The 98165-nt window shown below is 54.2% G+C and carries 88 protein-coding genes, 1 tRNA gene, 1 pseudogene and 1 other annotated feature (2 of these 91 cut by a window edge); of the genes and pseudogenes, 68 read left to right on the top strand and 22 right to left on the bottom strand.

All coding sequences use genetic code 11. The annotated features are described in order from the left end of the window. The 6 genes from argS to ACNSPV_RS13460 all read left to right on the top strand — a co-directional run. On the top strand, positions 1 to 491 hold the 3' portion of the coding sequence (argS, locus tag ACNSPV_RS13485; protein WP_348582966.1) for an arginine--tRNA ligase. It extends 1324 nt beyond the left edge of the window; the window shows 491 of its 1815 coding nt (coding positions 1325-1815); its start codon lies off the left edge, out of view; it ends in the stop codon at positions 489 to 491. A gap of 232 nt (positions 492 to 723) precedes the next feature. Continuing rightward, complete coding sequence (gene dusB / locus ACNSPV_RS13480) at positions 724 to 1743, top strand: tRNA dihydrouridine synthase DusB (RefSeq protein ID WP_348582967.1); 1020 nt, start codon at positions 724 to 726, stop codon at positions 1741 to 1743. Positions 1744 to 1789: 46 nt separating this feature from the next. Beyond that, on the top strand, positions 1790 to 4177 hold the full coding sequence (locus tag ACNSPV_RS13475; protein WP_348582968.1) for a YfhO family protein: 2388 nt from the start codon (positions 1790 to 1792) through the stop codon (positions 4175 to 4177). A gap of 457 nt (positions 4178 to 4634) precedes the next feature. Continuing rightward, positions 4635 to 5717: an ABC transporter substrate-binding protein gene (locus ACNSPV_RS13470; protein WP_348582970.1), complete on the top strand. Its 1083-nt coding sequence runs from the start codon at positions 4635 to 4637 to the stop codon at positions 5715 to 5717. Positions 5718 to 5894: 177 nt separating this feature from the next. After that, entirely contained in the window at positions 5895 to 6839 is a 945-nt protein-coding gene (locus ACNSPV_RS13465; protein WP_339396142.1) for an ABC transporter permease, read from the top strand. 7 nt (positions 6840 to 6846) lie between these two features. Then, positions 6847 to 7659, top strand: a complete 813-nt coding sequence (locus ACNSPV_RS13460; RefSeq protein WP_348585176.1) for an ABC transporter ATP-binding protein — start codon at positions 6847 to 6849, stop codon at positions 7657 to 7659. 148 nt (positions 7660 to 7807) lie between these two features. Here ACNSPV_RS13460 and ACNSPV_RS13455 read toward each other — a convergent pair whose 3' ends face one another. From ACNSPV_RS13455 to ACNSPV_RS13420, 8 genes are all read right to left on the bottom strand, one after another. Further along, positions 7808 to 8041: a hypothetical protein gene (locus tag ACNSPV_RS13455; protein ID WP_005944505.1), complete on the bottom strand. Its 234-nt coding sequence runs from the start codon at positions 8039 to 8041 to the stop codon at positions 7808 to 7810. A gap of 88 nt (positions 8042 to 8129) precedes the next feature. Beyond that, positions 8130 to 8945 (bottom strand): TatD family hydrolase, encoded by an 816-nt coding sequence (locus ACNSPV_RS13450; protein WP_348582972.1) that lies wholly within the window; start codon positions 8943 to 8945, stop codon positions 8130 to 8132. Further along, entirely contained in the window at positions 8942 to 9904 is a 963-nt protein-coding gene (locus ACNSPV_RS13445; RefSeq protein ID WP_348582973.1) for a DMT family transporter, read from the bottom strand. The genes ACNSPV_RS13450 and ACNSPV_RS13445 overlap by 4 nt, the downstream gene beginning before the upstream one ends. A gap of 6 nt (positions 9905 to 9910) precedes the next feature. Beyond that, positions 9911 to 11908: a methionine--tRNA ligase gene (metG, locus tag ACNSPV_RS13440; protein WP_348582974.1), complete on the bottom strand. Its 1998-nt coding sequence runs from the start codon at positions 11906 to 11908 to the stop codon at positions 9911 to 9913. Between the two features lie 69 nt (positions 11909 to 11977). Then, positions 11978 to 12219 (bottom strand) — a binding site (T-box leader). Positions 12220 to 12264: 45 nt separating this feature from the next. Then, complete coding sequence (locus tag ACNSPV_RS13435; protein WP_207698686.1) at positions 12265 to 12567, bottom strand: Dabb family protein; 303 nt, start codon at positions 12565 to 12567, stop codon at positions 12265 to 12267. Positions 12568 to 12641: 74 nt separating this feature from the next. Continuing rightward, positions 12642 to 12863, bottom strand: coding sequence for a hypothetical protein (locus ACNSPV_RS13430; protein ID WP_348582975.1), 222 nt, complete (start codon positions 12861 to 12863; stop codon positions 12642 to 12644). A 9-nt stretch (positions 12864 to 12872) separates the two neighbouring features. Next, complete coding sequence (locus ACNSPV_RS13425; protein ID WP_348582977.1) at positions 12873 to 13184, bottom strand: hypothetical protein; 312 nt, start codon at positions 13182 to 13184, stop codon at positions 12873 to 12875. 19 nt (positions 13185 to 13203) lie between these two features. Beyond that, positions 13204 to 13521: a hypothetical protein gene (locus tag ACNSPV_RS13420; RefSeq protein ID WP_348582978.1), complete on the bottom strand. Its 318-nt coding sequence runs from the start codon at positions 13519 to 13521 to the stop codon at positions 13204 to 13206. 1167 nt (positions 13522 to 14688) lie between these two features. On the opposite strand from ACNSPV_RS13420, the gene ACNSPV_RS13415 reads away from it, so the two are divergent. The 9 genes from ACNSPV_RS13415 (at position 14689) to ACNSPV_RS13375 (ending at position 22750) form a co-directional block, all read left to right on the top strand. Beyond that, on the top strand, positions 14689 to 15153 hold the full coding sequence (locus ACNSPV_RS13415; protein ID WP_339396149.1) for a DUF2798 domain-containing protein: 465 nt from the start codon (positions 14689 to 14691) through the stop codon (positions 15151 to 15153). 504 nt (positions 15154 to 15657) lie between these two features. Next, positions 15658 to 16341, top strand: coding sequence for a F0F1 ATP synthase subunit A (locus ACNSPV_RS13410; protein ID WP_291014986.1), 684 nt, complete (start codon positions 15658 to 15660; stop codon positions 16339 to 16341). A 39-nt stretch (positions 16342 to 16380) separates the two neighbouring features. After that, positions 16381 to 16608: an ATP synthase F0 subunit C gene (gene atpE / locus ACNSPV_RS13405; RefSeq protein ID WP_005944490.1), complete on the top strand. Its 228-nt coding sequence runs from the start codon at positions 16381 to 16383 to the stop codon at positions 16606 to 16608. Positions 16609 to 16623: 15 nt separating this feature from the next. Next, positions 16624 to 17115, top strand: coding sequence for an ATP synthase F0 subunit B (locus ACNSPV_RS13400; RefSeq protein ID WP_005944489.1), 492 nt, complete (start codon positions 16624 to 16626; stop codon positions 17113 to 17115). Further along, on the top strand, positions 17105 to 18859 hold the full coding sequence (gene atpA / locus ACNSPV_RS13395; RefSeq protein ID WP_348582979.1) for a F0F1 ATP synthase subunit alpha: 1755 nt from the start codon (positions 17105 to 17107) through the stop codon (positions 18857 to 18859). The genes ACNSPV_RS13400 and atpA overlap by 11 nt, the downstream gene beginning before the upstream one ends. Next, positions 18846 to 19724, top strand: coding sequence for an ATP synthase F1 subunit gamma (gene atpG / locus ACNSPV_RS13390; RefSeq protein WP_339396150.1), 879 nt, complete (start codon positions 18846 to 18848; stop codon positions 19722 to 19724). The genes atpA and atpG overlap by 14 nt, the downstream gene beginning before the upstream one ends. A 187-nt stretch (positions 19725 to 19911) precedes the next feature. Next, positions 19912 to 21324, top strand: coding sequence for a F0F1 ATP synthase subunit beta (atpD, locus tag ACNSPV_RS13385; protein WP_348582981.1), 1413 nt, complete (start codon positions 19912 to 19914; stop codon positions 21322 to 21324). After that, positions 21324 to 21731 (top strand): ATP synthase F1 subunit epsilon, encoded by a 408-nt coding sequence (atpC, locus tag ACNSPV_RS13380; protein WP_154259085.1) that lies wholly within the window; start codon positions 21324 to 21326, stop codon positions 21729 to 21731. Before atpD ends, atpC begins: the two co-directional genes overlap by 1 nt. 170 nt (positions 21732 to 21901) lie before the next feature. Beyond that, positions 21902 to 22750 (top strand): sugar phosphate isomerase/epimerase family protein, encoded by an 849-nt coding sequence (locus ACNSPV_RS13375; RefSeq protein WP_339395877.1) that lies wholly within the window; start codon positions 21902 to 21904, stop codon positions 22748 to 22750. Positions 22751 to 22911: 161 nt separating this feature from the next. On the opposite strand, the gene ACNSPV_RS13370 is transcribed toward ACNSPV_RS13375, so the two are convergent. The 3 genes from ACNSPV_RS13370 to ACNSPV_RS13360 are packed head-to-tail and all read right to left on the bottom strand — an operon-like array spanning position 22912 to position 24789. Beyond that, on the bottom strand, positions 22912 to 23724 hold the full coding sequence (locus tag ACNSPV_RS13370) for a hypothetical protein (protein ID WP_348582983.1): 813 nt from the start codon (positions 23722 to 23724) through the stop codon (positions 22912 to 22914). After that, positions 23718 to 24419 carry an ABC transporter ATP-binding protein gene (locus tag ACNSPV_RS13365; protein WP_120120290.1) on the bottom strand — a complete coding sequence of 234 codons (702 nt, stop codon included), beginning with the start codon at positions 24417 to 24419 and terminating at the stop codon, positions 23718 to 23720. The genes ACNSPV_RS13370 and ACNSPV_RS13365 overlap by 7 nt, the downstream gene beginning before the upstream one ends. After that, entirely contained in the window at positions 24412 to 24789 is a 378-nt protein-coding gene (locus ACNSPV_RS13360; protein WP_348582985.1) for a GntR family transcriptional regulator, read from the bottom strand. The genes ACNSPV_RS13365 and ACNSPV_RS13360 overlap by 8 nt, the downstream gene beginning before the upstream one ends. Before the next feature lie 260 nt (positions 24790 to 25049). Here ACNSPV_RS13360 and fucO point away from each other — a divergent pair, with 260 nt between their 5' ends. The 3 genes from fucO to ACNSPV_RS13345 all read left to right on the top strand — a co-directional run bounded on the left by fucO (position 25050) and on the right by ACNSPV_RS13345 (position 28944). Next, a complete protein-coding gene (gene fucO, locus ACNSPV_RS13355; RefSeq protein ID WP_097781577.1) occupies positions 25050 to 26198 on the top strand; it encodes a lactaldehyde reductase in 1149 nt (382 codons plus the stop codon). A 236-nt stretch (positions 26199 to 26434) separates the two neighbouring features. Then, positions 26435 to 27742: a putative ABC transporter permease gene (locus ACNSPV_RS13350; RefSeq protein ID WP_348582987.1), complete on the top strand. Its 1308-nt coding sequence runs from the start codon at positions 26435 to 26437 to the stop codon at positions 27740 to 27742. A gap of 239 nt (positions 27743 to 27981) precedes the next feature. Further along, entirely contained in the window at positions 27982 to 28944 is a 963-nt protein-coding gene (locus ACNSPV_RS13345; RefSeq protein ID WP_348582989.1) for a calcium/sodium antiporter, read from the top strand. Between the two features lie 83 nt (positions 28945 to 29027). Here ACNSPV_RS13345 and hisS read toward each other — a convergent pair whose 3' ends face one another. Then, the gene (hisS, locus tag ACNSPV_RS13340; RefSeq protein WP_249237154.1) at positions 29028 to 30269 is read right to left on the bottom strand and encodes a histidine--tRNA ligase; all 1242 of its coding nucleotides are present in this window, start codon (positions 30267 to 30269) and stop codon (positions 29028 to 29030) included. Between the two features lie 123 nt (positions 30270 to 30392). Here hisS and ACNSPV_RS13335 point away from each other — a divergent pair, with 123 nt between their 5' ends. The 12 genes from ACNSPV_RS13335 (at position 30393) to ACNSPV_RS13280 (ending at position 43765) form a co-directional block, all read left to right on the top strand. Further along, positions 30393 to 31610: an MFS transporter gene (locus tag ACNSPV_RS13335; protein ID WP_348582991.1), complete on the top strand. Its 1218-nt coding sequence runs from the start codon at positions 30393 to 30395 to the stop codon at positions 31608 to 31610. 296 nt (positions 31611 to 31906) lie between these two features. Continuing rightward, positions 31907 to 32608 carry an iron-sulfur cluster assembly scaffold protein gene (locus tag ACNSPV_RS13330; protein WP_015537775.1) on the top strand — a complete coding sequence of 234 codons (702 nt, stop codon included), beginning with the start codon at positions 31907 to 31909 and terminating at the stop codon, positions 32606 to 32608. Between the two features lie 17 nt (positions 32609 to 32625). Beyond that, complete coding sequence (locus tag ACNSPV_RS13325; protein WP_005935035.1) at positions 32626 to 33624, top strand: GGGtGRT protein; 999 nt, start codon at positions 32626 to 32628, stop codon at positions 33622 to 33624. A gap of 110 nt (positions 33625 to 33734) precedes the next feature. Next, a complete protein-coding gene (locus ACNSPV_RS13320; RefSeq protein ID WP_348582992.1) occupies positions 33735 to 35651 on the top strand; it encodes a flavocytochrome c in 1917 nt (638 codons plus the stop codon). A gap of 53 nt (positions 35652 to 35704) precedes the next feature. Continuing rightward, positions 35705 to 36046, top strand: coding sequence for a NusG domain II-containing protein (locus ACNSPV_RS13315; protein WP_249237151.1), 342 nt, complete (start codon positions 35705 to 35707; stop codon positions 36044 to 36046). Between the two features lie 282 nt (positions 36047 to 36328). Beyond that, positions 36329 to 38104, top strand: coding sequence for an HlyD family efflux transporter periplasmic adaptor subunit (locus ACNSPV_RS13310; RefSeq protein ID WP_348582993.1), 1776 nt, complete (start codon positions 36329 to 36331; stop codon positions 38102 to 38104). A 14-nt stretch (positions 38105 to 38118) separates the two neighbouring features. Beyond that, positions 38119 to 38868: an ABC transporter ATP-binding protein gene (locus ACNSPV_RS13305; protein WP_348582994.1), complete on the top strand. Its 750-nt coding sequence runs from the start codon at positions 38119 to 38121 to the stop codon at positions 38866 to 38868. Then, the gene (locus tag ACNSPV_RS13300; RefSeq protein WP_348582995.1) at positions 38865 to 40070 is read left to right on the top strand and encodes an ABC transporter permease; all 1206 of its coding nucleotides are present in this window, start codon (positions 38865 to 38867) and stop codon (positions 40068 to 40070) included. The genes ACNSPV_RS13305 and ACNSPV_RS13300 overlap by 4 nt, the downstream gene beginning before the upstream one ends. Positions 40071 to 40228: 158 nt before the next feature. After that, on the top strand, positions 40229 to 42331 hold the full coding sequence (locus ACNSPV_RS13295; protein WP_348582996.1) for an S-layer homology domain-containing protein: 2103 nt from the start codon (positions 40229 to 40231) through the stop codon (positions 42329 to 42331). Further along, positions 42331 to 43110, top strand: a complete 780-nt coding sequence (locus ACNSPV_RS13290) for a ComF family protein (RefSeq protein ID WP_339395888.1) — start codon at positions 42331 to 42333, stop codon at positions 43108 to 43110. Before ACNSPV_RS13295 ends, ACNSPV_RS13290 begins: the two co-directional genes overlap by 1 nt. An 83-nt stretch (positions 43111 to 43193) precedes the next feature. After that, a tRNA-Pro gene (locus tag ACNSPV_RS13285) sits at positions 43194 to 43271 on the top strand. Positions 43272 to 43513: 242 nt separating this feature from the next. After that, positions 43514 to 43765, top strand: a complete 252-nt coding sequence (locus tag ACNSPV_RS13280; RefSeq protein WP_348582998.1) for a DUF6061 family protein — start codon at positions 43514 to 43516, stop codon at positions 43763 to 43765. A 328-nt stretch (positions 43766 to 44093) separates the two neighbouring features. Here ACNSPV_RS13280 and ACNSPV_RS13275 read toward each other — a convergent pair whose 3' ends face one another. Together ACNSPV_RS13275 and ACNSPV_RS13270 are read right to left on the bottom strand one after the other, a co-directional pair. Beyond that, positions 44094 to 47177, bottom strand: coding sequence for a glycoside hydrolase family 2 TIM barrel-domain containing protein (locus tag ACNSPV_RS13275; RefSeq protein ID WP_348583001.1), 3084 nt, complete (start codon positions 47175 to 47177; stop codon positions 44094 to 44096). Between the two features lie 114 nt (positions 47178 to 47291). Continuing rightward, complete coding sequence (locus tag ACNSPV_RS13270; RefSeq protein ID WP_339395891.1) at positions 47292 to 48662, bottom strand: glycoside-pentoside-hexuronide (GPH):cation symporter; 1371 nt, start codon at positions 48660 to 48662, stop codon at positions 47292 to 47294. 249 nt (positions 48663 to 48911) lie between these two features. On the opposite strand from ACNSPV_RS13270, the gene ACNSPV_RS13265 reads away from it, so the two are divergent. Both ACNSPV_RS13265 and ACNSPV_RS13260 read left to right on the top strand, forming a co-directional pair. Continuing rightward, positions 48912 to 49775 carry a helix-turn-helix domain-containing protein gene (locus ACNSPV_RS13265; RefSeq protein WP_005941554.1) on the top strand — a complete coding sequence of 288 codons (864 nt, stop codon included), beginning with the start codon at positions 48912 to 48914 and terminating at the stop codon, positions 49773 to 49775. A gap of 696 nt (positions 49776 to 50471) precedes the next feature. After that, entirely contained in the window at positions 50472 to 51497 is a 1026-nt protein-coding gene (locus tag ACNSPV_RS13260) for a hypothetical protein (protein ID WP_348583003.1), read from the top strand. Positions 51498 to 51561: 64 nt separating this feature from the next. Here the strand turns inward: ACNSPV_RS13260 and ACNSPV_RS13255 are convergent, their stop codons facing one another. Continuing rightward, the gene (locus ACNSPV_RS13255) at positions 51562 to 52512 is read right to left on the bottom strand and encodes an RluA family pseudouridine synthase (RefSeq protein WP_348583005.1); all 951 of its coding nucleotides are present in this window, start codon (positions 52510 to 52512) and stop codon (positions 51562 to 51564) included. A 514-nt stretch (positions 52513 to 53026) separates the two neighbouring features. On the opposite strand from ACNSPV_RS13255, the gene alaS reads away from it, so the two are divergent. The 6 genes from alaS (at position 53027) to ACNSPV_RS13225 (ending at position 60528) form a co-directional block, all read left to right on the top strand. Next, a complete protein-coding gene (alaS, locus tag ACNSPV_RS13250) occupies positions 53027 to 55690 on the top strand; it encodes an alanine--tRNA ligase (protein WP_348583007.1) in 2664 nt (887 codons plus the stop codon). A 118-nt stretch (positions 55691 to 55808) separates the two neighbouring features. Beyond that, positions 55809 to 56141: a histidine triad nucleotide-binding protein gene (locus ACNSPV_RS13245; RefSeq protein ID WP_339395897.1), complete on the top strand. Its 333-nt coding sequence runs from the start codon at positions 55809 to 55811 to the stop codon at positions 56139 to 56141. A gap of 26 nt (positions 56142 to 56167) precedes the next feature. After that, positions 56168 to 56707 carry a phosphoribosyltransferase family protein gene (locus ACNSPV_RS13240; protein ID WP_339395898.1) on the top strand — a complete coding sequence of 180 codons (540 nt, stop codon included), beginning with the start codon at positions 56168 to 56170 and terminating at the stop codon, positions 56705 to 56707. Positions 56708 to 56797: 90 nt separating this feature from the next. Beyond that, a complete protein-coding gene (locus ACNSPV_RS13235) occupies positions 56798 to 58825 on the top strand; it encodes a ComEC/Rec2 family competence protein (RefSeq protein ID WP_348583009.1) in 2028 nt (675 codons plus the stop codon). A 63-nt stretch (positions 58826 to 58888) separates the two neighbouring features. Continuing rightward, positions 58889 to 59917, top strand: a complete 1029-nt coding sequence (gene holA / locus ACNSPV_RS13230) for a DNA polymerase III subunit delta (RefSeq protein ID WP_348583010.1) — start codon at positions 58889 to 58891, stop codon at positions 59915 to 59917. Continuing rightward, positions 59914 to 60528, top strand: a complete 615-nt coding sequence (locus ACNSPV_RS13225) for a toprim domain-containing protein (protein WP_348583011.1) — start codon at positions 59914 to 59916, stop codon at positions 60526 to 60528. Before holA ends, ACNSPV_RS13225 begins: the two co-directional genes overlap by 4 nt. Positions 60529 to 60556: 28 nt before the next feature. Here the strand turns inward: ACNSPV_RS13225 and ACNSPV_RS13220 are convergent, their stop codons facing one another. Together ACNSPV_RS13220 and ACNSPV_RS13215 are read right to left on the bottom strand one after the other, a co-directional pair. Continuing rightward, positions 60557 to 61258, bottom strand: a complete 702-nt coding sequence (locus ACNSPV_RS13220) for a sigma-70 family RNA polymerase sigma factor (RefSeq protein ID WP_348583014.1) — start codon at positions 61256 to 61258, stop codon at positions 60557 to 60559. A gap of 41 nt (positions 61259 to 61299) precedes the next feature. Next, positions 61300 to 62217: a recombinase family protein gene (locus ACNSPV_RS13215; protein ID WP_348583015.1), complete on the bottom strand. Its 918-nt coding sequence runs from the start codon at positions 62215 to 62217 to the stop codon at positions 61300 to 61302. 69 nt (positions 62218 to 62286) lie between these two features. Between ACNSPV_RS13215 and ACNSPV_RS13210 the strand changes: the two genes are divergently transcribed. The 3 genes from ACNSPV_RS13210 to ACNSPV_RS13200 all read left to right on the top strand — a co-directional run bounded on the left by ACNSPV_RS13210 (position 62287) and on the right by ACNSPV_RS13200 (position 64947). Then, positions 62287 to 63117, top strand: coding sequence for a replication initiator protein A (locus ACNSPV_RS13210; RefSeq protein ID WP_348583016.1), 831 nt, complete (start codon positions 62287 to 62289; stop codon positions 63115 to 63117). A gap of 132 nt (positions 63118 to 63249) precedes the next feature. Then, positions 63250 to 63513, top strand: a complete 264-nt coding sequence (locus ACNSPV_RS13205; RefSeq protein ID WP_348583017.1) for a hypothetical protein — start codon at positions 63250 to 63252, stop codon at positions 63511 to 63513. 51 nt (positions 63514 to 63564) lie between these two features. Beyond that, positions 63565 to 64947 carry a relaxase/mobilization nuclease domain-containing protein gene (locus tag ACNSPV_RS13200; protein WP_348583018.1) on the top strand — a complete coding sequence of 461 codons (1383 nt, stop codon included), beginning with the start codon at positions 63565 to 63567 and terminating at the stop codon, positions 64945 to 64947. Positions 64948 to 65008: 61 nt separating this feature from the next. Here the strand turns inward: ACNSPV_RS13200 and ACNSPV_RS13195 are convergent, their stop codons facing one another. Further along, on the bottom strand, positions 65009 to 65203 hold the full coding sequence (locus ACNSPV_RS13195; RefSeq protein WP_097778304.1) for a DUF3873 family protein: 195 nt from the start codon (positions 65201 to 65203) through the stop codon (positions 65009 to 65011). Positions 65204 to 65432: 229 nt separating this feature from the next. Between ACNSPV_RS13195 and ACNSPV_RS13190 the strand changes: the two genes are divergently transcribed. The 27 genes and pseudogenes from ACNSPV_RS13190 (at position 65433) to ACNSPV_RS13060 (ending at position 95320) form a co-directional block, all read left to right on the top strand. Beyond that, positions 65433 to 65768: a helix-turn-helix transcriptional regulator gene (locus ACNSPV_RS13190; RefSeq protein WP_348583019.1), complete on the top strand. Its 336-nt coding sequence runs from the start codon at positions 65433 to 65435 to the stop codon at positions 65766 to 65768. A 372-nt stretch (positions 65769 to 66140) separates the two neighbouring features. Then, positions 66141 to 66752 carry a DUF1819 family protein gene (locus ACNSPV_RS13185; protein WP_348583020.1) on the top strand — a complete coding sequence of 204 codons (612 nt, stop codon included), beginning with the start codon at positions 66141 to 66143 and terminating at the stop codon, positions 66750 to 66752. A gap of 10 nt (positions 66753 to 66762) precedes the next feature. Next, complete coding sequence (locus tag ACNSPV_RS13180; RefSeq protein ID WP_348583021.1) at positions 66763 to 67314, top strand: DUF1788 domain-containing protein; 552 nt, start codon at positions 66763 to 66765, stop codon at positions 67312 to 67314. Between the two features lie 16 nt (positions 67315 to 67330). After that, positions 67331 to 70879 (top strand): BREX system P-loop protein BrxC, encoded by a 3549-nt coding sequence (gene brxC, locus ACNSPV_RS13175; RefSeq protein WP_348583023.1) that lies wholly within the window; start codon positions 67331 to 67333, stop codon positions 70877 to 70879. Between the two features lie 15 nt (positions 70880 to 70894). Continuing rightward, positions 70895 to 71374 carry a hypothetical protein gene (locus tag ACNSPV_RS13170; protein ID WP_348583024.1) on the top strand — a complete coding sequence of 160 codons (480 nt, stop codon included), beginning with the start codon at positions 70895 to 70897 and terminating at the stop codon, positions 71372 to 71374. 17 nt (positions 71375 to 71391) lie between these two features. Continuing rightward, on the top strand, positions 71392 to 72462 hold the full coding sequence (locus ACNSPV_RS13165; RefSeq protein WP_348583025.1) for a hypothetical protein: 1071 nt from the start codon (positions 71392 to 71394) through the stop codon (positions 72460 to 72462). A gap of 2 nt (positions 72463 to 72464) precedes the next feature. Beyond that, positions 72465 to 75998 (top strand): BREX-1 system adenine-specific DNA-methyltransferase PglX, encoded by a 3534-nt coding sequence (pglX, locus tag ACNSPV_RS13160; RefSeq protein WP_348585178.1) that lies wholly within the window; start codon positions 72465 to 72467, stop codon positions 75996 to 75998. Beyond that, the gene (locus ACNSPV_RS13155) at positions 75995 to 77017 is read left to right on the top strand and encodes a DUF2971 domain-containing protein (protein WP_348583026.1); all 1023 of its coding nucleotides are present in this window, start codon (positions 75995 to 75997) and stop codon (positions 77015 to 77017) included. The genes pglX and ACNSPV_RS13155 overlap by 4 nt, the downstream gene beginning before the upstream one ends. 20 nt (positions 77018 to 77037) lie before the next feature. Then, on the top strand, positions 77038 to 79635 hold the full coding sequence (gene pglZ, locus ACNSPV_RS13150; protein ID WP_348583028.1) for a BREX-1 system phosphatase PglZ type A: 2598 nt from the start codon (positions 77038 to 77040) through the stop codon (positions 79633 to 79635). A gap of 20 nt (positions 79636 to 79655) precedes the next feature. Continuing rightward, complete coding sequence (gene brxL / locus ACNSPV_RS13145; RefSeq protein WP_348583029.1) at positions 79656 to 81773, top strand: protease Lon-related BREX system protein BrxL; 2118 nt, start codon at positions 79656 to 79658, stop codon at positions 81771 to 81773. Between the two features lie 15 nt (positions 81774 to 81788). Then, complete coding sequence (locus ACNSPV_RS13140) at positions 81789 to 83567, top strand: GmrSD restriction endonuclease domain-containing protein (protein ID WP_348583030.1); 1779 nt, start codon at positions 81789 to 81791, stop codon at positions 83565 to 83567. Between the two features lie 41 nt (positions 83568 to 83608). Then, positions 83609 to 85390, top strand: coding sequence for a helicase-related protein (locus ACNSPV_RS13135; protein ID WP_348583031.1), 1782 nt, complete (start codon positions 83609 to 83611; stop codon positions 85388 to 85390). A gap of 103 nt (positions 85391 to 85493) precedes the next feature. After that, positions 85494 to 87491, top strand: coding sequence for a phospholipase D family protein (locus tag ACNSPV_RS13130; protein ID WP_348583033.1), 1998 nt, complete (start codon positions 85494 to 85496; stop codon positions 87489 to 87491). A gap of 88 nt (positions 87492 to 87579) precedes the next feature. Next, positions 87580 to 87762, top strand: coding sequence for an HFLK protein (locus tag ACNSPV_RS13125; protein ID WP_348583034.1), 183 nt, complete (start codon positions 87580 to 87582; stop codon positions 87760 to 87762). Positions 87763 to 87876: 114 nt separating this feature from the next. Continuing rightward, positions 87877 to 88404 carry an isochorismatase family protein gene (locus tag ACNSPV_RS13120; RefSeq protein WP_348583035.1) on the top strand — a complete coding sequence of 176 codons (528 nt, stop codon included), beginning with the start codon at positions 87877 to 87879 and terminating at the stop codon, positions 88402 to 88404. Between the two features lie 10 nt (positions 88405 to 88414). Beyond that, positions 88415 to 88934 (top strand): annotated as a pseudogene (locus tag ACNSPV_RS13115) (O-acetyl-ADP-ribose deacetylase). 18 nt (positions 88935 to 88952) lie between these two features. Beyond that, the gene (locus tag ACNSPV_RS13110; RefSeq protein ID WP_348583037.1) at positions 88953 to 89396 is read left to right on the top strand and encodes a hypothetical protein; all 444 of its coding nucleotides are present in this window, start codon (positions 88953 to 88955) and stop codon (positions 89394 to 89396) included. Between the two features lie 166 nt (positions 89397 to 89562). Further along, the gene (locus ACNSPV_RS13105; protein ID WP_348583038.1) at positions 89563 to 89964 is read left to right on the top strand and encodes a hypothetical protein; all 402 of its coding nucleotides are present in this window, start codon (positions 89563 to 89565) and stop codon (positions 89962 to 89964) included. 84 nt (positions 89965 to 90048) lie between these two features. Continuing rightward, a complete protein-coding gene (sfsA, locus tag ACNSPV_RS13100; RefSeq protein ID WP_348583039.1) occupies positions 90049 to 90714 on the top strand; it encodes a DNA/RNA nuclease SfsA in 666 nt (221 codons plus the stop codon). Between the two features lie 110 nt (positions 90715 to 90824). Then, entirely contained in the window at positions 90825 to 91202 is a 378-nt protein-coding gene (locus ACNSPV_RS13095; protein ID WP_348583040.1) for a desulfoferrodoxin family protein, read from the top strand. Positions 91203 to 91734: 532 nt separating this feature from the next. Then, positions 91735 to 92028: a helix-turn-helix transcriptional regulator gene (locus tag ACNSPV_RS13090; protein WP_348583042.1), complete on the top strand. Its 294-nt coding sequence runs from the start codon at positions 91735 to 91737 to the stop codon at positions 92026 to 92028. Between the two features lie 265 nt (positions 92029 to 92293). Beyond that, positions 92294 to 92593, top strand: a complete 300-nt coding sequence (locus ACNSPV_RS13085) for a helix-turn-helix transcriptional regulator (RefSeq protein ID WP_348583044.1) — start codon at positions 92294 to 92296, stop codon at positions 92591 to 92593. An 85-nt stretch (positions 92594 to 92678) separates the two neighbouring features. Continuing rightward, entirely contained in the window at positions 92679 to 93140 is a 462-nt protein-coding gene (locus tag ACNSPV_RS13080; RefSeq protein ID WP_348583046.1) for a DUF523 domain-containing protein, read from the top strand. Continuing rightward, complete coding sequence (locus tag ACNSPV_RS13075; RefSeq protein WP_317421033.1) at positions 93125 to 93901, top strand: HAD family hydrolase; 777 nt, start codon at positions 93125 to 93127, stop codon at positions 93899 to 93901. Before ACNSPV_RS13080 ends, ACNSPV_RS13075 begins: the two co-directional genes overlap by 16 nt. A gap of 57 nt (positions 93902 to 93958) precedes the next feature. Further along, complete coding sequence (locus ACNSPV_RS13070; protein WP_348583047.1) at positions 93959 to 94408, top strand: low molecular weight protein-tyrosine-phosphatase; 450 nt, start codon at positions 93959 to 93961, stop codon at positions 94406 to 94408. 12 nt (positions 94409 to 94420) lie between these two features. Continuing rightward, positions 94421 to 94855: a pentapeptide repeat-containing protein gene (locus tag ACNSPV_RS13065; protein WP_348583049.1), complete on the top strand. Its 435-nt coding sequence runs from the start codon at positions 94421 to 94423 to the stop codon at positions 94853 to 94855. Positions 94856 to 94867: 12 nt separating this feature from the next. Then, positions 94868 to 95320, top strand: a complete 453-nt coding sequence (locus tag ACNSPV_RS13060) for an aminoacyl-tRNA hydrolase (protein WP_348583052.1) — start codon at positions 94868 to 94870, stop codon at positions 95318 to 95320. A gap of 80 nt (positions 95321 to 95400) precedes the next feature. Here the strand turns inward: ACNSPV_RS13060 and ACNSPV_RS13055 are convergent, their stop codons facing one another. The 4 genes from ACNSPV_RS13055 to ACNSPV_RS13040 all read right to left on the bottom strand — a co-directional run. Then, the gene (locus ACNSPV_RS13055; protein WP_348583054.1) at positions 95401 to 95964 is read right to left on the bottom strand and encodes an alpha/beta fold hydrolase; all 564 of its coding nucleotides are present in this window, start codon (positions 95962 to 95964) and stop codon (positions 95401 to 95403) included. A 14-nt stretch (positions 95965 to 95978) separates the two neighbouring features. After that, positions 95979 to 96464 (bottom strand): DUF5131 family protein, encoded by a 486-nt coding sequence (locus ACNSPV_RS13050; protein ID WP_348583055.1) that lies wholly within the window; start codon positions 96462 to 96464, stop codon positions 95979 to 95981. A 156-nt stretch (positions 96465 to 96620) separates the two neighbouring features. Continuing rightward, entirely contained in the window at positions 96621 to 97730 is a 1110-nt protein-coding gene (locus ACNSPV_RS13045) for an aminoglycoside phosphotransferase family protein (protein WP_348585179.1), read from the bottom strand. 19 nt (positions 97731 to 97749) lie between these two features. Continuing rightward, a protein-coding gene (locus ACNSPV_RS13040) for an AraC family transcriptional regulator (protein WP_348583056.1) crosses the window boundary here: on the bottom strand, positions 97750 to 98165 show its 3' portion. 451 nt of this gene lie beyond the right edge of the window; 416 of the gene's 867 nt are visible here — the last part of the coding sequence; its start codon lies beyond the right edge, outside the window — the gene reads right to left on this strand; the stop codon is at positions 97750 to 97752.

Here is a 98165-nt window from a genome sequence, read left to right as displayed (position 1 = left end):
ACCTGCTGGAAGAGGTGCCCATCGACAGCGCACGCTTCCTGTTCAATATGCACGATGCAGGCAGCGGCATCGACTTTGACCTGGATCAGGCCGTCAAGACCGACAACGACAACCCGGTGTACTATGTGCAGTATGCCCATGCCCGCATCTGCTCCATCCTGAAAAAGATGGAGAGCGAGGGCGTGCAGTTTGCCGGTGCCGAGAAGGTGGACGCCACCCTGCTCACCGAGCCTTCCGAGATGGATCTGATCCGGATGCTGGCAGCCTTCCCGCAGGAGATCGTCATGGCGGCAGAAAAGTACGACCCCAGCCGCATTAACCGCTTTGTCATTGATCTGGCCAGTGCCTTCCACCGCTTCTACGGCAACTGCCGCATTCAGGGTGCCGACCCGGCTGTGCAGCAGGCACGTCTGGCCCTGTGCATCGGCGTCAAGAATGTCATCTTCAATGTGCTGACCATGTTCAAGATCAACGTGCCCGAGAAGATGTAACATAAAACCATGGGGGCTGTTGCACAGCATTTGGCGCAACAGCCCCTTTTTACGGTGTATGGATGGAAAGCAACTGCCTCTTTCCGTCACGCCCCTCCCGTGAAAATGCGTTTGGAGCGCTCCGCAGAGCGCGACAAACGCGAAATAAAAATAATCTTTCCTCTGAACATGCGCAGAGCAACGCGGAGCGCATTCAAAATCGTTTACCCCAAAACAGATACAAGGAGAACCCATGGAACCTTTGAAGATCGGCAATATCATCCTGCCCCATCGGGCGGTGTTCGGCCCAATGGCAGGCTTTACGGATGCACCCTGCCGCCGCCTGATGGCCCAGCACGGTGCGGGCTTTACGGTGAGCGAAATGGTGTCCAGCCGGGCGCTTGTTTACGGCGACCACAAGACGGTCAGCATGCTGAAGGCCGAGCCCAACGGTGCGCCCTATGGCGTGCAGATCTTTGGCGAAGTGCCCGAGATCATGGGCGAAGCCACCGCTGCCATGGAGCAGTACGAATTCGATTTTGTGGACATCAACATGGGCTGCCCGGCCCCCAAGATCGTTTCCGGCGGCGCAGGCAGCAAGCTGATGCTGGACCCGGACCGCTGCGGGCGCATCGTGGAGCAGGTTGTGGCAAATACAAAACGGCCTGTCACCGTCAAAATGCGCAAGGGCTGGGACGCCGACCACATCACTGCCGTGGAGTGTGCCAAGGCCTGTGAGCAGGCCGGTGCGGCCCTCATTGCGGTGCACGCCCGTACCCGGGAGCAGATGTATACCCCCGGCATCGACCCGGAGATCATCGCCCGGGTGAAGGATGCCGTCAGGGTGCCGGTGCTGGGCAACGGCGACATCCATTCGGCAGAGGATGCGGTGAGGATGATGCAGGCCACCGGCTGCGACGGCGTGATGATCGCCCGGGGCGCACTGGGCGATCCATGGCTCTTCGAGCGGGTGAATGCGGCCATCGAGGGCCTGCCTGCCCCCAAGGCACCGAACCTGCAGGCCCGCATGAATGCGCTGCGCCGTCAGGTGGAAGAGATGGTGGAGCAGAAGGGCGAGTTTGTGGCCATGCCGCAGGCCCGCTCCCAGACCATGCACTATATGAAGGGGCTGAAGGGGGCGGCCAATCTGCGCCGCTATTGCTGCACCCTGACCCGTCTGGAAGATCTGGATGAGCTGATCGACGCCGTGTTTGAAGAGCAGCGCAAGGCCGGGCTGGACCCGGACGACGTGCGCGAGGTGCCGTTCCCGTAAAAATTTGAGCTTTTTGCCCCGCAGGGGGCAGAGAAAAGAGGAAACCATGGAATGGTCTGATACTGCCCGGCAGCCGCGTCTGCTGGAACAAAAAAAGGATAAATTCTGGCTGACAGTGGGCCTGTGCGCCCTGACGGCGGCGCTGTTCTTTCTGCCGTTCTATCTCATCGACGGCGGTTTTTTCCACTACGCCGGTGATTTCAACAGCCAGCAGATCAGCTTTTACCGCTATATGAACGGCTTTGTCAAGGGTGCCGGCTATCCGGACAGTGCATTCACCACGGTGCGCAACACCTTTTCGTGGGCCACCGACCTTGGCAGCGGCGTCATGAACGCCTACTCGTTCTACCTGTACGGTTCGCCGTTCTTCTGGTTCTCGCTGCTCTTCCCGCAGAAGTGGCTGCCCTACCTGATGGTGCCGCTTCTGGTGCTCAAGTTTGCCGTGGCGGGTGGCGGTGCATATCTGTATCTGCGCCGCTACGTCAAAAACATCGACTACGCTGTGCTGGGTGCGGTGCTGTATGCCTTCTCCGGCTTTACGGTGTACAACGTGTTCTTCAACCACTTTGTGGATGTGGTGGCGCTGTTCCCGTACCTGCTGTGGTCGCTGGACGAGGCCCTTTACAATGACCGTCGCAGCTGGTTTGCATTCTGGGTGGCGGTGAACCTTGTCAACAACTACTTTTTCTTCATCGGTCAGGTGGTGTTTTTAGCTATCTACTTCATCTGCAAGCTCAGCGCAGGAGACTTCCGGCTGACGGCAAAAAAGTTCGGGCTGCTGGCCTTTGAAAGTATTCTGGGCGTTGCCATGGGCAGCATCCTGCTGGTGCCTGCGGTGCTCTCCATTTTGCAGAACCCGCGCACCATCGACCTTTCCTCCGGATGGGGCTTTTTGACCTACAGCAAGGTGCAGCAGTACCTTGCCATTCTGGTCAGCTGGATCATGCCGCCGGATTCGCCCTACCTCACCTCCATCTGGTCGGAGGGCGTCATCAAGTGGACCAGTATGTCGGCCTATCTGCCGCTGTGCAGTCTGGCCGGTGCTGCGGCCTACTGGCAGGCAAAGCACGGCGACAGCAAAAAGCGCATCGTGGGCACCTGTGCGGTGTTCGCGCTGGTCCCCATTCTGAACAGTGCGTTCTATGCCCTCAACTCCAGCTACTATGCACGCTGGTACTATATGCCGGTGCTGGTGCTGGCCGCGATGACCGTCAATGCATTGGAGGATCACAACACCGATCTGGACAGCCCCGCCCGGGGCATCAGCTGGCTGATGATCGCCACGGTGGCCTTTGCGATGGTGCCGGTAAAGGACAGCGACACGGGCAGCTGGTCCTTCGGTGTGCTCAAGAACCCCGGTCAGTACTGCGCGGTGCTGGGCTTTGGACTGCTGGGCCTGCTGGTGTACCGCGCCCTCTGCCAGAAATGGCGGGCTGACCGCCGCTTTGCCCAGCGCATGACAGCGGCGGTGCTGGTATTTGCCTTCCTGTTCAGCGTGGTGCACATCGGCATTGGCAAGTTCGGCCAGTGGTATACCGACAGCGACCTTGTGGAGCAGGACACGAATGCTCTGCTGCTGAAAAACGACCTGCCCGAGGGCGACTACCGCATCGACACCTACAAGATTCATGATAACATCGGCATGTGGCTGGATAAGAGTTGTCTGCAGTATTTCGGCAGTACCGCTGCGCCCAGCATCCTCAGCTTCTACCCGGCGCTGGGGGTCAAGCGGGATGTGCGCAGCGAACCGGAGCTTTCCAACTATGCACTGCGGGGTCTGCTGAGCGTGGAATACCTCATCACCACGCCGGAAAAGCAGAACGACTTTGAGAACGAAGCCGATGCGGGCTGGGAGCATGCTTTTACAAAGGACGGCTACGCGGTGTACCGCAACACGAACTATGTGCCCATGGGCTTTACCTACGACTGCTACCTTACCGAGAGCGAGTACGAGGAGACCGCAAAGACCACGCGCGCAAACCTGCTGATGCGCGCACTGGTGCTCCGGGATGAGGATGCTGCGGTCTATGGCCAATACCTCACCCATCTGCCGGAGGGCAGACGGGAGGAGCTGTACTATGAGTCCTACGTGCAGGACTGCCGCGAGCGCCGCGCCGCAGCCGCCAGTGTGTTCCAGATGAACAATTCCGGCTTCCATGCGCAGATCACGCTGGAAAAAGAGAACCTTGTGTTCTTCTCGGTGCCCTATGATGACGGCTTTACCGCCTATGTCAACGGGCAGGAAACAGACATCCTGCAGGTGGACGAGGGCCTGATGGCCGTGCTGTGCCCGGCAGGGGAAAACAGCATCAATTTTGTCTATCAGCCCGACGGCATCCGGCTGAGCCGCCCGCTGACCTTGGGAGGCATTGCGGTGTGGCTGGCGTACACGGCCTGCTTTGTCTGGCGCAGACGCCGCACAAAGCAGAGCTGACACAGGGAAGAATGACTTTATGCCGCAGAAAAAAGAAATTTTTGCAATTTCCTCTTGACTTTATGCCGATAAAGTGTATAATGCAATCAAACCGATGAGGCGGAAGAGAACCTGTACAGCGCATCTTCAGTGAGCCCGGACAGTGAAAACGGGCGAGAGCGGGGCAGAGCTTCGTGGGCCGCCGAGGGCCGGGCAAACGGGCAGCAAGCCTTAGTAGCTTTGGACGGAAGTCTCCGTTACAGGACAGGGGAGTGTTGGCTCTCCGTGAGAGGCTCTGCGTCTGGAAAGCAGGGCAAGCAAGGTGGCACCGCAGAATCGAATTTTACCGATCCTGTCCTTGTGGATGAACACACAGGGACAGGGTCGTTTTTTATTGCAAAGACCCGTCCCGCAAGGGGAGCGGGTCTTTTTATTTAAAATTTATGGGCCGCCCGCTCCGGGAAAGGAGCTTACTATTATGAAAAACATTACCATGATCTCCCGCCGCAGCTTCCTCAAGGCCGCTATGGCTGCTTCCGCCGTTTCCGCACTGGCGCTGACCGGCTGCGGCGGCGCTGCTTCCAGCACCGTGACTGGATCTTCCACCGCTTCTGCCGCAGCGGAGGGTGGTCAGACCTTCAAGGTGGGCATCGTCAACTACGTGGATCATGCTTCCCTGAACCAGATCGTGGAATCTGTGGAGAGCCGTCTGGATGAGCTGGGCGCTGAGAAGGGCGTTGCCTTCGACTACGCCGACTACTACGCAAATGCACAGGCTGACCAGTCCAACCTGAACCAGATCGGTGCCGACCTCGTAGGTGACGGCGTGGATGTGATCGTGGCTGTGGCTACCCCCACCGCCGCAACCATGCTGGCCGCTGTGGAGGATACCGATATCCCCGTTGTCTACTCTGCCGTTACCGACCCCGCCGCTGCAGGCTTTGACGGCGAGGAGAACATCACCGGCACCTCCGACGCACTGAACACCGAGGCCATCATGAAGCTGATCACTGCCGTCAACCCGGACATTGACACCATCGGCCTGCTGTACGACCTGAGTCAGGATGCCTCCACCCAGGCCATTGCAGACGCAAAGGCCTTCTGCGACGCCAACGGCATCAAGTACATTGAGAAGAACGGCACCACCACCGCCGAGGTGCAGATGGCTGCCGAGGCCCTGATCGCTTCCGGCGTCAAGGCCGTGTTCACCCCCACCGACAACACCGTAATGACCGCAGAGCTGTCCATCTACGAGACCTTCATTGAGGCAGGCGTCCAGCACTACACCGGTGCCGACAGCTTTGCACTGAACGGTGCGTTCGTAGGCTACGGCGTGGATTACGTCCAGCTGGGCGAAGCCACTGCCGATATGGTGGCAGAGCTGCTGTGCGAGGGCAAGACCACTGCAGACCTGCCGTACCAGACCTTTGACAACGGCATCGTCACCATCAACACCGAGACCTGCGAAGCACTGGGTCTGGACCTCGACACCGTGAAGGAAGCCTTCAAGCCCTACTGCACCGAGATCGTAGAAGTGACCACGGCAGAGAACTTCTCTTAAAAAAGAACCCTCTCAGTCAAAACCTGACGGTTTTGCCAGCTCCCCCGAAAGGGGGAGCTTTTGGCGGTTCTGAGGAAAGGTTCTGTTTATAAAATCCTCCCGTGAAAATGGCATACCGGAGCGTCCGCAGACGCCATTTCAAATCGTCCACTCAAAAAACATAAAAGGAGCACACACATGCTGGCGAGTATCTTTTCGCTCAACGTCCTACAGACGGCGCTGGAACTGGGCTGTATCTATGCCCTGGTGGCGCTGGCACTGTTCCTGAGCTATTCCATCCTGAACATTGCAGACCTGTCCACCGACGGCTGCTTCACATTGGGCTGCGCGGTAGCCTGTCAGGTGGCTTTGACCGGCCACCCCATTCTGGCACTTGTTGCAGCCATGGCGGCAGGTGTGTGCTCCGGCTTTGTCACGGCCTTTTTGCAGACCCGGCTTGGCGTGGAGAGCATCATGGCAGGCATCATCGTCAACACCGGCCTTTACACCATCAATCTGGCCGTGATGGGCTTTTCCTCCACCATGTCGCTGGTCAAGACCGACACTGTTTTCTCGCTGGCAAAGGGCTCACTGAGCTTCCTTGGCGGCTGGTATAAGCTGGCCATCGCGCTGGCCATGATCCTGCTTGCCGGTGCGGCGATGCTGGGCTTCCTCGGCACCCGGCTGGGCCTGTCCATCCGCGCCACCGGTGACAACGCTGCTATGGTGCGTGCTTCCAGCATCAACCCGGCCTTCACCATCACGGTGGGCCTGTGCGTTTCCGGCGCATTGTGCGCCCTCTCCGGCGGCCTGCTGGCGCAGTATCAGAAGAGCTGCGATATCAATGTGGGCACCGGCATGGTGACCATCGCACTGGCCTCCCTCATCATCGGCGAGACATTGCTCGGCAAGCGCACCATGCCGCGCCGCATCATCGGCGTGGTGTTCGGCAGCTGCCTGTACCGCTTTATCGTGGCTGTGGCCCTGCGCTTCAATGTGCCCGCCGCCGCCATGAAGCTGGTGTCTGCCATCATCGTGGCCATTGCCATTTCGATGCCGGCCATCAAGGAAAAAATCGCCTTTGAGCAGCGCAAGCATGGGGCCTGCCGCCGCCGCGTGACTACCGGCAAGGAGGGAAAGTAAGATGGAAATGCTTCAGCTGAACGATCTGCACAAGACCTTCAACCCCGGCACGGTCAATGAAAAAGTGGCCCTGAACGGCGTCAGCCTGCACATGGAAGCCGGGGATTTCGCCACCATCGTGGGCTCCAACGGTGCGGGCAAATCCACCCTGTTCAACGCCATCACCGGCGGCTTCATCGCCGACGAGGGCAGCATCCTGCTGGGTGGACAGGATATCACCTTTGAGCCGGAGCACCAGCGCAGCAAGGTCATCGGCCACCTGTTTCAGGACCCGCTCAAGGGCACCGCACCCAACATGACCATTGAGGAAAACCTTGCGCTGGCCTATCTGCGTGCCGGCACTGCGCCCCACGCCATCTTCTCCCGCATCTCCCGCAAGGACAAGGAAGTGTTCCGCGAAAAGCTGGCGCTGCTGGATATGGGCCTTGAGGACCGGATGAAGCAGCCGGTGGGACTGCTCTCCGGCGGTCAGCGGCAGGCGCTGACCCTGCTCATGGCAACGCTGGTCACCCCCAAGCTGCTGCTGCTGGACGAGCACACCGCAGCGCTGGACCCCGCCACCGCCGAAAAGGTGCTGGAGCTGACCAGGAGCATCGTGGCCGAAAAGAAGATCACCTGCCTGATGGTCACCCACAACATGCATCAGGCATTGGAGCTGGGCAACCGCACCCTGATGATGGATTCCGGCCGCATCGTCTTTGACGTGAAGGGCGAGGAACGCAGCCGGATGACCGTGGACGACCTGCTTGAAAAGTTCCGCGAGAATGCCGGCAAGAATCTGGACAATGACCGCATCCTGCTGAGTAAAGTGGAAAAGTGACCCGGACAGGAAAGCACAGCCCCGACAGACCATGCAGTCTGCCGGGGCTGTATTTTTGCGGGAGCACACCGCAGGGAAAAAGCGGCTTCCCCTGAAACAGCAAATCCCCCCTGCGCAGATGCACAGAGGGGATTTTAAATATCAGAAATTACTGAACGTATTCGACCGTGTACTCGAAGCCGTACTCTTCCTGCAGCTTCTTCACCTCGGCCTCGCAGTCCTCGATGAAGGTGGGAGCGTAGACGGAAGCGCCGTTGTGGGCCTTCTTGTAGTCCTCAACGATCTGCTGCAGCTTTGCCCAGCCCTCGTTGGCCTTGTTCTGGTCGATGCTGTCGGGGAAGTTGATGATGAACTCGCGGTGCTTAGGAATACGTGCTTTCATGGTAGGTTCTCCTTATAACAGTTTGGATTTTGATTGTTGATTTATACAGAAGCACAGAGAAAAACCTGTGCAACTTGCGAAAAACGGATCACAGCCCGTATACCCGGCGGGCATTTTCGGCTGTGGTGCGGAACACCTCTTCGGCAGAGATGCCCCGCAGCTGGGCGATATACTCGCCCACATAGCGGATGAGGGAGCTGTCACAGCGGGTGCCGCGTACCGGCTCCGGTGCCATGTAGGGGCAGTCGGTCTCCAGCACGATGCTTTCCAGCGGTAGGGCACTGATGGCCTTTGCCGCCCGCTTGGCACCCTTGAAGGTGCACGCCCCGCCAAAACCGATGAACAGTCCCTGTTTTGCCAGCCACACCGCGTCGTCGGCACTGCCGGAATAGCAGTGGACGATGCCCTTGGGCTGGTATTTTTTGAGCAGGGCGTAAACATCGGCGTGCGCATTGCGGTCGTGCACGATGATGGGTTTGTCCAGCTCCAGCGCCAGCTGGATGTGTGCCTCAAACATGGCCAGCTGGGCGTCCTTGGGCACAGGCCAGTGGTAGTCCAGCCCGCACTCCCCCACTGCCACCACCTTGGGGTCGGCATAACAGGGCATCAGGGCACGCATCTCGGCGGCCCAGTCGCCGCCATAGACCGAGACCGTAGGAGCCGGGCCTTCCTCGCCGCAGTCGGCGGCGGGCAGCAGGCTTTCCGGATGGATGCCAACGGCGGCCACCACCCACGGGTAGCGGTGCGCCAGCTCCAGCACCCGGGGTGCATCCCCGGAGTGGGTGGCCTGTTCACACACGCCCACCACGCCTTTACCGGGCAGGCTGTCCAGCAGGGGATAGCGGTCGGCGTCAAAGGCGCGGGCACTGTAGTGCGCGTGGGTGTCAAAAATGGGGCCGGTCATTTGCCCTCCTTTTTGGCGGGGGCCTTGTTCACCAGCCAGATGCCCACACACACGAACACCAGCGCCGCCAGATACTGCCAGCGGAACAGGGGTTCGCCGTTGAGCACGGCGCTCAGCAGCACGTTGACCACCGGGTTCACGAAGCCAAAGATGGCAATGCGGCTGACCGGGTTGTTCTTCATCAGCAGGGCCCACAGCACATAGCCTGCCCCGCAGATGAAGGCCAGATACAGCATGACCACCGCCGCCAGTGCGTTCTGCACATGGAGACTGCCGCCCATGACCGCGCCCAGCACAAACAGTGCCAGACCGCCCACGAACAGGTTGATGAAGCAGACGGCAAAGCTGTCTGCTTTTTTGGTCACGGATTTGTTCCACGGGCCGGACAGGGTAAAGATGACGGTGGCCGTCATCATGCAGAACACGCCCCAGCCGCTGCCGCTGCCGTGGTTGCCCAGCGTGCCGATGAGCACGCCCGCAAAGCCGATGACACAGCCCAGCGTTTTGGCAGGGGTCATGCGGTCGGCGTTGCCGTAGATGAAGTGGGCAAAGATAACGCCCAGAAAGCTCTGGGTGCTGTTCAGGATGCCGCCAAAGGCACCGGTGAGCATGGCAACAGCGATATAATAGAAGGCGTACTGAAACGTGGTCTGCCACAGGCCCAGCGCACAGCACTCCGCCGCGACCTTGCCCCGGGGCAGACGGGGGACCCGGCTTTGCAGCAGCACACTGCCCAGCAGGACCAGAAAGCTGCCCAGCATGAACCGCACACCGGCAAAGCAGAAGATGGACGCGGTGTTGCTGGTCTCAATGGAGAACAGCCGGTAGCCCAGCTTGATGAAGGGAAAGGCCGAGCCCCACAGCACATTGCAGAAGATGGCCAGCAGCACGGCGAACACCGGCGTGCCGAAGATCTTATCCAGCCATTCCGCGCGGGAAAGCGTTTTGTTTTCCTGCATGGCGGCTCAGTGGATGCGGCTGCCCACGGGGGTATCGTCGCCGTAGAATGCAATGGAGCAGCCGCCATCTGCGGTGTCGGCAGCAAAGATCATGCCTTCGCTGACATACTTGCCCTTCATCATCGGGCGAGGTGCCAGATTGCACACAATGCCGATCTTCTTACCAATCAGGTCTTCCGGCTTGAACCACTTTGCAATGCCGGACAGGATGCAGCGCTCCCGCTCGCCGTCGAACACGGTCAGGTGCAGCAGCTTCTTGCTTTCCTTCAGGTTCTCGCAGGCGCGCACTTCGGCCACGCGCAGTTCCACCTTGCAGAAGGTGTCAAAGTCGATCTCTTCCTCGTGGGTAAAGTCCACGGTGCTCTCCTCGGCAGGGGCGGCAGCCTTCTTCTCTGCTTCGGCCTTGGCCTTGTTGGCAGCTTCGGCAGCGGCCTTGCGCTTCTCGTCCTCTTCCTTCAGATGGGCGATCTCCTTTGCCACGTCGATGCGGGGGAACAGTGCTTCGCCCTTGTGCACAGTGTAGGTCTCCTGTGCGCCGTAGGTGGTTTTGCTCAGATCCAGAGCGGATGCGTCCAGACCCAGCTGCTCCATCATCTTGGGGGCAGTGGTGGGCAGGTAGGCGTTCAGCAGGATGCCGCACACGCGCAGTGCCTCGCACAGGTGGTACAGCACGCTCTCCAGACGGGCCTTGTTGGCCTCGTCCTTGGCCAGTGCCCAGGGAGCGGTCTCGTCGATGTACTTGTTGGCACGCTGGATCACTGCAAAGATCTCCATCAGAGCCTGCGGGATGGTCAGGCTGTCCATGTCGGCCGTGACCTTGGCGGTCAGCTCGTTGACCATGGTCTCCAGCTCGGTGTCGATGGCCTCGGTACCGGCCACATTGTGCACGGTGCCGCCGAAGTACTTCTCGCACATGGCGACCGTGCGGCTGAGCAGGTTGCCCAGATCGTTTGCAAGGTCGCTGTTGATGCGGTTGATCAGAGCTTCGTTGGTGAACATGCCATCGTTGCCGAAGGGGATCTCACGCAGCAGGAAGTAGCGGATGGAGTCCACGCCGTAGCGGTCGCACAGGATCACAGGGTCCACCACATTGCCCACGGACTTGGACATCTTGCCGCCGTTCATCAGCAGCCAGCCGTGGCCGAACACCCGCTTGGGCAGGGGCAGATCCAGAGCCATCAGCATGGCAGGCCACAGGATGGTGTGGAAGCGCAGGATCTCCTTGCCTACCATGTGCAGGTCGGCAGGCCAGAACTTGTCATAGTCGTGATATTTTTCGTTGCCGTAGCCCAGCGCGGAGATATAGTTGCTCAGGGCGTCCACCCACACATACATGGTGTGCTTGGGGTCGAAGGGCACCGGGATGCCCCACTTGACCGAGGTACGGGACACGCAGGTATCCTGCAGGCCCTGCTTGATGAAGGCGATCATCTCGTTCTTGCGGCTCTCGGGCTGGATGAACTGGGGGTTCTCCTCGTAGAGCTTCAGCAGGCGGTCAGCATACTTGCTGGTCTTGAAGAAGTAGGCTTCCTCGTGGGCGTCGTAGACCTCACGGCCGCAGTCCGGGCACTTGCCGTCCACCAGCTGGCTGTCGGTCCAGAAACTCTCGCAGGGCTTGCAGTAGTGGCCGATGTACTCGCCCTTGTAGATGTCCCCCTGCTCGTACAGCTTGGTAAAGATCTTCTGGCAGGACTCCATGTGGTAGTCGTCGGTGGTGCGGATGAAGCGGTCGTAGCTGACGTCCAGCAGCTTCCACAGATCCTTGACGGTGGCTACGATCTTGTCCACATACTCCTTGGGGGTCACACCGGCATCGGCGGCCTTGTCCTGGATCTTCTGGCCGTGCTCGTCGGTGCCGGTCAGGAACATGACGTCATAGCCCTGCATCCGCTTGAAGCGTGCCAGTGCGTCGCAGGCGACGGTGGTATAGCTGTGGCCGATGTGCAGCTTGTCGCTGGGGTAGTAGATGGGAGTGGTGATGTAGAATGTCTTGTGCTCACTCATAGGTTGATACTCTTCCTTTCCTGATTTGGCGGGGGACGAAAAAAGCCCTCATCCTGCCGGACTGAGCCGGACAAGGACGAGAGCCTGAAACTTTCGTGGTACCACCTTGCTTCGCCGCGCCCTTGCGGGCGCAGCCTTTTGCCGGGCAAAAAAGCACGGCGCAGCGCGGTAACGGGCGCACCCGTCGCAGGCTCAATCTTCGCCTGCGCAGCTCCGAGACCATCTTCGGCATCGCGCGGCCTGCCCGGTTCCATCCTTCGGGCTTTCTGTCAGGCGCAGACGGTGCGTACTCTTCTCTTCACAGCCAATTTACATTGTTATGTCTATAATACGCAAAAACGGTGGGTTTGTCAACATTAAATCTCGTAATCCAGACAGAACCGTGCCTTGGTGTAGGGCCGCACCTTGCCGTCGGCCACAGCCACATGGGCGGGATGGACGGAGTAGCCCTTGAGGGCCTCGGCACTTTCAAAGGTGGTGTCCAGCATCAGGTCGGCGGTGGAAGAGGGGAGACCGTTGATGTTGACATGCACTTCCACAAGGCCGGGAATTTTGCCTGCCAGACCTTCCAACCCTTCCTTGATGCCTGCCTTGACGGCGGCTTTTTCGGCGTCAGACAGCTCGTCCTTCAGCTGCCACAGGATCACATGCTTGACCATAATAAAATACCTCCTGCGTTTTTTCTCATTGTAGCAGGGTGAGAAAAAATCCGCAAGAGGAAAGCTGCAAAGTATTATTTGGGTGCAAACAGCAGCACCACCAGTAGCACGGCACAGAGCACCGAAACTACGATGCCCTCCAGCCGGGTCAGCCGGATGTACTCTTCCGTGAGTTCGGGTGCCTGCGTATACCGTCCACGGTCATGCAGGGCAATGGCATCCTCCGGCTGCAGCGCCATAAAAATGCCGAACCCGATGCCGAAAAGGGCGGCTAAGATCGCGCAGATGACTTCCATAGCAACCCCTCACTTTTTGGTTTTGTCGTCCCTGCTCAGGGCATAGCACAGATACGAGATCAGCAGGGCAGCGCACAACACGAGCGTCGCCACCATCAAAATGGAATTCAGCGGCTCGACCTTTGGCAGAAAAATGTTGACCAGCCAGAACGTACCACAAAGGATCAACAGGATGCCGTAAAATTTGTGAAAGTGCTTCTTTTCGTCCTCGGTGCTCCATCCGGTGCCGGTGCCATTGTACAGGTCCCGGATGCCGCGGTACAAAAACAGCACACCCAGCGCGGCGTTCAGCCAATCCCAGCCCGAAAGATTCAAATTCATGGCGGCCCCTTTCCGGCTGTTAATCCGCACTATGGTTCCAGCTTTCGTAAGCGACAAGATAAAGAAGGTCTCCCACGATGGCAATGCCGAAGATGATACGGTAAATCAGCGATGTAACAGGTGTGAAGGCTAAGATCAGAAAGGCGAGGCTGTTGAGCATGTAAAACACGCCGTTCTTTTTCTGCCAGAAGGCGCGGTACTCCGGGTCGCGGTGATACTGGTTGAACGGCAGATTGATGAACGGGTCTTTGCCTTGAAAATCCCGAATGCCGGAGATGAACCAGATAACGGTCAGCACAAGGTTGAACAGAGAGGAAAACGAAAAAAACGACTCCATGGAATACACCTCCCATCTTTTTCCACAATTATAACATAGGGGGGACGAAAACGCAAGGACGGTATTCAACCTTCCTGCGTAAAATTTGCACAAATCGGGCGTTGACTGTTGGTGAAAACAACACAAAATAAAACCAGCCGGACGAGGCGGTTGCAAGCCCTCGTCCGGCTGGATACTTACTTCTTCGGAGTCATAAGCCTCTTCTCCTTGGGTTTCCTCATTTTCGGAGTAAACGTTTCATAGGGTGACTCTCCTTAGAAACTACTGGAAACTGAGAATCTATTTCAAGGGGACGAATTTACTTAGTACATTGGACTGACCCTTCTCTTAACTGATGGAGTGCGGCACCGAGATTCTGAAGATGAATTTCATATTACCACATTCTTTCGAGTTAGATTTGCCAGGGACAAGTTACTTAGTACATTGGTAGAACTCCTTTTTGCTATTCAAATAATGCTCTCCGTACAAAAGATACCTTCATAGGAATCATCTCCGGCGGATCTATTTGAATCGCTGGGGTTTTAGTTAATCGACAGGTTGTCGTGTAATCGCATTTTTGATGCTCAAGACTGGCTCATTTTTGTTGTGTTTTTATACGGGGGAAACATCCCGTTTGTGGTGAGCCTCTGTTTTGCTTCTCAGCGAATCCCGACAGCCTGTCCAAACTGTGCGGGTTCCATATCGACCATCGGTCTCGCTCCTTTCTGTTTCAAGTCAGCGGGAGTAGCTCTCTCTTGAGCTTCTGCTGTACTTCTCTGGTTTCTGGCTTTATTATACATATTCCTGATTGATTTGTCTATTCGCAGAGTGCACAAGGATAAAAACATAAAATTGTGCAGTTCTTGAAAAATGGCAGATGGAACGTACAAAATGCCGCTTTCTGTGCGGCCTGTCCGGACGATCGTACCCTTTGGAGAGAAACTCTGTTCCCTGCAGGGAGGGCTGCCGGGAAAGTCACAGCAAAGCTGCCCAGAAGTTCCGGGCCGTTTGTGGAGGATTTTGCGCAAAACGGGAGAAAATGTCCACAGGGTATTATGCGTCAGATGGATTTGTGCTAAAATAACGCCAATGAATGGTAGTCGCCGCCGCCCCGCGAGATGAAAGTTTCGCGGGGCGGCTTTTTTGCGGCAAAAATTTACACACAAAAGAAACGGAGACACAATCAAAATGCCTAAAACTTTACCGGAACGTATCTTCTTTACCATTGTCATGGCTGCCATTATGGTCTATGGCATGATCGTTTACAATGTGGCGCTGAACACAGGCGGCGTCACCAATGCCACCTTTGTCATGGCTCTGCACGAGATGCCGATCATGGTTCCCATTGCCTGCGTGCTGGAATTTTTCGTGGTGGAGAAACTGGCCACTCGATTGGCGTTTATGTTCATGCGGCCCACAGATCGTCCGCAGTTCATCACCTATGCCATCTCGCTGATGATCGTGTGCATCATGTGCCCGGTGATGAGCCTGATCGCAACGGTGCTGTTTAAAGAACCCAGCTTTGGCACCTGGGTGCATACCTGGGGCTGCAATATGCCCATGGCCCTGTGCTGGCAGCTGCTGTACTGCGGCCCGCTTACCCGTGCCATCTTCCGGCTGATGTTCCGCCGGGGCGAAAAGCAGACGGACTGATAGCTCCCGGATATGGAACGATAATAAATATGTATAGAACGGGATGGAATAACGGACTGGACACCTATACGAATTTTATATATCGGGCATATAAAGCATGTACAATGGGGCATTTTTGATGGAAATATTTCCCGGAATGCCCTGAAAAAGCCATTGAAACCTAAGAATTAGCTAAGAAATTTGTGAAAAAAGTACATGCGAAGGGTACTTTATTAGACAAGATGCACAACTTTTTTTATATATCAATGCAGTAGAACCACCTAAAATGTAGAATGTGAACAAAGCTACTTGCCAATTTTCGTCAATCGTACTATCATACACAACGAAAAAAGACGAAGTGATCCGTGCAGGAGGGAGGGTGTGACCGGACAAAGCCGAACGCCTTCCTTGCTTTTTTCACAAAGCTGCGCCTTTTCTTCGAGCGATAAGAAGGACGCTGCGCCGCCGGGGCGGTGCGGCGGTCTTACCCCCGGAACCCTATTCTTCAGGAAGGAGGAAAAACAATTGAATAATCTGACCAAAGCATTGATGGAAGAGCTGACCGTCGAATACGTCAAGGTCGGCCCGCTGCAGATCCCGGAATCCGTGGTCATCAGCTGGGTGATCCTGGCCATCGTCACCATCGGCTCGATCCTGCTTACCAGAAACCTGAAGGTGGACCACATCAGCAAGCGTCAGGCCGTGCTGGAAATGGCCTACCTCGCAGGCACCAATTTCTTTGAAGGTCTGCTGGGCGAAAAGGGCAGGCGCTATGTGCCTTACCTGATGACCGTGGCCATCTACATCGCCTTCAGCAACCTGATCGGCGTGTTCGGCGTCAAGCCCCCCACAAAGGATCTGGATGTGACCGCAGCGCTGGCGTTGATGAGCATCGTCCTGATCGAGGGTGCAGGCATCCGGGCACGCGGCGGCGTGGGCTTCCTCAAGAGTCTGGCTGCCCCCACTCCGGTCATGACCCCTATGAACATCCTCGAGGTCGCCATCCGCCCGACCAGCCTCTGCATGCGACTGTTCGGCAACGTGCTGGGTGCATTCGTCATCATGGAGCTGATCAAGCTCGTGGTGCCCGTGTTCGTCCCGGCGGTGTTCAGCCTGTATTTTGACCTGTTCGACGGTCTGATCCAGACCTACGTGTTCGTGTTCCTGACTTCGCTGTTCATGAAAGAGACCATGGGCGGAGAAGACTGATCCATTGATATTTACTGAATTTAAAAGGAGATTATTACTATGAATGGTTTGATTGCTCTGGGCGCTGGCATTGCAGCGCTGACCGGCATTGGCGGCGGTATCGGCATCGGCATCGCAACGGGTAAGGCAACGGAGGCAATCTCCCGTCAGCCCGAGGCATCCGGCAAGATCCAGACCAATCTGCTGCTGGGCGCTGCTCTGGCAGAAGGTACTGCAATTTTCGGCTTCGTCGTTGCACTGCTGATCATCCTGTTCCTGGGTCAGTAACGGAGGCGCAGACGAATGCTGAAGTTGGATATTAACCTGCTGTGGACCGTCGTGAACGTCCTCGTCATGTATGCGGTGCTGCGCAAGTTCCTGTTCAAGCCTGTTCAGGACGTGATCGCAAAGCGCCAGCAGATGGTGGACGCAAACCTGGCCGATGCGGAGACCTCCAAGAAGGAAGCCGCCGAGACCATGAACGCCGCGCAGGAAAAACTGCGCAATGTGGACAATGAGGCCGCTGCCCGCCGCGAAGCCTACGAAAAGCAGGCTGAGGTCGAAAAGCAGCAGCTGCTGGCAGATGCCCGCAAGCAGGCAGACGCCATCGTGGCCGCCGGCAAGGCGAGCGCCGAGGCCGAACGCCAGAGCAAGCTGCGGGAAGCTGATGCCCAGACCACGGCACTGGCCCGTGCGATGTGCGAGAAGCTGCTGGCCCGCAATCTGACCGCCCAGGACGACGCACGTCTGCTGGACGATCTGCTGGAGAAAGCAGGTGCAGGCAATGGCAACTGAATTCAGTCGTGAATTTTTTGCGGACAACCGCATCGTCAAGGCCGAGCTGCGCAGCGCCCGCAAGCCCCGGGAAGAGGAGCTGAACCGGGTCCGCGCCGAGGTCCGCAAGCTGTATGACGCCACCGAGGTCATCCTGAACGTGACGGTGGACGAGAGCCTGCTGTCCGGCTATGTCCTGCAGGTGGGCGACCGTGTGTTCGATAACTCCGGCCGTCATCAGCTGGACAAGATGATGGAGGGCAAGCCCTCGCTGGCTACCCTCAAGACCCGCATTGAGGACTACAAGCCCGCCGAGACCTCTGCTGAGGGCGGTGTGGTCATCTCCTCTGCCGATGGCATCGTGCACGTCGAAGGCATGAACCGCGCCGTGTACGGCGAGATCGTCACCTTTGACAACGGTGCCAAGGGCATGGTGGAGAGCGTGGACCCCGAACAGCTGGGCATCATGCTGTTCGACGGCGCTGAGACCGTCGGCGTGGGCACCATGGTGACCCGCAGCGGCAAGCGTGCCGGTATCCCGGTGGGCGATGCCTTCCTGGGCCGTGTCATCAGCCCGCTGGGCGAGCCCATCGATGGCAAGGGCCCCATTGAAGCTGTGGGCTACAACCCCATCGAAAAGCAGGCCCCCGGTATTCTGGAGCGTCAGAGCGTGGATACCCCGCTCCACACCGGCATCCTCGCCATCGATTCCATGTTCCCCATCGGCCGCGGCCAGCGTGAGCTGATCATCGGCGACCGCCAGACCGGCAAGACCTCCATCGCCACGGACGCCATCCTGAACCAGAAAAATACCGGTGTGCTGTGCATTTATGTGGCCATCGGCCAGAAGGCTTCTTCCATTGCCCGCGTGGCAGGCGATCTGCAGAAGCACGGTGCCATGAGCTACACCACCATCGTGGCGGCTACTGCTTCGGATTCCGCTCCTCTGCAGTACATCGCACCCTATGCCGGTACCGCACTGGCCGAGTACTTCATGAGTCAGGGCAAGAGCGTGCTGATCGTTTACGACGATCTGTCCAAGCATGCAGTGGCCTACCGTGCCATTTCTCTGCTGCTGCGCCGCTCTCCGGGCCGTGAGGCTTACCCCGGCGACGTGTTCTATCTGCACTCCCGTCTGCTGGAGCGCTCCTGCCGGATGCGCGACGATCTGGGCGGCGGTTCCATCACCGCACTGCCCATCGTTGAGACGCAGGCAGGTGACGTTTCGGCCTACATCCCCACCAATGTCATTTCCATTACCGATGGTCAGATCTTCCTTGAGAGCGCCCTGTTCAATGCAGGCAACCGCCCGGCCGTCAATGTGGGTCTGTCGGTGTCCCGTGTGGGCGGCGCTGCCCAGACCAAGGCCATGAAGAAGGCCAACGCCAACCTGCGTATCGAGCTGGCACAGTACAAGGATATGGAGTCCTTTGCACAGTTCAGCTCGGATCTGGACGCAGAGACCCGCCGCCAGCTGGATCACGGCAAGGCTTTGATGGAAATGCTCAAGCAGCCGCTGTATCAGCCCAAGTCCGACGCCGAGCAGGTGGTCACGCTGGTGCTGGCTTCCCACGGCGTGCTGGACGAACTGCCCACTGCCGAGCTGCGCACCAAAACTTCCGCATTTGTGCGTCAGTTCCGCGCGGATGTGTCCGGTACGATGGATGAGATCACCGCCACCGGCAAGCTGGAACCTGAAATGGTCGATGCCATCCTGAACGCCTGGAAAGCTTATGCGGGAGGCGACAGCCATGCCGTCCAGTAAGCTGCTGAAGGAGCGCATCGAGAGCATTCAGGACACCATGAAGATCACGAACGCCATGTACCTGATCTCCTCGTCCAAGCTGCGCAAGGCACGTAAGAACTACCAGAATGTATCGCCCTACTTCAACCGTATGCGCGATACCATTTCCCGCGTGGTGCCCCACCTGCCGGAAGAGCCGGTGCATCCGTTCTTCCACGAACGCAACATCGCAAACCCCAAGCGCGCTTACATCGTGCTGACGGCAGATAAGGGCATGGCAGGCGCTTACAACCAGAACATCATCAAGTTCCTCAAGGAAAATGCGGATGAGAACGACCGGTTCTATGTGATCGGCCAGACCGGCTACCGCGCCCTGTACCACAAGGACCCGCGGCTGGTGGAGGATTTCCACTACGGTGCCACGGAGCCCACGCTGCAGCGTGCCCGCGATATCACGATGGACGCCATCGATGATTTCAAGACCGGCAAGCTGGATGAGATCTATCTCATCTATACCCGCATCGAGAATGCATTGACCAGCGAGCCCACCATGGTGCGTCTGCTTCCGCTGGACCGCGCCCATCTGCAGCCTGCCCCCAAGGGTCTGGGCGATCCGAAGGGCGATGTGGAGATGTTCCCGTCTGCATGGACGGTGTTTGAACAGATCGCGCCCATTTATATGCACGGCATGATCTTTGGTGCCATGACCGAGAGCTTCTGCGCAGAGCAGAGCGCCCGCATGACTGCCATGGATTCCGCCACCAAGAACGCCAACGATATGATCCGGGAGCTGCAGCTGGAATACAACCGCACCCGTCAGGGCTCCATTACACAGGAGATCACCGAGATCATCGGCGGTGCGGCTGCCGTGCAGGACCGGGAATAAGATACCTGCCCTTCCGGACGGCTTTGCGTCCGGCTTTCCGCAAAGGGAAAGCCTTTGGCAGACCCGGAGTTCTTGCGTGGACTGCCAAGGCCTCTCACTTTGGGAGAGGTGGCAGCGCGCAGGCGCTGACGGAGAGGGCAAGGATGCTAACGTGTTTGCAATATACAGATTATAAGAGGCAATCCAAATGATACAGGGAACTATTATTCGCGTAGCCGGCCCTGTGGTGGACGTGCAGTTCACCGCAGGCAAGCTGCCTGCCCTGCAGGAAGCGCTTACCGTGACCGCCGAGGGCACCGAGCGCACGATGGAAGTGACACAGCATGTCAACGAGACTACTGTGCGCTGCATCATGCTTTCCGCCAGCGAGGGTCTGGGCAAGGGCATGACCGTGCAGGCCACCGGCCACGGCCTGACCGCACCGGTGGGTGAAGCCACGCTGGGCCGCATGTTCGACCCGCTGGGCAGACCCATCGACGGCAAGGGCTCTGTGGATGATGTGCCGCATTGGCCCATCCACCGCAAGGCCCCCGGCTTTGCAGAGCAGAAGCCCGCGACCGAGATCCTGGAAACTGGCATCAAGGTCATCGACCTGCTGGCCCCCTATGCAAAGGGCGGCAAGATCGGTCTGTTCGGCGGTGCAGGCGTCGGCAAGACCGTGCTGATCCAGGAACTGATCCACAACGTGGCCACCGAGCACGGCGGCTACTCCATCTTCACCGGCGTCGGCGAGCGCTCCCGCGAGGGCTGCGACCTTTGGGGCGAGATGAACGAATCCGGTGTTCTGAGCAAGACCGCACTGGTCTTTGGTCAGATGAATGAGCCCCCAGGAGCACGTATGCGTGTTGCTGAGACCGGCCTGACCATGGCAGAGTACTTCCGTGAGGAGACTCACAAGGACGTGCTGCTGTTCATTGATAACATCTTCCGTTTCGTGCAGGCAGGCTCCGAGGTGTCCGCTCTGATGGGCCGTATGCCTTCTGCTGTGGGCTACCAGCCCACTCTGGCCAACGAGCTGGGCGCTCTGCAGGAGCGCATCACCTCCACCAAGGAAGGCTCCATCACCTCTGTGCAGGCCGTCTACGTCCCCGCCGACGACCTGACCGACCCGGCCCCCGCCACCACCTTTGCACATCTGGACGCCACCACCGTGCTGTCCCGTAAGATCGTGGAGCAGGGCATTTACCCGGCCGTGGACCCGCTGGCATCTACCTCCCGCATTCTGGAAGCAGATATCGTGGGTGAGGAGCACTACCGCGTGGCCCGCAAGGTGCAGTCCATTCTGCAGCGCTATCAGGAGCTGCAGGACATTATTGCCATTCTGGGCATGGATGAGCTGGACGAGAACGACAAGCTCACCGTTGCCCGCGCCCGCAAGCTGCAGAAGTTCCTCTCCCAGCCCTTTGCTGTGGCCGAGAACTTTACCGGCCTGAAGGGCAAGTATGTGCCGCTGCAGGATACCGTGCGCGGCTTTGCCGCCATTGTGGACGGCGAGGCCGATGATCTGCCGGAGTGGGCTTTCTTCAACGTTGGTACGCTGGAAGATGCCCGCCAGAAGGCAGCGGAAAAGCTGGCTGAGGAAAAGGGCGGTGCCGTCTGATGAACAAGTTCATGCTGAACATCACTGCGTCCAGCGGTGAGTACTATCAGGGCGATTGCGAAGACCTTGTGCTGCCCATCAGCGATGGCGTGTACGGCATACAGGCCGGACACAGCCCGGTGCTGGTGGCCATCCACATGGGCATCCTGCACTTTGAGGTGAACGGTGAAAGCCAGGACATCCTGGTAGGCGACGGCATTGCCGAGGTGACGCCTGCCTACGTGATGGTGCTGGTGGACAGCGCCGAGCGTCCGGAGGATATCGACAAGAACCGTGCCGAGGCTGCCCGCATCCGTGCCGAGGAGCGTTTGCAGCATCAGCAGAGCATGCATGAATATTATCAGAGCAAGATCGCGCTCGACCGTGCGATGCAGCGTCTGCAGGCCGCTGCAAAGTACCGGCGCTGAGAAGAGCCGCATCTGTTGGGACCAGATCTGCAAAAAGAGCATCATTTGTATCCGTTGAGGGTGCAAAGTGATGCTCTTTTTTGTTTCAGGCGGTTCCATGGAACGCAGCTTTCGTGTATAATAAGGTCAATGCAACCCCGCGTGTTGTGCGGGAAAGGAGGAGGTTTTCCATGATCCAATTCGGCCTGCGTCTGCATGACGCGGAAAAGCTGCCCGTTGAACAGGTGCTGCCGCTGGTGCGCCAGAAAGGCTTTACCTGCGCCCATGTGGCCCTGAGCAAATCCTTCAGGGAACTGCCCTGTACCCCCAGCGCCCTGACCCCCGGCTATGCGCTGTACCTGCGGCATCTGTTTGAGAAAAACGGCATCGACATTGCCGTGCTGGGCAACTATCTCAATCTTGCCCACCCGGATGCGGATGCCCTGCACGCCATTCAGGAAAAATACTATGCCCATATCCGTTTTGCAAGCCTGCTGGGCTGCGGAATGGTGGGCACCGAGACCGGTGCGCCCAACGCGGAGTACAAATTCTGTCCGGAGTGCCGCAGCGACGCAGCCCTTTCCACCTTTATCAAGAACTTCAAGCCGGTGGTGCGCTGTGCCGAGCAGTACGGCGTGACCATTGCCATTGAACCGGTGGTCAAGCACATCGTGTACGATGCCAGACGCGCCCGCACCGTGCTGGACGAGATCGGCAGCCCGAACCTGCAGATCCTGTTCGACCCCGTCAACCTGCTGAACATGGAAAATGTGGACCGCCGCGAGGAAGTGTTCGCCGAGGCCATCGAGCTTCTGGGCAAGGACATTGCCATGATCCACTTCAAGGATTTTCTGCGCAAGGATGCGGGCGGCCAGCTGGCTGCTACGGGTGCAGGGCAGGGCGGTATGGAGGACTACCGCACCATCCTGCGGTTCGCAAAGCAGGAAAAGCCCTATATTTTTGCAACGCTGGAGAATACCACCCCGGAAAACGCGGTGGAATGCCTGAACTACCTGAAAAAGCAGTACGACGAGTGCTGAACACTCTATAACAAGAAAAACATCTGCAAACTTTGCCCGGAATGGGGCAGCTTGCAGATGTTTTTTGTATCAGATGAAGTTTATGGTTCGGCCTTTTACAAATTGCAATTAAGAAATAGTTCCGCTGAAAATGTCCAGAGCGAAAGCGGAGGACATTAAAATCATTCCAGATCCAGCTTATGCTCCATCAGCCAGCGGGTCAGCAGAAAGTACCCTGCGGCAAAGGCAATGCTGACCGCCAGCCCGAACAGGGTGGTGAAAGCACTGGGCGCAGCAATGGAAACATCTACACCGCCAAGGGTGGGATAGGAAACATCCTGCAGCATGTCGGCACTGCTGACACCGGAGCTTAGCCAGTTCTGCAGGAAGGACAGCAGGAAAAATGCCAGAATACCGGCCGGGACCATGTGCTTTTTGAACTGGTGGCCGATCATGCAAGCGGCATAGATGCACAGGATGCTGGACACCAGTGCCACCAGCCCGTTCAGCGTTTCAAAGATCAGCCAGAGCCACCCGGAGCTGCCGGTCATGCGGAAGATCTCTCGGAAGATCTCCACCACTTTCTGCCACAGCTCCGGCAGCTGCTGCAGGGCCGCGCTGTTCAGAGACAGAGCCAGCAGCATCACCGCAAAGGAGAAAATACCCACGATGCTGCTGCAAAGCATCCAAACTACGCTGGAGATCAGCTTGGAAAGGATGAGCTGGCTTTCCGTCACCGGCAGGGTGTGCATCAGGTAGCCTTCACGGCCCAGCAGATTGCGGGTGAAGCGGGTCACAATGGTCATCACGGACACCACTGCCACCGCAACGGCTACGACCATGTAGGCGAACAGCAGCAGAGATGCAAAGTCGTCCTTGGAAGAGCTGCGCAGGGAAAAGCCGCTCAGCACTGCCAGCGCAACAAGGGCCAGATACAGCCCGCCGTAGGTGCGGCCGGTGGCCTTGAATTCATATTTTAACAGCTGTTTCAGCATTTGAATACCTCCCGGAAATATGCATCCACGCTCATGCCCTCGGTCTCGCGCAGCTCTTCGGCATTGCGGTGGGCGAACACCCGGCCATCCTTCAAAAAGACGGCTTCGTCCAGAATGGGCTCGATATCGCCGATGAGGTGGGTGGATAGAATGACGGTCGCATCCCGGCTGTAGTTGTTCAGGATGGTGCTCAGGATGTAGTCCCGGGCGGCAGGGTCCACGCCGCCAATGGGCTCATCCAGCAGGTAGAGCTTTGCGGCGCGGCTCATGGCCAGGATCAGCTGCACCTTTTCCTTGCTGCCCTTGGACAGGGTCTTGAGCCGCGCCTTCGGTTCCAGTTCCAGCCGGGCCAGCATTTCGTTCGCCTTGGCGGGGTCAAAATCGGCATAGAATTCGCGGAACATTTCCACCAGCTGCTCCACACGCATCCAGTCCGGCAGCCAGTCGGCGTCCGGCAGATAGGACACGATGGCTTTGGTGTCCGGCCCGGGGGTCATGCCGGCGATCCGGATGCTGCCTGCACTGGGCTGCAGCAGACCGTTCGCCAGCTTGATGAGGGTGGTCTTGCCGCTGCCGTTGGGGCCAAGCAGACCCACGATGCGGCCAAAGCCGATGTGCAGGTCTACATTTTCCAGTGCGGTCTTATCCTTCTGGTAGCACTTGGTCAGTGCTTCACAGCTCAAAAGTTCACTCATTGCGGTCCTCCTTTGCGTCCCAGTGTTCCAAAAGCGCGGCTGTCTGTGCGGGACTGTAGCCGATGCCGCGCATCTTTTCCAGAAAATCCGACGCCAGCGTCCGGGCGGTGTTGGCACGAAGCTGTTCGATCAATGCAGTGTCCTCCGTAACATAGCGGCCTGCGGTGCGTTCAGTGTGCACCAGCCCCTCCGTCTCCAGCTGGGCAAGGGCCCGCTGCATCGTGTTTGGGTTCACCCCGGCGGCTGCGGCCAGATCCCGTACCGAATCCAGATGCCCGCCCGGTGGGTAGGTGCCGGCCAGGATCCGGGCCTTCAGCCGTTCCACAAGCTGGGCATAGATCGGGCGGCTGGCATCAAACTGTTCGCCCATGGTATCATCTCCTTGTCTTGCTGTATTAAGCGCTTGATACAATAATACACGATTTGCTCTGATTGTCAAGGGGAAAAAGAAAAAACATTATAAAACTGTGGGAAATCGGAAAAAGTGCCTATAAAACACTGCACATTGATAAAAATTTACAATAAATTCAAACAATTTCACATTGCAAAGCTTTTAACAATGTGCTATGCTGAAAAACAGAGAGCTCCGCCCGGAAAGCGGCGGAAAAGAGATTTGGAGGAAAAATAACTATGGCTGACCGCATCGTTCTGAATACCATCTCCTACCATGGCCACGGTGCCATTGAGAACATCGTTCCCGAACTGACCGCCCGCGGCTACAAGAAGGCTTTCGTCTGCTCCGACCCCGACCTGATCAAGTTCGGCGTCACCAAGAAGGTCACCGATCTGCTGGATGCTGCAAACTTTGCCTACGCTGTTTACAGCGAGATCAAGCCCAACCCCACCATTGCCAACGTGCAGGACGGCGTGGCCGCTTTCAAGGCTGCTGAGGCTGACTGCATCGTGACCATCGGCGGCGGCTCCTCCATGGATACCGCAAAGGCCATCGGCATCATCATCAATAACCCCGAGTTTGCGGATGTCCGCTCTCTGGAAGGCGTTGCTCCCACCAAGAAGCACGCGGTGTTCACCATCGCTGTTCCCACCACCGCCGGCACTGCTGCCGAGGTCACCATCAACTACGTCATCACCGATGTGGAGAAGAAGCGCAAGTTCGTCTGCGTGGACACCAACGATATCCCCGAGATCGCTGTGGTTGACCCCGATATGATGTCCTCCATGCCCAAGGGCCTGACCGCCGCCACCGGCATGGACGCTCTGACCCACGCCATCGAGGGCTACATCACCAAGGGCCACTGCGTCATCTCCGATATGTTCCATCTGGAAGCCATCAAGCTCATCAGCCAGAGCCTGCGCGGCGCTGTGCAGAACACCCCGGAAGGCCGCGAGGGCATGGCTCTGGGCCAGTACATCGCCGGCATGGGCTTCTCCAACGTGGGTCTGGGCATCGTCCACTCCATGGCACACGGCCTGTCCGCTCTGTATGACACCCCGCACGGTGTAGCCTGCGCCATCCTGCTGCCGGTGGGTCTGGAGTACAACAAGAGCGTCGCCGGTGAGCGCTACCGCGCAGTCGGCAAGGCAATGGGCGTTGTGGGCATCGACGAGATGAACGATGTGGAAGCCGCTGACGCCACCATCGCCGCCGTCAAGCAGCTGAGCGCAGACGTGGGCATCCCCGCAAATCTGCACGGCATCCTGAAGGAAGAGGATATCCAGTTCCTCGCCGAGTCCGCATTTGCAGACGCCTGCCGTCCCGGCAACCCCCGCGACACCAGCGTGGAGGAGATCGTGGAGCTGTATAAGAGCCAGCTGTGATTCCGCTCTGTAAATTCAAGCTGTAATTTTGGGCCCTGCTGTCCTTCGGGATGGCAGGGCCTTTTTCTAAGATGTATCTGAAAACAAAGCAACAGACTGGATCTTCGTCTTTTCAGAGATGCCCGGAGAGCCTGCCGCGTCGCAGAGTGACAAAATTTCTGCACGGCTCTTGTACACAGCGCCCAAAACGGGTACAATCAATGCAGTAAGAAAAAACTGGAAGCGAAAGGAACCTTATGACGCTGAACTTCTATACTCTGAGTGTTATTTATCTTGTATATTCCTTTTTGGGCTGGGTGGCGGAGACGGTAGTCGCGACCATCCGGGGCGGAAGGTTTGCCAACCGCGGTGCAGCGGCAGGCCCGTTCTGCTTTATCTACGGTACCACCGGCGTGCTGCTGGCCGTGAGTTTCGGCGACCTGCGCACCGAGCCGGTCTACCTGTTCTTTGCCTGCATGATGGCGGCAACGGTGATGGAATGGATCACCGCCAAGCTGTTGGAACGCCTGCACCGCCGCAAGTGGTGGGACTATTCCGGCAAAAAATTCAATCTGAACGGCTATGTGTGCCTGCAGTATTCGCTGCTGTGGGGTGCGCTGGGCACGGCAAGTGTGCTGTGGGGCAATGATGTGCTGCTGCGGCTGTGCGCGCATATCCCGGTCTGGCTGCTGCACCCGGCAGTATGGGTCTCGCTGACGGTGGCGGTGCTGGACCAGATCGGTTCGGCGGTGCTGGTGCAGCAGTATGCGGCCCGGCACCCGGTGCTGGAGCAGCTCAACCAGAGACTGGGGGAGCGGTCGGATACGCTGCGCCGCAGGATCGCGCTTTACATTGAAAAACGCATCCAGCATGCTTACCCGGCTGCGGCCCGGCAGGAGCAGACTGCGCTCCGGAAGGGGGAAAAGAACTTCCTCAGCGTGTCCGACCTGCTGTGGCTGTTCGTGATCGGCGCGTTTCTGGGCGACATGGTGGAGACGGTGTTCTGCCGCGTGACCGCCGGGGTCTGGATGAGCCGCTCCAGTCTGGTCTGGGGGCCGTTCAGCGTGGTGTGGGGTCTGGCGCTGGTGCTGGCAACGGTGCTGCTGCGTCAGGAAAAGGACCGGAGCGACCGCTACCTGTTCGCCTTCGGCACCGTCATGGGCGGTGTGTACGAATACGTGTGCAGCGCCGTCACCGAGCTGCTGTTCGGCACCGTGTTCTGGGACTACAGCAAGTTCAAGTTCAATCTGGGCGGGCGCATCAACCTGCTGTACTGCTTTTTCTGGGGCATTGCGGCGGTGATATGGATGCGCTACGGCTATCCGCTGGTGCTCAGAGGCATGGAGAAGGTGCGCAGCCGCGTCCGCCCATGGATGACCGCCCTGCTGGCAGTGTTCATGGCGGTGAACATGCTCACCAGTGCGCTGGCGCTGGCCCGGTACGATGCCCGCACCAGCGGTGAAGGCCCCAAAAACAGCATCGATACGCTGCTGGACGACCATTTTGATGACGCCCGTATGGAGCACATCTATCCCAACGCGAAGAAAGTGGCCAAGGCTGGATGAAATTTCAACGTTCCTCTTGCACTTTGGTGCAAAAATCGGTATAATACTTTCCGGATAAAAGGGAGTAGAGGGCGCACGTTCGCAAAACGATGCGCCGTGCTGCAGCGGAATCCCCGCAGAAATGCCCGCTGCGGTGCCGGATGCTTGAGACTTTTATTACGCTTTCCCATTTCTGGGCAGGCTGTAATAGAGGTCTCTTTTTTATGGCTGCTCTGCCGGAAACAAAAGGAGAAAAAACTATGCTTATCCCTGTTTTGCTGTTCATCGTGGGCCTGCTGTGCCTCATCAAGGGCGGTGACTGGTTTGTGGATGGTGCCACGGGCATTGCCCGCCGCTTCCATGTGCCGGAGCTGCTCATCGGAGCTACGGTGGTGTCCATTGGCACCACCCTGCCGGAGGTCATGGTCTCCACCACCTCGGCCTTCACCGGCCACGGCGAGATCGCCTATGGCAACGCCATCGGCTCGATCATCTGTAATGCATCCCTCATTGCGGCTATCACCATTGCGGTGAAGCCGGGCAAGGTAGACCCCAAGAGCCTGCGCACGCCGGTGCTGTTCTTCTTTGTGGCAGCAGCCTTCTACGCAGGCGTGGCCTATACCACCGGCTACTACTCCCGCCCGGTAGGCCTTGTGCTGCTGGCCATGTTCGCGGCCTACATCGTCTGCAACGTGATGGCGATGAAGAACGCCCCCGCCCCGGAAGAAGCGGAGGAGACCGACGAAAATGGATCCCTTGCCAGGGAGCTGGGTCTGCTGGCCGTGGGCGCGGTGCTCATTGCCGTGGGCGCGAACCTGCTGGTGGATAACGGCACCCTGATCGCGCAGGCACTGGGCGTGCCGGAGTCGGTGATCGCACTCACCTTTGTGGCGCTGGGCACCTCGCTGCCGGAGCTGGTCACGGCCATCACCTCGCTGGCCAAGGGCCACGGTGCGCTGTCTCTGGGCAATGTCATCGGCGCAAACGTGTTCAATCTGGTGCTGGTGAGCGGTGTTTCCGCAGTGGTGGCACCCTTTACCATCCCGCAGAATTCCATGCTGTTCGGACACAACGCATCGCTGGTGCTGGAGTTCCCGGTGATGTTTGCCGTGATGCTGCTGCTGACGGTGCCGGCCCTCATCAAAGGCAGGCTCAGCCGCCCGCAGGGCATCGCTCTGCTGTGCATCTACGCGGCCTTCTGCGTGGTACAGTTCACCATCTGAGCATATAAGACGCAAGCAAGACGCAAAAAAGTCCCGGTGCAGTTCGGTTTTACTGCACCGGGACTTTTTACGCTTCAGAAGAATTACTGCTGTGCAAAGATCTTGATCTCGTCCTTATCCATAAAGGCGGCACCCACAAAACCGGCGGCTTCCAGCTGGCCCAGCTGTTTGCCCAGCTTCTTGCCCTGAGGCAGAACGGTCACGTTGTAGCTGTCACGCAGGGAAGCGGCCTTTGCCAGCACGGCAGGGAAATCGGCATCCTTTGTGTACAGCAGGACGATCTTCTGCTTGGCACCGGGGATCTGGTAGCCCTGCTCCAGCAGGATGCCGCACACCCGCTCAAAACCGATAGAGAAGCCCACGGCAGGCACCTGCGTGCCAAGGAACTTGCCCACCATGTTGTCGTAGCGGCCGCCGCCTGCAACGGCACCGCTGAACTGCGGGCAGGTGATCTCGAACACCATGCCGGTGTAGTAGCCCTGACCGCGCACCAGACTGGGGCAGTAGGCCACCTGATAGCGGCCTGCGGCCATGGCGTTTGCGGTGGCCAGAACATACTTGAGGTCGTCGGCGATGGCCGGATCTGCGCAGCGGGCCGCTACGGCGTCCAGCGTTACCTCACCGGCGGCGATGAAATCGGCCAGAGCCTGAATGGCGGCTTCCGGCAGCTGCTTCTCGGTCAGCTCAGCCTTGACGCCCTCGGCACCGATCTTGTCCATCTTATCGAAGGTGATGCAGACGGAATCCAGCGTATCTGCGGCAAAGCCCATGCTTTCCAGCATGCCGCGCAGGATGCGGCGGTCGTTGATGTTGACGGTGAAGCCGGTAAAGCCGATGTTCAGCAGAGCGCGGGTGGTCACGTCAATCAGTTCCACCTCGGCGTTGGGGGAAGAATCGCCCAGAATGTCGATATCGCACTGCACGAACTCCCGCAGACGGCCCTTCTGGGGACGCTCGGCGCGGAAGACGCGGTCGGTCTGGATCACCTTGAAGGGGCTGGGCAGCTTATCCTTGTTGGCGGCATAGTAGCGGCTCAAAGGCAGGGTCAGGTCGTAGCGCAGGCCCATGTCGGACAGCTGCTTGGGGTCGCCGGTGTTCAGGGCAGCGGTGAGCTTATCGCCACGCTTGAGCACCTTGAAGATCAGGTTCAGGTTGTCGCCGCCGTCGGATTTGTCCAGATTTTCCATATCCTCCAGCATGGGGGTGGAAATGCGCTCGAAGCCGGACGCACGGTAGGTCTCCAGAATTTTGCCCTGAATGTAATCGCGCAGGGTCTGCTCTGCGGGCAGCAGGTCGCGCATGCCCTTCAATGCCTGTGTTTTCATAAGATGGTTCCTCTCTATATAAATCAATGTAAATGCTTTTACCTTATTCATTATAAAGGAATCTGCCGTTTTGTCAATTGAAATGGGCACACTGTAAGGGAAAAACCATTCGGAGGGCAGGCAATGAAACAGCAATTTGCAGCAAAACACCCGTGGACCATCCTTGCGGCGGGCGCAGCCATTCAGGTGCTCACGGGCATCCCGGCGGCGTGGGGCGTATTTCAACAGCCGGTGATGGAGGAGTACGGCCTGAGCGAGCAGGGGGCGGGCTATGCCTTTGGCATCCTCATTGCGGCGTTCGGCGTAGGGTGTGTCATCGGCGGCTTTCTGCAGGACAGCCGCGGCCCGCGGTGTGCGGCTCTGTGGGGAACAGCACTGCTGTGCGGCGGATTTTTTGCGGCGGCCATGCTGCCGGGCGGCAGTGCAGGCAGCTTTTTTCTGGCATTCAGCATCCCGGCAGGGCTGGGCACGGCGTTTCTGTACCCGTCCATCCAGTCCTGTGCACAGAAGTGGTATGCCGGACGCAAGGGCCTTGCCACCGGTGTCATCGGCGGGGCGGTGGGTCTTTCCGGTGCGTTCCTCACCGTATTCGTGCGCACGGCGGTCAGGGGCTTTGGAATCGTGCAGGGCATCCGGGGTGCGTTCTGGGCGCTGGGAGCCGTCACGCTGCCCATCTGCCTTGTGGGCAGCCTGCTCTTGCAGGACCCGCCGCAGAACGCCGAAAAACAGCAGAAAAACGACAGGAATGCCATTGACCTCTCGCCATGGCAGATGCTGCGCACACGGCAGTACTGGCTGTGTGCAGGGGCTGTGTGCTTTTCCACCCCGGCGGTGCTGCTGTTCAGCCCCATCATCCTGAAGCTGGGCGTGGAGCGGGGGCTGGACGAGAACGCTGCTCTGTGGAGCGTGGTGCTGGGCAGCGTGGGCAGCGCGGCAGGCCGCCTGCTGATGCCCATGCTCAGCGACCGCATCGGCCGCAGGCCCACGGACATGCTGCTGTTTGCGGTGTCGCTGGGGCTTTCAGCGGGCTTTGCGTTTGCGCAGGGCTGGTGGGTGGTGGCCTGCTATGCGGGGCTCACCTTCTGCTACTCCGGCCTTGCGGCGGTGCTGCCTGCTCTCTCCACGGACCTGTTCGGTTTCCCCCACGCAGGGGTGAACTACGGCTTTCTGGCACTGGGGCAGAGCGTGGGAAGTCTGGCATTTCCGGCTGCGGCGAATCTGTGGGGGCTGGAAGCCGGGCGGCACTGGCTGGCTGTGGGCGGTGCGGCGGCAGGTTTTGCTGCCATGTGGGCGCTGAAATCTGCCGGACAGCAGCCCCGCAGGCAGGACACAGGAGCGTGAAATTTGTCTCCTTGACAAAGTTGACAAAAAATTGACGAATGAAATGACAAAAGCATCTGAATTGACAGTTAGCAGCAGGCAACCGCAAATAGTTTTGATGTTTTTCCCGGAAATGTATTGCAAAATCCGTCCGCTTTCTCTATAATAAAATCATGCGTGGTAGTACCGGTGCAGGCGCTGAAAGAGAGCAGCGTGCCCGGTTCGGATGCAAGCAGTACAGAGAAGCGGCTGTGCCGGCAGGGCGCGGCAGCGGTTTTGTGCTGCAAAGCGACATTTGTCAAAAGGAGAGTATGATTATGACCTATTCGCAGCAAGTACAGAATATGTGCCCGATCACCAAAGGTCCTAAGCATGGTCCGGCTCCCATCCCCGAAGAGGGCGCATGGGTCAAGGCCTATGAGATCAAGGACATCAGCGGCTACACCCACGGTGTGGGCTGGTGTGCACCTCAGCAGGGTACCTGCAAGCTGTCTCTGAACATCAAGAACGGCGTCATCGAAGAGGCTCTGGTGGAGACCATCGGCTGCTCCGGCATGACCCACTCTGCTGCTATGGCAGGCGAGATCCTGCCCGGCAAGACCATTCTGGAAGCTCTGAACACCGACCTGGTGTGCGACGCCATCAACGTGGCAATGCGTGAGCTGTTCCTGCAGATCGTCTACGGCCGCAGCCAGACCGCTTTCTCTGAGGACGGTCTGCCCATCGGCGCAGGTCTGGACGACCTGGGCAAGGGCCTGCGCTCCATGACCGGCACCATCTTCTCCACCAAGGAGAAGGGTGTGCGCTATCTGGAGCTGACCGAGGGCTACATCAACAAGCTGGCTGTGGACGCTAACGATGAGGTCATCGGCTATCAGTTCGTTAAGCTGGGCAAGATGATGGAGGATATCCGTCACGGCAAGACCCCCAACGAGGCTTACGAGAAGAACGTGGGTACTTACGGCCGCTTCAGCAAGGAGCAGGGCGCTGTGAAGTACATCGACCCGCGTGAGGAATAAGAGAGGAGGAACAACTCATGGCAACTTTTGAATCTATGGATCGCCGTATGCCTAAAATCGAGGCATGCCTGAAGGCTAACGGCCTGGAGTCTCTGGACGCTTGCAACGAGATGCTCCTCGCTAAGGGCATCGACTGCGACAAGATCGTGCGCGGCGTTCAGCCCATCTGCTTTGATAACGCTGTCTGGGCATACACCCTGGGCACCGCCATCGCCGTCAAGCGCGGCCTGACCGATGCTGCCGAGTGCGCTGCTGCCATCGGCGAAGGTCTGGAAGCTTTCACCATCCCCGGTTCTGTCGCTGAGCAGCGTCAGGTCGGTCTGGGCCACGGCAATCTGGGCGCTCGTCTGCTGAGCGAGGATACCACCTGCTTCGCTTTCCTGGCAGGCCACGAGTCCTTTGCCGCTGCTGAGGGTGCCATCGGCATCGCCCGCACCGCAAACAAGGTCCGCAAGACCCCCCTGCGCGTCATCCTGAACGGCCTGGGCAAGGATGCAGCTTACATCATTTCCCGTATCAACGGCTTCACCTATGTTCAGACTGAGTACGATATCCCCACTCAGACCCTGACTGTCGTCAAGGAGATCCCCTTCTCCGAGGGCGAGCGCGCAGCCGTCAAGTGCTACGGTGCAAACGACGTTATGGAAGGCGTTGCCATCATGAAGAAGGAGGACGTTCAGTGCTCCATCACCGGCAACTCCACCAACCCCGTCCGCTTCCAGCATCTGGTTGCCGGCACCTACAAGAAGTGGGCCATCGAGAACGGCAAGAAGTACTTCTCTGTCGCTTCCGGCGGCGGCACGGGCCGTACCCTGCATCCCGATAACGTGGCTGCAGGCCCCGCAAGCTACGGCCTGACCGACTCTCTGGGTCGTGTGCACGGCGATGCTCAGTTTGCAGGTTCTTCTTCTGTGCCTGCACACGTTGAGATGATGGGCCTGATCGGCATGGGCAACAACCCGATGGTTGGTGCTACCGTTGCATGCGCTGTTGCTGCAGCTCAGGCTAACGCCTAAGTTTTTCCTAAGTTTCAGCGAGGGGAAACTGCTTTCCGAATGAGCAGTTTCCCCTTTTTTGCTGATAGATGTCCGAACACAAGCAACCCGAATATGAGAAGGAAAAAACAATGAAAAAGAATCAGATCCGCAAGAGCGTGGCTGCGCTGGCCATGGCGGCTGTTGTGGGCGTCAGCCTGCTGGGCTACGGCTGCGGCAGCAAGTCCGCTTCCACCGCAGGCGGCGTGTCCGGCGATTTCATCGGCACTGCCAAGGGTATGGGCGGCGACGTTACCGTTACCCTGACGCTGGAAGACGGCAAGATCACCGGCTGCACCGCTGAGGGCAAGGATGAGACCCCCGGCATCGGTACGCTGGCACTGGAGCAGCTGCCCGCTCAGATCGCTGAGACCGGCAGCATCGCCGTGGACGGCGTGTCCACCGCGACCATCACCTCTGACGCCATCAAGGAGGCAGCAGCCGCTGCCCTGACTGCCGCCGGCCTGAACGCCGACGACTATAAGATCGAGGTCAAAGCCGACGAGACCAAGGCCGAGGATTCCACCGTTGACGCTGACGTTGTCATCGTGGGTGCAGGCGGCGCAGGCATGACCGCTGCCATCACCGCTGCTGCCGAGGGCAAGAGCGTTGTGATCGTGGAGAGCCAGCCCATGGTGGGCGGCAACTCTGTGCGCGCTACCGGCGGCATGAACGCCGGCAAGACCGTGTATCAGGATGAGAACGAGTTCGGCGAGTCTGCCGGTGTCGAAAAGACCCTGAAGACCGCTGCTGAAAAGTACGCTGACAACGAGACCATCACCGCTCTGGCAAAGACCGTCTCCGAGCAGTGGGCAGAGTACCAGAAGAACCCCACCGGCTACTTCGACTCTGTTGAGCTGATGGAGCTGGATACCATGATCGGCGGCAAGGGCATCAACGACCCTGCTCTGGTGAAGACCCTGTGCTCCAACTCTGCTGATGCCATCGACTGGCTGGACGAGCACGGCATCACCCTGCACAGCGTTTCCAGCTTTGGCGGCGCATCCGTCAAGCGCATCCATCGCCCTGTGGACGCAGAGGGCAAGACCCTTTCCGTCGGTTCCTACATGATCCCCCTGCTGGAGGAGAACTGTGAGAAGGCTGGCGTTCAGATCCTGCTGAACACCACCGCCAACGAGATCCTGACCGATGCGAGCGGCGCTGCTGTGGGCATCAAGGCCACCGGTTCTACCGGCGAGACCGTCACTGTGAACGCCAAGGCTGTGGTGCTGACCACCGGCGGCTTCGGCGCAAATCTGGACATGGTTGTCGAGTACAAGCCTGAGCTGAAGGGCTTCATGACCACCAACGCTGCCGGCGCTCAGGGTCAGGGCATTGAGATGGCCACCGCCATCGGTGCCGGCATTGTGGATATGGACCAGATCCAGATCCACCCCACCGTTGAGGCCAACACCGCTGCCCTGATCACCGAGGGTCTGCGCGGCGACGGCGCTGTGCTGATCAACGCCGAGGGCAAGCGCTTCATCGACGAAGTGGGCACCCGTGACGTGGTCTCTGCTGCTGAGATCGCTCAGACCGGCAGCTACAGCTGGCTGGTGGTCGATCAGGCCATGGTAGATGCTTCCAGCGTCATTCAGGGCTACATCAAGAAGGGCTATACCGTGACCGGCGAGACCTACGAGGAGCTGGGCAAGGCAATGGGCGTCGATGAGGCTGCGTTTGCCGAGACCATGAAGACCTGGAACGGCTATGTTGAGGCCAAGAACGACCCCGACTTTGGCCGCACCAGCTTTGCAAACAAGCTGGATACCGCTCCGTACTACGCCATCAAGGTCACCGCTGGCGTGCACCACACCATGGGCGGCCTGACCATCAACACCAACACTGAGGTGCTGAAGGCTGACGGTACCGTTATCCCCGGCCTGTTCGCAGCAGGTGAGGTGACTGGCGGCGTTCACGGCGCAAACCGTCTGGGCGGCAACGCTGTTGCAGACTTCACCGTGTTTGGCCGCATTGCAGGTAAGGCTGCCAGCGATTACGCTGCATGAGCAACCGCAAAACGGTTGAAACGGCTTCCGGTTCCAGAAAACGGAAGCCATGGATGAAGAACCTGATCTTTGCACTGGTGGTCCTTGTGCTGGCGGCAGCGCTGTATTTCGGCGTGCGCGCAGCCCACAGCGGCAAAGGCGGTGGTCTGCAGGCAGTCGTCGATTTCGGCGATGGCATCACCGAGACCCTGCCGCTGGATACGGATCACGATTACCTGTATGATGTGGGCGATTATGTCGTGCATTTGCAGGTGAAAGACGGTGCAGTCGCATTTTTGGACAGTCAGTGCCCGGACCATGTGTGCGAGCAATTCGGCTGGCTGGACAAGGATGGCGCATGGGCTGCCTGCATCCCTGCCGGGGTGTATGTGGTCGTAGAGGATACCGCAGAATAAAGATCATGCTCAAAAAGGGGCAGTGCTTCGGGAGACCGGAGCGCTGCCTCTTTTGTTTTGCACAGGATGCAGGAGGAAAAAGGGTGTGAAAGTTCCATAAAAGTTTGGCGCAAAACCTCAAAACAAAATTTAGACGCTTGTGTATTGGGCGAAAATGCGATAAACTAACAATGTCACCCTTCTGCACAGTGCAGAAGGGGAAAAAGACAGAACGGACAGAAATTACAGGGCGCCCTGCATAAGGCAGAGGTGCTCTGAAAGATACAGGAGGAAACAGCAAGCATGATCTTTAAAAAGAAGCAGGATGCTGCGGCACAGCAGGCGGCTGCCGGTGAGGCAAGACCCGCAGGAAAAGACAAAGTGGCTGCATTTTTTCGCAAAAACTGGAAGTGGATGGTGCCGGTGGCGTGTGTGGCCGTGCTGGGCGGATGGTTCATCCTGCGTCCGGACAGGGCACAGGACGCCAATGTGGATGTGAATTATGTGCAGACCACGCCGGAAAAGCGGGATCTGTCCAACTCCCTCAGCGGCACCGGTACGCTGAACCCGGCCAATACATACAATGTCAAATCGCTGGTGGCAGGCAAGGTGCTCACCAGCACCATTGAGGAAGGCGACATTGTGGAGGAAGGCACTGTGCTGTACACGGTGGATGCCTCCGATGCCACCACCAAGGCCGAGCAGGCCTCCATCACCCTGCAGCAGGCACAGCGCAGCTACGATAAGACCGTGGACCGCCAGTATGTGCGTGCCGAGGTGGCAGGCGTTGTGGCTACATTGAAGGTGGCCAAGGGTGACGAAGTGACCAGCGGCCAGGAAGTGGCTGTCATCCGCGACAGCTCCAAGATGGTGCTGCATCTGGAGTTCCCTGCGGCAGACGCCGCCGCATTCTCGGTGGGCCAGAGCGCTGAGGTGACGCTGGACGGCACCTTTGAGACCCTGACCGGCACCGTGACCGCTGTGACCGGCACGGATACGCTGAGTACCGGCAACCTGCTCACCCGCACCGTGACCATCACCGTGCGCAATGCAGGCGGCCTGACCACGGCTCAGGCGGCAACGGCCACCATCAACGGTGTCAGCTGCATTGCAGCCAAATGCTTTGAATATCAGGCAGAGCGCACCCTGACCACCCTTGCAGCCGGTACGGTCACTGCCATCAATGTGCAGGAGGGCGGTGCCGTGAACAAGGACGACATCGTGCTGCAGATCAGCGGTGAGGACCTGACCGAAGCAATCCAGTCCGCTGCGGAGACCCTGCGCAGCGCAGAGCTGAACATGGATAACCTGCAGGAGGCCATGAACAACTACACCGTCACCTCGCCCATCAGCGGCACCATCATTGAGAAGAACGCCAAGGCCGGTGATGCACTGACCGCCGGTGCAGACCTGTGCACCATCTACGACCTGAGCTATCTGGTCATGGTCATCAATGTGGATGAGCTGCAGGTCAGCGATGTTTCGGTGGGCCAGAGCGTGCAGGTGACGGCAGATGCAGTGCCGGATAAGACCTACACCGGCACCGTGACCCGCGTTTCCATGAAGGGCTCTTCCAACGGCGGCACCACCACCTACCCGGTCACGGTGCGCATCGACGAGACCGAGGGCCTGCGCCCCGGCATGAATGCCAACGCGGAGATCGTGATCGCGGAGGCCAAAAACGCTCTGGCAGTGCCCAATGCGGCCATCGTGCGCGGCGGCTATGTGCTGGTGACCAAGGATTCGCCCAGCGCCGCCAATGCAGACCCCGATATGACTGCACCGGAAGGCTATGTGTACGTTCCGGTCAAGATCGGCGTGAGTGACGACGACTATACCCAGATCATCAGCGGCGTCACCGGCAACGACACCGTGGCCTATGACCCCAGCTCTGTGAGCACCGATTACTATTACGATGACGGCGGCTATGGTGATGCCATGGACAAAACTGCAGCTGACACAGAGAACGACACGGACACTGCAGACGGCAGCACAGCAGAGGAGCCGATGGAAGAATCTGCCGATGCGGGTGACACTGCAGACCCGGCAGATGCAAACGGCGTGATCATCACAGGCTGATACAGGAGGAATGCATGAGCGCTCTGATCGAGTTTGATGAGGTGTGCAAGTATTACCAGATGGGCGATACCACGGTAAAAGCAGCAGACCACATCACCATGAAAATCGAAAAAGGCGAGTTCGTAGCCATCGTCGGCCAGTCCGGCTCCGGCAAGTCCACCTGCATGAACATCATCGGCTGTCTGGACGTGCCGACCCATGGCACTTACCGGCTCAACGGCAGGGACGTGGGCAAGATGAGCCGCAACGAGCTGGCTGCGATCCGCAACGAAATGCTGGGCTTTATCTTCCAGCAGTATAATCTTTTGCCGAGGCTCAACCTGATGGAGAACGTAGAGGTGCCGCTGGTGTATGCGGGCATCGGCCGCACCGAGCGCCACGCCCGGGCCAAAGAGGTGCTGGAGCAGGTGGGCCTGGGCGATAAGCTCAGGAACCGCCCCAACCAGCTTTCCGGCGGCCAGCAGCAGCGTGTTTCCATTGCCCGGGCGCTGGTGCGGAACCCGGCGGTCATTCTGGCCGACGAGCCTACCGGCGCACTGGACAGCCACACCGGCCGCGAAGTGCTGGGGATGCTGCAGCAGATGCACGATGAGGGCCACACCGTGGTGCTCATCACCCATGATAATTCCATTGCGGTGCAGGCAGACCGCATCATCCGTCTGGAAGACGGGCGGGTGGTCTACGATGGCGACTCCCGTGCGCCGGAGGCCATCGTGCAGCCCACACTGCTGCCGGATCTGCCGGATGAGGAGGAAAAAGCATGATCGTAGAGACCTTCCGTCAGGCCATCCAGAACGTGTGGAGCAATAAGCTGCGCACCTTTCTTACCATGCTGGGCATCATCATCGGTGTCATGGCAGTCATCGTTATCGTGGGTCTGGGCAACGGTATGACCAAGAGCATGCGCGACAGTTTTTCGGCACTGGGCACCAACACCCTTTCGGTGCAGGTGTGGGGCAACGGCTCCCGTACCGTTCCGGTGGAGGAAATGTACAAGCTGCCCACGAAGTACCCGGAGCTGATCCAGTCCATCTCGCCGCAGATCGATTTCAGCGGCAGCGGCACGCTGAAGGTCGGCACCAACAGCTACCGCTGGTCCACCATCAGCGGCGTGGACGAGAACTATTCCACCATGAAGAACTACCAGATCGCGCAGGGACGCGGTCTGCAGTACATGGACATCAAGGACAACAAGCAGGTGTGCGTCATCGGCGATTATCTGAACCGCGTGGCCTTTGGCGGCAACGGCCTGGGGCAGACGCTCAAGATCGGAGCCAACAAGTTCCGCATCGTGGGTGTGCTGGCGGCAAAGGTGAGCGACCCGGACATGCAGCAGGGCAGCGATGACGACTGCGTTTATCTGCCCTATACCACGACCATGCGCCTGTCCAGCCAGAGCATGGTGAGCAACTATGCCGCGGTCATGGAGGATGAGAGCCGCGCCAACGAAGCAAAGTCTGCGGTGGAAAGCGAGCTGCAGCATCAGCTTGGCTCGGATAACGGCTACTACGTCTACAGCGCCAGCGAGTGGCTGGAGGAAATGAACAAGATGATCAATATGGTCATCGTGATCCTGACCGGTATCGCCAGTATTTCGCTGCTGGTGGGCGGCATCGGCATCATGAACATCATGCTGGTGTCGGTGACTGAGCGCACCCGCGAGATCGGCATCCGCAAGGCACTGGGCGCCAAGGAGCGCACCATTCTGTCGCAGTTCGTGGTGGAAGCAGCCACCACCTCGGCGCTGGGCGGCGTACTGGGCATTGCACTGGGCTACATCGTATCCATGGTGGCGAACCGGCTGCTGCCCATGTTCACCAGCGGCACCACGGTCACGGTCAGTCCGTCCTTCAACTCCGTCGCGGTGGCCTTCGGCATTTCGGTGGGCATCGGCGTGCTGTTCGGCTATCTGCCGGCAAAGCGTGCGGCCCGCCTCAATCCCATCGAGGCTCTGCGCTATGATTAAAAAGCCGTTTTCGTCCGCATGGCATACCGCCGCATCGACCCGGCGCACCCTGCTTGCGAAAAACAGCTTTTAAGCTCCTCTCAGCCGGCTTTGCGCCGGACTGCTTACGGCAGCTGCTTCAGAGCGGCAGCCAAACATCAAGGAAGGGGAATACACCTATGAAAAAACGTCTTCTCGCATGTCTGCTTGCAGCATGCATGGCTGTGTCTATGCTGGTGCTGCCGGCATCGGCGGCCAGCCTGAACAACTCGGCCATCCAGACGGCCATCACGCTGGGCGCTATGGATACCAGCCAGACCGGCAGTCTGGATGCTGCCGTCACCCGCGGTGCATTTGCCAAGATGCTGGTCTCCTTTTCGGCCTACCGCGAAAGCGCAGCCCAGCAGGGCAACATCGGCACCCTGTATAAGGATGTGCCCGGCACCTCCCAGTGGGCACCTTATGTGCGCATTGCAGTGCAGCAGGGCTGGATGAACGGCTACACCGACGGCACCTTCCGTCCGGACAACGCAGTTACGCTGGAAGAGGCCTGCACGGCAGCACTCAAGCTGCTGGGCTATAAAATGACCGAACTGAATGGCGTGTTCCCGATGGCGCAGCTGACCAAAGCACAGGAATTGGGTCTGCGCAACCAGCTGAACCGCAATCAGGGCGAGACCATGAACTATGGGGATTGTGCTCTGCTGCTGTATAACACCCTCACGGCAAACACAGCCGCCGGCGGCGCTTATGGCACCAGCCTGGGCTTTACGGTGGCGAACGGTCAGGTGGACACCTCTACCGTGATGCTCAAGAGCCTGAAGGGCCCCTTTGTGGCAGCGGAAGGCACCCAGCTGCCGTTTGCACCGGTCAGTGTTTACCGCAACGATAAGGTCTCGGCTTCTGCCGAGCTGAATCGTTACGATGTGTATTATTACAGCGAAAGTCTGCAGACTGTATGGATCTACACCCGCAAAGCAGCAGGCCGTATCACAGCCGTTTCGCCCAGCGCCAGCGCACCCACGGCCGTTACCGTGGCAGGCGTCAGCTATCAGCTGGGCAGCACGGCAGTTGCCTCCAAGGTATCCAGCCTGAACGGCGGCGGTGTGGGCGAAGTGGTCACCCTGCTGCTGGGCATGAACAACGAAGCGGCAGACGTGATCACCGGTGCAGAAGCCGATGAGGTGTTCTACGGCGTGGTGCAGGGCGCAGCCCGCAGCCTTGTGGAAGACAACGGCGCGGATGTGTTGCAGCGCGTGTCGGTCATGTGCACCGATGGCATTCAGCGCACTGTGAATGTGGACAAAAGCCTGAACTATCCCACGGGCTGGCTGGTGGAGATCCGCGTAACGCCGGAAGGCGAGTCCGTGAGCGGCATCGAGAACAAGGCCGTTACCGGCAAGGTCAGTGCGGATGCGGCAACGCTGGGCAAGTACACTCTGGCAGACGATGTGCAGATTCTGGATACGACTTCGGAGGGTGTGGCTGGGACGATTCGTCCCAGCCGCCTAGCGGGGACAGACCTGAATCTTCTGAATGTCCGCTATTATACGCTGAATGAGAAGGGCGAGATCGACCGCCTGATCCTGAACGATGTCACCGGCGACCTGTGGACCTATGGCGTGCTGGACGACATCAAAAATGTTTCGGTCAATTCTTCCGAGCTGAAAACGCTGGCCACCATCCTTTCGACCGGTTCCAGCACCAGCACGGATACGCAGGATAAGATCGTGGGCGATCTGAAGGATGTTCTGGTGCCCACCACCAGCGAGGTGCTGTGGGGCGTGATCAACGGCGACATCCTCTCCACCGTCTGGCAGAAGATCACGGCCAACACGGACAGCCTGCTCAGTCTGGGTCTGCGGCAGGTGGGCACCCTTGTAGGGGAACCCTATGCGTCGATCTTCCGTTACATTGGCGGCGGCGCCACCTATGTGTGCTATGTCAATGGTTCGCAGGTGGCGTTCACCACCAACGTCAAATATCCGGTGCTGGTGGGCGGTGTTGCAGCCCGCAAGGAGACCACCGGCAGCGTAAAGACGATGGTCCAGCTGATGCCCATGAAGATCGATCAGGTAGGCGCAGCATCGGTCATGAGCAACGGGAAACGGTTTGAGATGGCGGACGATGCACAGGTCTACCTGTGGTATAAGGGCCAGTATTACGCGACCAAGCTGACCGAAGTGAACTCGGACGACTACTATCTTACCGGCTGGTATGATAACTTTGGCTGCGCTGCGGGCAAGCGTGTGCGTGTCATCGTAGCTGTCAAAAAGGACTGATGGATTACTACAGCGTTCCGTGCCGCCTGCTGCGCGGGGCAAGACAGCTGGTGTATCCACGCCGCTGCCCGTTCTGCGATCAGGTGCTGGGCAGTGTGCCCACATGCCCGGACTGCGCCGCAGAACTGGAAGAACTGCGCAGGAAGCCGGGCATGCGGCTGGATGCTTCCCAGCATTATCTGGGCAGGCTGGCCGGTGCGGCGGCACCCTTCCGGTATGAGGGCTGTGTACGGCGGGGCGTTTTGCACACCAAATATCATGCCGCACCGTGGGCAGCAGTGGAAATGGGCGTCTGGCTGGCAAAGCTGGCCTTTGGCAGCGAGGTGCGAATGTCGGGTGCAGAGCTGCTGCCGGAACTGGTGGAGGGCATGTCCCTTGGATATGACTGCATCGTTCCTGTGCCGGCATCCGGCACAGCCCGCGGCTACAATGTGCCGCAGCTCATGGCTTTGCCGCTGACACGGGCATTGGGCGTTCCGCTGTACCCGGAGGCACTGGGCCGCGCCCGTGCAAAACAGCATCAGGCTGGCCTGCCGTTTGAGCAGCGCATGGCCAATGTGGCGGGCGCGTTCCGCGTGACAGATCCGGACAGGATCGAAGGCCGGAAGGTGCTGCTGGTGGACGATGTGATCACCACCGGTGCTACGGCTGCGGCCTGTGCGCAGGCCCTGCTGGCGGCAGGTGCAGAAAGCGTGTTTGCAATTGCACTTGCCACCGTTGAATTTGAAGCGTTCCCCGCAAAAGATCAGCCGCTGCAGGAAAATAAACCGGATTTTTGAAAAAATCTGGCCGAAAAAGCTTGACAAAACACCCTGAATCAAGTATACTGATTGAGCTGTGAGCGATAACCGCTTACAGATATCCGGGTGTAGCGCAGTTTTGGTAGCGCGCTTGAATGGGGTTCAAGAGGCCGTGAGTTCGATTCTCGCCACTCGGACCAAACAAAAATAATCCGAACTTGTTTCCGATAGGAGATGGGTTCGGATTATTTGTTTTCTTCGGAAAATTAGCGTTTGCGAAGCAATGAAAGCCCCAGTGGGGCTTTTAAGCGACAGAACGGTCTGCGTTAGCAGATGGAGGGGCCTTGCCCCGACAAGTTCCATGCAGGTGTCCGTGGAAGATAAAATCCGAAATCATAGATTGACCGACATGAGCCACACATGATTTCAGGAGGACACAAACATGAAGTACGATGCAAGAGCTTGCCATTTCAACATGGACACCGGCTGCGTGGAACTGCTGCTCCGGGATGGGAGAATAATCTCCATTGACTGCACCGGGGTCGAGGATGCGCTGGACGTGACCATGTCGCAGAGGTCGGAGTTAGACTATCTCGTCTATAATGACCCGCTTGGCTATGCCGATTTGATTCTGAATGGAGATCCGAAGGAATATTTGAAGAAAGTGGCCGGGAGCCATGGGTTAGAAGATTAAGAGAAATGCCGTTCCAAAAGCAACTGGAACGGCATTTCTTATCTTTCGATATTCGGCATCTTCTGTCCCCGAAGCTCCTGCCGGATGGCACGGAACGGATCAGGTACATCCGCATCGGTCATCGCACCGGGGACATGCCGGGAGAAAGAGTATGCCCAACGTATGCGGCATTCATGTCACAACGTAAAGCAAAAAGCTCTAGACTTAACCCCTCTTCTTTGCGGATCTTTCTGATCCGTTCTCCAACAAGGGGTGCTAGTTCGGCTGGTTCAGATTCAGGCTGATCTTTCGCTTTTTTCACAGAGAACACCTCATTTGCGGGCAATCATCAGATGCCACGGAACGTAAAGGTGAACTCCACAGGCTTGGTCACATCAGGAATATACTCCGGGTGGACATTGGCACCCCAGCTGTCATCGCCGCCAACGCCCATCTGCTCGCCGATGGCACGAATCACCGTGTAATGGACCGGGGGCAGCTCGTAGGGATGCTTGGCACTCTCCATTTCATGGGGAGTGTAGGGCAGCGCAGAGAAGAACATGGGCTTTGCGGCATCTGCGGTAAACAGCAGCCCGCGACCCTTGCGGTCCACTACCTTTGCCCAGCGCACAGCGGTCTTTGCACCGCACTCCTGCGGCACAAGGTACTGTGCCATGTTGTCTGCGACCTTGTTCTGGTAAATGCCCAGCTTTGCACCATGCTGGCGATCCCAGTAGGTCTCCGCAGGGCCGTTTCCGTACCACTCCACCGTGTCGTAGTCAGCGTCGATCTTGAACAGTACGCCGAACTCCGGCATTGCTGCAAGTCCTTCCACCGGGTCATAGTGCAGGGTGGTCTGGATGCGGCCATCACCGAACACACGGTACTGCAGGCTGCACTCTGCTGCGGGGCTGGTCTGGAGGTTATAGAGATAGGTCACGACCACGCTGTCGGCTTCCACCTCGCAGGTGGGGTTCTGGAGGATGATGCCGCCATGAACAGACGGAATCTCCTTGCCGATGCCCTTGGCGGTAGCATACAGACTTGCCAGCTTCCACTGACCGCGAACGCCGCCCATGTTGTTGCCGCAGTCGTTGTCGGTGGGAGCGCGCCAGAAGTTGGGACGGGGAATCTCCTGAATCATCTCCTTGCCAGCATAGCGGTAGGAAGTCAGGCCGCCATTCAGATCGGAGAACAAAACATCGAAATTCTCACCCCGGACACCGATGTTGTGTGTGCCGTGCGTAACGGTAAACGGCGTGACCTTCTTGCTGGGAATGGAACGGACCACAGCGATCACACCCTGCCCAAAGGCGACTTCATGGCCCTTCTTTGCCCAGCTGGTGTCCTCCTTCAAACGGAAGCTGATGGTCACTGCATATTCACCGGGGAGCGCAGGGATCATAAACGGCAGCGGGAAGCTGGAACGCTCTTCGGGAGCAACATCAATATTGGTCAGCTCCTGCTGCTGATACAGCTTTCCATCACGATGCAGCAGAGCAACGCAGTCGAAAGCATCCGTAGAGGTGAACAGGTTCTTATTCCAGACTTCAAAGCCAGAGTTGTCGATGGAAACGGTGATGTTCTGATAGCAGAACTTGACCTCCTGCATCTTGGGAGAAGGAGCACGGTCACCACCGTAGGCAATGCCGTTTCCGCTGAAATTATAGTCGGTAGGACGCTCACCGAAGTCGCCGCCGTAGGCTTGGAACCACTTGCCGTAGCGGTCTTTTTTCCAGATGGACTGGTCGATGTAATCCCAGATAAAGCCGCCCTGATAGCCGCAGTCCTTCTGGTCGGCAAGTTCCGTGTACTTGTGCAAAGCACCGTTGGAGTTGCCCATAGCATGAGAGTATTCGCACTCGATATAAGGCCGCTGATCGCCCTGTGCCAGGTACTCTTTAATGTCCTTCACAGTGCTGTACATATGGCTCTCGATATCGGTGGTTTCGAGGAAGCGGGGATCATTGACCACACCTTCGTAATGCACCAGACGGGTGTCATCAAAGCGGCGGACCATCTCTGCCATCTGGAGCAGGGTCTCACCGCCAAACGATTCGTTGCCCAGAGACCAGATCAGAACAGCAGGATGGTTTTTGTCACGCTGGTAAGTGGAATTCATGCGGTCAAACAAGACAGCTTTCCACTCCGGCTTATCATTGGGCAAAACGCCCTCGATGCCGCGAATGCCCGCCTGATGGATGTCCCATGTGCCATGGGATTCCAGATTGTTCTCTGCGATCAGATACAGACCATACTCATCGCACAGGTCGTACAGTGCATCCTGATTCTGGTAATGGCTGGTACGGATGGCATTGATGTTGTTCTGCTTCATGGTGATGATATCCCGAAGCAGTTCCTCATGGGTGTGTACGCCCACAGCACGACCCGTAATGGAGCTGAACTCATGACGGTTGGCACCCTTGAACACGATGCGCTTGCCGTTGAGCAGCATCCGATTGTTCTTCAACTCGAACTTGCGGAAACCGACTTTCTGCCCGGTCACCTCTACCAGATGGCCTGCATCGTCCAGCAGCTCAATTTCCAGTTCATACAGAGCTGGGTCCTCTGCACTCCACAGGTGGGGGTTCTCCACCGCATGGCTGAACAGCGCAGAGCCGCCGTTCAGTGCAATTTTTTCGGAGAACACTTCCAGCTCACTGCGGCGCAGGGTCAGACGGGCTGCACCCTTGCCCTCCACCTGCAATGCAACTTCCAGCGTGGAATGCGTAAAATCATCCCCGGCAAACAGCGTTTTGACGGATACATCTTCCAGATGCACGGTGGGGATGGCATACAGCCACACGCTGCGGAAGATGCCGGAGAAGCGGAAGAAGTCCTGATCTTCGCACCAGCTGGAGGAAGTCCACTTGAACACCTGCACGGCAAGTTTGTTCACGCCCGGCTGGAGATAGGGAGTCAGATCGAATGCGTGTGCGGAGAAGCTGTCCTCGGTGTAACCCACATAAGACCCGTTCAGCCAAAGAGCCATGCCGCTTTCTACACCCTCGAACTCGATGTGGACGGGCTTGCCCTGCATGGATTCCGGCAGATCGAAGTATTTTACATAGCTTGCCACCGGATTGAACCGCTGCGGGATCTCGCCCGGCTGTACTTCTTCACGGCCATCCCACGGATACTGAATATTCGCATACTGGGGAATGTCGTAGCCCTCCATCTGGATGTGTGCCGGAACATGAATGTCATCCCAGCCGCTGCAATCGTAATCTGTCTTTTCAAAGCCGGGGATGGCACTGGTGTAGTTCTTTGCGTAGGCGAATTTCCAGATACCGTCCAGCTTCAGCGCCAAAGAAGAGGAGCCTGTCCGATATTCTTCGCGGGAAGCGTAAGTACGGAAACTTGCATGAGCATTCAGCACGTTTTCCTTGAAAAAGGTGGGGTCTTTTACTTTTGCAAAATCAAATGCAGCCATAGTATTTCCTCATTTACCTTTTATAATTTTATAATATTTCTCCAGCCTCCCCGGAGGAATCGCTGGATCCCTCCGGGGAACAGCAGATGAAGGAGAAATGATAATGGCTTGTTATCAGACTGCTGCACGCAGTTTTTCATTTGCTTCTTCGACCTTCATACGAGAGAGAATGAAGGTGATGATGGCATCCAGAGCAAACGGAATCACCAGATACATGATCTTCAGCATATTGATGCAGGAATCCGGCTGAACGGTCAGAGCGCTGTCAAAATGGCTTGCAGCCAGCAGCCAGCCGGTGATGGCAGTACCCAGACCGCCGCCCAGCTTCACACCGAGAGAAGTGCAGGAGTACATCGTGCCATCCACGCGCTTATGCTTCGTCAGCCAAGTATATTCAGAGCAAGCAGCAATCGCAGCGTTCATATCGCCCTGCCAAGGACCCTGACCAAGAGCTGCGATTGCAGTAAAGAGCAGCATCAAGGTCACATTGCCGCTGCCCATGTAACCAGCTACAGCAACCAGTGCACGAGAAATCGTTGCCAGAGTATAGCTCATTACATTCAGCTTATACATTCCATGCCACTTTGCAACCAAGGTCGGGGTGAACACCAGTGCGATGATCAGAGGAATGTTGATTGCCCAAGAGAATACACCGAACAGATTCTGGTTGCCAAGGATGTAGGTTGCATAGTAGGTGCCCATGCTGATCATGGCACCGTAGATCTGCTGCAAAATGTAGGTGACGCAAATCATCATATAATATTTGTTACCAGCAAGCAGCTTTGCAGCCTGAACCAGATTGTACTTTTCGTCCTGCTCGATTTCCTTTTTGTCGGTGGTATCCACCAATTCGCCTTCCGGCAGTTCCTTCACGGAGAAAACGGAGAGGGTGTTGACAAGCAGACCGATGATGGCGTAGATGATTGCAACAGTGCGCCAACCGGCAGCACCACCGCCCAATGCCGTAACAGCACCCAGCGTGATGGACTGGATGAGCAGGCTGGTGGCAAAGGCGAACATGAAACGCCAAGAACCCATCTCGACCTGTTCGGCACTGTTCTTCGTGATGAGAGCAGTCAGTGCAGAGTAGGCAATGTTGTTGGCAGTGTAGAATACAGCGTTCAGCAGAGTATATGCGATCAGGAACCATGCGTACTGTGCAAACTGTCCCAGATTGGTCGGAATGGCGAAAATTGCCACCAGCGTAATGGCACAGCCAATGTAGCCGTACAGCATCCAAGGACGGGCTTTGCCCATCTTGGAATGCGTTTTGTCAATCAAAGAACCAAAGAAAATGTCCGTCACACCGTCCAGCAGTTTGGAAACTGCAATCAGAGTGCCGACAATACCGGGGTTCAGGCCAACGGTGTTGGTCAGATAGATCATGACGAAGGAGGACAGGAATGCATACACTACGTTGCCTGCAATATCGCCTGAACCATAGCCGACTTTATTATACCACTTTAGATAACGTTTCTCAGTCATTGTGCTTTCTCCCATCTTGCTTGTTTTGTGTGGGCGCGACCAATCTGCTGCGCACTTCAGACTGGAATTCTCATTACGCAAGTTGCCCAAATCTCTTGTGTTTCGTCTGAAAATATTATAGAATCTAATGGAACGAAAAGATATAGACAAGATGGAACAAAATATGCACAAAATCAAAGTGTTTGTAATTTTTTGATAGAACATTTCTCAAATCACTGTAAAATCTCTGAAGATGAGGAGGACGCAGGGATGTATTTCAACTCAGGATATTTGAACAACTCCCGTTTGGATTTCAAAGACTACTCAAAGCCGCTGGTCGTAGGCAGCTGCGGCACTTATCGCTTGAAAAAACGCCCTAAGCTACCTACTTTTTGGGCAAAGGGTCGCAGAGACTATCAAATCCTCTATGTGGCATCGGGTAAAGCACACTTCTGGTTCGATGGTGTTGAGGAAGTGGTGACTTCTGGACACATGGTGCTTTATCAGCCGAAAGAAATCCAGAAGTATGTCTACTATGTAGAAGATCATCCAGAGGTGTTCTGGATTCACTTTACAGGATACGATGTCAAAAACATCCTGAACTATCACGGAATACCATTGGACAAGCACGTTTTTTACAGCGGCACACTGCCGGATTACAAAATGCTGTTCCGAAAGATCATCCGGGAACTGCAACAATGTGAATATGGCTATGAAGACTATATTGCTTCTCTCTTCAACATCATTCTGCTTTTAGTAAGCAGGCAACAGCAGGAAAGCGAGAAAACAACTACAAGCATCCCGGAAGAAATCGAAGCCGCCGTTGCCTACTTTAATGAGAATTATAATACAAAGGTCAGTGTGGACGATTACGCAGAATCGCTGCATATCAGTACGAACTGGTTTATCCGTAATTTTAAGCTGTACATGAAAATAAGCCCTGCACAATACATCCTGTCCCTTCGGATGGTAAATGCACAAAGCTTATTGGAGAACACCGAATACAATATTGGAGAAATTGCAGAGATCGTAGGGTATGATAACCCACTCTATTTTAGCCGGGTATTCAAGAAAGAGTATGGTGTCAGTCCGGCACAGTACCGAAAGAATCTGGAAGAATCTACTGAAAAATGAGAAAGATTCCTTATAAATAAGGAGAGTAGAACCGTGCTGTGTACTGCGCACCATCAGCGAACACGACAAGGAGTATTTCTATCGGGATCGAAAAATCAACTGGGGAAACTTGTGATTTTAACGAACGATTCATTTTAGGCTGCAATAAACCGTAAACTAAAAAGGCCCCTTGAGGGGCCTGCCACGAGACAGGAATGCAGTTGGCAGACCCATTCGTGACCCATTCGTGGCCCCTTAAGGGGCTTTGCTAGTATTATGCCCTTCTAGGGCTTACTCAAGCCACCGGCTCAGCCGGTGGTTTTGACTTGTGGGCTGGCCTCATTTGGTTTTGACCACAATTCTGACCACAATGCCAACGATTTTATCTGGTCGATCGCAGGCACGCCTGCTTTGATCGAATGCCTGCGACGACTGGCATAAAGGATCCGGAAGGACTACCGGGATCGTCTGGGGAAATCAGAGAAACCTGGTAGACTTGCGCTGAAAAAATTTTTCCCGCATCCTTTTTACGGGCTGATTTTTTTGTCGAAAATGTAGAATATCGCTCTGGAAACTATGCATTCTCTCTAACAAAATCTGCCCAAACGTGTTGATATTGAGAAAAACGCTTCATAAACGTTTACAAAATGGTAACAGGCTGGTATACTTTATAGCGGTAGATAACAGGAATTGCAGAAGCTGAAAGGAGAATCGACCGTGAATACCGCTGTACCGTCCCATTTCCGCAAAAAACTGCTGAGCCTTGTGCTGACGTTGGTGGTAATGCTCACCTGCCTGCCTGCTGCTCTGGCAGTGGACCTGAATGTGGACGCGGGCTTCTATTTCAAGCAGAGCCGCGGCGGCACCTGCACGCTGGCATCCGCAGCCATGATGCTGCGCCGCCGGGCGTATCTTGATGGTCTGACGGATTGGACCGCTGTGACAGAAAACAGCGTACGCTCCACGGCATGGGCCAACGGTCTCTCTCACAGCTTTACATATAAGGAAATGCAGGTGGGCTACGGAACCCTGCCTTCCCGCAAACAGGAAAAGATCCAGACCCTCGTTACCCTGCTGTCGCAGCATCCGGAGGGCATCGTGCTGTATGACCGCAGACAGCCCCATGCGCTGCTGCTGACCGATTACACCAATGGTACTTTCTACTGCTCCGACCCGGCAGGTAATATTTCTTCCGGCCGTATCCCGCTGGAAAATTCCAGTGTTTCGATCAGCGGCTCTTCCTGCTACTGGTACGTGGCATCCGATCACAACGCGGTTGCGTCCTCGCCGGACAGCCTGCGGCTGGAGGGTATGAGTTATCCCATCAACATCCATGCAGGCAAGGGCATGGCTATGACCGGTACCGCGAACGCTGCACTGGGTATGACGCTGACCGATGTTCAGGTGGCAGTGCTGGATGAAAATGACCAGACTGTGGTCACGGCGCAGGCATCGCCCAATGCAGCGGGCTTTTCCTTTAAGACGCTGGACAGCGAGATCCGTTTTGGCGAACTGCCTGCAGGCAGCTACACTTACATGGTGATCGTGACCGACTCCAATGGCGATAACCTTTGCTTCACCAGCGACTTTACGGTTTCGGATGGTTCTGCAAGCACCGGAACCTACTGGTCGGTAAAAGATACCGAGGGTGCCAAGCTGCTGGACAGCATTCAGGAAGTTCAGGATTCGTTTACCAGTGCAACCGAGTCCACGCTGGGCTGGCTTGAAAGCCTCTTCCACTAAAACGCAAAACAAAAAGATGACCCGGGGCCTGCCGCTCCGGGTCATCTTTTTTGGTGTTATGGGCTTATTTCAGCGTGCCGTCCAGCACCTGATTGTAATACCACGGTTTGGGGGCGTGGAAGGTCTTGCCGCTGAGGAAGGCAAAGTCCGGCTGGTTGAAGTGAGGCATAGTCAGTTCCCATGCGCACAGGGCCTGATACTTGAGTTTCAGCTCGCGGTTGGCGGTGTTGTTGCCGTATTTGCTGTCGCCCAGAATGGGACAGCCGATGCTGGCCATGTGGGCGCGGATCTGATGGGTGCGGCCGGTGATCAGCTGCACCTTCAGCAGGGCCAGACGGCCGGAGACGGCGATGGTCTCGTACCGGGTCTCCACCTCCCTGGCACCGGGCTGCTTGTCCTCCACGATCTTCACGATGCCGCGGTCAGCGTCCTTCAGCAGATAGCCGCCCAAGGTGGCATCCGGCGGGGTCGGACGGCCGAAGGTGACGCAGAGGTAGGTCTTTTTCACTTCGCGGTTCTTGATGGCTGCAAGGAACAGCTCTTCGGCCTCCGGGGTCTTGGCAACGATGACAAGGCCGCTGGTGCCGGTGTCCAGCCGGTGGCACAGCGCCGGGGTGTACAGGTCGTTCTCCTTGTACTCGCCCTGCTGGTTCAGGTAGAGCAGGGTGCGGTTCAGCAGTGTGTCGTCCTCCGGGCCGTCCACGGCAAGACCGGCGGGCTTGTTCACAATGACGATCTGCGGGCAGTCATACACCACCTGTGCCGGGCCGCGGGCGTTCTTCCACGCCGGGCCTTCCACACGGCGGTCCGCATCCAGAACTTCATCCAGAATGAACAGCTTGATCTCGTCACCGGCCATCACGCGGGTGGAAAGCGGCTGCTTTTTGCCGTTCAGCTTGATCTTGTTCTCCCGCAGGGCCTTGTTCAGGCGGCCCGGGGTCAGGGCGGGGAACTGCTGGGTCAGATAGTTGTCCAGCCGGGTGGGGGCAAGACACTTTACTTTTAAAATCTTCACGGGAAATTCCTCTCTATTATAAAATAAGAATGTGCTTTCAATATTTTTATTGTAGCGGAACAGGCACGCTGCGTCAAGCACAGCAGACTGAAAATTTTGTCCAAACCCGTTGACAAACGCCCGGCTCATGCTATAATTTAACTGTACGCGGAAAGAACTGTGTGCTTTCCGCATGTGCATGAATATTATGACAGATGGCAATGATGGGGTCAGAAATGTACACCGCCGTTCAGAGAGAGCGCTTCCAGCTGCAAGGCGTTCCGGTCGGTTCCATTTTGCGCCGCCCCGGAGCTTCCGGCGACACAAGTCGGACGCAGCGCAGCGTTAACGCGCCGAAAGCGGCAGGGGACACATTTTATCCTTTGCAATTTGGGTGGTACCACGGAGCAGTTTACAGGCAGCCTCGTCCCTTTTGGGATGGGGCTGTTTTTTGTTTTCTGCGCCCACCCGCCCCGTCTGCCATAATCATAAATCTGACGTGCAAACGCCAAGGACAATCGAGGAGAGAAAACCTATGCAATGGACCGGTTTGAATGAACTGCGTGAAAAGTACCTGAGCTTCTTTGAGAGCAAGGGCCACCTGCGTCTGGACAGCTTCCCGCTGGTGCCCAAGAACGACCCCAGTCTGCTGCTCATCAACAGCGGCATGGCACCTATGAAAAAGTGGTTTCTGGCTCAGGAAGAGCCGCCCCGTCACCGCGTGACTACCTGCCAGAAGTGCATCCGCACCCCGGATATCGAGCGTGTTGGCATCACTGCCCGCCACGGCACCTTCTTTGAAATGCTGGGCAACTTCTCCTTCCAGGATTACTTCAAAGAAGAGGTCATTCCCTGGGCATGGGAGTTCCTGACTTCCGACGAGTGGATGGCCATTCCGAAGGACCGCCTGCACATCTCTGTGTACGAAGAGGACGACGAGGCTTACGATATCTGGACCAAGAAGGTGGGCATCGCCCCCGACCACATGGTGCGTCTGGGCAAGGAAGACAACTTCTGGGAGCATGGCTCCGGCCCGTGCGGCCCCTGCTCTGAGATTTATTTTGACCGCGGCCCTGAGTACGGCTGCGGCAAGCCGACCTGCGGCGTGGGCTGCGACTGCGACCGCTATATGGAGATCTGGAATCTGGTGTTCAGCCAGTTCGACGCCGACGGCAAGGGCCACTACGAGCGTCTGGCACGCCCCAACATCGATACCGGCATGGGTCTGGAGCGTCTGGCCTGCGTGATGCAGGGCGTGGGCAACCTGTTTGAGGTGGATACCGTCCAGAGCGTGCTGCACCACGTGGAGCACATCGCCAACAAGACCTACGGCGAAGACCCCAAGACCGATATCTCCATCCGCGTCATCACCGACCACATCCGCAGCTGCACCTTCATGGTGTCCGACGGCATCCTGCCTTCCAACGAGGGCCGCGGCTATGTGCTGCGCCGCCTGCTGCGCCGTGCTGCCCGCCATGGCCGTATGCTGGGCATCACCCGCCCGTTCCTGGTGGAGCTGGTGGAGACTGTCATTCAGTCCAGCGAGACCGCATACCCCGAGCTGCGCGAGCATGATGCTTATATCAAGAAGGTCATCGGTACCGAGGAGGCAAACTTTGCCCGCACCATTGATGCCGGCATGAACATCCTGAACAACATGATCGACGGTCTGGAAAAGGCACATGAGCATCTGCTGAAGGGCCTGGACGTGTTCAAGCTGAATGATACCTTCGGCTTCCCGCTGGATCTGACCAAGGAGATCGCTGCGGAGCAGGGCATTGAGATCGACGAGGAAGGCTTCCACGCCGAAATGACCAAGCAGAAGGAGCGTGCCCGTGCGGAGCGCCTGAAGAAGAACATCTCCGGCTGGAGCGAGGATCTGTTCGGTGCGCTGAATGCAGAGCCCACCGTCTTTACTGGCTACGAGACCCTGAACGACACCGGTGTCGTGGTCGCCCTGAGCGACGAGGAGACCCTGACCGACGCCATTGCTACCGATGAGGAAGCAAAGGATGGCGTGCTGGTGGTTCTGGATAAGACTCCCTTCTACGCTGAGATGGGCGGTCAGGCTGCGGATCACGGCGTGCTGAACAGCGCTGACTGCAGCCTGCGCGTGCTGGATGTGAAGAAGACCCCCAAGGGCTACTACGTCCACACCTGCGTGCTGGAGAGCGGCATCGTGAAGGTGGGCGACCATCTGAACGCTCAGGTGGACAAGGAATACCGCATGGCCATTGCCCGCAACCACACCGCCACCCATCTGCTGCAGGCAGCGCTGCGTGAAGTGCTGGGCGACCATGTGCATCAGGCAGGCTCCTATCAGGATGCAGAGGTCACTCACTTCGACTTTACCCACTTCAGCGCGGTCACTCCCGAGGAACTGGCCCGCGTGCAGAAGATCGTGAACGACAAGATCTACGAGTCCATGAACGTCACAGTCCGGGAAATGCCCATTGAGGAAGCCAAGAAGCTGGGTGCAATGGCTCTGTTCGGCGAAAAGTACGGCAAGGTCGTGCGTGTTGTGGACATCGAGGGCTGGTCTACCGAGTTCTGCGGCGGCACCCACGTGAAGAACACCGCCCAGATCGGCGGCTTCAAGATCGTGAGCGAGGCCTCCGTTGCTGCGGGTATCCGCCGCATCGAGGCTGTCACCGGCCGCAACCTGCTGATCCGTGCAAACCTGCAGGAGGCTATGCTGCATACCGTGGCAAATACCCTGAAGGCAAACAACGTGACCGCTCTGCCCGTCCGTGCCGAGGCCGTGATGGCTGAAAACAAGGCTCTGGCCAAGGAGCTGGAAGAGATCAAGGCACAGGTCGCCGCTTCCAAGGTGACCAGCCTGTTCGACAACGCCGAGGAGATCGGCGGCGTGAAGATCGCTTCTGCATACTTCACCGGCACCACCGGCGACACCCTGCGCGGCATGTGCGATACCATCCGCGACAAGGCTGTGAAGCCCGCTGTGGCGGTTCTGGTGGGCAAGGCTGAGGACAAGATCACTATGGCTGTCACTGTGAGCAAGCAGGCACAGGAAAAGGGCCTGAAGGCCGGTGCTCTGGTCAAGGAGATCGCTGCCATTGCCGGCGGCAAGGGCGGCGGCAAGCCGGACTTTGCAATGGCCGGCCTGAAGGACGAGACCAAGATCGATGAGGCTCTGGCGGCTGTCAGCGCCATCGTCAAGAAGGCTCTGGGCGAATAAGAAAACGGGCCCGCCCTCTCCGTCAACGCTGATGCGCTGCCACCTCTGGGAGAACTGGACGCAAAGCGGCCTGAGAGGGCGGGGACGTTTATAAAATATCAGGAAGGAGTTGTTCCCCATGGAAGATTGTCTGTTTTGCATGATCGCGGAGGGCAAGATCCCCTCCAAGAAGCTGTACGAGGACGAGCAGGTGGTGGCGTTCTACGACATCAACCCGCAGGCCAAGGTGCACTTTCTGGTGGTGCCCAAAAAGCACATCACCTCTGCTGCTGCGCTGACCGAAGAGGACGGCGCACTGCTGGGCCATATCTTTGCAGTGATCGCAAAGCTGGCTGCGGAGCAGGGCCTGAACAACGGCTACCGCGTCATTTCCAATGTTGGCGAGGACGCAGGCCAGACCGTGAAGCATCTGCATTTCCATGTTCTGGGCGGCGAAAAGCTGCCCGTCTGATTCCAAAAAAGGGAGAGCGTTGAATTATGGCTGAGACTTATACCCTGCATGTTGCAGGCCTGACCCGTGAGCTGACCATCTGCAAGGTGAATGACCACATGGACATTGCGGCTTTTATCATGCTGGGTGACGCCGAGCTGACCGTGGCTGCTGCCACCGAGCTGCTGAAAAAGTGCCCTGACTTTGATATCCTGCTGACCGCTGAGGCCAAGGGCATCCCTCTGGCTCACGAGATGAGCCGTCAGAGCGGCAAGCCCTACGTCTGTGCACGCAAGGGCGAAAAGTTGTATATGACCGACCCCGTGGTGGTGGAGGATCAGTCCATCACCACTGCCGGTAAGCAGAAGCTGGTCATCGACCGCAAGGAGCTGGATAAGATGAGCGGCAAGCGCGTTCTGGTGGTGGATGATGTCATCTCCACCGGCGGTTCCCTCAAGGCTCTGGATGCGCTGGCTGAGCAGACCCAGTGCACCATTGTAGGCCAGGCCGCTGTTCTGGCCGAGGGTGATGCAGCCGAGCGCAAGGATATCATCTTCCTGGAGCCGCTGCCCCTGTTCTTCCACTAAGCTGCCATGCGACGCCCGCTCTGCGTTTTCTGTGCTGGAATGCTGGGTGTTGAGTTCGTGTGTGCTTTTTTGCCGCAAACGGAGCTTTTTGTGCCGTTTGCGGCATTTTTTGTTGCCGTTTGTCTGGTGTTGTGCATCTTTGATGCTGCCCGCAAAGCGGCGCTCTGCATCCTGCTGGGTGCTGCAATGGGCATGGCATCGGTGCTGTACACGGCAAACCGGCTGGAGCGCATCCGCGTGCAATATGCCGCCCGCCCGCTGGTGCTGACGGCAGAGGTGGAAAGCGTTTCGGACTCCTACTATCCCGGCGTTGTGGAGGCAGTCTTGCGGGTGGAGAAGATCAATGGCGCAAAGACCTCCTTCCGGGTGGAATGCGAGACCCTGCCGGAATGTGAGGCGGGACAGCGGGTGCAGGGCAGATTTGTGCTGTCCGTTCCGGCACAGCAGAGCCGGATCGGCCTGTATTCGGACGGCATTGTGCTGCTGGCAGAACCGGACGAGGAGAAACCGGATTTCAAACAGCTGGGACAGAGCAGAAGCTTCCGTGCCCGCACCCACCGGCTGCAGCAAAGGCTCAGCGCAGCCCTGCGCCGCCGCATGGATGGCAAGACCGGCGGCGTGCTGGCGGCTATGACGGTGGGCGACCGGACGCACCTTTCCCCGGCGCTGCGCAGCGCCTACCGGGGCGCGGGCCTTGCCCATGTGCTGGTGGTGAGCGGAATGCATGTATCCATCCTGTGCGGTGAGGTGTTCCGCTTGGATGCACGCAGGAAGAAAGAACGTTGCTATGCGGTGCTGCGCCTGAGAGCAGTGTGGAAGGCGCTGCTTGCGTTGCTGCTGGTGGGCGTGACCGGCTTTACGCCCTCGGTGCTCCGTGCAGCGGCAGCGGTGTGGGTCAGTGCGCTGGGGGTGTGGCTGTATGCCCCGCCGGATACCCTTACCTCTCTGGCGGTGGCCGGCATCGCGATGACAGCAGGCAGCAGCTATGCCGTGTGTGATATCGGCTTTGAGCTTTCCTTTGCGGCGGTGCTGGGCACGGTGGCAGGCGGTGCGTACATCCGCCGCACCCGGGATGCATGGTACCGCCAGTTCTGGAAAAACGCAAAAAATCCGGTGAAGCGCCCATGGTATTTCAAGCTGCCGGAGCGCCTTTGGGGCCTTGCAGAAAGCGTCTGCATTTCAGTCTGTGCGTCTGCGGCGACCTTTCCGGTGCTGGTGCTGCGTGGGCTGAGCGTCAGCATCTGGGCAGTGGTCTCCAGCGTGGCGGTCCTCTGGCTCATCCAGCCCATGATGCTGCTGGGTCTCGGTACGGCGTTCACCGGGCTTGTGCCCGCTCTTGCGCCGCTGCACGGTGTGCTCTCCGTACTGTCTGCAGCCTTGACCGGCCTGCTCGACCGCTGGGCCGTCTGGATAGCGGCAAAACCGGGTGCGGGGCTCTACTTTGATACGGCCTATGCGGCCATTGTCTGTCTGGTGCTCATCCTGCTGTGCTGGCTGGCCTTCCGCTGGCGTCTGCGTCTGCGGGTGGCCGTGCCCTGCATTGTGCTGACAGCGGCGGTTTCCGTTGGGCTGGGCAATGCCCTCAGCCGGGATGTGGTGCATATCGACCTTGTTGGCAGCGCCAACGCGCCGGCAGTGGTGGTCACCCAGAACGATACCGCTGTGGTACTGTTCCGGGGCGGGAATTCGGTCCGGAATGCAGTGGAAGAACAGCTGGCCCGGCGGGGCGCGGCGAAAATTGAACTGCTGGTGGATCTGCGCACAAAACCGGAAACGCCCTGTGCGCTGGAAGCGGAACAGAGCGTTTTGGCAGAAGAACTGTCTGTGAACACCGCGCAAAAGCAGAAGTGCACACCCGCACTCGTGGAAGTCCTGCGCACCCGGAACGGCTGCCTTGTGCGGCTGACCATCGGCAACCGGCAGTTCGTGACCCTGAGCGGCAGGGTGGAGCTGGCGCAGCCGGTCTCGGCCCGGTGGCTTCTGGCATCTCCTGCAAGGCCGGAGGCGGTACAGTATAAAGAGGTTCTGGCTCTGCGGCGGTATGATTGGATGCCCGGCGGAGCAGTGCAGTCCTCGTCCCTCAGCCTGCGGCGGTATGGCGGGCTCAGAGCGGAGTGATGCTTTGCAATCCGGGCAGAGTGTGGTACAATAGAACAACATGAGGGAAAAGGGGGTGCCTGCATGGCCACCGAAACCAGGCTCCGGCAGCTGGCAGATAAGGGCTGTCCGGTCTACTATTTTTATTCCAGTGAGCGGTATCTGGTGCGGCAGGCCGTGGCAGCGGCCATCCGCATCCTGACCGCAGACAGCGACGAGGACGCCACCATTCTGGATGGCGGTGCGCCGGAGATCGAACAGCTCATCATGGCAGCGGGCACCATTTCTTTTTTTGGGACCCGGCGTGTGGTGGTGCTGCCGGAGCTGGAACCCGGCAGCTATGGGGATAAAGATCTGGAAGAACTCAGCAGCACGCTTGCCAGTCTGGAAAATGCCGTGGTGGTGCTGGGAAGTGTGTTTGAGCTGGAGCGCAGTAAGCTCAGGTTGAACAAAAAAGCGCAGAAGCTCATCGCGCAGTGCAAAAGCATCGGCTACACCGAAGAATTGGCTAAGCCGAAGCCCTTTGAGCTGAAAATGATGATGATCGACCGCGCCAAAGAACAGGGTACCAGCCTGCCGGACGGCGCAGCAGCGGCGCTGCTGGAACGCTGCGGCGAGGACCCTTTCCTGCTGGAAAATGAGGTGGACAAGCTCTGTGCATTGTCCGGGTACCAGACGGTCACGGCAGCGATGGTGGCCGAGATGGGCACCGTGAGTCTGGAAGCGGATGTGTTTGAAATGATCCGCATGATCACGGCCAAAAACGCCACAGGTGCCTGCAAAAAGCTGCAGACTTTGCTGCGCCTGCAGCAGGAGCCCATTGCCATCACGGCGGCACTCATCGGCAGTTATGTGGACCTGTACCGTGTCAAGCTGGGCGCGGCAAAGCGCAAGCCTTACGGCACCGTGTTCAAGGATTTCGGCTACAAGGGCAGTGACTACCGGCTCAAGCGTTCGGCCGAGACGGCCTCGCACTACACGCTGGGCCAGATCGAAAACTGTATGCAGGTGCTTCTGGAACTGGACCAGAGCCTGAAAAGCCAGCCCACCGATGACCAGATCCTGCTGGAAACAGCGCTGTGCCGGTTGGCAATGGCGGGGAGCGGACGATGAAGGAAAACGAAATGATCCATACCAGCCGGGTGCTCATTGTGGAAGGCAAATACGATGCGGCCCGGCTTTCCCATCTGACCGATGCCATGATCCTGCTGACCGACGGCTTTGGCATTTACAGCGACAAAAAGCGCCAGCAGCTGTTCAAAGCGCTGGCGCAGAAAAACGGCCTGATCCTGCTGACGGATTCGGACGCGGCAGGCTTCCGCATCCGCACCTACATCACCAATCTGGTGGGAGAAAAGAACGTGGTTCAGGCTTACGTGCCCGCGATCCACGGCAAGGAAAAGCGCAAGGAACAGCCCGGCAAGGAGGGCCTGCTGGGGGTCGAGGGCGTGGACGACGCCATCGTTCTGCAGGCGCTGCGGGATGCCCTTGGCGCAGAGGCGGGTGCCGCAGCAGCCCGTCCGGAGGGACGGCAGATCACCTATACCGATCTCTATGAGTGGGGGCTCTCCGGCAGGCCGGGCAGTGCCGAGCGCAAGGCAAAGCTGCTGAACGCGCTGGGTCTGCCGCCGCGTCTTTCCAAAAAGGAACTGGTGGAGGCGCTGAATCGGCTGTATACTTTTGAACAATTGGACGAGATGCAGTTGAAAATCCTGAATAACTGACTGTATGGCGCAGGGGAGAGAACACTTTTCACCTCTGCGCTGTTTTTGTGTCCGGGGCGTTCCAGCGCTGACGCAGAAGCTCCAATGCATGGGTCTCAAGGCGGGAGACATAGCTCCGGCTGATGTTCAGAAGCCCGGCCACCTCCAGCTGGGTCAGCGGCGGCTGGCCGGCAAGGCCATACCGCAGCAGGATGATCTGCCGTTCCCGGGCGGGCAGGCCGTCCAGAAGCAGTCTGGCCCGGCGGATCTCGGCCTGCTTTTCGCAGACCTCCTCCATGCAGAAGCTGTCCTGCAGAACATCGGCCAGAGTCAAAGAGGAAGCCTCATCAGATTCCAGCGTTTCCTGCAGAGAGACAGTGCCGCCGGTCTTGCGCTCCCGCCGGAACTGCATCCGGAGCTCGTTTTCAATGCACCGGCTGGCGTAGGTAGAAAACCGTGTCCGGCGGGCAGAGTCGAAGGTGTCCACCGCTTTCATCAGGCCGATGGTTCCGATGGAAACAAGGTCGTCCTGATCGCCGGGCAGGGCGTAGTATTTTTTTACGATGTGTGCCACCAGACGCAGATTGTGCCGGATCAGCTTTTCCCGCGCGGCAGGGTCACCGGCACGCAGTGCGGCAAAGGCTTCGGCTTCCTCCTGGGCAGAGAGGGGCCGCGGAAAGCTGCCGCTTTCCAGATGAAGCGCCAGAACCAGAAATTTTGTGGCAAAAAATTGCAGAAGAGATAAAAACATGCCGACCCCTCCCCAAAGCATCATAAACGGTTTACTGCAATTTATGAAGGAGGGCTTGCCCTTTTTCCGGACTCCGGGGCGAACAGTTCTGCCTCATTGCCCACAAAATACTGATAGGCGTCCTTGTCTGCAATCAGGTAGACAGGATTCTGCAAAATAGACTTGATGGAAAACCGGGTGAACGAACGCCCGGTTTTTGTTTTGATGCCCTGCCGCAGCAGCTCGGTCTCAGTCATGGTCAGGGAATCGTACTGCTCGTAGAGGTCGAAAATTTTGTAGATGATCTCTGCTTCGTCCGGCAGCAGCTTGAGCTTGCAGGCCTTTTTGGTCTTGCCGTCCACCGTGATGCTCTTGACGCTCTCGGAAGCATAGCCCGTGGGGGTCGTGCCGCCCAGCCAGCGCCCGGTCTTTGCCAGCTCGTGCATGTTGTCCCGGATGCGCTCCGCGATGGTCTCACGTTCCAGCTGACTGAACACGGATGCGATGTACATCATCGCGCGGCCCATGGGGCTGGAGGTATCAAAGCTTTCCCGGATGGACACAAAGTCGATGCCAAGCCGTCCAAGCTCTTCAATCAGGCTGGAAAAATCGCTGATGTTGCGGCTGATGCGGTCCAGACGATAGACTACGATGGCCTTGAATTTCCGGTCCTTGGCCGCAGTCATCATCTTTTTGAAATCCGGGCGGTTCAGGTTGCCGCCGGAAAAGCCCTCGTCCTCAAAGACAACGGCATGTTCCGCGGCGGCATCGCCGTAGTGAGTGCGGATATATTCGCGGCAGAGGTCGATCTGATTTCCGATACTTTCGCCCTTGCCGGTATAGCGGGATTTGCGGGAATAGATGGCAATGGTGTCAGCAGTTTTGGCCATGAGATACTCCTTTCCTGTTGTCCGGTGGCCGTAGATGCGGCTATTGTAGCATGGCAGGCCATCTTTGTAAAGAAAAATAACGATAGTCATACATATTTCATCATACTACGAACGGAGGTGTCAAGGATGTGACAAGGCAGAACAAGCGAGGAAGTCAGGATGTTTGACTATTTCTATGGGCAGTCGGGCGAGATGTTCTCGTATTTCCGGGTGCCCAAAATTTTATTCCGGGACATAAAATTCAAGGACCTGTCCACTGATGCCAAAACGCTGTACGGCATCCTGCTGGACCGCATGGGGCTGTCGGTGAAAAACGGATGGCTGGATGAGCAGGGAAGGGTGTATATCATTTTTCCTGTGCAGGAAGTGATGGATGCACTGGGCTGCGCAGACAACAAGGCAACCAAACTGTTCCGGGAATTGGAAAAGTTTGGTCTGATTGAGCGCAAACGGCGAGGCCTTGGCAAACCCAATCTGATTTACGTCAAAAACTTTGCAGACCCGCGTTTCCGGAATCGTGAAAAGAACGGTTCCGGTGCCGCGGATTCAGCGCAGCAGGAAACGGCAAAATCACGAGGAAATAAGACTGAGTGGAATAAAACCGAGGGGAGTGAACCTGATCCTTTCTCTTCCGATGCGGAGGACGAACCGGATGAGCGCACACGGCTGGAAGCGTATTTTATGCAATCGTTGGAGGTGGACTTGCTGCTCCGGGTCTGCCCGGATGAGGAGGACACCATCGATCAAATCGTGAATCTTCTGGTGGATACCTGCTCTTCGAAACGCAGAATGCTGCGGGTGGCAGGGGATGACAAGCCTGCGGAAGTCGTGCGCAGCCGATTCGTGAAGCTGAATGGTTATTCTTCCGTTTTCGCTGCTTACGGCTTTCTTTGCGCTGATGCTGAAATTGACATTGAATCTGTCGGCATTTGTGCTTGCGCTGCCGATGCTGTATATTTTTGGCTGCGGACTTTATACTCTTTATTGTAGGGAATGGACACAGTTCCTGATCCTTTTTGTGGCAGAGTTCGGGTGCTTTTTGCTCATCGTGGCAGGAACGGCGCTTGTGGAAGCCGTCGAGCGATTCAGCAAATGGCTTACGGAACTGTAATGGAGGAAACGATGAATAAAGGTAAAATGCTGGATTATTTCAATGACCGTGAGGCAACGCTTTTTCGGGATGAATTGGGAAGCAATGCATGGTATCACGAACTCCTGCGGAAAAAACTGGCAGCGGAAGACGCACACCGGAAAATGGTGGGCGAAGCAGCATGGAAGCAGTATCTTCAGTTGGATGAGATCTGCAATGAGCTGGAAAGCGTACGATATCAGGCAATGTATCTGGCCGGGGCCGCTGATTTTGAAAAGTTGTTCCGTCAATCCTGATGGATAATGTGCCGCCTTCGGGCGGCTTTTTCTTTATGGGGGTGGTTTGAGGTGGCAGCAACACGGCTGATTGCGCTGCATAAAAACAAGGGAAAGTCTGTTGCGGCTTGCTTGAAAAGCCGCACCGACTATGCACAAAACCCGGATAAAACGGAGCAGGGGCAGCTTGTAAGCAGCTATAAATGCAGCCCCTTGACTGTAGATGAAGAATTTATGCTGTCCAAGCGGCAGTACGAACTTGTTACAGGGCGCAGACAGAAAAATGACGTGATTGCATATCAGATTCGGCAGTCCTTCAAACCCGGAGAAATCACCGCTGAAGAAGCCAACAAAGTAGGTTATGAGTTGGCGATGCGCTTTACAAAAGGCAAGTATGCTTTTCTGGTTGCTACGCACACCGACCGGGAGCATATTCACAATCACATTATCTATAACTCTACGGCTCTGGACTGCAGCCGTAAATTCCGGGACTTTTTGCTGTCGGGGTTGGCTGTGCAGCGGCTGAGTGACCTGATTTGCCTGGAACACAGCCTGTCTGTGATTGAAATAAAGCCCTACCGGGAGCGGCAGAAGCGTGTACTTTACCCGCCAAAAGAAAGCAACCGCGATCAATTGTGCGGTGTGATTGACAGCATCCTTGCGGACAAGCCGGGCAGTTACGAAGAATTTTTGAAAAAACTGGAACAGCAGGGATATGAGGTCAAGCGCGGAAAATTCACATCGGTGAAAGGTGTACGGCAAAAACGATTCATCCGGTTTCGGACTTTGGGGGCGGGATACAGTGAGGAAGAATTAAAAGCGGTCCTCGCCGGAAAAGCAGAGCATTGCCCGAGGAAAAAACATCCGGTGCAGGAACAGAAATTTCAGATGTTGGTGGATATTCAGGCAAAATTGGCTGAAGGAAAGGGAGACGGCTATGCGCGTTGGGCGAAGCGGTACAACCTGAAGGAGATGTCCAAGACGCTGATTTTTCTGCAGGAAAACAAAATCGGGAGCATGGATGAAATGGAAGAACAGGTGCGTGCTGCAACGATGCGCTATCACGAACTGGGCGACTCCATCAAAGCTGCGGAAGCGCGGATGGCAGAAATTGCGGTAATGAAAACGCACATTATCAACTATGCCAAAACAAGGTCCATCTATGAGGCCTATCGAAAAGCAGGATACAGCAAGCGATTCTTGGAAGCAAATCGGGAGAGCATTGCGTTGCACAAGGCGGCCAAAGCGGCTTTCGATGAGGCTGGGCTGAAAAAACTTCCGAAGATAAAAGAACTGAGCATCGAATATGTTGAGCTTCTGAAAAAGAAAAAAGCAGAATATCCGAGCTATCGGAAAGCACGAGAGAGGATGCAGGAGCTGATGAAGGCACAGAAAAACGTAGAAATGTTTTTTGCAGACAACAGGAGCGAACAGGAACAGCAGCAGACCCGATAAAACGAAAGTCACCGAGGATTCGATCCCAATCCGTTTTGGGAAAGAATCCTCGGTGGCTTTTTTAGTTTATATAGCAGCGGTCCTGCGTGACGAGCCAATCCTCACATAACCGCTGCGCTTCGTCCTTTGAGCGGCAGGTGCAGTTGAAAAGTCTGCCGTGCAAAGAACAATATGTGTAGTGTACCTTTGGGATGCCATCGGAATCTCTGAAATTGACACAGCGTTCTTCGCCGGGCAGCAGGTAGATTGAATCCACGTTCGGCAGCTCCTTTTATTCTTGTTTGATGTGCATTGCACAACATTGCTATTGTAGCATGCCCGGTTCAAAAAGGCCATTGATGATTTGAACAAAGAAATGCTCTAAAATTTTCTGTCCGAAACAAACGCTAATAGAGTTGAACAAACGCCAACTGATTACGTATAAAGAAATGCACGGCCTTTATTCTAGTGGTGTGTAACTAACGCCAATAGAATGCGAGGATGTTATGAAAACACTTTTAGGCCAACGAATCAGAGAACAACGCAGGAAAAAAGGCTGGACAATGGATAAACTGGCCGAGAAAGCAGATCTGTCTGTAAACTATGTGGGTGATTTGGAATGTGGGGTGAAGACGCCAAGCCTGGACGCTTTCATCCGGATCGTTGAAGCATTGGATGTTCCCGCAGATGTGCTGATCCGGGACACCGCAGCCCCAGCATCTTATGTGGCAGATGATGAGCTGAACCGGAAGCTGAGCCGTCTTACACCGGGGCAGAAGAAAGCCGCAACCGATATTTTGAACGCATATATCGATAACATACCGTACATCAAAGAGAAGTAAATAGGTTACAGTGGGTGCTGACAAAATCATTGTCGGCACTTTTTCTTTTAAGTGGGTCTGTGCCCAGCGAATATACCACTGAATCATGAACTCCATCAAAAAAGCGTTCGGCAGGAACGCGCAGCCTGCAGCGGTACGATGCAGATCACAAAGGGTTTGGGAATTCCCAACAAGCATTTTACGAAGCAAAAATGGCGTTTGTATAGACAGACGCCCTGCTTGCCGCAACAATGTCGCTGTAGTCTTTGGTATTCTTTCATTGATTTTAACTGATTACAAGTGTAAAATATATATGATGATATCATAATGGATTTTTGTACTTGCTTAATACAAAGACATCGGTTATTCACGGATTTCAGGAGGTTCCCCGGTATGATATGCCCTTTGGACAGTTCTTACAAGGCTTCTCTGACACGAGAGCAGTTTCTGTTCCACGAAATGCGTATTGTCGCTAAATTTATGGTAGATGGAAAAAATGAATCAGAAATAACGGACATAATTACAAAAGATAACCTCTTTCAGTACCCAACTGAACGTATGACAGTTGGTATGGTACGGGCGTGCTATCGACGGCTAAATCTTTTGAGCAGTGAACGACTGATTCGGAATGTTGCAGAGCATCCAGTTGAAGAGGCAAAACAAATTTGTCTTTATGCGATTATGAAAGATAATAGGCTTGTCTGGGATTTTATGGTAACAGTTATTGGGGAAAAATATCGAAACCAGGATTTCAGCTATGGAAAACTTGATCTGACAAGCTTTTTCACAAGACTACAGGAACAGAATGAAGCCATCGCGGGTTGGAGTGAATCTACAGTTAAAAAGTTAAAATCGGTTCTGAACCGAATTTTAAGGGAAAATGATTACCTGAATGATATAAAAGCAGGCCATTTGAACCCGGTTTGGCTTTATCCGGAATTGGAAAATGTGATTCTTACAAATGGGGATCAGGCGGTATTGCCCGCATTTAACCGTTTTGAGTGAGGAAAATTTAATGGGTGACATACAAAAACGCCTTGATAACGTTCGGCAGATGATTCAGAGTCAAGACTTCCTGGAAGGAAAAGGTCTTAGCAATGAAGTGAATATTCGTATCTTCTGCTATGAACCGAGAGATGAAATGGCGGTTCGACATTTCATTGAACAGCTATCTACAGATATGACACTGGGCTGTCAGTTGCGGATCTGTAATTTATATCAAATCTTCCTAGGGATTTGTGAAGGCATGGATATTTTAGATACAATCCCCGATATGGAAGAAGAGGACGGCCATGATTATCTGTTGGAACAGCTTCAATCGACAATTGGAGTCGATGAAATTGTGCAGAAAATTCAGAGCGAGCCGTTCCAGCCGGGAGAAGTATTGGTTTTGACTGGCGTTGGAGAAGCGTTTCCATTTATGCGAATTCATACGTTACTGGAAGCATCATTGTTTGCAGAGAGGCCGGTGCTTGTGTTTTACCCGGGAACATTTAACGACCAGCAGCTGCGGCTGTTCAACTGTCTGAAGCCGAACAATTACTATCGCGCATTTAACGTTGTGTGAAGGGGGAAACAGAGCGTTGGTTATACAGAATATGTTTGTAGAAGACATCAACCGTAAAATTAACGGTGTTGTCAAGGTTGACGAGGACGAGAACAAGGTCCTGGAACAGGAACTGAACGAGTACGTTATTACACGAGAGCTGAAGCGGCATTTTGCAGACTTTTTCAATACCTATGCAGAAGCATTTGACGAACCAACGGCAGATACAGGCGTCTGGATCTCCGGCTTTTTTGGCAGCGGTAAATCTCACTTCTTGAAAATGTTGTCATACTTGTTGGAAAACAAAGAGGTTAATGGTATCCGTACTGTGGAGCGTTTCCGCAAAAAATTTGAGGATGACCCCGGTACCTTTATGCAGGTGGATCGTGCAACCAAAGGTGAAACCGAGACGATTCTGTTTAATATCGATTATGAAGGCTCTATCAATAAGGACAAAACAGCCGTTTTACGTGTTTTTGCTAAGGTGTTCTATAATCATCTGGGATTCTTTGGCAGCAATCTTAAAGTTGCTATGCTGGAGCAGTACATTACGCAGCAGGGCAAGATGGATGAATTTTGCCGTCTGGTTGAAGAAAAGAAGGGCAAGCCCTGGGCAGAAGTGCGCAAGGCGTTTGCATTCAATGGAAAGGTCATTAAACCTGCATTGGCGGAAGCATTGGACATCAGTGAAGAAGATGCAAATAACTGGTTTAACGATAAGAGCGCAACGGAACTCTCTGTTTCACAGCTTGTAGACGACATCAATGCATACGTCAGCACAAAACCTGCAAACTTTCGCCTTCTGTTTATGGTGGACGAAGCGGGTCAGTATGTTGGCACGGACACGGATATGCTGCTGAATCTGCAGTCTTTGGTGGAAAAAATCGGCAGTGAATGCAGAGGAAAAGTCTGGGTGGTCTGTACCGGACAGGAAGCTATTGATGAGATCATCAAGGTACGCGCAGATGAATTCTCTCGGATCCAGGCTCGTTTCAAAACTCGTCTGAGCCTTTCTTCCTCTTCCGTAGACGAAGTAATCCAGAAGCGCGTTCTGAAAAAAACTCCAGAAGCAGAAAAAACGCTGGATGCAGTCTATGAGCAAGAAAACTCTGGGATGCGCAACTTGTTTAGCTTTACCAACGCAATGCCGGACATCAAAGGATTCTCTGGCCCTGCACAATTTGCAGAGGATTTTCCGTTTGTTCCGTACCAGTTCCTTATCATGCAGAAAATTTTTGTGGAGATCCGCAAACACGGCAATGCGGGTAAGCACTTCTCTGGCGGCGAGCGTTCCATGCTGAGCGGTTTCCAGGAAGCAGCCCAGAAAGTGGAAAAACAGAACGAGTTTGCATTGGTGCCACTGTTCCGCTTCTATGATACTGTACATTCTTTTCTGGACAGCTCTATTCGCAACGTGATTGACCGCTGCAGCAAAGCTGTAGAAAATCACGATGGTCTGGAGCCAATGGACGTGGATGTTCTGAAACTTCTCTATCTGATCCGGTATGTCAATGAGGATATTCCGGCCAACTTGGACAACCTTGTGATCTTGATGGCGGACGACATTCGTCTGGAAAAGGTTGCTATGCGCGAAAAGCTGCGCGGCAGCTTGGATCGGTTGATGGGACAGAACTACATCGGCCGTACTGGTGATACCTACAACTTCCTGACGGATGAAGAGCAGGACATCCAGAAAGAAATCAATCTTACACAGGTGGATACGGGCGCTATTGTTGGGGATATAGCAAAGATTATTTTTGGCATAATTTATGATGCAAAAAAGTTCCGTTACGGCAAGTGTGACTTCCCATTTGATCAGATGGTGGATAACACTATGTACGGCATTGCCACAGGCGGCATGCGCCTGCGCTTTTTGACGGCAGCTTCGGATGCAACGGAAAAAACGGAATTTCGCCTGATGAACAGCTCCAAAGGCAGCGAGGCGATTGTAGTTTTGGGCGATACGCCGTATTATGAATCACTGGAAGCATCCATGAAGATCCGCAAATATGTCAAACAGCGGAATGTCAGCCAGATGCCCAAGAGTGCTCAGGATATTATCCGCGGCCAACAGGAAGAAGCAACCAAGTATGAAGCTGAAGCCAGCAAAGCTCTGGTAGAGGCTATTGAAAACGCAAAATTTTACGCCGATGGTGAACATCTGGACATTAAGAGCGGCAATGCTAAGGCCAAAATTGACCAGACGATGGAGTATCTGGTCTCGCATGTTTACAGCAAGTTGGACCTGATTGGGAAAAACGCAGATACCGATGCCGAAATTATGGCAGTGCTTTCTGGTGCAGATATCGTTTTTGCAGAAGCTGACCCCAACCGAGATGCGGAAGCAGCTGTGGAAGAATATCTTGAAATGCAGGCGATGAAGCATTTGCCTACCTCGATGGCGGATGTACAGAGCAAGTTCAGCAGTATACCCTATGGCTGGAAGGAAATCGACATTGCTTATGTGGTGGCGCGTTTGATCGTGAATCAGAAGGTAACCATCAAATATGCAGGCACTACCATCCAGCCGGACAACGCCAAATTACCTGACATGCTCCGCAAAAAGAGTGAGGTGGGTAAAACATCCATTAGCAAGCGCGTGGTGGTATCGGCAACCAAAATGAAGGCTGTGCGGGGCCTTCTGCGGGATTATTTCGATGTCATGGATGTTCCTGCGGACGAAGACGGTTTGGTCAAGTTTATTGCTGAAGCGTTCGGAAACCAGCTGGAGCATTATAACGAACTGAACAAGCGATACGATGGTGCCCACAAGTACCCAGATCAAACAATGGTACGCAACGCCATTGCTGCAACGCAGGAAGTGTTGAACCAGAAGAAGGACAACATCGCGCTGATCGACTATCTGCTCAAGAAAGAGGACGACCTCTTTGATCAGAAGGATGCCATGGGCAATGTAGAGACCTTCTTCAAGAGTCAGGTCGGCACCTTTGATGATGCTGCACGGCTGGAACACGAGATGCAGGCGGATCTGGACCGCATTGCGCAGGATGCGGCGGCATACGATGCCCTGAACAAGATTCGGCTTATCATCACAGTGCCATCTTTTGGGCAGAAGTTCAACTACAAGCGCATTCCGGAGCTGAATGGGTTGATGCAAACGGTGCGTACAGCCCATGACCAGATGCTGGATGACAAACGCTCTGAGATTCTGGAAACAGTGCGTCAGTGCATGGAAGCGACCCATACCGCTGCCGACGGCGATCCCAAGGCGATGGACATTATCCACAAATCTGACACCTACTTTGACGGGTACAAGACGAAGATCAACGAATGTAAGAGCATTGCACTGCTAGACGGTATGATTATCCCGCTGAGCAAGTACAAGGATGATGCTGTTAGCAGCATTGAGATTGCACTGATGCCACCAGCACCAAAGCCGGCCGCAGAAAAGAAGGATGTTGTTACTCCGGCACCAAGGCAGAAAAAGGTGAAATCTTACAGCCGCCAGATTCTCTTCCCTGCCAAGACCCTGCGGGATGATGCGGATATCGATGCTTATGTGGAGAAGATTCGCTGCCAGCTTCAGAATCTACTGGACGGCTGCGACGAGATCAAGTTGAACTAAATGGGGATTTGACAAATGGCTTTTATTGCAATGCTGGCCCTTCAAGTTGCAGGAGCATTGGTTTTACTCTTGAATAATATTAACGGAAGTCGAGAAGCTGTTATACGAAGTTGCTTTCCTGGATCCAATACAGTTAAACGGGATAATGATAACAACTGTGTTCTCCCCTGTGAAAAACTGCAAAGAAGTGCACACGCAATCTATCTGAATATTGTTGCTTTTTTCGATCTTGTGATTGGATACGGAATCGCAGCGTTCAGCCCGGAGTGTAAGTATCCGCAATTTATGAATGTTGCTTTGGTGATTGTGTCATCTGTTTTATTGACTATTGCTGAATTTTATCTTTGTAAGGTGGCGGCAAAGTTTGTTTATTCGAAAGATAGAACAGTTTCTTATGATGAGTTAGAAAAGTTTGATGTGGAAACATTTGCCACAGACAGGGAGTTTGACGAAATGTTAGATGGTGTATTTGGAGCGCAGGATGATGATAGGTAAGAACAGAGGATTGCTATATGGATGAAATCGAGAAAAATAATTTTAGCTCTATAAAAAAGGCTCTCGAACAAATTCAGATGTTAGGGCTCTCCGAGAGGATGAATCCATACCACGATCTTATACAGAGCATTGGAATTGCTACGACAAATCACAAAGAAGTCTTTGAACTGGCCAAAACAATCGGTAACGTTGCTGGAACTTCCAATTTCTTGAGGTTAGTTCAGCCGATAGTCAATTCGGAATCATTATCTATAAGCAAATCTGTTGCCTCAATAGCCGCAACCATAATGGGGGAATCTCCTACATTCATACGGAATCTGAAGGAAATTCAGGCCAATTTAGGGCAAATCATAAACACCAAAATTGACTGGAATGTCATCGCTATTCCGGGTCTTTCTGAAGAAGCGAAGAAGAAACGGATTGAGGCATACCGCCAGTGGGGTGCTTATGGATGGACGGTTATTCCGCATGCTAATTTCAAATATTTCAACACTGCACCAACTTCAAGCAAGGAAGCAAACGAAAAGGCCCTAAGTTGCTTCAGAACAAAAAAGCAAATGGAAGAATTCTGGAAAGCGTTTGATTCCGTTGAAAAGATCAAAAGAAGCGATTTTGAGGAGGCGATTAAGGACTTCGATAATCGTTGCTACAAGTCATGTGCGATGATGTTGTATTCCCTAATCGATGGAAGACTTATTCGGTTGCAGGGCGGTCCCAAAACCGAAAAAGAGAATCTGGAATCAGCGAAAAAGACTAAAAGAAAGCTTGCTCGATATAGTGGGGCTGCTGCTGTCAATAGAATCAATAACAAGTATAATGAAGTTCATGAAGATGATATTAAAGTTTGGTTTTTCAGCAATTTGACGAGAGAAAATCTTTTTTGTGCATTGGCAGTGCTTTATGCTAACGGAAATGATTTCAAGGAGCAGCCTGCCGTTATGAATCGAAACTTTGTTGACCATGGAATGCTTCACCGAAAAGTTCGCAGAATGGACTGTATTCAGCTTTTTTTAGCGTATTATAATTTCCTCACATTTGAAAATCGACTAACCGCAGAAGACAGAAAAGAACTGAAAGGGATTGTGTGAGTATGGATAAAAACGCCATCAAGAAATATGCGGTCTGGGCACGGAAAGAACTGCTCTCCCGCGTGGCGCAGAAAGCCCAACAGTACGGCATTACGGAAATGGAAATGGTGGACGCCGGTGCTGATAGCATCAACGGCAAAGTGTTGTCTGCAGAAGAGATGCAGCAGCGCAGGGCACTGATTGCACAGATCAACGAAAAAGGCTACCAGCAGGTTATGGAAGAGGTGGCGTATACATGGTTCAACCGCTTCTCGGCACTGCGGTTCATGGAGGTCAACGGCTATTTGCCCAGCCATGTGCGCGTGTTTACGGATGAAAACAATGCGTTCAAGCCCCAGATTCTGGCCGAAGCCCTGCATCTGGAATTGGATAAGCTGGATAAGGACAAAGTCTACGCCCTGAAAGAGACCGAGCAGACCGAAGAACTGTACAAATACCTGCTCATCGTGCAATGCAACGCGCTGAACAGCATTCTGCCCGGAATGTTCCAGACCATTGCGGACTACACGGAACTGCTTCTGCCGGACAACCTGCTCCGGGAGGGCAGCGTCATTGAGCAGATGATCTCCCAGGTCCCGGAGGACAACTGGCAGGATGCCGTCCAGATTATTGGCTGGCTGTATCAGTACTACAACAGCGAGAAAAAGGACGAGGTGTTTGCTGCCCTCAAGAAAAACGTCAAGATCAGCAAGGACAACATCCCGGCGGCGACCCAGCTTTTTACCCCGGACTGGATCGTGCGGTACATGGTGGAAAACAGCCTTGGACGCCTGTGGGTGGAGGGTCACCCGGACACCAAAACACAGCTGCTGCCCACACCGGAGGAACAGGCTGCTTATACTGCCGGAAACCGTGACCCGGAGGACACCAAGTGGCACTATTATCTGGAGGAAGCCCAGCAGGAGCCGCAGGTACAGGCCCAACTGTCCGAGATCAGCAAACAGTATGCCGACCTGACCCCGGAACAGATCAAGGTCATCGACCCCTGCTGCGGCAGCGGTCATATCCTTGCTTACCTATTCGATGTACTGATGCAGATCTACGAGAACTACGGCTACACGCCCCGCGATGCCGTGACCAGCATTTTGCAGAACAACCTCTATGGTCTGGATATTGACGACCGCGCCGCCCAGCTGGCCTATTTTGCGGTGATGATGAAGGCCCGCCGGTACGACCGCCGCTTTTTCAGCCACACCACCCAGCCTCATGTGTATGCCATTGAGGAGAGCAACCGCATCGAAAAGCCAGATGTGGAGTATTTCTGCAACAGCAAGCCGGAACTGAAAGATGCTATGCACACTATCCTCACCCAGCTTTACGATGCCAAGGAGTACGGCTCCATCCTTACCATCCCCCCGCAGGACTGGGATGCCCTCTATGCCCGGTTTGACGAGGTGGCAGACGAGTCCTCGTTCCATCGAGAGAGTATTCGCAAAAAATTACTCCCATTGGTGCGGGTAGCGCAGACGCTGGCACAAAAATACGATGTGGTCGTTACCAATCCGCCGTATATGGGTGCATCTAATATGAACTCGGATTTATCTGAGTATGTGAAAAAATACTACCCGGACAGCAAGAGCGATCTGTTTGCCGTGTTTATTGAAGTATGCTCCCGTATGGCAAAACAGAACGGTTATCAGGCAATGATCACCCAACACGCATGGATGTTCCTGTCCAGCTTTGCAAAACTGCGGGAGAAGATGATGCTGACTGAAACCGTCAGCATGGCACATCTGGGCGCACGAGCATTTGAAGAAATCGGCGGCGAGGTGGTGCAGACCACCGCCTTTGTACGCTGCGCAAACTATGTAGAGGGGTATAAGGGTATCTACTGCCGTCTGATTGAGCCGACCTCTCAGCAGGGAAAGGAAGATATGTTCCTTGCAGGGGAAAATCGCTACACTGTAAATCAGGAAGATTTTGGAAAGATTCCTGGAAATGGAGTGATTTATTGGGGAAGTCAACAACTTATTTCTGACTTTGAAAGAATGCCAAAACTTGGAGATTTATATAGGACACTTGCAGGCTCAAGTACGGGAGATAATTCGCGTTTCTTGAGAATATGGCAAGAAGTTGATTCTAGGACGATTGGTTTTCATATATCAAAAAACTATGATGGAAAAGGTTACAAGTGGATTCCTACATTGAAAGGTGGCGGTTTTCAGAGATGGTATGGGAATTTTGACTATGTGATGAATTGGAATAATGATGGAGAAGAAATTAAATATTGGGTAACACATAATCCCAAAGATCCCAACACCAAGTCTTGGTCAAGAAGATTGTTTAATACAGATTTGTATTTCCATGAAGGAATTACTTGGTCCAAAATCACAACAGGGCGATTTTCAGCAAGATATATGCCAGAGGGATTCATTATGGAATCCGCATCATGCGGAATAATGCCTTCATTGAAAGAGCAACCCATCGTTTTGGCAATTTTGAATTCTAAAGTTGCACAGAGAATTATCGACATGTTTAATCCGACTGTAAATATACAAGTTGGAGACATTATGAATATTCCTATGAGTGCAGATATCCATGACGATAATATAGAAATATTGGTAGATAGAAACATTAAAAATGTGGCAAGTGACTGGAACTCCTTTGAAACCTCTTGGGACTTTAAGAAACACCCATTGCTCCGTAATGTTTCCACTATTTCCGAAGCCTTTAACCAGTGGCAGGCGGAATGCGATGATCGCTTTAACCGACTGAAAGCCAACGAGGAAGAACTGAACCGCATTTTTATTGATATTTACGGCTTGCAGGATGAACTGACCCCGGAAGTAGAAGATAAGGATGTGACCGTGCGCAAAGCGGACCTTGGCCGGGATGTGCGCTCCTTTATCTCCTACGCTGTGGGCTGTATGTTTGGCCGCTACTCTCCCACCTATGATGGCCTTGCCTACGCAGGCGGTACATGGGATGATGGCAAATACAATATCTATAAGCCGGATGCAGACGGTATTATTCCCATCTGTGACGACGAATACTTTGAAGATGACATGATGGGCCACTTTGTGGAGTTTGTGCGGGTGGTATACGGTGACAGCTCGCTGGAGGATAATCTCCTGTTCATCGCTAAGGCGCTTGGCGGCAAAGGCCAGCCGAAAGAGGTCATCCGCAACTACTTCCTGAACGATTTCTATACCGACCACTGCAAAATTTATCAGAAGCGCCCCATCTACTGGCTGTTTGACAGCGGTAAGAAAAATGGCTTCAAGTGCCTGATCTACCTGCACCGCTACCAGCCGGATACCATTGCGCGCATCCGCACCGATTATGTCCACGAGCAGCAGGCGCGCTACCGTACTGCCATCGAAGGTTTGGAAAAACAGGTGGCCGCTGCCACCAGCACCAGCGAGCGTGTCAAGCTGACCAAGCAGCTGAACAAAGTGCAGGCGCAGGACACTGAGCTGCATCAGTATGAGGAAAAAGTTCACGCGCTGGCCGATCAGATGATTAAGCTTGATCTGGACGATGGTGTGAAGCATAACTATGAGATCTTTAAGGACGTGCTGGCGAAAATAAAATGAGAAAAACAGAAGAAATAAGCCTTTCCCTACATACCAAACATGTTACAAAAACCGTTTTGTCAAATAGAATTTCTTATAAGCGTGCTTTTATTGGCGATACATGTGCTGCGTATCATTACACTTCACCAGAAGGGCTTATGGGAATCCTGAAAAATCGTGAAATCTTTTTTACGGATGCGGAGTTTCTAAATGACGCAAGTGAACGGAAAAATATAAACGAAGACTTGAATCGTTTCTGGGCACGATGCAAAAAAGATTACGAAGAAAGATTCATTAGAGTCCTTTCTGATATTCGAGTGAATGCATATGAGGACTACCGATTTGGCACAATTGACAAAGCCTATAAAGGAAAGGCCTGTCGGTATTTTGTCTTGTCGGCATCGAAAGATTCTGATAGTCTCAGTATGTGGAAATACTATGCTAAAAACGGAAGCTATAATGGCTATAATATTGGACTTGATACTCTGGCGCTTCAAGACACTTGGATAAATAGAGAACAGGGAATTGCGATAGAGTATGGCTCTGTGATTTACGAAGATGATGAAAAATATTATCAAATTAAAGAAGCCGTTAATCACATTTATGAGTCGTGGATACAATATGAATACTCTGACAAGTTGGATGAAAAGATTCGAGGCGAATTTGAAACATGGGTTTCGTTAAATTCACTGTTCTTTAAACACGAAAGTTTTTCAACCGAAGAAGAATATCGATATGTCGCAGTTGTCCCTACAGAAAATATAAAGATTCTTTCCTATACAACGGAAAATGGATCAAATGTGCAAATGTATAATTTTCGGGCAGTAGATGGCGTATTGACACCATATATAAAAGTTCCAATTTGGGGAACTGACGACTTAGACTTGAAAGCAACTTTTTGGAATGTAGCATCCATTGGAATTGCCCCATGTTTGAACTTTGAACTAAAGAAAAACGGTGTTATACAATTTGTGAAATCTCTTCCATATCGAGTTGAAAACTTTCAAATTAACAAGTCGAAAATCCCAGTTCGCTATTAACAAATTACAGGATTATAACAATGGAAACAGATAAAATCGTACTAGACCTCAACCGCCGGTTTGCGGTACCGCTGCCGGAATTTTATGAGCGCCGGATCATCTTCTGGCACGATGAAGAAAAGGAGTATGCGGACAAGCTGGATGAGATCCGGCTTGAAAATGCTAAGCTGGTTGCACTGACTGGCAGCAATACCTTTGCGGTCAAAAAAATGCTGTCGGTGGATGACCTGGCGAGCAACTATGTCGTCTACTGCCCCATTTCCTACGAGCGGCAGGAGGATGACTGGCTGTTGGATATTGAACTATACAGCGAAAGCTACCGGACGGATGCTGTTTCCAACTGGATGCAGGAACTGGATATCTTGGACAATCCCTCTATGCGCAAGTTGGTGAAGCACTACCGGAAGTTTTTTGGTGCACAGGCTCGTCGTGCCAAAATCATGGCACAGGATAAGATACCTGCCACTCCAGCACAGCTGCACATGGCCGTGATGGCGGCGCTCTGCGGTATGAAAAAAGCACAGCCCAATGAAATCTTGCTGAACGTGCTTCGTGGTGGGTTGGATAAAGCGCAGAATCCAATCTATCAGAGTTTTGTGGATTATAGTGCGGAAGAAGCTTTCTGGGCAATGGTTCGACAGGGCTGTGGCTATGCAGAGGAAGAGCCGGATCTTGGGCAGCTGGCAATTCATCTTCTGTTGACAGCTTCTACGCGCACACTGCGCCCGGAATTTCTGGCAGGGCTTGAGAAGTTCCTTTCCATTCCGCATCAGGCGTACTGCTACGAGCTGGTGTCGGAGTGGCTGCACAGTGGTGATCTGCAGCAGCTTTATGACGTGGCCCGCTATGTGGAAGATGAAGCACATCTGCCGCAGAGGCTGGAAAAACTGACGGTTGATGATCTGGCGACAACGGAGTGTTTCCCGTGCATCAACGAGATCATCCTGAGTAAGCTGATGACGGAGATCAGTGACCATATCATTGATGTGGATGTGATCACAAAGACGGTGGAAAAACGCCGCATCTGTGTCTGGTACGAGTACTTCCGCAATTTCTACGAGGGTCTGTTGCAAGTGGCCAACATGCAGGAGTTCTTCAAAGAGCACTCCGCAGGGTTCCATACCCCGGACGCAAAGCAGGTCTGGAAAGAATATGCGGAGGACTATTATAGGATGGACACCTATTATCGCCTGTTCCATCTGAGTTTCCAGAGAAGTCTGGAAACCTCCAATATCAAACTGGATGACCTGTTCAAGCATGTTGTAGATAAGGTAGAGGGGCTGTACTCCTACTGGTTTCTGGGAGGCCTCGGCAAAAACTGGTCGGATGTATGTGCTGATGAGATGGCAGAGCATGGCCGCGTATTGGAAATTCCGCAGCAGTCGGATTTCTACAATGAGCATATCCGTCCGGCAGACAGCCGCGTGTTCGTGATCATCTCGGATGCTATGCGTTACGAGGTGGCGGCATCACTGGCAGATGAACTGCGCAGAGAAACGCAGAGCAATGTGAAACTTGGCAGTATGCAGAGCATCTTCCCGTCTATCACGAAATTTGGCATGGCGGCACTGCTCCCACATAAGGCGTTGACGGCTGAACTGAAAAATGAGGTACTGAATGTTCTGGCCGATGGGCAGTCTACCGCAAGCACGAACCGGGATAAGGTCCTGAAAGGTGTAAATCCGGCCAGCGTGGCGTTGCAGTATAAGAACATCATCGGGATGAAACGTGCAGAGCGTGCGGCACTGGTCAAGGGGATGGATGTAGTCTATATCTACCATGATACCATTGACGAAGCAAGCCATACTTCGGACACCTCTGTGTTCCCGGCATGCGATAGGGCTATCAGTGAACTGAAGAATATGGTGCGCATTATCGTCAATGACTTCGGCGGGGCGAACATTCTGATTACAGCAGATCATGGCTTCCTGTACACTTACAGTCCGCTGACCGAGGATGACAAAGTGGATAAAACCAGCTTCCATGATATGGAAGTGGAATATGGCAGACGCTATGCAATCATGCAGAAGGAGGCGGATCCGCAGTATTTGCTTCCTGTAAAATTCCTGGACGGAAAAACGGAATACACTGGATTTGCTCCACGGGAAGGTATTCGCATCAAGATGAATGGTGGCGGGCTGAATTTTGTGCATGGCGGTATCAGCCTGCAGGAAATGACGGTTCCGGTGATCGAATATCATTATCTGCGCAACGGCTCTATGGAATATCGACGCAATAAGCAGAAGTATGATACGCTCCCCGTAACAGTGAGTTTGCTTTCTTCCAGTCGGAAGATCAGCAATATGATCTTTTCACTGGATTTCTACCAGAAAGATGCGGTAAGTGCAAACCGTGAGGCTGCTACTTATCTGGTGTGGTTTACGGATGAATACGGAAAGCCTGTCAGCGATACCCAGAAGATCATTGCGGACAAAACCAGTGAGAACGGCGCAGATCGTACGTTCCATTGCAACTTCAACCTCAAATCGATGAAGTTCAGCAATACAGCAACCTATTATCTGGTGATTGCGAATGAGCAGGGTCAGCAGATGCAGCAGCGGGAACAGTTCCAGATCGATATTGCATTTGCGATTGATGAATTCGATTTTTTTAACTGATGGGAGCAGGAGGACTATAAATGGAGCCGAATGCGGAAAATAGCTGCTGTCGAGACGAAATCAAGGAAAAATTACGGCAGAATTTTGATGGAAAGATCGTTCGCAAGGATTTGACTAAAAAGATCAAAGAAGGTGCGAATGTCCCGGTTTATGTGCTAGAGTTTTTATTAGGCCAGTACTGTAGTTCGGATGATGAAGCTATTATTGAAAAAGGCGTACAAAATGTAAAACGGATTCTGGCGGACAATTTTGTTCGTCCGGATGAGGCACAGAAAATTCTGTCACAGCTGCGAAAAAAGGGAAGCCATACTGTTATTGATATGATCACGGTCAATCTTGACATTAAGAAGAACTGCTTCTTTGCCAGTTTCTCTAATTTGGGATTGGACAAGGTGCCCATTTCGGATGAATATCCGGAAAAATATGATCGGCTGCTCTGCGGAGGCATCTGGTGCATTGTACAGCTGGATTATGAAGTAGAGGGTGACAATAATTTTGGCCTTGTTGATCTGGGCGGTGAACCGTTGCAGTCCAGCCAGAAAAAGCAGAAGGATCTTACTCCAATCAGCATCCGTAAACTAACACCGATCCAGATGCCGCATATCGATATCGACGAATTAAAGCGTGGCCGTAAAGCTTTTACAAAGGATGAGTGGCTGGATATCCTTCTGCGTTCTATCGGCATGGAACCGGACGAATTCACGGAAAGAGAAAAATGGCTCCTGCTCACACGAATGATTCCACTGGTGGAGAACAATTTCAACCTCTGTGAACTTGGTCCCCGCAGTACGGGAAAATCGCATCTTTATAAAGAAATCTCGCCCAACAGCATTTTGATTTCTGGTGGACAGACGACCGTTGCAAACCTGTTCTACAATATGGGGCGCAAATCGGTTGGCTTGGTTGGTCTTTGGGACTGTGTGGCTTTTGATGAGGTTGCCGGAATCAAGTTCAAGGATAAAGACGGCATCCAGATCATGAAGGATTATATGGCATCTGGGTCTTTTGCCCGTGGTAAAGAAGAAAAGGTCGCTTCAGCTTCAATGGTCTTTGTGGGCAATATCAACCAGAGTGTAGATATTCTATTAAAAACTTCTAGCCTGTTTGATCCGTTCCCTCCCGAAATGGGAACGGACACTGCATTTCTGGATCGTATCCATTGCTATTTGCCCGGCTGGGAGATCCCGAAATTTCGACCCGAACATTTTACGAATGACTATGGTTTCATCAGCGATTATCTGGCTGAGTTTATCCGGGAACTGCGGAAAGAACAGTATGGTGATGCGCTGGATCATTATTTCCGATTGGGCAAAAATTTGAATCAGCGTGATACCATTGCTGTACGGCGTATGGTGGATGGTTATCTAAAACTGATGTACCCAGATGGAGTGTTTGATAAATCTGAACTGGAAGAAGTTCTGCAGATTTCATTGGAGATGCGTCGCCGCGTAAAAGAACAGTTGAAAAAGCTGGGCGGGATGGAATTCTACGATGTGAACTTCTCCTATATCGACTTGGAAGACATGTCGGAGCATTATGTGTCGGTTCCTGAACAGGGCGGTGGCAAGTTGATTCCAGATGGTATGTGCAATCCAGGACAGGTCTACACAGTATCTCGCGGAAAAAGTGGCATGATTGGTGTATTCCGTTTGGAAAGTCAGATGTTGCCTGGTAGCGGAAAGTTTGAGCGCACAGGTCTTGGCAGTGACCGTGACTGCAAAGAGTCAACGAATACGGCGTTCAATTTCCTAAAAGCAAATGGAAAACGCATCAGCGGAGGCATCAGCACTGCATCTAAAGACTACATCATCAATTATCAGAATCTGCAAGGTATTGGCATGACAGGAAAATTAGCATTGCCTACGCTGATTGCGCTGTGCAGTATTGCGCTTGGACGGCCAACAGTCAGTACCCTTGCTGTTCTAGGTGAAATTAGTATCAGTGGTACAATTCTAAAGGTAGATGAGCTTGCGAACAGCTTGCAGGTTTGCCTTGATAGTGGAGCGAAGAAAGTTCTGCTGCCGATTACAAGCGCTGCAGATCTTGGAACTGTACCTCCCGAATTAGTGGGAAGTTTTAATTTGATCTTCTACAGCAGCGCAGAGGATGCGGTGTTTAAAGCACTTGGTGTGGAGTGAAGAAAGGCGTGCTCTATGAAAACGAATGATAGAAAAATCACAGACCTGATGTCTACGATCCATACTGGAAAAACGCAACTTCCTGACTTTCAAAGGGGATGGGTATGGGACGACAGTAGAATAAAAGCACTGATTGCAAGTATCACAAATGGCTATCCTGTTGGCGCGGCAATGTTTCTGGAATACGGTAATGAGAGTATTCATTTCAAATCACGAGTCGTTGAAGGGGCACCTTCTGCAGACAAAGTAACACCAGATGAGCTGATTCTTGATGGACAGCAACGATTGACATCCGTTTACTCTTCGCTTTTTAGTGAGAAGGCTGTTAGGACAAAGACAGACAAAGGACAGGAAATAGAGCGATTTTATTATATTGATATGGTCAAAGCGGTTAACAGTACGATTGATCGAGTAGATTCTGTTGTCTCTGTTCCGAAAGATCGAAAAATAACTTCAGATTTTGGCAGAAAAATTGAGTTGGATCTTTCTTCTGTTTCGCAGGAGTATGCACAGAACATGTTTCCTCTGAACATTATTTTAGATCCCAGTAAATACAGCAAGTGGCAGATGGATTATATGCAATATCATCAGTATGATCCGAATGCGGCAAAGTTGTATATGGATTTTCTGTCTAAAGTAATTGTTCCTTTGGGACAGTATACAATTCCAGTGATTACATTGGATAAAGATACACCCAAGGAGGCAGTTTGCCAGGTCTTTGAGAATGTAAATACTGGTGGAGTATCACTTACAGTTTTTGAATTAGTCACTGCGATTTTTGCAATGGATAATTTCGAACTGCGTAAGGACTGGGAAGAGAGAAAGAATAAATATTTTAATGATGAGATTCTTTCGGTGACCTCTGCAACGGACTTCCTTACAGCTTGCACATTACTGTCTTCGTATAAAAAAGGAGGAACCGTAAGTTGTAAGAAGAAAGATGTCTTGAATCTGACGCTGGCAGAGTATCAGCGGTATGCAGATGATTTGACAGATGGATTTGTAGAAGCAGAAAAAATTTTGCAGGAAGAACGGATCTTTTCCAGCAAGGACTTACCGTATACAACGCAATTGATTCCGCTTGCAGTTCTTTGTACACTGCTGGCAGAGCATAATCGCATTAAAACAACAAGCGTAAAAGACAAAATAAAGCAATGGTACTGGTGCGGCGTTTTTGGTGAAATGTATGGAAGTGCAAATGAAACGCGCTACGTATATGATGTAGTGGGAGTGATGGCGTGGCTAGAAGACGCCAGCAAAACGCCTAAAACGGTGCAGGAGTTTTATTTTAATCCAGTGCGTCTGTTATCTTTGCAGTCAAGATTGAGCGCAGCCTATAAAGGCATTATGGCACGGATCTTGAAAAATCAATGCAAAGATTTTATCAGTGGTCGTGAAATGGACTTTACGGTTTATAAAGCGGAGAGTATAGACATTCACCATATCTTCCCGCGAGATTATTGCGAGAAAAAAGGGCTGCCGCGCGCAAAATGGAATTCTGTCGTGAACAAGACACCTATCACGTATTCTACTAACCGTGAAATTGGTGGAGTGGCGCCAAGCCAGTACTTGACTAAAATTGAAAAGAAAGGTCAGGTTTCACCGAGTGTATTGGATGGCTATCTTAGGACGCATCTAATCGATACAGGAGATATCCGCGCAGATCGATTTGATGATTTCTTTATCAAACGTTCGACTGCCATTTTGAATGAAATTGAGAAAGCTACAGGAAAGACTGTTTCTGGCCGAGACAGTGATCTTGTAATTCAGGATTTTGGTGGAGCACTATTATAATTCACTAAAACAGGGCGTATCTGAATTTTAGGAGGGCCATCATGGAGCTATCAAAAGCAACCAGTGTCAACAGCCGTGCGGAAGAACTGTTTGTTCAGCTGTTCTGTGAGGCGTTCGGCCCAGAAAAGACTGAAAATCTGCAGGTTCAATACCTCTGCGTGGATATTTACGGTCGGCACCGCTATATCGATTTTGCGCTGGAATCTCCTGAATCTAAGATAGCAATCGAAATAGACGGAGAAACCTACCATAACCCCAGCAAGGTGTCCGAAAATAAGTATGCTGATGACCTCCTGAAACAGAACAGCCTGATCTATGACAACTGGAAGGTCTACCGTTGGATCTACAGCCAGTTGGAAAAGCAACCGGAAAAGGTCAAAGACGAGCTGATTACATTTCTGGGCACCAGCCCCATGTTCAAGGCATTTGAAGCAGACCTGCCGGTGCAGATGGAACAGACCATCGAACTTCGGGATTACCAGCAGGAAGCCACCGAGAACCTGCAGAAGATGCGAGAGGACGGCAAGACCATTGCGCTGCTGCACCATGACCTGACCGATGTGCGGATCAACGGCATCAAATACAATTCGCAGGATCTGGAAAGCAAGCTGTTCATCCCGGAACGCAATCAGTTGATCGTTGACACCTGTTTAAAGTACGTCAACGGCAAAAAGACAGTAATTTTCTGTGCCAGCGTAGACCATGCAGCCGAAATTGCAAAGTTGCTGCGGGACAACGGTGTGAAGGCGGAAGCAGTTTCCGGGCGGGATCGTGTGGAGGTTTGGGAAAAGATTCTGAAGGACTATGAAACCGGATCGACCAATGTTCTCTGCGCCTGCGACCTTCTGAACGAAGGCTGGGACAGCCCGCATACCACGGTGCTGTTTATGGCGCGCCCGACCATGTCCAAAACGATTTATTTGCAGCAGCTTGGTCGTGGTACACGCCGCTGCCCGGGCAAAGAGGATCTGCTGGTGGTTGACTTTGTGGACAATGCTAATATGTTCAATATGCCCTATAGCCTGCACCGGGTGCTGGACATTGCAAAATATCAGCCCATGGCGTATGTGCTGGCACCGGAGAACAAGCGGAAGCTGGATCAGGACATGCTGTTCAAGGGAGAAAAGCCGGAAGCGTGGCTGGATGTGCCAATCGATGTGTCCGACTATGAGATCATTGACCTTTTCAACTGGCAGAACAGCGTCAAGGATATGATCTCGCAGATCGAGTTCGTTCGGATGGTGGATGTGCAGTCCGAGACAGTGGAGCGTTACATCAAGGACGGAAAAGTCAAGCCTGACCTTTCGATTCCCTTTGGTGATAAGCGGATGTTCCACTATTTCCGGGAGGAAAGCATCCGCAACATTGCGAAACAGTATGGCTGGGATCTCATTACGCCGCAGAATATGGCGGACAAGTTCATGAAGTTCATCGAAACGATGGACATGAGCTACTCCTACAAGCCGGTGCTGCTCAAAGCAATCTATGAGTATATGGACACCAGCGGCAGAGTCGCTCTGCCGGACGTGGTGGACTACTTCATCGACTTCTACGAGGACCGCAAGGCGCACGGGATGATCGCAGAGAAATCCACCAGCATTTATCAGAAGGGCGGTTATACCCGGAAGGATGTGGAGAAGAACATCCTCTCCAACCCCTTCAAGCGCTTTGAGGATATGCGATTCCTGATGCGCTGCAAGGACGTGGAGACTATCGAGGTGAACCCGATCATCTTCCGCAAGCTTACACGGGAAGATTGGCTGCATATTGTGGATGTCTGCGACAAGAGCCTTGAAAAATATTATGCACGATTCCAAAAGTGACTAAAAAGGGAAGATTATAGTACACATATAGGTGTAAAATGTGAATAAGAGCAGCATTCAAACTGAATTGTGCTGAAAAAACCAATGAAAGGAATGAATCTGAATGGAGAATTTGTCCTTTTTCGATGAGCAGCAAACTATGGAAAACTTGAACGGTGTAAAAGACTCAAAGCACTTGGATGTTGTTAAACTGAATTATGAGTCATGCGAGTCTCTGACATGGCAGGAGCTTTTTTTCGGATATGATAATCTTTGCGCAATCACCTATTCTTCCGGTATTGGTTTTGTGTGTGAACTTTTGGATCGGTTTGAACAGGCAGAGATTATTTTCGGTTGCGAAGATGTTATGGATTACTCCATGCAAAGCGTGATGGCGTACCAGTGCAAGCTGATTGAACGAATGAGAAATAAAGCGTATAAAAAGCTTGCCGAGCGTGTGGAAAATGGAACGTTGCATCTTTTCGTTGCAAGGGATATTCTTTCTCATGAAAAGATCTATTTGCTTTCAGCCAAGGATGGTAGAAAACGCGTGATAATGGGTTCGGCAAATATGTCAGCAGCCGCATTTGAAGGAAGGCAGCGCGAGAATATCTGCTATATGGATGGAGATGAAGCATTTGACTGGTATATGGAGTGTTACCAGACGTTAAAAGAAAAAAGCACGGACGAAATTGGAAAAGATTCGCTTTTGTGTGCCGATGACGGTGAAAATCTGGAAGAACTTCCGATTGCAAAGACGGTTCGAGTAAAAAAGGCTGTTGTGATTCAGCCTGTCTCAGAAAATCAGAAGGAGGAAGTGCGCTTTGCGCTTGATGTAAAGGGACTTGCAGCAAAATTCAAACCATGCGTCCCGAAACCGGATAAAAAAGGAAAAATTCTGCTGTCGCCAGATAAAATCAAAATCATCCGAAAGCATGTGGTTGAGGCAAAAACATTGGAAAAAGAACAACGCAGTGAGTACCCGCAGCTTGATGTTGAGCCGGATGAAAAGTACGTGACGTTAAATGAACAAAAACTCGATTTGAACCCTCCGAAGGCCGAAGTTGAGAAAGATGTGGAATTGTTCCTGCGTTATATGGATGGATATGAAAAATTCCATGGAGATCATGTTGGAATGCAGTTCCGATACTATGAATTTGCAAACTGGTTCTTCTGCTCTCCATTTATGGCCTGTATGAGGGATATGGCAGTTCGATATAATCAGAACACATTACCTTATCCGGTGTTCGGGCTTGTTTATGGACAAAGCAAAGCAGGAAAAACAAGTTTTCTGGAAACGCTTCTAAAAATGATGATCGGCCAAAAGACAAAGATTTCTGCACCTGATTTTACGCGATCAAGCATTGATAGCCTTAAACAAACGGTGCACGGAGCACCGATTATTGTGGACGATCTGACAAATACAAGATTCAGTCAACATGCGATCGAAACAATCAAGAATGATGATTTTGGGATTGCAGAGCATTTGGTAAACTATCCGGCTGTTGTGATCAGTGCAAATGAAGATGTCAAAGCTGTTGCACCGGAAGTGATTCGCCGGACAGTGATCTGTCGTGTTCAGGCAGGACTGACCAACACAGAAGTGATGAGCAGCAATATTGTGCGTACGGTTCAGCGGGAGGTTGGGACGGCACTTTATCGGGAATATCTGCGACAGATGCTTGAAATTGTTCCGGAATTGCTGGAATTGATGAAAGATGATGAACAGGATGAAGCGCCTGATATTCTGAAAGCATCGTCACAGGTCCTTATGAATATTTTCAAAGAGTATGGGCCGGAAACGCTGCCAGAATATATTCGAGTTTTGAGTCTTGAGGATTATTTCAGCGAGAAAGTAACGGGAAGCTACGCAATAAAAACAATTCAAAATGCATGGAAAACCAGCAAGGATTCATTTGAAATTTATCCCCGAACAAATGAACTCTGCTATAATGCGGGTGCGACATATGAGGCCGACAGAATTTTGAAAGAATTGCCAGAGACATTGGAAGTACGTAAATCCAGAGACTGCCTGATGATGAATCTGGAGGAGGCGCAGAAGTTCTTTGGTATCACTTTTAAGAAACCGTTATTTCCATGGCTTTCAAAGATTTTTGCATAAAATGCTTTGAAAGAGATGCTTGTTGGACACACTTTCGATAAAATGAACCTCAGAAGGGAAAAAATATATTTCTGAGGAAGACAAAACAATGTCAAACGGTGATTATGGTTACTTCGGCAAAGGTGATACGGGCTATGCCCAGTACATGACGGCGTTCAACCGCAACTTCGGCGGTTCGTCCGGCGGTGGCGGCAGGGACGGCAGCGGGTGCGGCTGCCTGATCGCTATTGCAGTGGTCGTGGTGCTGATCCTGATCGTCTTGGATGGCTGAATCAATCCCTGCAGGTGAAACACAGGTTTTCCCTGTGGGGATTTTTCGAATCTGCTTGTAGAAAACGGCGGTCTATGATAGCATGAAATCAAAGAAAAACAGGAGGGCTTACACATGGTTTTACTGATTGAGGATACACAAAAAGGTATCGTGGATGAACGCCTGTACGCGTTTGAAACGTTTGTCAGCAACATCAAGAAGCTGATCCGGACTGCCCGCGAACAGGGAATCGAGGTCGTCTATGTCCAGCATGACGATGGGCCCGGCACCGGTTTCTCCATCGGGGACGATGAATTCGAGGTCTATTCCGGGTTTGCGCCACTGCTGACTGAAAAACGGTTCGTCAAGACTGTATGCAGTGCGTTCAAAAAAGAGAGCGGCCTGCTGGAATATCTGACGGAAAAGGACGAAAAAGACGTGATGGTCTGCGGCATCATGACCGACTTCTGCATCAATGCAACGGTGGAGGCGGGCTTTGAGCATGGCCTGCACATGATCGTTCCTGCCTATGCAAATTCCACGCAGGACAACGAGTACATGACGGGGGAGCAGAGCTACCGCTATTATAATGAGTTCCTCTGGCCGGATCGCTATGCCGATTGTGTGCCCATGGACAAGGCGCTGGAGCTGCTCAAAAAGTGAGGTGTTTACAATGATTTCTGAAAAAGTAAAAAATCAGATTCAAGTGGTGCAGGGCGACATCACTAAGCTGGACTGCGACTGCATCGTGAATGCGGCCAATCGCAGTCTGTTGGGTGGCGGGCGGTGTGGATGGTGCCATCCACCGGGCAGCAGGGCCGGAACTGTTGGCGGAGTGCCGCACGCTGCACGGCTGCCGCACCGGCGAAGCAAAAATCACCAAGGGCTACCGGCTGAAAGCAAAGTACATCATTCATACAGTGGGGCCGATTTACTCCGGCGTGGCAGAGGATGCTGCGCAGCTGGCGGACTGCTACCGCAATTCGCTGGACCTTGCCAAAGAGCATGACGTCCACAGCATTGCGTTCCCGGCAATTTCGACCGGTGTGTATGGCTACCCGCTGGAAGATGCCACGGAGATTGCGGTCAAAACAGTGGCGCAGTGGCTGGAAGCACATGCGTATTACGCAATGCAGGTGATTTTCTGCTGCTTCGATGCCCGGACGGAGCGGGTGTATCAGGCAAGGCTGTAACCGGAAGAGGTGTGAGAGATGGGCTTTTTCAAAAAGCTGTTTACAGGGATCGGGTTTGCGGCAGGCTTTCTGTTCTACGGATGCTTATCGATGATTTTATATGCGTCCCGCGGGCGGCATAAGCCCTGTCATCGACGCAGCAGCTTTTGGAATACGCTGGAACGCTATCTGATTTTTTCGTGGATCTGTGAAGGTGTGCGCAGCAGCCGGAAACGAGCGGAGACGTCCTATTATCAGCGCACCGGCAGCGATTTCTGGCAGACTCAGAAACAAGCCCGGCCGGAAAGAGTTAAAAATACTGCTCCTGCGGAGAAAAAGTCAAAGCCGGAAGCGAAAAACACGGGCACAGGTGCAACGCGGTCGGTGAAACCAAAAAAACGGCCCTTCTTCTGCGGAGAAGAAAGCATCGGCAGCACAAAGCAGCGTCCGAAATGTGTCGGTGCCGACTATGGCAGGGCATAGCGTTTCGGAGGCCGACGCAGGAAAGCACAGCGAACGGTCAATACAAACGTCGGATGCCAAACATGAATGTGTTGCACCGCAGCCGGATACCAAAGAAGTGCATCAAAAGTCTGCACAGCAATTGGAAGCGGAGCGGCAGCAGAAACTGGAAAACCTGCGTGCTGCAATGCAAAAACAGATTTGCACGATTCATGCAGATGTGGAACTTCCGGCCAACGGTCAGAATGACAGCGAGGCAGTGGAACAGAAATTGCACCTTCTGCTCTACAGGGCGGCATTGCCGGAGAACGTCCTGAATCGGGCACTGGATGAGCTTCGGACGGAGCGCAGGCGGCAAAAGGCAGAGTATCAGGGCGCACCGTTCGCAGACGTGTTTTTGGTGAACCTGATTTTGTCCGATGAGGACAGTGAGCGGGCCTGCATCGTGGATGTGGGGGATACTGGCATGAGCTATGTCATTTCATGGAGCAGCATCCCGAAGGAACTGCAGGAACCGCTGCACCGCTATGTATCGGAAGCGGAAGGGAAAGCTCTGCGGCTACTGCAAGGAAGAACTCTGCAACAGTGAAAGCGGCAGGATGATCGTGGAACTGTATCTTGGTAAACAGGATGGGCATAGCTCCCGAATCCTGTACTGAAAATGGAGTAAAGATTGAAATACAGAGAAATCGCAGACGGCATTTTTGTTGACCGTCCCAACCGCTTTATTGCCCATGTGGAAGTGAATGGAGCAGTGGAAACCGTCCATGTCAAGAACACCGGGCGGTGCAAAGAGCTATTGCTGCCTAGCACGGCGGTTCGGCTGGAAGTGTCGGATAACCCGAAACGCAAAACGAAATACGACCTTGTGGCGGTACACAAGCAAGGTCTTGGCTGGGTCAATATGGACAGTCAGGCACCCAATAAGGTGGTAGGGGAGTGGCTTGCAAAACAGGGCTACGACTATATCAGACCGGAATTCACCTATGGCAAGTCCCGCATTGATTTTTATATGGAAAAGGGTGAGCAAAAGTATCTGATGGAGGTCAAGGGCTGCACACTGGAAGTGGACGGTATCGGCTATTTCCCGGATGCACCCACCGAGCGCGGTGTGAAGCACCTGCACGAACTGGCGCAGGCACAGCGGACAGGATATCAGTGCGCTGTGGCCTTTGTGATTCAGATGGAAGGCATCACCGAGGTGCGGCCAAATGTCAGCACACAGCCGGAGTTTGGCACGGCACTGGCCGAAGCAAAGGGTGCAGGTGTGCAAGTGCTGTTTTTGCTCTGCCATGTAGGGCGGGATAGTCTGGAAATCGTGGAGCAGAGGGAAGGGTGAAGACGGCAGAAAAACGCTTTGCGTGATTCAGTTACAGAAATCATAAATAGGAAATGTTATCATATAGATACAAGAAACACACCGATAACATTCCAATGGAGGATTTCGATATGAAGGCAAAGTTTTACATCTGCAATCACTGTGGCAACCTCGTCACTATCATCCATAACGCAGGCGCTCCGCTGGTCTGCTGCGGGGAGAAAATGAAAGAGCTGGTTCCCAATACGGTGGAAGCCAGCGGCGAGAAGCATCTGCCGGTGGCAGAGCTTTCCGGCAGTCGTCTCACGGTCACAGTGGGCGCGGTGGAGCACCCCATGGCGGATGTTCACTATATTCAGTGGATTTTTGTGGAGACTGAGAACGGCGGGCAGATCCGCTATCTGAATCTGGGGCGGGCTCCCAACGCGGTGTTTGAACTGGGAAGTGAAAAGCCGGTGGCCGTTTACGCATACTGCAATCTGCATGGGCTCTGGATGACGAAACTCTGATACAATCAATGCAAACGGGGAGTGATTTGATGTCACTCCCTGTTTTTTGATGAGAACTTTATGCGGTTCTTTTGGTTCGGAACTGTGTATAAATGGGATGGATAAAATGAGTAGGCACACTATATGCGTTTGTTAAACGCTGACAGCGTTCAATTTTTTGCGTGGAATCGTGAAAATGAGACCTGTGAAAAACGTAGAAAATTTGATATGGTTGCGCTGCAAACTAAGACATATTGATGTTTTTGAAACGAGTTTATAGTGAAATATGTGCGATTCGAATGCAGATATTCATTCTTGTGAGTTTGTTGTGTGAATTTGTCACGTTCCGCCGCAAAAAAGGACTTGACGGAAAAAATACTCTGTGGTAATTTATGAGCAAATTCGCTTTTGTGAAATAAAGTCGAATTTGAATCCGCATGCATTATCCTGATATGCGGAAAAGGAGAAAGCATCTTTATCGCAGGGAGGATTGCAAACAAAACCCAGTTCCTCCGCCCAAACCGCTGCGTAGCAGCAGAAGGGACGACCGAATATGAGTTATGACAAAGTGCAAGTCGGCAACAGAATCCGCGGAAGCCGCCTCGAAAAAGGCTGGACGCAGGAACGGCTTGCAGCAGAAGCTGAAATTTCAGTGCAGCAGCTTCGCGCATTGGAAAAAGGACAGCGCAATCTGGGAGTAGACCACTTGGGACGCCTGTCGGACGCAATGAGAGTCAGCAGCGATTTCCTGCTGAAAGGTTGTTCTGAAAACAGTATATTGGTTTGCAAGATGCTGGATGACCTCAAGAAAAAATTGCAGCCACCAAAGCAAATCGCAGAAAAATGAGCAGTTTTGTTGCTGAAACAGTATGTTTTAGTGCTTTACAGTGATGAAAACACTTGCTATAATATCGCCATGGCGCAAGTTTCAGTTGCGCAAGAGGGAAAATTGCCTGAAATGCATTAAAGGCTGATAATACTCCGTGAGCTGCTCACAAGAGCAGCTCCATCGAGTCGCGGTCATTGTGCATTTTCAAGCTGAAAATAGGCCGGGACTCGGAAAAGGAGTCTCGGCCTGTTTGTGTTTTCGGCGCAAAGGAAAGGATTGAACAATGCGATTTGATGCAAAAGAATTCGGCGGACGTATCCGCGATTTGCGGAAAAAGCAAGGGATTACACAGAAACAGTTGAGTATAATGCTGAACGTTAGTGCGAACCATCTTGCAAAAGTTGAAACGGGAAGCCGCTGCTGCTCGATTGAGTTGCTGCAGGATCTTTCGTCCTGCCTGAATGTCAGAACGGACTATCTGCTGAACGGAGATGCACCGCATAACAACCATCTGAGGGAAAGACTGACGTTTCTTGCACAGGAATTAGAAAAGATTACGGCGGACCTCCCGGTATGGGGATAGGAAAAGCAAAATCCTCTTTTTCAATGCCCAAAAGCGTGGTAGAATAGGGAAAAGATTCAGTATCTGAAAAACGGAGCGCGCAACAATGAAGATTCTGGTCAGCGCCTGCCTGCTGGGCGAAAACTGCAAATACAGCGGCGGAAACAATTACAATCAGGCGGTCTGTGATTTTGCGCGGGGGCATCAGGTGGTTCCGGTCTGCCCGGAGGTGCTGGGCGGCCTGCCCACACCGCGGTGCCCGGCGGAAATCGCGCAGGGCGTTGTCACGAACAAAGAGGGCATCAATGTGGACCGGGAGTTCCGGGCAGGTGCAGCGAAAGCCCTTGCCATTGCAAAAGAAAATGGGGTGGAGCTTGCCATCCTGCAATCCCGCAGTCCCAGCTGCGGCGTGAAGGAAATCTACGACGGAACGTTTTCTGGGACAAAGATTCCCGGACAGGGTGTTTTTGCCAAGATGCTGATGGACGAAGGCATCCGTGTTCTGGATGCCGGGGAATTGCCTAAAATTATCTTGAAAAATGAGGACGGAAAATGTCAATCAGACTGATTTGCAGCGATATTGACGGTACGCTGCTGCAATACGGCAGGAAAGAGCTGGAAGGCGAGATCTTTGAACAGATACGGGAGCTGCATCGGCGCGGTATTTTGTTCTGCCCGGCATCCGGCCGGCAGTATACCAGCCTGCGCAAGCTCTTTGCACCGGTGGCAGACTGCTGTGTGTTTCTTTGTGAGAACGGCGGCGTGATCTATAAAGACGAACAGTGCATCGCCAAGAACCCGATGCCCCGTGCACTGGCCGAAGAAATCGCCAACGACCTGTGGACCCGCAGCGACGGGCAGGGTGAAGTGATGCTCTCAGGTCAGAATACTGCATACCTGATGGAGCGGGGTCTGGGAATGCTCAAGCGTATTCAGTTCATCGGGAACAATTATCAAATCATCCATGACCCTTCCGAGGTGCCGGAGGAGATCACAAAAGTATCGGTGTATCTGCACGAAGGCGTAGAATCTTACACGGAACGGTTTGTCCCACGATGGAAAGAGGCGAACTGCGCTGTGGCAGGGCCGTACTGGATCGACACCACCTTTGCCAACAAGGGCATCGGTGTGCGCAGCATCTGCAAGACTCTGGACATCGCCCTTGCCGATGTGATGGCTTTTGGCGACAATTATAACGATGTGTCGATGCTGGACATTGTGGGTGTGCCCTACATTATGGATGGTGCCGCCGCACCGCTGCGGGAAAAGTACCCGAACCATACACCCCGCCCAGAGGATGTGCTGCGGGAGTTCTTGAAGCAGAACTGAATTTTGCACGCATGTGTGCAAAATTCAAAATGATACGATATAAGGAAATATTTTGACATGACGAAAGTGCTTTTCATCTGCCACGGCAACATTTGCCGCAGCCCAATGGCCGAATTTGTAATGAAAGACTTGGTGGCCAAAGCCGGGCTTTCTGATAAATTTGAAATCGCATCCGCCGCCACCAGCACCGAGGAGATCGGTAACCCGGTCTATCCGCCCGCCCGGCGGAAGCTGGCCGAGCACGGCATCTCCTGCGAGGATAAAACCGCCCGGCAGATGACCCGGAGGGATTACGAAACCTACGATTACCTGATCGCCATGGATCACAACAACCTGCGCAATATGGCGCGCTTTGTGGGCGGCGACCCGGAGCATAAAGTGTCTCTGCTGATGGATCATACCCGCCGCCCCGGCGATGTGGCCGACCCGTGGTATACCGGGGATTTTGAAGCTACATGGCAGGATGTGCTGGAAGGCTGCACGGCTCTGCCGGAAGAACTGCGCTGACAGGAGAATTTTATGACAGAGCGTTATTGTGAGGGTGAACGGTTTGCTGATCTGTCGTTCACCGAGGAGGCTTTTGAGGATTGCGACTTTACCGACTGCGTGTTTGTGGATTGCTCCTTTACCAAATGCGAACTGGATCATACCACGCTGAACGAGTGCAGTCTGAAATATAACACCTTCACCGAAATGAACTTCAACCGCTTCGACTTTTCGGACGGCAACGAAATTGTCGGCTCCATGTTTGCCAAATGCGAGATGCAGTTGGCGAATTTCAAGGGCGTGGAACTTCACGAAACGGAATTCTACCAGTGTGACCTGCGCAAGGCGGATTTCCGGGATGCCGCCGGTTATAGGGTGGACATTCTGGGCAGCCGCCTGAAGGATGCAAAGTTTTCCCTGCCGGAAGCGGTGAATCTGTTGGCAGATTTGAAGATCAAGCTGTCGTAAGAAGGAGAGAAAATGCGTCAACTCATCATTGCCCGAAAAGATCTGCAGATGTCTCCCGGTAAGCTGGCGGCGCAGTGCTGCCATGCTTCGCTGGCATTCCTCACCGACCCCATCGGCATGGGACAGGGCGTGGAACCCATTGAGAAAAACGGAGAAATTACCGGCTATCGGGCAGAAATCATGTTGGAGAAAGCAACCTATGAAGAATGGTTCGATGGCTCTTTTACCAAAACTATCTGCGGGGCAAAGAACCGCAATCAACTGCTGAAAGCAAAGACCATTGCCGAGGAATTGGGACTTGTGGAAAACCGTGATTTTTTCCTCATCCGGGATGCCTGCCACACCGAGCTGGAACCGGAAGAATTTGATGAAAACGGCGAGGGCATGACTCTGACCTGCATCGGGTTCCGTCCGCTGCCGGATGAAATTGCACACCAGATCAGCCATAAGTTCCATTTGTATTGAGTGCTGGTTCGCGGAATAATAAAAATAGTCCCGGCCATTCTCCTGTGACATACAGGAAAATGGTCGGGATATTTTGCTTTTTATTGAAGATCCATCCACGCCGCCAGTGCATCCGCTGTCTGCTGTTGCTGTTCCTCGGCGGAGATAACAGGCGCGCCGTCGCCCTTCTGGGCACCGTAGCTGCCGAATCCGGCATGACAGCCGCCGTCAATGACAGTTTCGGTGGTGTCCTGTGGGAGGTTCGTGCGGTCGGCTTCGTATTTTTCGCGGTTCAGCACACCATCCTCGCTGCCGTAAGTGGAATAAACTCGCAGGCCGCTGTCGGTCAGGTCGGCGGTGGAGTAGGCCGCCAGCAGCACCAGACCGTCCAGTTCATCGGTGTGCTTGGCCGCATAGCTTGCCGCCATGGCCCCGCCCAGCGAGTGCCCACCGATGTACCAGTCTGTGACTTCGGAAAAGCGTTCCGGGATGCTGTCCGCCGCATTCATGTCCAGTACGGCCAGATTGCAGGGCATCTTGACCAGTACGCACAGAATGCCGTCCTCGGCAAGGTCGTGCAGGAGGGGAGCATAGACGGCCAGCAAAACAGCCAGCAGGCAGAGGAACACTCTGCGGGGAAACGATTTTTTCTTCTGGTTCTTCATAGAACTCCTTTATTTTATAAGCATTTTCCACAGTCACTGCAGCCGTTGCAGATCAACTTGCTGCCGCAGGTCTCGCAGTTTGCGCGGAAATGGGGCACATAGAGATCTTCCTGCGGGATGGGGTAGCCCCAGTCGTCCACGAGGTCAAAATGAATGGGCCTGCCCTGAAAATTCATGCCGGATTTATAAGCCATCCGGCTTTGCAGCTGCTTGTTTGGCAGGTGGTAGCGCCTGCCGTCCTTGATGAACACGGTGCCGGTCTCGATAAAGCAGAAGGTCACGTTGGCATCCACGCATTCCTGCCGGAGCGATTTGACCCAATCGAAATTGCAGGGGCGGGCACCATCATAGTTTTCGCCGCCGCAGATGACCTGCTCGATTTGCCCGGCGGAAAGGTACTGCCGGATGCTTACCGGTCCGATGAAGGGTGCGCACATAATGCCCTTGTGCTTGAAGGGTAGGTCAAACAGAATTTGGTCAGGGCTGAAAAGGGCTTTCATAATTTGCTGCAGCGCATCATGTCCTCGACGCTCCCAGCGTCCTCAAAGGACGATTTGATGGGTGTGTAGGGATAAGCTGTAAAAAGAAGCATGGACGCCCCCGAAAAGGAGAGCGTCCATGCTTCTTGCTGTATCCGAATGGAGGAGATTGCGAAATCAGCGCTTGTCCGGGCAGACGATTTCCAGCATCTGATCGAAAACCTCTTCCATCTGCCGCACCAGTGTGAACTGGGTGCGGGCGCGGTCGAGGTTGTGATCCGGGCGAGCAATATGGAAATAATGGTCGCCCTCCAGATAGTCAGTCAGAAAACGGATGCCGCATTCCAGCGTCATGAGCCTTGCACCCCATGCAAGGCTCTTTTTTTCTGCCATGCTCATGGATGCCCCGGCAGTGGAGAGATACCCTTTGGCGAACACTTCGTACAGATGCAGGTCAAAATGGACTTTGCTCTGGTCAGGTTCGTCCTCAGCGCAGTCGTTGGCACCGGTGCGGATGGAATCGCCGAAGTCGTAGGCCGAAAGTCCCGGCATCACGGTGTCGAGGTCAATGACACAGATGCCTTTTCCGGTAGCGGCATCAATGAGGACATTGTTGATCTTGGTGTCATTGTGGGTGACGCGCAGAGGAATTTCGCCAGCTGCCAGCTGATCCAGCAGGACATGGCAGTCCTGCTCCCTCGCATGGATAAATTCGATTTCCGACGTGATATTTTTTGCCCGGCCCAGTGCATCGGCGGCGAGGGCTTTTTCAAAATTGGCATAGCGGTTGGGCGTGTCGTGGAAGCGGGCGATGGTTTCGTGGAGGGTGGAGGCTGGGTAATCCTCCAGCTGGTTCTGGAATTTGCCCAGTGTCTCGGCCACGGTGCGGAAGTCGGTTTCGCTGCCGACCTGCTGCAAACAGATGGTATCTTCTACAAAGTCGTAGGCACGCCATGCGCCGCCGTCTGCATCCAGATAGCAAGTCGACCCCGACAAAGTTGGGATGACATTCAGCGTTTCCCGTGCTGGGTCGCCGCCCTCGGCAAGAATTTTCGCCCGCAGATGCCGGGTCACGCCGCAGACATTCTCCATCAGGCCCACCGGGTTAGTAAAGGTATCTGTGTTGATGCGCTGCAAAATAAAGCGTTTGGAATGATCTTCCCGCCAGACCACAAAGGTGTCGTTGATATGCCCCTCACCATAGTGGTGAGCATCGCAGAGCACAGGCCCGCCAAAATCAAAGGCATTTGCAGCAGACTGGAGCAGAGAAAGGGTAACGGATTTCATCATAAATTCCTCGTTTTCGTTATACTTCATGCCGTTTTGTCGGGGCGGGGCGTTTTCCCTGCCGCGTCTGACGGCGGTATTCGTTGGGGGTCATGCCCTCCGCCTTGCGGAAGCACTGGGAGAAATAGCTGGGGGAGGAAAAGCCCATCAGCTCGCTGATCTGCGCCAGACTGTAGCTGGTGTTGCCCAGCATATGCTTGCTCTCCTCAATGCGGCGGCGGTTCAGGTAAGTAATGGGGGAAATGCCGTACTCCCGCTGGAAGGTGTGGGCCAGATAGTATTTGTTCAGGTGGGTAAGCTCTGCCAGCAGGTCCAGCGAGATATCCTCGCGGTAGTTGGTGTCCAGATACCGCTTGATCTCGGCGCACTCCCGGTTCTCGGTCGGGGCAGCCTCCTCCAGCTGCAGCGAAATGGTGGTGCAGCGCACCAGCCAGA

The sequence above is a fragment of the Faecalibacterium sp. 3 genome, from assembly GCF_048323735.1.
In the GTDB taxonomy this organism is placed as follows: domain Bacteria; phylum Bacillota; class Clostridia; order Oscillospirales; family Ruminococcaceae; genus Faecalibacterium; species Faecalibacterium wellingii.
This window is presented reverse-complemented; position numbering and strand designations above follow the sequence as displayed.

Excerpts from the sequence above, each read along its gene's own strand:
- dusB (WP_348582967.1), top strand. The coding sequence starts at position 724 with ATGGAACCTTTGAAGATCGGCAATATCATCCTGCCCCATCGGGCGGTG.
- ACNSPV_RS13475 (WP_348582968.1), top strand. The coding sequence starts at position 1,790 with ATGGAATGGTCTGATACTGCCCGGCAGCCGCGTCTGCTGGAACAAAAA.
- ACNSPV_RS13470 (WP_348582970.1), top strand. The coding sequence starts at position 4,635 with ATGAAAAACATTACCATGATCTCCCGCCGCAGCTTCCTCAAGGCCGCT.
- ACNSPV_RS13465 (WP_339396142.1), top strand. The coding sequence starts at position 5,895 with ATGCTGGCGAGTATCTTTTCGCTCAACGTCCTACAGACGGCGCTGGAA.
- ACNSPV_RS13460 (WP_348585176.1), top strand. The coding sequence starts at position 6,847 with ATGCTTCAGCTGAACGATCTGCACAAGACCTTCAACCCCGGCACGGTC.
- ACNSPV_RS13455 (WP_005944505.1), bottom strand. The coding sequence starts at position 8,041 with ATGAAAGCACGTATTCCTAAGCACCGCGAGTTCATCATCAACTTCCCC.
- ACNSPV_RS13450 (WP_348582972.1), bottom strand. The coding sequence starts at position 8,945 with ATGACCGGCCCCATTTTTGACACCCACGCGCACTACAGTGCCCGCGCC.
- ACNSPV_RS13445 (WP_348582973.1), bottom strand. The coding sequence starts at position 9,904 with ATGCAGGAAAACAAAACGCTTTCCCGCGCGGAATGGCTGGATAAGATC.
- metG (WP_348582974.1), bottom strand. The coding sequence starts at position 11,908 with ATGAGTGAGCACAAGACATTCTACATCACCACTCCCATCTACTACCCC.
- ACNSPV_RS13435 (WP_207698686.1), bottom strand. The coding sequence starts at position 12,567 with ATGGTCAAGCATGTGATCCTGTGGCAGCTGAAGGACGAGCTGTCTGAC.
- ACNSPV_RS13430 (WP_348582975.1), bottom strand. The coding sequence starts at position 12,863 with ATGGAAGTCATCTGCGCGATCTTAGCCGCCCTTTTCGGCATCGGGTTC.
- ACNSPV_RS13425 (WP_348582977.1), bottom strand. The coding sequence starts at position 13,184 with ATGAATTTGAATCTTTCGGGCTGGGATTGGCTGAACGCCGCGCTGGGT.
- ACNSPV_RS13420 (WP_348582978.1), bottom strand. The coding sequence starts at position 13,521 with ATGGAGTCGTTTTTTTCGTTTTCCTCTCTGTTCAACCTTGTGCTGACC.
- ACNSPV_RS13415 (WP_339396149.1), top strand. The coding sequence starts at position 14,689 with ATGCCTAAAACTTTACCGGAACGTATCTTCTTTACCATTGTCATGGCT.
- atpE (WP_005944490.1), top strand. The coding sequence starts at position 16,381 with ATGAATGGTTTGATTGCTCTGGGCGCTGGCATTGCAGCGCTGACCGGC.
- ACNSPV_RS13400 (WP_005944489.1), top strand. The coding sequence starts at position 16,624 with ATGCTGAAGTTGGATATTAACCTGCTGTGGACCGTCGTGAACGTCCTC.
- atpA (WP_348582979.1), top strand. The coding sequence starts at position 17,105 with ATGGCAACTGAATTCAGTCGTGAATTTTTTGCGGACAACCGCATCGTC.
- atpG (WP_339396150.1), top strand. The coding sequence starts at position 18,846 with ATGCCGTCCAGTAAGCTGCTGAAGGAGCGCATCGAGAGCATTCAGGAC.
- atpD (WP_348582981.1), top strand. The coding sequence starts at position 19,912 with ATGATACAGGGAACTATTATTCGCGTAGCCGGCCCTGTGGTGGACGTG.
- atpC (WP_154259085.1), top strand. The coding sequence starts at position 21,324 with ATGAACAAGTTCATGCTGAACATCACTGCGTCCAGCGGTGAGTACTAT.
- ACNSPV_RS13375 (WP_339395877.1), top strand. The coding sequence starts at position 21,902 with ATGATCCAATTCGGCCTGCGTCTGCATGACGCGGAAAAGCTGCCCGTT.
- ACNSPV_RS13370 (WP_348582983.1), bottom strand. The coding sequence starts at position 23,724 with ATGCTGAAACAGCTGTTAAAATATGAATTCAAGGCCACCGGCCGCACC.
- ACNSPV_RS13365 (WP_120120290.1), bottom strand. The coding sequence starts at position 24,419 with ATGAGTGAACTTTTGAGCTGTGAAGCACTGACCAAGTGCTACCAGAAG.
- ACNSPV_RS13360 (WP_348582985.1), bottom strand. The coding sequence starts at position 24,789 with ATGGGCGAACAGTTTGATGCCAGCCGCCCGATCTATGCCCAGCTTGTG.
- fucO (WP_097781577.1), top strand. The coding sequence starts at position 25,050 with ATGGCTGACCGCATCGTTCTGAATACCATCTCCTACCATGGCCACGGT.
- ACNSPV_RS13350 (WP_348582987.1), top strand. The coding sequence starts at position 26,435 with ATGACGCTGAACTTCTATACTCTGAGTGTTATTTATCTTGTATATTCC.
- ACNSPV_RS13345 (WP_348582989.1), top strand. The coding sequence starts at position 27,982 with ATGCTTATCCCTGTTTTGCTGTTCATCGTGGGCCTGCTGTGCCTCATC.
- hisS (WP_249237154.1), bottom strand. The coding sequence starts at position 30,269 with ATGAAAACACAGGCATTGAAGGGCATGCGCGACCTGCTGCCCGCAGAG.
- ACNSPV_RS13335 (WP_348582991.1), top strand. The coding sequence starts at position 30,393 with ATGAAACAGCAATTTGCAGCAAAACACCCGTGGACCATCCTTGCGGCG.
- ACNSPV_RS13330 (WP_015537775.1), top strand. The coding sequence starts at position 31,907 with ATGACCTATTCGCAGCAAGTACAGAATATGTGCCCGATCACCAAAGGT.
- ACNSPV_RS13325 (WP_005935035.1), top strand. The coding sequence starts at position 32,626 with ATGGCAACTTTTGAATCTATGGATCGCCGTATGCCTAAAATCGAGGCA.
- ACNSPV_RS13320 (WP_348582992.1), top strand. The coding sequence starts at position 33,735 with ATGAAAAAGAATCAGATCCGCAAGAGCGTGGCTGCGCTGGCCATGGCG.
- ACNSPV_RS13315 (WP_249237151.1), top strand. The coding sequence starts at position 35,705 with ATGAAGAACCTGATCTTTGCACTGGTGGTCCTTGTGCTGGCGGCAGCG.
- ACNSPV_RS13310 (WP_348582993.1), top strand. The coding sequence starts at position 36,329 with ATGATCTTTAAAAAGAAGCAGGATGCTGCGGCACAGCAGGCGGCTGCC.
- ACNSPV_RS13305 (WP_348582994.1), top strand. The coding sequence starts at position 38,119 with ATGAGCGCTCTGATCGAGTTTGATGAGGTGTGCAAGTATTACCAGATG.
- ACNSPV_RS13300 (WP_348582995.1), top strand. The coding sequence starts at position 38,865 with ATGATCGTAGAGACCTTCCGTCAGGCCATCCAGAACGTGTGGAGCAAT.
- ACNSPV_RS13295 (WP_348582996.1), top strand. The coding sequence starts at position 40,229 with ATGAAAAAACGTCTTCTCGCATGTCTGCTTGCAGCATGCATGGCTGTG.
- ACNSPV_RS13290 (WP_339395888.1), top strand. The coding sequence starts at position 42,331 with ATGGATTACTACAGCGTTCCGTGCCGCCTGCTGCGCGGGGCAAGACAG.
- ACNSPV_RS13280 (WP_348582998.1), top strand. The coding sequence starts at position 43,514 with ATGAAGTACGATGCAAGAGCTTGCCATTTCAACATGGACACCGGCTGC.
- ACNSPV_RS13275 (WP_348583001.1), bottom strand. The coding sequence starts at position 47,177 with ATGGCTGCATTTGATTTTGCAAAAGTAAAAGACCCCACCTTTTTCAAG.
- ACNSPV_RS13270 (WP_339395891.1), bottom strand. The coding sequence starts at position 48,662 with ATGACTGAGAAACGTTATCTAAAGTGGTATAATAAAGTCGGCTATGGT.
- ACNSPV_RS13265 (WP_005941554.1), top strand. The coding sequence starts at position 48,912 with ATGTATTTCAACTCAGGATATTTGAACAACTCCCGTTTGGATTTCAAA.
- alaS (WP_348583007.1), top strand. The coding sequence starts at position 53,027 with ATGCAATGGACCGGTTTGAATGAACTGCGTGAAAAGTACCTGAGCTTC.
- ACNSPV_RS13245 (WP_339395897.1), top strand. The coding sequence starts at position 55,809 with ATGGAAGATTGTCTGTTTTGCATGATCGCGGAGGGCAAGATCCCCTCC.
- ACNSPV_RS13240 (WP_339395898.1), top strand. The coding sequence starts at position 56,168 with ATGGCTGAGACTTATACCCTGCATGTTGCAGGCCTGACCCGTGAGCTG.
- holA (WP_348583010.1), top strand. The coding sequence starts at position 58,889 with ATGGCCACCGAAACCAGGCTCCGGCAGCTGGCAGATAAGGGCTGTCCG.
- ACNSPV_RS13225 (WP_348583011.1), top strand. The coding sequence starts at position 59,914 with ATGAAGGAAAACGAAATGATCCATACCAGCCGGGTGCTCATTGTGGAA.
- ACNSPV_RS13220 (WP_348583014.1), bottom strand. The coding sequence starts at position 61,258 with ATGTTTTTATCTCTTCTGCAATTTTTTGCCACAAAATTTCTGGTTCTG.
- ACNSPV_RS13215 (WP_348583015.1), bottom strand. The coding sequence starts at position 62,217 with ATGACTATCGTTATTTTTCTTTACAAAGATGGCCTGCCATGCTACAAT.
- ACNSPV_RS13210 (WP_348583016.1), top strand. The coding sequence starts at position 62,287 with ATGTTTGACTATTTCTATGGGCAGTCGGGCGAGATGTTCTCGTATTTC.
- ACNSPV_RS13205 (WP_348583017.1), top strand. The coding sequence starts at position 63,250 with ATGAATAAAGGTAAAATGCTGGATTATTTCAATGACCGTGAGGCAACG.
- ACNSPV_RS13190 (WP_348583019.1), top strand. The coding sequence starts at position 65,433 with ATGAAAACACTTTTAGGCCAACGAATCAGAGAACAACGCAGGAAAAAA.
- ACNSPV_RS13185 (WP_348583020.1), top strand. The coding sequence starts at position 66,141 with ATGATATGCCCTTTGGACAGTTCTTACAAGGCTTCTCTGACACGAGAG.
- ACNSPV_RS13180 (WP_348583021.1), top strand. The coding sequence starts at position 66,763 with ATGGGTGACATACAAAAACGCCTTGATAACGTTCGGCAGATGATTCAG.
- ACNSPV_RS13170 (WP_348583024.1), top strand. The coding sequence starts at position 70,895 with ATGGCTTTTATTGCAATGCTGGCCCTTCAAGTTGCAGGAGCATTGGTT.
- ACNSPV_RS13165 (WP_348583025.1), top strand. The coding sequence starts at position 71,392 with ATGGATGAAATCGAGAAAAATAATTTTAGCTCTATAAAAAAGGCTCTC.
- pglX (WP_348585178.1), top strand. The coding sequence starts at position 72,465 with ATGGATAAAAACGCCATCAAGAAATATGCGGTCTGGGCACGGAAAGAA.
- ACNSPV_RS13155 (WP_348583026.1), top strand. The coding sequence starts at position 75,995 with ATGAGAAAAACAGAAGAAATAAGCCTTTCCCTACATACCAAACATGTT.
- pglZ (WP_348583028.1), top strand. The coding sequence starts at position 77,038 with ATGGAAACAGATAAAATCGTACTAGACCTCAACCGCCGGTTTGCGGTA.
- brxL (WP_348583029.1), top strand. The coding sequence starts at position 79,656 with ATGGAGCCGAATGCGGAAAATAGCTGCTGTCGAGACGAAATCAAGGAA.
- ACNSPV_RS13140 (WP_348583030.1), top strand. The coding sequence starts at position 81,789 with ATGAAAACGAATGATAGAAAAATCACAGACCTGATGTCTACGATCCAT.
- ACNSPV_RS13135 (WP_348583031.1), top strand. The coding sequence starts at position 83,609 with ATGGAGCTATCAAAAGCAACCAGTGTCAACAGCCGTGCGGAAGAACTG.
- ACNSPV_RS13130 (WP_348583033.1), top strand. The coding sequence starts at position 85,494 with ATGGAGAATTTGTCCTTTTTCGATGAGCAGCAAACTATGGAAAACTTG.
- ACNSPV_RS13125 (WP_348583034.1), top strand. The coding sequence starts at position 87,580 with ATGTCAAACGGTGATTATGGTTACTTCGGCAAAGGTGATACGGGCTAT.
- ACNSPV_RS13120 (WP_348583035.1), top strand. The coding sequence starts at position 87,877 with ATGGTTTTACTGATTGAGGATACACAAAAAGGTATCGTGGATGAACGC.
- ACNSPV_RS13110 (WP_348583037.1), top strand. The coding sequence starts at position 88,953 with ATGGGCTTTTTCAAAAAGCTGTTTACAGGGATCGGGTTTGCGGCAGGC.
- ACNSPV_RS13105 (WP_348583038.1), top strand. The coding sequence starts at position 89,563 with ATGCAAAAACAGATTTGCACGATTCATGCAGATGTGGAACTTCCGGCC.
- ACNSPV_RS13095 (WP_348583040.1), top strand. The coding sequence starts at position 90,825 with ATGAAGGCAAAGTTTTACATCTGCAATCACTGTGGCAACCTCGTCACT.
- ACNSPV_RS13090 (WP_348583042.1), top strand. The coding sequence starts at position 91,735 with ATGAGTTATGACAAAGTGCAAGTCGGCAACAGAATCCGCGGAAGCCGC.
- ACNSPV_RS13085 (WP_348583044.1), top strand. The coding sequence starts at position 92,294 with ATGCGATTTGATGCAAAAGAATTCGGCGGACGTATCCGCGATTTGCGG.
- ACNSPV_RS13080 (WP_348583046.1), top strand. The coding sequence starts at position 92,679 with ATGAAGATTCTGGTCAGCGCCTGCCTGCTGGGCGAAAACTGCAAATAC.
- ACNSPV_RS13075 (WP_317421033.1), top strand. The coding sequence starts at position 93,125 with ATGTCAATCAGACTGATTTGCAGCGATATTGACGGTACGCTGCTGCAA.
- ACNSPV_RS13070 (WP_348583047.1), top strand. The coding sequence starts at position 93,959 with ATGACGAAAGTGCTTTTCATCTGCCACGGCAACATTTGCCGCAGCCCA.
- ACNSPV_RS13065 (WP_348583049.1), top strand. The coding sequence starts at position 94,421 with ATGACAGAGCGTTATTGTGAGGGTGAACGGTTTGCTGATCTGTCGTTC.
- ACNSPV_RS13060 (WP_348583052.1), top strand. The coding sequence starts at position 94,868 with ATGCGTCAACTCATCATTGCCCGAAAAGATCTGCAGATGTCTCCCGGT.
- ACNSPV_RS13055 (WP_348583054.1), bottom strand. The coding sequence starts at position 95,964 with ATGAAGAACCAGAAGAAAAAATCGTTTCCCCGCAGAGTGTTCCTCTGC.
- ACNSPV_RS13050 (WP_348583055.1), bottom strand. The coding sequence starts at position 96,464 with ATGAAAGCCCTTTTCAGCCCTGACCAAATTCTGTTTGACCTACCCTTC.
- ACNSPV_RS13045 (WP_348585179.1), bottom strand. The coding sequence starts at position 97,730 with ATGAAATCCGTTACCCTTTCTCTGCTCCAGTCTGCTGCAAATGCCTTT.